The organism is Fluviicola sp. (assembly GCF_039596395.1).
Taxonomy (GTDB): Bacteria; Bacteroidota; Bacteroidia; order Flavobacteriales_D; family Crocinitomicaceae; genus Fluviicola.
In genome coordinates, this window is sequence record NZ_JBCNJT010000004.1 from 115344 (window position 1) to 230686 (window position 115343).

Below are 115343 nucleotides of genomic sequence, written 5' to 3' on the forward strand. Positions count from 1 at the left end.
CATGGTCGAAATGAACGAAACTTCGAGCATTTTGAACAACCTTTCGGACCGCAGTTTAATCCTGCTCGACGAAATCGGCCGCGGAACAAGTACCTACGACGGAATTTCCATTGCCTGGGCAATTGCCGAATACATCCATGAATTTCCGCAAGCCAAAGGAAAAACCTTGTTCGCAACCCATTACCACGAACTGAATGAAATGGCTGTTCAATTCCCGCGCATCCACAACTACAATGTGAGCGTAAAGGAAGTGGGACAAAAGATCATCTTCTTACGCAAACTCGTGGAAGGCGGAAGCGAACACAGTTTCGGTATTCACGTTGCCAGGCTGGCCGGTATGCCGAATAAAGTCATTCAACGGGCAGAACTGATGCTGGAACAACTCGAACTGAACCACCGCTCCGCCGAAGTGAAATCGGTAAAAGATGTGGTGGTACACGCCGGCAATTCTTCCGACATGCAATTGAGTTTCTTCCAGCTGAACGACCCGGTCCTGGAACAAATTCACGACCAATTGGTTTCGATCGACATCAATACCTTAACGCCGGTTGAAGCTTTGATGAAATTAAACGAAATCAAGAAGTTAACGGGCGGGTAATTTTAATTTTTTATCCTGAGATGAATAAGCAGGGATATAAACAGTTACGATCATTTTTCCATTAAACAAGCTGTATAGCCTCTGTTCTTCGCATCTTCTACAGTAGTTTTTTTAATTGTATGAGTGCATTTTTGAAGACCTCTGCATGATTGAGAGAAATGATATTTCTTAGCATCTTTACTAAGACAGATATAAACAGTAGATTGAACAGAACCTGTAAAGCTGAACAGGATTACAGAGCTAATTAAGATCAGATTTTTCATATTGTAATTATTAAGTAAGATTTAAAACTTGCTAATTGCTCTATATGCAAAAGGGATTACTCTTTTTCGTTATTCGTATTTTCTCGAAATTTCGTAAACCGGGTAATTCCATTTGGCTACACCACCATGATATGAGCAGGCACCTTGTCCGGTTGCCTGGGAATAGGTACCGTCATTGCAAAGCGTGCAGTAATTGGCAATTCGTTTTTTCAGCGGATTAATCTTATCGTACAGTTTACCTGCATCGCTATGACCGAGAAGCATCGCTTTTTTTGCGTCTTTTACGGCTTCTTCTATACGTTTGATTTTGACAAAACAATTTGCCCGTTGGTAAAGTACAAGGGTGTTACTGGTATCTAGTTCAAGCACGCTGGTAAGCAGATCAACGGCCATGTTGTACTGATGTTTTTTCATCAGCTGCTTTGTTTTGGCCAGAGAAACTTCTATCCGGATCAGGTTAACATCCGCCTTTTCCGCAGCTTTTTCCGCCATAAGATCCGCTTTATCCAACTCCAGCAAAGCAAGATCGATTTCTCCTTTTCGGTACAGGCTGTCTACCCGTTGCAAACAACTATTCAGGTCATCAATGCGCTGTTTCTCATCCAACTTAGCTTGCCGCTCATTTAAGAGTTGAATCTTGTTGTTTTGTTCCAGCCTGGATCTTTCTTTCCCAAAAGCAATGGCAAATGGTACGTTTAGCAATAGTAAAGTAATCAGGACTATATTTCTCACCTTTTTTTTCAAGGGCCATTTAAATATGTGCGGGAGGATTAACGATAGACCTGAAACAACCAATACAATGGAAAAAGGCAGATAAATAACCGTAAAAGGGCTCATTATCAACAGCAATACTCCGATTGCTATATCTATCTCTCCCAATAATAGATAATTATTAATGGTCTGTGTACCAGTGGACACATTCGTTTGCTTTAATGAGGGAGTGCCGCCCGAACCAGTATTCTGCATTTTTCTGGATTTAATGATTATTTTGGGTATTCTGGAGTTAATCCAGGAGATTTAGTTGAAATGGTTATTGATCGTTTGATTTCCTCCCGTAACGAGATTATGGATCTCACCTCCCTCCATGTAGAACCCAACCGGAGAATGGTTGAATTGCGGGCCACCGCTTCGCGCAGGTTGGTTCGTTTGATTCTGTAATTCCGATGCATCCTGTTTTAGGTAGTTTTCCAGGAATAACAGCCCGGTCAATATTCCCGGAAGCCCTGCCGTAGATTGCGGTTGTTTCACAGAGGGAAGGAAAGGCGTGGCCGGATTCCATACATCATCGGTATCTACCCATACCGGAAGGATTCGTTTTGTTCCCGAAAAATCTCCCCATGCCGGCTGGCGCATTTTTACGGCCTGGTCTTTCCATGATAAGGGAATAGCACAGATAATCAAAGCCTTGTTTTCAAGTAATCCAATGGCGTGTTTGGCCAATTCCACCAGCGATGCCTCATTGGCAGCATATAGTTCAATCGGTGTCGTTTTTTGGACAACTGTTAAGGTCGGAACCAGCTGTTTTTCCAGCTGCTGCGGAACAACAATCGTGAAAGGCTGTTTTTCCGGATTGTCAAAATGCTCAGTTTCGGGGGAAAGAAAATTTCCCGGTATGCGCAAGGCGGTTTTCCACGCATCCCAATTGTTGAACCCGGCATGGTTCAGCAACACGTTAATATTGGATTCAATTTTTTTGATGGTGGAGCCTTCATTCACAGCTTTACGTGCATCAGTCATCAGATCTACAATGTAGCGATCGTTGAACTGTTGTTCCGGCGCCAGTTTGTTTGCAAGATCGATTTGTCCGTTCTGAGACATTTCGGTGCGTTCCCTCCAGGAACAAAGCTGCACAAGTTGTATGATTTTATCCGGTTCGTAATGTTGAGCCATAAGTTATAGTTTGGAATCAGGCTCTAAAGAGAACAAGGATCGAATCTGAAAATCAACTTAATTTTGTGAGGCCACCCTTTTTTTTTGTGTGAACCCGAAAATCTTTTAAGAGATCAGATTGATTTCAGGTAAAGGGATACCTGTTCTTTGTATTTCGGTTCGATATCTATTTTTACACCGTTGGTCAGTTCAAGGCGATTCCCGAGTTTGCTTTTGACATACTGAAGATTGATAGCATGTGATTTGCTGACGCGCACTATACCGGGCCAATCGAGTTTTTGAAGAACAGCTTTCAGGTTGATCGTCAGTTTATACATTTTATCCTCCAGGTAAACACCGCAATAGCTTCCATCGGCTTCAATATAACAGATCGTATCGGGGTTGATCCGTTGTTTACCTTTATTTCCGTCTGTTATCAAATAGATTGTACGGGATAATTTCTGTGCCGGCAAATCTACATCCAGGGCGTTCCGCAAATTGATCAGATCAATCGGTTTCGCAAGATTGCGCAACGGAGTTGTATTTTTTGCCTGTATATACGTATTCATGTCCTGGATTCCGGAAAGATACATGTGCGGAATGTGCATTGCCGCCAGTTTTCCCCCCAGGTCAATTCCCGACCGTTCGCCTTTCAATCCGATATCGATAATTACCAGATCCGGGATCTCGCTTTCGATGGCTTTTACAGCACTGTTATAGTCTTCTGCTATTGCAATAACATGATGCTGAAGCTGTTCAAGTTTCCCGTGCAGGTCATCAGCAGCAAAAGGTTCGTCTTCAACTATCAAAATTTTCATGGGCGAAGTTTAATTACATTTGCCAAAATACTGAAATTATGCTCCGCTACCTGCTCTTTTTATTTGTGCTCGTTTTGTCTACCGGAACTAATGGCCAGTCAAAGTTTCACCGGTTACTGGACCAGGGCGGCCAATCCCTGCTGGATGGAGATATTCCACAAGCTAAAGTATTCCTGCAGCAAGCACTGAAGATCATCCCTGAGAAGCTTGATCCCGAAGAACGTTCTGTTTTTTACAATAATCTTGGAGTTGTTTATTATCAAACAGGCGAATACAAGCAATGCATCGATTGGTACCTGCAGGAGTTGGAAATATACAGAAAGGCAGGTAATGACAGCCTTGCAGCAGGAGCGCTGCACAATCTCGGACTCGTATATCACGAAATCGGGCTATCCAAAAAAGCTATGCAGGAATTACTTGGCTCAGCGCGGGATTTTGAACGGCTCGGTAACCAGAAAGAGCTTGCTTCGGCCTGGAATTCGATCGGGGTCATGCAGCTTGACCTCGGTAATTTCGAAAAGGCACTGACCTATCATGAACGGGCTCTTCGGATAAGAGAAAAAATAAGATACGCCAAGGGCATTGCGGATTCGTATAATAATATCGGAGATGTTCACCTGGCATGGAAACACTACGCCAAAGCGGAAATCTATTTACAGGAAGCGCTTCGTCAGAAAAAAGGGCTCGATAATCAGTCGAATTTGATTAACACCTTATGTTCACTGGGAAAATTATACATTGCTGTCGGAGAATCCAAAAAAGCATATAGCTACCTGCACGATGCCTATACGATTGGTAAAACCATCGGAAATTCACCAAAAGTAGCAGAGAGCATGTGCTACCTAGCGGCTTATTACAGCTCTCTGGGCGAAGAAAAAAAAGCCATGGAAATCTATCACCGGACACAGACTATGGCGCGAACTTCTTCCGATTGGACCTTATTGCAGGATGCATTGCAAGGAGAAATAGCGCTGATCGAAAATAAAAGGCCCGGTGTCGAAGTTGTTGAGAAATATCGTGAATTGCTGGCCACAAAAGAAAAGGTAACCAAGGAACTCAACAGCAAGGAATTGGCAAGACTGGAAATCTCCTACGATGTGGAGCGAAAAAATGCCGAATTAAAACTCAGGAGAAAACAGGCAAAGATCGATCGGCTGAGCAATCAACGTCTAACCGGCTGGCTCGTGGCGGTTGGAGGAATAGCCCTATTCGCAGGACTTGCATTTTACCAGACACAACGCCGGAAAAAACAAGAGGAAATACTCAGAAAACAAGCAGAAGACCTTCAAAGACAGGCCGAAATTCAACGGGACAAAATCAAACACCTGCACCAGGAATTGAGTCATCGCACAAAAAACTATTTCAGCATGCTCTCCGGCATTTTGAGATCTGACCGGAAGAAAGCATCGAATGAAGAAGTTATACGCGTTTTGGATATGAACATCCACCGATTGGAGGCAATGTCGAAGGTACAGGGCTATTTGCTTGTGAATTCAGAACAATGGGATAAGAATGTGCAACTGGATGCCTACCTCAATCATTTGATTTCCGAACTGCTGATGAACCTGTTGCCCGCAGAGAATGACCTGCAACTAGAAAAGGAACTGGACAGCATTTTTATAGATTATGATAAGGCAATGCGGATTGCAATTGTGTTGAATGAATTGATTTGCAATGCCATTGAGCATGGTTTGGCAGGTGTAACAAAACCTGTACTGGCCATTTCACTAAAAAGCCACGATAACAACGTCATACTGACAGTACAGGACAACGGCCCGGGTTTACCGGAAGAACTATTAAAATCAAAAACGGTAAAAGGGCGTGACATCATCAGTAAGTTGCTTTCTTCGGTTAATGGAGTGGTTACTTACCACAATGAAAATGGGTGTAAGGCGGCGGTGACAATTGCGCTCTGATAAAAAAGCCCGGGATCCCGATCATTTTCGGAACTCCCGGACTTTTCCTGTGTTAATCCTTATTTAATCTACCAGGACTGTTACCTGTACATCGTCGTGTACATGGACGGTGTCCGTTACGAGCGGTTCTCCACCCGGGGCAGTTACGCGGAAGTAATAAATCCCGGACGCAACTTCGCGGTCGTATTCGCCCGACGAATTGGTGTAACCGTGATTAATCTGCTGGTTGGTACCGTATTCGTAGGTCTCAACACCAGCACTATCAACGGCTACCAGCGTGTATTTCTTTTTCACCCTCACACGAATGATCGGGTCGTGGTCTCCTCCCGTTTTTTCAGGATCATTTTCTACAATGATTTGAGCTTTTCGGCTTTTTACCTCTTCTTTTTTACACGATACTGTTAGCGCTCCCATTCCCACAAGAATCAACAGGGAAGCGATCATGAACTTATTTGTTTTCATGCTAATTTGCTTTTAAACTGTTTTTAACTTGTTGTGAAGCCTGCCCGCCACTGGCGGATGCCGCACAACGATTCTGTTGGGAGAATATGCCTGCTCTGCTGTCGCCTCTTCTCCCGAAAGGGAAAGCATTGCAGGCATTTGTCAGAAGCTGGTCCGGGTTCCGGGGCCCGGTAGTGCACCTGTCTTCCTTTAGCTATCGGGAAGCGTTACCGGCGACTGACAGGACAAAGGTTGGTAAACAGCCGGGAGAAATCGTAGGACAGAAAAAAACTATGTCGAACCGATTTGTGAAATATGCAAGTAATTGATTTTCAAGAGGTTTAATTTTGAGTTTTTTTTGACCGGTATCCACTTTTTTATAACCGCAATGGAATCATTCGAAAAGCGAATGACATGTGTGAACCGATTTTCGCTATTTTCGTACGGAAGGATAAAAGCTCGGCATGAAAATTTTAATTGTGGAAGATGAGCCTTTCGCTGCGGAAGAACTACAGGAAAAGCTGGAGAAGCTAGAGAAGCCCGTTGTTGAGGTAACGGGCATTGCCGAAAGCTATGAAGAAGCGCTGGAATTGATTCGCCGCAATAAACCACAACTCGTGTTGGTGGACATCGAACTCAAAGGAGAACTGACAGGGATTGACTTATCGGAGGAATTGCAAAAACAGGGAATTCCCTTCCTGTATCTTACTGGCCTGGAAGAACTTGACGTTTATTATAAAGCCGAGAAAACCGGTTCTTTAAAATTCCTGTCAAAACCCATCGACCGTTACAATCTTCGTAACGCACTATTGGAAGCAGAAAAAGCAATTACCGATGAAAAGAAAGAAACGCTGCGTTTTTTTACAGTAAAAGCCGGTATACGAAAATCGCTTCATCCCGATCAGGTCGCTTACTTGAAAGGTGGCCGTTCCTATTGCGAAATCCATTTTATGGATCGATCTAAATGGGACATCTCGTTGAATCTTGGGAAGGTCGCCGAGCAAATAGATCATCCCGACTTCATTCGTATTCACAAGTCTTTCTTCGTCAATAAAAAGCATATTGAGCATATTGCCGCAAATTCGGTTCGACTCACCACGGGAATCGATTTAAACATCTCGCTTACCTATAAAAGGGAAGTGAAGCGAATGACGGAAAGACCCTAACCGATTCAATCGAACTTAGTCCCTGTTTTTTTTACTCCTATCAGTACTATTTCTTCATTTCGGAAATTGGAATTGCCGTTTGGGAAAGAATTTGTTGTGAGCATGTTTTTAGTTGGTGATGTTTGTTGAAAATTAAAAACATGGAGCGTTATAGAAATTTATCTGGAAATTCAGGAGTTTCCGGTTATGAAATCGGTACTGATTATATCAGAGTTGCATTTAACGGAAATCCCAAAATCTATTCATATTCGAATCGAGGAAGGGCAGGTAGAGTTCATGTTGACAATATGAAAAGATGTGCTGTAAATGGCTTAGGACTAAACTCCTATATCAACGAGCACGTAAAATACTTGTATGATTTATAATCGATACTCTAAGTAAGCATTAACAACGTTGGAGATCTCATAGATGAAACCTAAAATATTCACTGCGATACTTTTGTTTTTTAGCGCATACTCACCACTCTTCATCATTTTGGCAGTGAAAGATTTCGATTTTAATCAAACATTTTCTTTCAAGCATAAAGAAGCTATTTCTTGTTTATTGGGAATTTCTACGCTAAGTCTTGTATTATTGTTTTTTACAGTATCTGCTATCAGACCAGGTAATATGTCTGTAAGAATTTTAGAGATAAAGAACAGATCTTCGGATTTAATTAATTACACAATCCCATACATAGTGTCCTTTTTTGGATTCGATTTATCCAAAATTGAAGACGTTATATCTCTCTCAATATTCCTTTTTTTAATGCTATTTCTAACCATTAAAAGCAAATCAGTCTTTATAAATCCAATTTTACTGATTGCCGGATACAACTTGTACGATTTGGAATATGAGTTTGACCAAAAAAGAGCTTCAACCATAATAATCAGTAAACACGAAATGAAAATCGGGGAAAATTATTACTTAAGGAGCTTAACACGCTTCTTATATTTTGTAACAGAAAAAGACAACTCTGAAGATGACAAATAAAGAATTATTAAAAGATCTTAAAGGCTTAAATTATGATAATGCTAATGTTTCTTTAGCCATTGTTAAGGAGTATAAACGCGATCGTATATCACATTATGATGTGAAATATGTCCCAATCGATAAAAAACTGGAAAAACGACTTAGAACTGTCGTAGTAACTCACGTATCAAAGGCAAGAAGTGTTGATGATTATACTTATGATTGTCCTGAGCCAGAGGAAGATTTTGTCCGCTCAATTAAATACGAAGAAACAGATTTTTACAAAATCTTTGAGAAGCTAAAAGAATTAAATCCTGAAGAGGACATTATTGAAAATGTTGAGGAATTAGTAAAAGCCAAGGCTTACATGATCGTAATTAGAAATCGTGCAGGTATCCGATTAGTTGGATTTCGTACGTTACCTGAAAATTGGAAGATGAAAAAATCAAAGGGATTAATTAATCTTCTTTTTAAAGAAAATCGTTTTGAAGATTTACAAGAAGAAAATGTATTTAGCATTGCTCATAATATTGATATTCTTTATTTCAACGAAATGTTATTTATACTTTCAAAAAAAGGGTTTGAGAATGGGCTGAACTTTCGTGAAGGAATGATTAATAACGCGGTTAAGTTGTATGAAGAGTTTACTACTTTGAAATTATTTATAAATCTAGAACTTCTTCAGACAAAAGTTGGAAATAATCAACGGCAACTTCGAAAAATTGCAACCATTCGAAACTTGGGTCATTTCAGAGATTCCAATTTTTTATTGAAGTTACGACAGATAAACAAAAAAAAGGGTTGGAAAATTGAATTTGAAAATGAACAAATAATAATTTCAGAAGACACATGGGAGGATATTCTGACACTCTTGCAAAACAAAAGGCTTTATTCTGAATTAACGGATCAGGACTTTGATGTCGATAGCGTAAAACCATTGACTCTACCTCGAAGTTAGCATGATACCATCTTTGATCATTTAACAACTAACCCAATCATTATTCCCTTACCGTCCTCAATCTGAAAAAGCGGTTGTAGAAATTTACTTCACAACCGCTTTTTGTATTTTGAAATGGGTTCTACTGCTTCATGACCGAAAAAGATAAATCACTCTGGTTGAAGCCTGGATAAAATCAAACGAAATCAAGAAGTTAACGGGAGGTTAATCGCCGCTTCATCCCGGAGACATGCAGTGAAATCGAAAAAAAATGAAAAAAAGTGCTGCAAACCTTGCGAATTGAACAAATGAATTATTAGATTTGCAACCCGATTCCAAAAGAGGAATTGTAATTGAAATACGCGAGAGTAGCTCAGTTGGTAGAGCACGACCTTGCCAAGGTCGGGGTCGCGGGTTCGAATCCCGTCTCTCGCTCTAAAAAAATAATCCCGGCGTTTCGACTCCGCTCAACGACCGGGATTATTTTTTTTAAGTCCGCTCGCAGTGCGAGAAATGCTCGAATGGTGGAATTGGTAGACACGCCGGACTTAAAATCCTGTGACCATCTGGTCGTGCGGGTTCAAGTCCCGCTTCGAGTACAGTGAGCGCTTCCAGCTCATGAGATTAAGCCTTGGTCCCGTACATACGGGATTGAGGCTTTTTTGATTTTATACCATGGCTGCTGTTTACACCTGCGGGATTTTTCGGTTTAAACAGTGTACCTGTACGCACTTTCTACGTTGTTATTTTCCAGAGCAACCTTTATTAAATTCAATCATCCCACGTAAAAACCTTACGACCTACCTGAGTAATTTCGCTTCCTCAATCATTTACTTAACCACATGGAAGAAATAATTCAAGACTTAGACCGCTATTTTCAGCATGCCAGAAGAACCAGGCTCAATACTTTTACTTCAGCGAGTGTATTGGCGGCCAATGCCAGGAAGGCGATTGCAGCTTTGAAAAAGTTGTTGAATGACCCGGAATATTCCAGCAATGCACGTTTCCTGGAGGAATTGATCCGGGGATTATCGAAAGCAGAAGGAATTTATGAAAAATACTGCGAAACACTCAATTCGGAACACAGGGGAAACGACCAGTTATTTATCAATTTGAACCACACACTTTACAACAACCTGGACAGCTTTTTACAAGTGTTTTATCATAATGATTCAGATTTATTACGATTATGAAATGTTAAATTGATAATAAATGTTCATTTTAATACGCTCCTTCCACAGTCCTCTAAAATCCACCTATTTACTAGGAGAATCGGGCGTTCCAGGATTTTCCTGACGATCATTTCTTTACCTGTCATCCACTTATTTTGCCACTCATCAGCCCTGAAAATTTTTTATTTCATTACTGATTCTTTATTTTTACGTCAAATAAAAAAACTATGAGAAAAGTATACTTAGGCTTATTTACTTTGGTCATTGCAGGTTCAGCTTCGGCTCAGTTAATGAACAAAAACTTGCGCAGCGCGCAAAAAATCCAAAACATCGGTGAGGTTCCGGCAAAGGCAACTCATCATTTAGAGAAAGCGCTTCCTTTCTGGCAAAACGACTTCTCCACTACATCTGATTGGGTTATTTCCAATGCGGGAGCTTCGGGGTCACCGGCTCACACTTTAGGAGATTGGGCAATTGTTACTGACGTAAACGCGATTCCGGTAACAGCATTGAAACCGGCAGGACACTCAACAGCTGCAAACGGATATGCTCTGATTAACTCAGATGCTGCAGGATCAGGACAAACACAAAACTCCAAAATTGTTACAGCAGGAGTTATTGACTGTTCAGGAAAAGCAAACGTTTCGATCATTTTCGAACAATCGACTCGTCACTACCAGGAGTTGTATTTTGTGGTTGTTTCCAATGACGGTGGAGCTACATGGACAGATTTCCAGGTAAACACATCGATGGCAGTAAACACGAACTCTGCAAACCCTGCACTTGCTCAGGTAAACATTTCTACTGTTGCAGCAAACCAGGCTAACGTAAAGATCGGTTTCCGCTACGTAGGTGCTTATGACTGGTTCTGGGCTGTTGACGATGTACAATTGATCGAAACAGACAACTACGATTTGGCTGCTACAGGTTATTACTGGGGAGTTGAAGGAACATGGGGACCACGTTTACCGTACTACCAGACTCCGATCGCTCAGATCAACCCGATCCATTTCGCAGGACTTGTTGAGAACAAAGGTGCTATGACACAGTCTGACGTAACTTTCAGCGCTGCTATCGCTTCTGCTGCTTACTCAGGAATGAGCCCTCAAGGTACATTGGCTCCGAATTCAACAGATACATTTGATATCGCAGCTACGTTCACACCTGCTGCTTCCGTTGCAAGCTATACTGTAACAGGTGTTGCTGCTTCTGGTCAAACAGATGCTTACCTGGCTGATAACGATGCTCCGGCTTTGGCTTTCGCTACCACTCAAACAACTTATGCACGTGATGCGCAAACAGTTCAGGCTGGTTCTTACAACCAAGGAGAAGGATACGAAATGGGTAACATTTTCGATATCACAGCAAACGCTACATTAACAGGAGTTGACATCTTTGTTGCTTCCACTTCTACTCCGAACTGTGAGATTTACGGTTCATTGTATACCATCGACGGAACAGGAAACTTCGTTTACGGAGGTGTTACAGCTTTGCATACAGTTACTTCTGCGGAATTGGGAACAATGATCACTCTTCCTTTGACTTCTTCTTACCCATTGCTTGCCGGTAACTCTTACCTGTTGGTAGCAGGTTCTTACGGTGACGGTGGAGCTACAGACGATTTCGTGGTTGGTACTTCAGGTATTTCTGAGGCACAAACTACATTCTACCTGGATGGAAATGACAACACCGGTACATGGTACTACTCTACTTCCACTCCAATGGTACGTATGAACTTCAACGCTTCCTTGTCTGTTGCTGAAAATGCAGCTGCAAACGTTTCTATTTACCCGAACCCGGTAGTAGACGAAGCTACGATCGAAGTAAGCGGTACAACTGCTTCTGCAGTTACGGTAGTTGATCTTGCAGGTAAAGTAGTTTACTCTTCCAATGTGGCTGAAGGAACTTCTAAAGTATCTTTCTCTACAGCAAACTTCTCTGCAGGAGTTTACACGGTAAATGTTGCTACAAGCACAGGAACTGTTACGAAGAAAATGGTTGTTAAGAACTAATAACTCATTATAAAAAAAGCCCGGCACTGAAACAGTGCCGGGCTTTTTTTGTTCAAATAGTTTAAAGGTTCAAAGGTAAATGCTTTTGAGCTCTTTGAATCAGCCGCGGCTGAAACACTTTGAACCCTTCAAACTTTTACTATATTTGCCACCTCGAAAAAACAAATTATGAAAGCATACGTATTCCCCGGACAAGGTGCTCAGTTCTCAGGAATGGGAAAGGATCTTTATGATTCCTCTGATCTTGCAAAGAAATTATTCGCACAGGCGAATGAAATCCTTGGATTTGACATCCAAAAAATCATGTTTGAAGGTTCTGATGAAGAATTGAAGCAAACGAAAGTGACACAACCGGCAATCTTTCTTCATTCCACTATTTTGGCGGCATGTTTGGGAGACACTTTCAAGCCGGACATGGTTGCCGGACATTCACTGGGTGAAATTTCCGCGTTGGTAGCAAACCAGACACTTTCATTCGAAGACGGATTGCGCCTGGTTTCCAAAAGAGCATTGGCTATGCAGGCTGCCTGTGAAGCAGTGCCTTCTACCATGGCTGCCATTTTAGGATTGGAAGACCATGTTGTGGAAGATATTTGTAAATCAATCGACGGGATCGTTGTAGCGGCAAACTACAACTGCCCGGGACAATTGGTGATTTCAGGAACAATTCCAGCGGTCGAAGAAGCGTGTGCGAAACTGACCGAAGCAGGCGCAAAACGCGCAATGATCCTGCAGGTCGGAGGAGCTTTCCATTCGCCGCTTATGGAACCTGCACGTGAAGAGCTCGCAAAAGCGATCGAATCAACTACTTTCAACACCCCGGTTTGCCCGGTTTACCAAAACACGATCGCAAAAGCGGTAACTGACCCGAATGAGATCAAGAAGAACCTGATCGATCAGTTGACGGCTCCGGTTCGCTGGACACAGATCATGCAGCAAATGATTGCGGACGGTGCTACGGAAGTAATCGAAGTAGGACCTGGAAAGGTATTGCAGGGACTTTTCAAAAAAGTGGACCGCGCATTCCCTACATCCAGTGCGGAAATTTAAAATAGACAGGTTTGGATGATTCCAAAAACATAAACAAAAAAACGGGTGGAAAATTTTCCACCCGTTTTTTTGTTTATTAACTATCGTATGGTCTTAATTTCTGTACAAAGTACTTTTCACCGCTTTCACCAATCTTTCTACGTTCGGCAATGCCGCTTCGATCAATGTCGGTGAGAATGCGAACGGAGTGTCCGTTTGTGTGACACGCATTACCGGAGCATCCAGGTAATCGAATGCATAACGCTGCAAGTGGTAAGCGATCTCGGATGAAATGGAAGCCAAAGGCCAGCTTTCTTCCAATACTACGCAACGGTTTGTTTTCTTCACCGATTCAACGATCAAAGCGTAATCGATCGGACGGATGGTTCTCAAATCGATGATTTCCAGTTCAATTCCTTCTTTAGCCAATACTTCAGCAGCTTCATGAGCCACTTTGATGATCTTACCGAAAGAAACGATCGTTACATCAGATCCTTTGCGCTTGATATCTCCAACTCCGATCGGGATGATGTATTCTCCTTCCGGAATTTCACCTTTATCTCCGTACATTTTCTCTGATTCCAGGAAAACAACCGGGTCATTGTCGCGAATTGCCGCTTTCAACAATCCTTTCGCATCGTAAGGAGTAGACGGAGTAATCACCTTCAATCCCGGTACATGCGAATAGAATGCTTCGAAACTCTGAGAGTGCGTTGCAGCCAACTGGCCAGCCGTTCCGTTACCACCTCTGAAAACGATCGGACATCCGTACTGTCCTCCCGACATCTGCAACATTTTAGCAGCAGAGTTAATAATCTGGTCAGCAGCCAGGATTGCAAAGTTCCAGGTCATGAACTCCACGATCGGACGAAGGCCATTCATCGAAGCTCCCACAGCGATACCTGCAAACCCCAACTCGGCAATCGGAGTATCGATTACACGTTTCGGACCAAATTCATCCAACATTCCCTGGGATACTTTGTATGCACCATTGTATTCAGCAACTTCTTCACCCATCAGGAAAACTCCGTTGTCACGGCGCATTTCTTCTGACATCGCTTCACGAAGGGCTTCTCTAAATTGAACAGTCTTCATTCTTACTTGTTTTTTATTTTGCTTAAAGCAGGGTCAAAATTAATCAAAATTCGTTTCTGCCACATCAAAATGCGGAGATAAAGCACACACATTTTCCGGAAATCGTGAACAAATTGTTCAAAACACCTTGTTATTATGTGTGCATAATATTTATTTCATGCGATGATTTGATTATTTTTGTTCCCGAAAAGAAGTTTAACAAGCTAAAGCTGTATCATCCGGGTTTTGGAAAAGCAGTTTGTGTTTTAAATAAAATACGTTATGAAAATTTTGGTATGTATCAGTAAATCTCCGGATACAACTTCGAAAATTGCGTTCACCAACGGGAACAAGCAATTCGATGAAAATGGAGTTCAGTACATTGTCAATCCTTATGATGAGTGGTATGCACTTGTTCGCGGTTTGGAATTGAAAGAAACGTTGGGTGGAAACTTAACCATTATCACCGTAGGAAATGCTGCTGACGAAGCAATTATCAGAAAAGCATTGGCAATCGGTGCTGATGATGCAGTGCGCATTGATGCAGATCCGAAAGACGCTTACTTTACAGCAGTTCAAATTGCCGAGTATGCCAAATCAAACGGGTTTGACCTGATTCTTACAGGAAAAGAAACGATCAATTACAACGGTTCGCAGGTTGCGGGAATGATTGCAGAGGCAATGGACCTTCCGTTTGTTTCTTTGGCTACCAAATTAGACATCAACGGTACAACTGCACGTTTGGAGCAGGAGATCGTAGGAGGTGTTCAGGTAGTTGAGGCAAACCTTCCGTTGGTTGTTTCCTGTGCAAAAGGAATGGCAGAACAACGCATCCCGAACATGCGCGGAATTATGGCTGCACGTACCAAACCGCTTACAGTGGTTACTCCTTCTTCAAACGAAGAATTAACGGCTTACGTGGAATACGGATTACCTGCACCGAAATCTGCGGTGAAGATGATCGATCCGAACAACATGGACGAATTAGTTGCTTTGTTACACAACGAGGCTAAAGTTATTTAATCGACAATACGACATCATGAATATTTTAGTATATATCAATTCATCCAATCATTTGGCGAAAAGTGCGCTTGAGGCGGTTACCTACGCAAAGAAAATTGGCGGAACAATTACAGTTGTGGCTACCGGATCGGTAGATGATGCAACATTAGGAACTTTAGGTGAATACGGTGCTCAGAAAGTATTGGTTGACCGTTCGGTTGCTACGGAAGATTCCCAGCAAGTAACCCGTTTGGTTGCAAAAGCTGCTGAATCAACCGGAGCGGAACTGATCGTTTTCTCTCACGACCTGGTAGCGAAAGCTGTTGCTCCGCGTTTATCCGTTCGCTTGAAAGCAGGTTTGGTTTCAGGAGCGGTTGACGTTCCGAACGCAAACGGAGAAGTGAAAGTGAATGTTTTCTCCGGAAAAGCATTCGGATTTGTTTCCGTAAAATCAGCAAAAAAGATCATTTCCCTGCTTCCGAATTCATTCCAGCCGGAGAAAACAGGTTCTGCTTGTCCGGTTGAAGCATTTGACGGAGCAGCAGGAACTGCATTGATCAAAGTAGTTGAAACAAAAATGCCGGAAGGTGAAATTCCATTACCGGAAGCTGAATTGGTGGTTTCTGCCGGTCGTGGATTGAAAGGTCCTGAGAACTGGGGAATCGTTGAAGATCTGGCAAAAGCATTGGGCGCTGCAACAGCATGTTCCCGTCCGGTTGCCGATATCGGTTGGAGACCTCACCACGAGCACGTTGGACAAACGGGTGTTGCCATTCGTCCGAACCTGTACATCGCAGCGGGAATTTCCGGAGCGATCCAGCATTTGGCAGGTGTAAACGGTTCGAAGGTAATCGTAGTTATCAACACAGACCCGGAAGCTCCTTTCTTCAAAGCTGCTGATTACGGTGTTGTGGGAGATGTTTTTGAAGTACTCCCTAAATTGACGGAAGCTGTAAAAAAATTCCGCTCAACACCACACTAAGATTAATCTATTTAATTATTTTTACGAAGTAATACCAAGAGGGAAGCACGTTACAATGCTTCCCTCCTTATTTAAACCCTTCGTAAGGAAAACGTTCGAATGGACAAGATTAAACTCGACATCATTGGACTGTCATACAGTCAAACTCAAAGCGGAGCTTATGCTTTGGTCCTGGCAGAGTCAGGTGGAAAAAGACGTTTACCGATTATTATCGGCGGTTTTGAGGCCCAGGCAATCGCTATTGAACTGGAAAAAATGACCCCGACAAGACCACTGACCCACGACTTGTTTAAATCCCTTGCCCAAACATTCTCTATCCAGTTAAAGGAAGTTGTGATTTACAACCTGCAGGAAGGTATTTTCTTTGCAAAACTGGTTTGTGAAAAAGACGGAGTGTTCTCCGATATTGATGCAAGAACTTCTGATGCCATTGCTTTGGCTGTCCGTTTTGACTGCCCCATTTACACTTTTGAATCCATTTTATCTTCGGCAGGCATTCTTTCCGATGAATTCCTGGAAGAAGAAGATGAAGTGGAAATTGCTGATACCGATGAAAACGAGTTCACCAAAATGAACAAGGAAGAACTGGAAGAGCAGCTTCAAAATGCTATCGACAGCGAAGATTACGAATTGGCTTCCAAAATCCGCGACGAAATCAAAAAGCGCGGAGCGTAAAAACACGATTCAATTACTGCTATTATGGGGAATTCCATCAAGTTTCGATTGACCGTCATGAGTTTTCTCCAATTTTTCGTTTGGGGAGCGTGGCTGATTACTATTGCCAATTACTGGTTTGACACCAAACAATGGGATGGAGGTGCTTTCGGAGCCGTATTCAGTACCCTTGGATTTTCTTCCCTTTTCATGCCCGCCATTACCGGAATTATTGCCGATAAGTGGGTACATGCAGAACGACTTTACGGAATACTTCACTTTCTTGGAGGAATCACTCTTTGTTTCATTCCGTTTGCGACCAATGAATCGGAGTTTTTTTGGGTGATTTTCCTGGCAATGGTTTGTTATATGCCCACCATTTCTTTATCCAATACCATTGGTTACCACGTCCTGAAAAACAATCACTACGATGTCGTTAAAGTCTTTCCTCCTATCCGCGTTTGGGGAACAGTGGGATTTATTGCAGCCATGTGGTTTGTAAACCTCACCGGGAACAAGGCTTCTTACAACCAATTCATCATTTCAGGAATAGCTGGAATTTTACTGGGACTTTACTCTTTCACACTACCGAAATGTCCTCCTCAGCTGGGAAAATCGGAAAAGAAATCTTTTGTAGAGGCTTTCGGGTTGAATGCATTTAAACTGTTCCTGAATTACAAAACAGCCTTGTTTTTTCTCTTTTCGATGATGTTGGGTGCAGCATTGCAGCTAACCAATATGTTCGGTGATGTCTATGTGAGTGAATTCGGTTATTTTGGAAAATACCAAGGCTCGCTCATCGTCGAGAAATCAACCATCGTTATGTCGATTTCCCAGGTTTCCGAAACGTTGTTCATCCTTGCAATTCCGTTCTTTTTAAGACGATTCGGTATCAAAAAAGTCATGCTGATCAGTATGCTTGCCTGGGTGCTTCGCTTCGGATTGCTTGCATACGGAAATCCTGCAGAAGGATTATGGATGATCATTCTTTCCTGTATCGTTTACGGAATGGCTTTCGACTTCTTCAATGTCTCCGGTTCCCTGTATCTGGAAACAACCGTAAATTACAAAATCAGGGCTTCGGCTCAGGGATTATTCATGATGATGACCAACGGCCTTGGAGCAGTAATCGGAAGTTTGGCAAGTGCTGCCATCATTCAGCGTTTTTTTACTTTTGAATTCACCAATTCTTCGAGCCTCACAACCTATCTGGGGATAGACCAATCCAACCCGGTTTTTGCGAGACTGACCAAATTTGTAGACATTTCGCCAACCGGAGAATTCTCAAAAGCGGTCACACTGCGCGACTGGAGCCCGATCTGGTTGACATTTGCCGGGTATGCACTGGTAATCGCCGTGCTGTTCGCTATCTTATTCAAACACAAACACAATCCGGCAGAATTGTCTGAAATTTCACATTAATTGTTTAGTATATAATTTAATAGTAATTTAATGTTTCAATAACATTGAATGAAAACTATACTCTCCTCCCTCGCACTTGCTTCAAGTGTTATTTCCTTTGCCCAAACTTTTAACGGAACATCCGGAAATATCCTGGATAACCAGGAATTGGTAAAGTCTGTGAATGTCAACGGACTTCCTTCAAACATCAATCAGACAACCTTTGGTCTGGAACAGGTTTGCCTGTCAATTACCCACTCCTGGGATGCAGACGTCACTGTTACGATCGAATCCCCGGACGGAACACAAATTGTTCTTTTTTCCGCCGTAGGGGGAAATGGTAATAATTTTGACGGAACCTGTTTGAGATCAGACGCAACTACCTCTATTGTCACCGCCGGCGCACCGTTCAGCGGAACGTTTAAACCTATGAACTCTTTAGGAGTAGCCAACAATGGTCAGAATCCGAACGGAACCTGGAAATTGCGTGTTTTTGACTCGGCCAGCGGTGATGAAGGAACTCTGGATGCCTGGTCGATTACCTTCGGGAACGACCCTGCAACCCACCAACCTTTTACGAGCAGTAACCTGCCGATTGTGCTCTTAAACACCAACAACCAGGGCATTCCGGACGAACCGAAGATCGAAGCTCAGATGAAAATGATCTACAACGGTCCCGGAAACATCAATCACGTTACAGATCCTGCCAATGCCTACAACAATAAGGTCGGGATTGAACGCCGTGGTTCTACTTCCGGAGATTTTCCTCAAAAATCCTATGGTTTCGAAACACGTGATATCAACGGGACAACTATTGACACAGTGCTTTTGGGCTTGCCGGAAGAAAACGACTGGATCTTATATGCTCCGTACAACGACAAAACCTGCATGCGCAACATCATGACCTATAAAATTGCCAATGAAATGGGACATTATGCGTCGCGAACGGTTCTTTGCGAGTTGGTTTTGAACGGACAATACCAGGGAATCTACACCCTGATGGAGAAAATCAAAAGAGATGCAAACCGCGTGGACATTGCCAAACTCCTTCCAACGGATATTACAGGTGATGATCTGACAGGCGGATACATCGTAAAGATCGACAAGTTTACAGGTTCCAACAACGATGGCTGGACTTCCGATTACCAGGCAGCAGACGGTTCGGATGTTAATTTCCTGTATCATTACCCGAAACCGGATGAAATCATGCCGCAACAGGAAGATTACATCCAGGCCTTCGTCGATTCGTTCGAAACGGCACTTGCAAGCCCGTCTTTTGCAGATCCGATTACAGGCTACCGGAAGTATTCGGTTCCGGAAACGTTCATTGATTTCCTGATCATCAACGAAATCAGTAAGAATGTAGACGGTTACCGCTTGAGTACTTTCCTGCACAAGGAAAAAGATTCCAAAGGAGGCAAGCTGCGCATGGGCCCGATGTGGGATTTTAACCTGGCGTGGTGGAATGCCGACTATTGTGCAGGAGATGATCATACCGGATGGCAATACGAGTTTTCGGATGTATGTCCGGGCGGATGGCAGCCTCCTACCTGGTGGTCAAGAATGATGGAAGATCCATGGTTCCAGGATGAAGTAAAGTGCCGCTGGACAACCCTTCGTCAGACATTCCTTTCCAACGATACCTTGTTTGCTCAGATCGATTCGATCGCTCAATACCTGGATGAAGCAAAGGACCGTCATTTCGAACAGTGGCCGCTTTTGGGAATTTATACCTGGCCAAATCCAAGCCCGATCCCGGCAGATTATGCGGGAGAAATTGCAGCATTCAAACAATGGATTACAGACCGCGCAGCCTGGATCGACAACAACATTCAGGGAACTTGCCACCTGGGGCTTATCGAAGAGGAAATAGCTTCTTTATCCGTTTATCCGAACCCTTTCCAGGAAGAAATCCGCGTATCGTGGTTCTCAACAGGAATCAGCAACACACAGATCAAGCTTTTCGATCTGAACGGCCATGAATTGAGTAAGCTGGAAAAATCTCCGTCTTACGGAATGAACGAGGTGAAACTCAATCAATTCTCCGGCTCATTGAGCAGCGGTATTTATTGGGTGGAAATCCAGGAGGGAACTTCGATCAGCCGGGTTAAAGTGGTAAAAAATTGATCTGTGGGCACGCGATTAATCGCGTGCCCACTTTTCTATATCTTCTTCAGAAATACATCCGGCTGAGGATAGATTCCTTTTCGTTCCAGGCGTTTGTCCTTTTTGTAGAGCACATAATTTTCGGGAATAAACTGTCCGTCTAATTTGGCTTCGAAGTAAATGCCGTTCTTATCTTCTTTGGTAAACTGGTAGCTTCCTTTCAGTTCTTTGCCCGCTATTTTTTCGGCCAGGATTCCTTCCGGCTGCAAGTGTAATTCAATGGGTGCACTTTGCACCTGAAATACCTCTTCGCCCAACTCCAGGGCATACGAAGGAATTTCACCGGTATAAACGCCCAGGTATTTCTTTTTGATTTCCTGGGAGAATCCGCTGAATGAGGCCGCAAAAAAGAGCAGTAATAAACAAAAACGCATGCTTTCCTTTTGGGTAAAAATAGAGAAAGGAATCAACAATACAATTGAATTATCAACTAAAACAAATTGCCAGCGATTAAATTACCTAACTTTATGTTTAGTTTTCAAATGCTCATTTCAAAACACCCATGAAACAATATCACGATTTATTACAGCACATTTTAGATAACGGAACTTTTAAAGGCGATCGTACCGGTACGGGAACTTTATCCACTTTCGGATATCAGATGCGTTTTAACCTCGAAGACGGGTTTCCCGTTCTGACGACCAAAAAACTGCATTTGCGTTCAATCATTCATGAGTTGTTGTGGTTTCTTCAGGGCGATACCAATATCAAGTATTTGAAAGACAACAATGTTTCTATCTGGGACGAATGGGCAGACGAAAACGGGAACCTGGGTCCTGTTTACGGATACCAGTGGCGCTCCTGGCCCACTCCTGACGGCGGATCGATTGACCAGATTTCCAATTTGATCGAGCAAATCAAGAAAAACCCGAATTCCCGCAGGCTGATCGTTAATGCGTGGAACGTGGCTTATGTAGACAATATGGCTTTACCTCCATGCCACACAATGTTCCAGTTCTATGTTGCAGAAGGAAAACTGAGTTGTCAGTTATACCAGCGATCGGCAGATACGTTCCTGGGCGTTCCGTTCAACATTGCTTCCTACGCCTTATTAACGATGATGGTCGCACAGGTTTGTGATCTGAAACCAGGAGAATTCATTCACACGCTGGGAGACGCACATTTGTATTCCAATCACCTGGAGCAGGCAAAATTACAATTGGAACGTGATTTCAGACCGCTTCCAACCATGAAGATCAATCCGGATGTGAAAGACATTTTCGGATTCAAATACGAAGATTTCGAATTATTGAATTACGATCCGCACCCGCATATCAAGGCGGCGGTTGCTGTTTAGCAGATATCAAGACTTTAAGACATCAGGATATTAAGACTAAATATCATAACAAACAAGGAGATTTGATTCACAAATCTCCTTGTTTCATCTCTCGATTAAAGTCTTAAAATCCTAAAATCTTACTATCTTAAAGTCTAATTCGCCATTTCACTCATAAACTTGATGCGCATCAGCCTCAGTTCTTCTTCGGTATAATCGCCGTCGAATTCGTGATACGCTGTTGCCAGGTCATCTGTTTCAGCTTCTGAGAAGTACTCATAAATCTCTTCCTGGTTGTCTGAATCCAGGATATCATCGATGTAGTAATTGATATTGACACGTGTTCCGGAAGAAACAATCGCTTCGATCTCTTCAATCACTTCATCCATCGTTTTTCCCTGCGCCCTTCCGATATCCTCCAGAGGCAATTTACGGTCGATATTCTGGATCAGCTGAACTTTCAGCACCGATTTATTGACCAACGATTTCACCACCATATCCTGCGGGCGGTCGATATCGTTCTCTTCCACATATTGATGAATCATTTCAACAAAGGGCTGACCGTAACGCTGTGCTTTCCCGGCACCAACTCCCTGGCAATTCGTCAATTCATCAATGGTGATCGGATATTGGAAGCACATATCTTTCAATGTCGGTTCCTGGAAAATAACGAACGGCGGAATATTGTTCTGCTTCGAAAGCGATTTTCTCAGATCAAGCAGCATGTCATAGAGCACCTCATCGAAAGCTCCTCCTTTTCCGGGAGCAACGATTCCATCGTCTTCATCAGACGCGGAATAATCGTGTTGTTTCAATAAGGTAAACGATACCGGATTTGCTAAAAATTCTTTTCCTTTTTCGGTAAATTTCAGCGTTCCATACGTCTCGATATCCTTGTAAAGCAATCCTGCTACAACAGTTTGACGGATTACCGCATTCCAGAAATGTTCGTCGCGGTCTTTTCCAACACCGAATAACGGTGCCTGATCGTGGCGGTAACTTTTTATCTCAGCGGTAACACCTCCCGAAAGGAATGCACATACGTGTTTTGCTTTTTGCTGTTCCTGCAGGAAGTCAACCACCTGCAATAACTGGTGCACAAATTCTTTCCCTTCCAGTTTTTCGCGCGGGTACTTGCAGTTGTCGCACATTTCATTGCATTTGTTTTCATCGAACGTTTCTCCGAAGTAATGCAAAATGAATTTCCGGCGGCAAACGGAAGTCTCCGAATAGGAAACGATTTCGCTCAATAATTGCTTTCCGATTTCCTGTTCTGCAACCGGTTTTCCCTGAAGGAATTTTTCCAGTTTCTCAATGTCTTTGTAGGAATAGAACGTAATACATTCTCCTACTCCTCCGTCGCGCCCGGCCCTACCCGTTTCCTGGTAGTAGCTTTCCAGCGATTTCGGGATATCGTGGTGAATGACAAAACGCACATCCGGTTTGTCGATCCCCATTCCGAAAGCAATGGTAGCAACGATCACATCCACTTCTTCCATCAGGAACATGTCCTGGTGTTTAGCCCGTGTAGCCGCATCCAAACCGGCGTGATATGCCAGTGCATTGATCCCGTTTACCTGGAGCAATTCGGCCATTTCTTCCACTTTCTTCCGCGAAAGGCAATAAATAATCCCGGATTTCCCCTGGCGCTGACGGATATAGCGGATAATCTCCTTTTCCACATCCTTTTTAGCCCGGATTTCGTAATAGAGGTTATCGCGGTTGAAGGACGACTTGTATAAAGTTGCGTCCATCATGTTCAGGTTCTTCTGAATATCTGCCTGAACTTTTGGAGTAGCCGTCGCAGTCAATGCAATAATGGCCACATCCGATATTTTTTCAAAAATCTCACGCAATCTCCGGTATTCCGGGCGGAAATCATGTCCCCATTCCGAGATACAATGCGCTTCATCAATGGCGAAGAAAGAAATCGGAACCGAGGTTAAAAAGTCTATATTTTCTTGTTTTGTCAGGGATTCAGGGGCAACATAAAGCAATTTCGTCTTACCGGAAAGAATATCATCCTTCACGCGGTTAATTTCTGTTTTGCTCAATGAAGAATTCAAAAAATGCGCAACCGAATTGTGGTCACTCACATTGCGGATCGCATCCACCTGATTTTTCATCAGTGCAATCAAGGGAGAAACTACAATCGCAGTACCTTCTGATAATAATGCCGGAAGCTGGTAACAAAGGGATTTTCCACCGCCGGTAGGCATAATTACAAAGGTGTTCTTTTTTTGTAAAACGTTTGTAATGATTGCTTCCTGCTGTCCCTTAAATTGATCGAAACCAAAAAATGTTCTTAGCGCTTCCTTCAGATCATTGTGATCCATAGAATTTGAATATTAGAGGATTACCTAAATTTTAATAAATCGAAATTACAGATAATAAAACGCTCACGCGCTATAAAATCGGCAACTACACTAAAATACAAGATAAATCCATAAAAAACAACTACTAACATAGGCAGGATTGTAATTTTTGAACATTTTCCGGGGTTTATCTCACAAAATTTGTGCTTGACTGCGTGTTATTAACATTTCAAACCCTGAAAATCTGGACGATTTATTAAATTTGCGCCGAAGTATGGAAGAAGAAAAAAATATGTCGTTCTTACAGCATCTCGAGGAATTGAGATGGAGACTGGTTCGGTGCGCAGCTGTAATTATTGTTTTGGCGATCGTAATCTGGTGGTTCCAGGATTGGATCATGACGAATATTTTCCTCTCCATGAGCAAGCCAAGCTTCTTCACCTTCCATTTTTTCTGCAAATACATGAATTTCATGTGTGTGGACGAAATTCCGATCAATTTTCAATCAACTACGATGGGAGGCCAGTTCTCTTACGCCTTGTGGATGAGTTTCCTGGGTGGTGTGGTCGTTGGTTTTCCATTCATCTTCTACCAATTGTGGTCCTTTGTAAAACCGGGATTGAAACAGAATGAAAAGAAAATGGTCAAAGGAATCACATTCTACGTAAGCGTATTATTCTTCCTGGGAATTTTATTTGGCTATTTCATTGTGGCTCCCATGAGTGTACAGTTTTTCGGGACTTACCAGATCACCAAAGACATCAAGAATGATTTCACGATCAACTCTTACATGAGTACCGTTCTTTCAACCGTATTCTATTCCGGGTTGTTCTTCCTGCTCCCTATCCTGGCTTATTTGCTGGGAAAACTGGGAATCGTTTCTTCCGGTTTCCTGGTGAAATACCGCAAACATTCCATTGTAGTGGTGTTGATTCTGGCAGCGATTATTACTCCACCCGACATGATTTCCCAGATCATTGTCAGCATTCCGATCTTATTGCTTTACGAAATCGGGATTTTTGTCGTGAAACGCGTTGAAAAAGCACGTCTGAAAGAAGAAACAAAGGGGTAATCCCATGTTGTTTTTACCCTGAGTTTTTCTTAGTTTTACCCTATCTATGTTTAAACTAAGGATTCTATTTCTACTCTGCCTGATTCAATGTTCTGTGTATGCACAACAGACAAAAGTTTCGGGCCGCGTCACTGATGCTGAAACTGGAGAAGGAATGCCTGACGTGAGAGTTCAGTTCCAATATTCAAAAATTGGTACGCTCACGGATAGTCTTGGTTTCTACACGCTCCAGACGTATTATGCAACCGACAGCATTACTTATATGATGCCGGAGTTCATTTTAGTGACCAAAGCGGTCAAAAAAGACCAGGAACAAGTCATTGATGTAAAAATGACGGAATCCATCGTGGACATTACGGAAGTTACCGTTAAACCGCCGGATGAATTTCCTTCGACAACCCTGCATAAGAAGGTCATTGCACACAAAGACATCAACAACAAGGAAAAACTCAGTTCCTACGATTACGAACTGTACAATAAGATCCAGATCGACCTGAACAACATCGGGGATAAATTCAAGGACCGCGATATTGTAAAACGCCTCGACGTTGTGATGGATTACCTGGATTCCATTGATGGCGGCAAAACCTATCTGCCGGTTATCCTGTCGGAAAACATTTCCCAGTTCAGCTACAAGAACAATCCCAAGAAAAAGCGGGAACTTGTTTCCGCAACCCGGATTTCCGGAATTGAAAACCTGCAGCTGAACCAGTTCCTGGGAGAAATGTACCTGGATTTCAACATCTACGACAACTACCTGAACATCTTCCAGAAAGCCTTTATCAGCCCGGTAGCGGGCTTTGCACGCAATTACTACAAGTTCTACCTGGAAGACAGTATGTTCATCGATAACAACTGGTGCTACAAGTTGCGTTTTACTCCGAAAAGAACCGGAGACATGACCTTTGAAGGAGAAATGTGGATCAACGACACCACTTACGCCGTTAAAACCTTCAAGGCAAAACTATCTCCGTGGGCGAACATCAACTATGTACAGGATTTGTACATGGAACATCATTTCGACCAGGTTCAGCCGGAAGTCTGGATGCTGACGGAAGAAAAAATGATCCTCGACCTGAAGGTTACGAAAGGAACGAAACTCTACGGCTTCTATGGCCGCAAATATTCCTCCCGCAAGAATTTCGTGATCAACAAAGATCACCCCGATGATTATTACAAAAGCGACTTCACCGTAGAATTTGCCGACAGTGCCAAAATCCGGGACAAGAATTACTGGATCACCCATCGGCACATTCCGCTGAATGACCAGGAAAACGGAATTGATAACATGGTGGATTCCCTGAATCACGATCCGTTCTTCAAGTTCCTGAAGAATTCCACGTATATGCTCGCTTCGGGTTATTACCCGGTCGGGCCTATCGAGATCGGGTCCATTTATTCACTCATCTCCGTGAACCCGGTAGAGAAATTCCGCACGGGATTAGCCATTCGTACCTCCAATGCTTTTTCCAAGCGCATTGAATTCGGAGGAAGATTGTATTATGGTTTCGGAGACGAACGCTTCAAGTACGGATTAACAACACGGATCAACATTACACCCAGGAAACGCGGGCTTCTGATCCTGTATGGAAACCGGGACATCGAGCAAATCGGGATTTCGCCGACTGCAGCAGCTGTTGGTTCCACCTTCAGTTCGCTTTTGAGAACCGGGCCTTTGGACAAATTGACCTTCGTAGACAAAGCCGGGATCAACCTGGAAAAAGATCTTGGAAAAGACTTCGTGATCTTCGGGGGATTCGAATGGAAAGAATATACGCCCTTGGGTCTTGCTACCTATGAGCACCGGAATGAATACGGCGGATTAGATACGATCAGGCACGTCCAAAGCTCGGAAGTTACTTTGCGCTTCCGATGGTGTAAAGACGAAGAGTTTATTTCCGGGAATTTTGACCGCACTACGCTTCCTTCCAAGTTCCCTATTTTATCGATCCAGGGAATCTTTGGAATCAAAGGTGTTTTCGGCAGCGATTACAACTACCAGAAACTGGAATTCGCCATGGAACACAACCGCAATGTGGGTGTTTTGGGAAGGCTTCGCTACGGAATAAATGCCGGGGTTGTTTTGGGAACAGTTGCTTACCCGTTTCTGAAAGTACACGAAGGAAGTCAATCCTACTGGCTGTACACCAATTCATTCAACCGGATGTCTTATTTTGAGTTCATTTCCGACCGTTATGTGGGCGGATTTATTGAACAGCACTGGCAGGGGTTGTTATTCGACCGCATTCCGCTGATCAAGAAACTGAAATGGAGATTGGTAACAACCGGTCGAATTACCTACGGAGCAATCAGCCAAAGGCACAATGACGTGATGATCATCCCGTCTTTTACCAAACAGTTCGGTAGTATTCCCTATGCAGAAGCTTCTGTAGGTATTGAGAACATTTTCAAGCTGGGACGTGTGGACCTGGTGTGGAGGATCACGCACCTTGAGCCGGGTATTGCACCTCTGGGAATCCGGGCACGCTGGTCGTTTGCGTTTTAAGAATGTTCAAACGGGTTCAAAAAAAGTTCAAAGAGTTCCAAAAGTTTAAAAGGTTCAATTTGAACATTTGAATCATCAAAGCTCAAAAAATGTTAAGCTCCGCTTTTTTATTCTAATTATAGTAACTTCGCAAGGTGAAATTACATACGCACGATATTAAGAAGACCTACAAAGGCCGGAACGTAGTGAAAGGAGTTACCATCGAAGTAAACCAGGGAGAAATTGTTGGTTTATTGGGCCCGAACGGTGCCGGGAAAACGACCTCCTTCTACATGATGGTTGGTTTGGTTAAACCTGACGAAGGACATGTTTTTCTGGACGACCAGGAAATCACCCATTATCCCATGTACAAACGTTCGCAATTGGGTATCGGGTACCTGCCACAGGAAGTTTCCGTATTTCGCAAACTGAGCGTGGAAGACAACATCCTGTCTATACTGGAACTTTCCGACCTGAACAAGATCGAGCGCAAAGAGAAAATGGAGCAATTGCTGGAAGAATTCAGCCTGACCAAAGTTCGAAAAAACCTTGGAAACAGGCTTTCCGGTGGTGAAAAGCGAAGAACAGAGATTGCGCGTGCATTGGCTACCAATCCGAAATTCGTTTTATTGGACGAACCTTTTGCCGGCGTAGATCCGATTGCCGTGGAAGATATTCAAAGCATTGTTTCGGATTTGCGCAAACGCAATATCGGAATTTTGATCACTGACCACAACGTACAGGAAACACTATCCATTACCGACAGGGCTTATTTGTTATTTGAAGGAAGTATTTTGAAATCGGGAACAGCGGAAGAGTTGGCTTCAGACGAACAAGTGCGTAAGGTTTACCTGGGTCAAAATTTTGTGCTACGAACTAAAAACGGTTAGGCATAAAAAAAAGCCTCCGTGGGAAGAGACTTTTTGGTTTGTTTCGTTATTTAGACGCTAAATCAGCGTTTTCTGCAGGATTATCGATGCTTCCGTAAGCCTCACAATGCCCTCTGGAGGATCCGCAAGATGCTAAAACTACCGCTAAGAAAGCAGCCATTGCTGCGTAGGCAAAAAATTTCTTCATAGTTATTGCTTGTTTTTTAGTTTACTAGTTGTTGTTGTCCGGGTACAAATCTATTATTTTTTAGCGTTACTTACTACAATTATTATTCACATTCCCATTTTTTATGATGTGGATTAGTTGTGATTTTATTGAAAATCGCGCTATTTTTTTAACGATCACTCTTGTAGTAAAATCGGGAAGCCTTCTATTTATCTATCTTTCAGATAGACTAACACTAAATTATTAGTGCCCAGCTTTTTCTGTTTGATCCATTCCATTATAGGCATCACAATGTGCTTTTGTCTTACAGGAAGCACTTGCTAAAAGAACGAAAAGGGCAACGGTGATAATTCCAGCTATTTTTTTCATGATCTTCAGTTTAATGGTTCATACTAAATTGGTTCTTCTATACAAACTTACTACTTTCAACGTTATTATTAGAGGATATTCCGGATTTTTGTGAAAGGAAATAATTGAATTTGAAGCATTTCGGTAAATTTATTCAGAAAAAATGGCAAGCCGGTCTTTTGATCAGCTTATCTTTTTTTTGCTCCTTCATGCTCTATTCCCAGAAAAAGATCCATTTTTCGGATGCCGCTTTCAAAACGATCAGTAAACGGAACAGTTTCAGCTATTCAGACACTTTTTCACTCAACAATCAACTGCGGGACATCCAGTTCCTGGCCTACAAAAAAGGATACCTGACATTCGGTATCGATTCCATTATTCCGAGTGACAGTCTCAACAGCGAAGCCTATTTTACGCTCGGTTTGCGCTATCGAAGACTCAATTTATCTATTTCCGACAATAGCAAACGCGCCCTCCGGGAAATCGGCATCAGTCCGCGAACCATTGAAACACTTCCTCCTACTCCCTTGGAAATATCCAAAAGCCTCGAACGCGTGCTGCACAATTTCGAAGTTGCCGGCTATCCTTTTGCACGTATTGCCTTTGAAGATCTGCGGGTAGAAAATGAAGCACTTTTTGCAGAATTGATCATTACGCCCAACTCGCGGGTGAAATGGAACGAGCTCATCGTTTCGGGAAACAAGGTCAAATTATCCCAAAAATACCTGGAGAATTTTCTCCACATCGAAAAGGGAAACTGGTACAACCAGGAACAGGTAAACCTCATCAACACCCGTTTGACCCAGCTGATCTTCGTGAAACAAACCAAACCCGCAGAAATTTTGTTCACCCCGGAAGGCGCAAATCTTTACCTGTACATCGAAACGAAACCGGTTTCTTTATTCAACGGAACTATCGGGCTGCAGCAAGACCCTATCAAATTAAAATACCAACTTACCGGTGATCTGCGGTTAAAACTGCAAAATGCGTTCAAGCACGGAGAATTATTCGATCTGAACTGGCGCTCGATCCAGCCGGGAAGCCCGCAACTGAAAATCCAGGCCGCTTATCCGTTTTTATTCAACACCCCCTTCGGGCTGGACGCACAGTTTTCATTATTCAAGCGCGATTCTACTTTCCTGGAACTAAAAACCAGCATCGGTGTCACCTATTTTGTTTCGGGAGGAAAAACACTAACCGGTTTTTATAAAAACCAGCAATCCAACCTCTTGGGAGCGGCCAATACCGGACTTGCTTACGGAACTTCCAAAAGCAACCTTTACGGGCTTTCTTTCCGGAACCAAACAGTTGATTACCTACCCAATCCACGGAAGGGGTTTATCTGGTACCTGGAGGGGAATGTCGGGAAGCGAACTTTAATCAAAGATTCTATAGTCAACCGCTACCTCATCTATGGCGGCAAGGTGCAAATTGAGTACTACCAATCTTTGGGAAAACGGTTTGTACTGAAAAGCGGGCTGATCAGCGAATCCTTCTATACGAATAACATTCAACAGAACGAACTCCTGCGTTTTGGCGGGAATCTTTCCCAGCGCGGTTTCATGGAAGATGAATTACTGGGCACTTTCCGGGCAACACTCACCATAGAACCAAGGTTTATCCTGGACCAGAATTCCTATTTGTTTGTATTTTATGACCAAAGCTGGTACGAACGGAATGTGCAGCAATACCGGCATGATTCGCCCAAAGGGTTTGGCGCGGGTCTTTGTTTCGGGACCAACATCGGGATTTTTTCACTGACTTACGCATTGGGGCAACAATTCTCCAACCCGATCCTGTTCCGCGATTCGAAGGTACATTTCGGATATGTGGCATATTTCTAATTATCAATTATGAATGATTTAATGATCAAACCCATATCCTGATAATTCATAATTGATCATTAGTCTAAATCAATCAAAAAGACAGTTTAATCAATCCGGTTGTTCCTGTTTCTTTTTTTCCTTACCTTAAAACTCTGATGAACTACTTATGCATATCGGACAGGGTTTGGAAATCCATACTGTTGATGGGCTTACTCCTGTTTTGTATATCTGCCTGGTCGCAGGAAGTGATCGTTTCCGGGACCGTTATGAATGAGCAAAACCAGCGGATAGCCGGTGCGGAGATCAGGCTCGGAGCGGTCAATGTCAAATCCAATTCCAAAGGAATGTTTCTTTTGCGGGTGACAGACCTGCCGGCTCAGCTGAATGTGAAACATCCGCTTTACAAAAATTATTTTGAAGTAGTACGGCCACCGGTTTACGCCAGGGATACCGTAAAACTGGATATTTTCCTCGAAGGAAAGGAAACCGAACTGGAAGAAGTGACCGTCAACTCCTCGAAGATCATTTGGGCTTATGACAAGAAAAACACCCACATCATTGATTTTGCGCTTTACGACAAAGAAATGCTCCTCCTATGCAAAGAAGACCACAAATACTTTTTGAGAAGGCTGGATTCCATCGGGAAGAAAATTGTGGACCTGCAAATCAAAAAGAACGCGACCGCCCTGTATACCGATTGCACCGGCGGAACACATTTGGTTTACTCCGATAGTATTTTCGAGATCAAGTTCATCCGGAATTCCATCGGGATGCTTGCCGGAAATTCCTATGCCGAAACCATGCGTATTTTAGCTCCCTGCATTATTTCCAATGATAATCAAATCATTTTAAAACGATTGGGGCCGCATAACAAGCTGGTTGAATACCTGAAAGTTGACTGGAACACCAAAAAACCCAATTTACTTTACACCACTGGGGATCAGGAAGCTATGCGTGGCCTGGATGAATACGCAGCTACAAACGATATTGCAGTTCCTTTATCCAACCCGAATTACAAATTACCCCCACAAATGACGGGTTCAAGCGACAGGGCCAAATGGGATAATCAGCAGTTCTATAACCAGGTACTTAAAAAACCTTTGTATGCGCCAATCTTTGAGATAAACGATTCACTCTATATTTTTGATCACGTAATGGACCGCGCTTTGGTATACACCGGCTCAGGTCAATACATCCGTTCGTACCCGATCAGCTACCATTATTTCGAGAATTGGAAAAGCGAACTATTCCTCAACGAAGAAAAAACAAAACTGTATGCCAGGTATGAAATCGACGGTTTGGTAACCCTTCGCCAGATCAACCCTTCAACGGGAAAAGTGGTCACCCTGGATGTTCTTGAAAAACACATTCATCCGATGAATATCCAGATTCGTGGAAATTATGCTTATTACATCTACAAACACTACCTGGACAACGGCATTCACTACCTGTATAAACAGCCGCTGAAGGAATAATCCCGAAACATCTCTATAAATCACTGAATAATCCAAAACCAAACCCATATGAAGCATTTATACCACATTCGAATTATCGGTTTGATCCTCTTCTGCGGTTGCATAATCAACACCGGCTTGTCACAAGTTGAAGCGACCGTAAAGGGAAAAGTCATCAGTGAAAGCGGGACTCCTATTAAGAATGCATCCGTAAAATTGGGAAACAGTGATGCACGAACCAACCTGAACGGTTTTTTCATTGCTAAAACCACCGATTTCCCGGCCAAACTCACTGTTACGCATACACTCTATTCGGAATATTCCGACATGGTCCTGCTTCCTGAAAAATGGCGGGATACTATTCACGTGTTGGTGGTATTAACAGTAAAAGCAAAGGAACTGGATGAAGTGACAATTTCTGCCGAACAGATCTTTTGGGTTTATCCGCGCAAACAAGCCAATGTTCTGGACTTTATTTTACAGCCGGATGACGGAATTTTATTATGCTGCAGCGATGAAAAAAACTATTATGTCCGAAATCTCGATCCGCAGGGAGAAAAAATCAATGAAACCCCGATCCGCCGGCATCCCCGAAAATTGTACAAGGATTTCACGGAAACCGTCCATCTTGTTTATGCCGATAGCATCTACGAGACCGCAATAATTAATAATTCCATTGGGGTTTTCCATCCGGGAGAGTCTCGAAGATTATTGAACCTGCTCGAAACCTGTGTTTACAAAGATCAACAGATCCTCATCAAATATGAGTATTCCAACCAGGACCAGCGCATCGAATACACGGCTATCAATATTCAAAACAGGAAATCCAGGGTCATTTACGTGGGCGAAGACCGGGCACGAGACCGGCAACTGGAGGAATATGCAAGAGAAACACAGAATGCGGAAGACAAATTATTTCATACAGTCCCTCCCCCGCCCCCACCCGCAAGCACAGCCCCAAACCCAAGAGACGGCCTGAAAGATTCACCTGGAGACTTTGGTATTCTGAAAGAAGCACGTGATCGCTGGAACAATAAAAAATTCTATGAACTGGTACTGATCAAACCTACCTACATCCCGATGTTTGAATTAAACGATTCCTTAATTATTTTCGATCACCTCAATGATTCCGCTGTGGTTTTTACCAAATCGGGAATACGGGTCCGGTCTTTTCCCATTTATTACCATTATTTTCCGGGATGGAAAAATGAACTGATTACCAATCTGGAGAAAACGAAACTGTATGCCCGCTATCAACGTGAAGGGTTGACAGTGCTTCGGGAGATTAATCCCACAAACGGAAAAACGGAGCATATTATCAAACTGGAAAAACACGTATTTCCCGAACACCTTCAGATCCACGGAGATTTCATTTATTACATCTACAAGGATTACCTCGACCAAAGTATGCATTACATTTTCAAACAGCATTTGGAATAAGCGTACAGTCTGTGGAGGTTACGCTTACTCTCATTTTCAGTTTTTTTAGCTAAATTTCACCCACTAAATAAAAGCATGTTCCGTCTGTCATCATTTCTTCCACTACTGATATTCGTCTCCCTGTTGACTTGTTCTTCCCGGGCACAGGACGATATTATTATCAAAGGAAAAGTTGTCAACGAAAACGGGGCTCCCGTTAAGAACGCATCCGTTCAGATCGATATTCACAATGCGCGGACCAATTCCAACGGAAACTTCCTGATCAAAAACGGGAATTTCCCCGCACAAATCACCGTAAAAGGCAATTTGTACAACGACTATATAGACATTTTACTGTTTCCTGAAAAGTGGAAAGATACTATGATGGTTTACGTGGTTATGAGCGGGAAAGAAACACAACTGGACGAAGTGACCATTCATGCAGACAGTAAATTCTGGGTTTATCCGCGTAAACAGGCCAATGTGCTTGACTTCAAAGTGCAACCGGACGGAAATATCATTTTGTGCTGCAGCGATGAACACAATTATTACCTGCGTCATTTGAATGAATCGGGTGATAAAATGTATGAAACCACGATCCGCAAACATCCCAAATCAATCATGCAGGATTGCGGAGGAAAATTCCATTTGGTCTATAAGGACAGCATTTACGAAACATCCATCGTCGGTCAATCGGTTGGAATTTTTTCCCCGATTCCCTACTACAAAGCGATCGGATTGCTCGACAACTGTTCCTATTCGGACGATAATTCCATTGTTATTCGCACTTACATGAACCAAAAACAGTATTTGGAATACCAGTTAATCAGCAAAAAAACACGTCTGAGCAAAACACTTTACGTGAGCGAAGACCGCCAGAAAAGCCGCCAGTTAAAAGATTATCAACGCGAAAACAAGCAAACCGTAGGAGATATCCTCCGGGAATCAAACGCCAATCACGGCGACAAACTTTCCAATGAAAGCTACTATTTAAAAAAGGCACGTGAACGCTGGACCACCCAACAATTCTACGACCTGGTACTGCTAAAACCGATCTATGCTCCCTTATTCGAATTGAATGATTCCCTGTTCATTTTTGATCACATGAATGATTCGGCGGTTGTATTTACAAAATCCGGAGTACGCGTTCGAAGTTTTCCCATTGCTTACCAATATTTCAGAGGCTGGAAAAATGAACTGATCCCCAATATTGAGAAAACAAGTATTTACGCGCGTTTTGAAAGGGATGGGATCACCAGTTTGAGAAAAATCAACCTGACGACCGGAAAAGTGGAAGATGTGATCCAGATAAAAGACCATATTTTTCCCGAGCACATTCAAATCCGGGAAGACTTTATTTATTACGTCTACAAAGATTACCTGGACTTGAGTATGCATTATATTTTCAAGCAGCATCTCACAAACAGATAAAGATTTGATTTCGTTTGAAAAGAAGGTATTTTTGCGTATCTTCAAGTAAGAATGAAAAACAATACAGCATCCATCAGCAATCCGGCTGAATTTACCGAACGATTTATCAATCAAACCAACAGTCCCGTTTTCCTGACCGGAAAAGCAGGAACAGGAAAAACCACGCTTCTTCGGAAAATTGTAGAAACAACACATAAAAACACGGTAATTGTTGCTCCGACAGGAATTGCCGCTCTAAATGCCGGCGGAGTCACCATTCACTCCTTTTTCCAGCTTCCTTTCAGTTCGTTTATTCCCGAATTTGTTTCGGACGGATTGGTTTCCGGAAATACCAAGTTCGAATCGAAAGAAACGCTGAAAAGGCATTTCCATTTCAACAAAACCCGGCAGAACCTCATCCGGAGTGTCGAATTGCTGATTATCGACGAAGTTTCCATGTTGCGGGCAGATTTATTGGACGCCATCGACTGGACGCTTCGAAATGTGCGGAAGAACAACCAGCCTTTCGGTGGGCTGCAGGTCCTTTTTATCGGGGATTTGCTACAACTTCCACCGGTCATAAAACCGGAAGAATGGAGTGTTTTGCAAAAATACTACCACGGCATTTTTTTCTTCAACGCACACGTGTTGCGGGAACAGGCCCCGGTCTATATTGAGTTGGAAAAGATTTTCCGCCAGGACGACCAGCTTTTCATCGATTTACTGAACAACCTGAGAAATAACCAGGTGACCCGGGAAGATCAGATCTTGCTGGAGAAATATGTAAATCCTTCCTTTGATTCTACTCAAGAAGAAGGATACATTACGCTGACAACCCACAATTCGAAAGCCGATCAGATAAATGCGGCAGCTTTGAATTCATTGAACGAGAAATCGATCGTTTATTCCGCTGAGATCAAAAATGATTTTCCGCCTCATTTATACCCGATTGAAAAAGAGACCGAATTAAAGGTCGGTGCTCAGATCATGTTCATCAAGAACGACATTTCTTTTGAGAAGAATTTCTACAACGGGAAAATGGGAGTAATTAAGTCCCTGACTGCCGACGAGATAGAAGTGTATTTCAAAGATGAAAAACGCAGCATTACTGTGGAGAAATACGAATGGAACAACATCAAATACACCCTGAACGAACAAAGCGGGGAAATTGAAGAAGAGATCCTCGGCACATTCGTTCATTATCCGATTAAGCTGGCATGGGCGATTACCATTCATAAAAGCCAGGGATTAACATTCGATAAAGCTGTTTTGGATGTGTCGAATGTATTTGCTCCCGGCCAGGCTTATGTTGCATTATCGCGGCTCCGCAGTCTGAGTGGATTGGTTTTACTGAAACCGCTTTCGATGAACGGATTGGTGAATGACCACCAGGTTGTTTCCTACGCTTCCAACAAAGCTCCGGAAGAGCGCATGAAATTATACCTCGACCAGGAAACAGCGCGCTTCGTATACACCAGTTTGCTGCAAGCCTTCGATTGGTACGATTACACCACCAAGTGGGCAACTTTCGAATTGGGATTCAAAAGCCAGGGGCCAAAAACCGAAAAAGGAAAGGACAAATCCTGGGTTGCAAACCAGCTTCAGACCGTTCAGGCAACTTTCGATGCCGCGCGGAAATTTCAGAATCAGCTGACGAACCTGTTTTCCAAAGAAAAGCCGGAATGGGAATTTATACACGAACGCGTACAAGCCGCCTACCAATATTTCTTCAAACCTCTGGATTCGCAGGTCTATTCCATTATGAAACGGCGTTATGAAGTCGCTAAAGTCAAAAAAACAAAACAATACTACGAAGAACTAGAGGAACTGGAGCAGGAAGTAGTGGCGGTTGTTCACCGGTTAATGAAAGGACGTTTACTCATGGAAGCAGTGGTGAACCAAAAACCGTTTACGAAGGAAATTATCCGGTCGGTGGAAGTCACCAATTACGTCATTGCAAAAACACATAGTATTCAGCAGGAATTGCGCGCAAGCCGTTCCATGATGGATGAAATGATGGAAGAAGATTTCACAGACGTAATCGACTTGGTGAAACCGAAGAAAGTGAAGGAAGAGAAAGAGGTTAAGAAAAATACCTATGAGATTACTTTCGAGCTATTCGAGGAAGGAAAAACAATCGAAGAAATTGCCAGCGAACGCCAATTGGGTATGTCTACAATAGAAGGCCATTTTGCCAAATTGATCCAGCAGGAAAAGATTGACATTACGGCAGTCATGGACCCGAAACGCATCAGCGAGATCGAATCTTACCTGGAAGACTCCGAAGGAAAAACTTTGGGAGCACTCAAAGACGAATTGGGAGATAAAGTGAGTTATGCCGAATTGAAGTGGGTTCAGGCTTCGAAGATGTTGTAAGCTTGAATTAATGTGGTCAAATTGACAACTTTGGTAGTATCCAAATATTTCCGCAGATAGCGCTGATTACGCAGATAATACAACTAATTTTTACCCAAAATCTGCGACATTCGCGTGATCAATGGGAGACTAAATAAAAAATCACAGAACCCGCGCCCTGTGATTTCACCAAACTACCAAATACTACTCGTCATTTCAACCAACTCGAATGACTTTGTTTCCCTTAGAATACAAATAGTTGAAAAAGTAACAAACCCCGAAGCAAATGTTACATCGCTTCGGGGTTTGTAAAGTATAAAATATGTTGTAAACTTATTTCTTACAAAGAGAAAGCAGCTTTTACTTTATCTACGAAATCCAGTTTTTCCCATGTGAACAATTCTACTTCTTTCACTACCTGGGATCCGTCCGGAGCGCTGAATGTTTTCTTCACCACTTCATTCTTACGTCCCATGTGTCCGTAAGCAGCAGTTTCAGAGTACATCGGGTTTCTCAATTTCAAACGCTGTTCGATTGCATAAGGACGCATGTCGAAGATCTCAGCACATTTCTTAGCGATCTCTCCGTCAGTCATGTTCACTTTCGAAGTTCCGTAAGTATTGATAAACAAACCACAAGGTTTAGCAACACCGATTGCGTAAGAAACCTGTACCAGTACCTCATCACACAAACCAGCTGCAACTAAGTTCTTAGCGATGTGACGCGTAGCGTATGCAGCTGAACGGTCTACTTTTGAAGGATCTTTTCCGGAGAATGCACCACCACCGTGAGCACCTTTTCCACCGTAAGTATCTACGATAATTTTACGACCTGTCAAACCTGTATCTCCGTGAGGTCCTCCGATAACGAATTTCCCTGTAGGATTGATGTGGTAAGTGATTTGGTCGTTGAACAATGCCTGCAATTCCGGCTTCAATTTCGCTTTTACACGTGGAATTACGATGTTCACGATATCTTCATTGATTTTCTTCAACATCTCTGCTTCTGTTCCGAAATCATCGTGCTGTGTAGAAACTACAATCGTGTCGATACGTTGCGGAACATTGTCATCTGAATATTCGATCGTTACCTGGGATTTTGCATCCGGGCGTAAATAACCGATGATATGAGATTCGTTGTTACGGATTTTAGACAATTCCTGAAGAATGTTGTGCGCCAAATCCAAAGCCAACGGCATGTAATTTTCAGTTTCTTTTGTTGCGTAACCGAACATCATTCCCTGGTCACCTGCTCCCTGAGCTTCCGCTTTCGCTTCGAAATCATCATTGGAAACTTTGCGGTCAACTCCCTGGTTGATATCGGAAGACTGATCGTGGATTGCAGAAAGAATTCCGCAAGAGTTCGCTTCGAACATGTATTCGGACTTCGTGTAACCGATCTTACGGATTACCTCACGTGCAATCGACTGAACGTCCAGATACGTATTTGTTTTTACCTCTCCGGCCAAGACTACCTGACCTGTTGTTACTAGCGTTTCGCATGCGACCTTTGACGTTGGGTCAAAAGCCATAAAGTTATCGATTAGCGCATCTGAAATCTGATCCGCTACTTTATCCGGGTGTCCTTCAGAAACAGATTCTGAGGTAAACAAGTATGACATAGTCCTTGAGTATAAAATTTATGGTCGCGAAATTAGTGAAAAAAAAGAAATGGAGTGGCGAATGTTGAAAAAACAGGTGTTAATATTCTATTAAGTTTATAGACTAATGTTGGCTATTAAATTTATGACTCAAATAACAAAATAGGAGCTTAAACAATAAAGATTGAACTAATAAGTTACAGATATTAGTATTCATTTGTTAGGAATTACTACTTTGTGAGTACTAAAAACTTTATTTCAACAATACTTCCCTACTAAAAAATATGATAAGTAAAATAAAGCTACAATTTGGTTCTTCTGGAACAAAAGGAGCTCTCGAGACCGATTTAACACCCATAACAGTTTTTGTTGGACCCAACAACTCAGGAAAAAGTAAGCTACTTTTAGAAATCGAAGAATACTCGAAAAACGGTAAAATTAACTCGAAAAGTGTAATTCTTTCAGATTTAGTGTTTTCCAAAATTATTGATCCCGAAGAAGAAATTAGAAAACATACGTTAATACCGACCCCAAGAGAAAATCTTGCACCAAATCAAATAGTATTCGGAGATTCAACCATTCGAAACAAAATAGATAAGAGTAATCTATTTATGTACTTAAATGATATTGAGACTTACAAAGTATACTTTTGCTCTTTCTACTTATACTTCAATACGCTTCGTCTCGGTGGTGGAAACAGAATTAATCTAATTCATGAACAACCTGGTGGTGACCTCCAAGGTAATCCTCAAAACATTCTCCAAGTACTATTTCAAGACAATAATAAGCGACAAGAAGTCCGAAGAATTATATATGATGCTTTTAAAAAATACTTTGTAATTGATCCCACAAAATTGGGATACCTTAGAATCAAGCTTTCCGAAACTCCTCCTAATGATGAAATCCAAGAAAGAGGTATTCATCAAGATGCTATTGATTTTCATAATAAAGCACTTGATATTAATTTAGCAAGCGATGGAGTAAAAGCATTTACAGGAATTATTACCACTATTATTGCGGGGGATCCAAAAGTAATTTTAATTGATGAGCCCGAAGCCTTTTTACATCCCTCATTAGCTTATAATTTAGGCAAAGAAGTCAGCAATTCAGTAAACGGAAGTTTTAAAAATCTATTTGTTTCGACTCATAGTTCCAACTTTTTAATGGGATGCATCCAATCGGGTGTTCCTATTAATATAGTGCGACTTACATATTCAAACAATAGCCCAACAGCACGAATCTTACCTAGTGATAAAGTTCTCAAATTAATGAGACATCCTTTATTAAGATCAACTGGTGTTCTCAATGGGTTGTTTTATGAGTATGTAATAGTAACAGAAGCCGATTCAGATAGAGCTTTCTACCAAGAAATAAATGACCGATTATTAGCATTTAATCCAGATAAAGGAATTCCAAACTGCCTATTTTTGAATGCTCAAAATAAACAAACTATACACGAAATATTAAGACCTTTGAGAGAAATGGGAATCCCATGTGTTGCAATAGTAGATGTCGATGTAATTAAAGAAGGGGGAAAAGTTTGGTCAAATTTACTTAGTAGTGCAAATATCCCTAATGTTACTATTCAATCAACTGGAATTTCTCGTGGACATTTAAAATCGGCATTTGATGGAAAACAGATTAATTTCAAAACAAATGGAGGAGTTAATCTTTTAGATTCACAGGATCGCCAAGCTTGTAATGATCTTTTTGATCAACTTGATGAATACGGCATTTTCACCGTAAGAAATGGTGAATTGGAAAGTTGGTTAAAATCATTAGGGGTAACGTCAAGTCACAGTCCCGAATGGTTAATTGAAATCTTTGAAAAACTAGGTGAAGATCCTACATCTTCAAATTATGTTAAACCATCTTCCGGAGATATTTGGGATTTTATGCACAAAATAAAAACTTGGTTTTTTAATCCATCGAGAAAAGGTACACCCTAATAATACTTAAACAAGTCTATGAAATCTTTAACGATTAAAATTCTATCTTCGATCGACGAATTGTTTACGCATGCAACAACTAAGAAAACACATCGAAGAAATAACTCCTGTCAGTGACGAAGAATTTGACTACATCAACAGCTTGTTTATTCCTAAACGCGTTCGAAAAAACCAATACCTCATCCACGAAGGAGACGAAGTAAAACAGGATTTTTTCGTGTTGTCAGGTTTATACAAAGTGTTTTTCGCTGATGCGGAAGGAAAAGAACACATTTTGCAATTCGCGCGCGAAAATTGGTGGATGTCGGATTACCGCGCCTTGTTCCATCAAAAAGAAGCCAGTCTTTATATTGAATGCATTGAGGCCGGGGAAGTACTTTCCTTTTCACTTCATGCCCGCGAAACCCTTTGTGCAGAAATGCATAAAATGGAACATTTTTTCCGAACCAAACTTTCCAACGGATATGTTTCCCTGCAGCAACGGATCAAACTCCTGCTTTCCAGTTCGCCGCAGGAACGCTACGAAGAGTTTGCAAGGCTTTACCCCGATTTGCTTCAAAAACTTCCCAAAAAAATGATTGCAGAATACCTCGGTGTGAGCCGCGAAACACTTAGCAGGCTTTACTCCAGATAGTTCAAAGGTTCAAATAGTTTAAAGGGTTTAAACAAATGATCCCGATAGTTTCAAACCCTGACCTTAGCGTCAACGATTATCGGAATTTGAACTTTGGAACCTTTGAACCTTTGAACTTTTGGAACATTTTGTCCGCATTCAAAAACGTGATTTCGATCACACTTTTTTTGTGATTTTCCTCCTTCCCTGCGGCAGCCTTCCCCCATAACTTTGCAGTATACAAAACTCAAAGTCATGGATTTACAACTCGCAAACAAAAAAGTATTCATCTCCGGATCAACTGCCGGAATCGGGTACGCGATCGCAAAAGCATTCGCCAAAGAAAACGCGATCGTTTACATCAACGGACGCAATGCCGGCAAAGTAGAAAACGCTAAAAACAGCATCATTGCTGAAAGCGGCAACGAACAAGTGTTCGGTATCACGGCCGACCTGACAACAGAAGCCGGTTTTGCAACACTTTCGCAGGAATTAACTGAAGTGGATATTCTGATCAACAACCTCGGAATCTTTGAGCCGGTAAACTTCTTTGATTCCAAAGACGAAGACTGGACCAATCTATTCGACATCAATGTTATGAGCGGCATTCGCTTATCCCGCTTCTATATGCCCAAAATGCTGGCAAATAATTGGGGAAGAGTCGTGTTCATTTCCAGTGAATCCGGTTTACAGATCCCAACAGAAATGATCCATTACGGCATGAGCAAAACCGCCCAGCTTTCATTGACCAATGGTTTGGCACAACTCACAAAAGGAACCGGGGTAACCGTAAATGCCATTTTGCCCGGCCCCACTTTTTCTGACGGAGCCGAACGTTTCTTCGGTGAATTAGCGAAACAACGAAATGTGACTATCGATGAAGTAGAACACCAATATTTCACGGAAACCCGTCCGCTAAGTTTATTGCAACGCTTCATTTCCCCGGATGAAGTTGCGGCAACAGCAGCTTTTGTATCCAGTCCGCTCGCAGCTGCTACCAATGGCGCTTCTATTCGTGTAGACGGCGGAATCTTAAAAGGCCTGAACTAAAAAATGTGATCCAAATCACACACATTTTGTGATTTCGCTCCTTCAACCAGGGCTTCCCCCGCAAGTAACTTTGTAACAAGTAAATAATCAAACTCAAGAGATATGAAACGCACATTTATCCATCCAATTTTTCAAACCGCTTTCGCGATAATCCTTATAGCAATGAGCACTTTTTCAGTGAAAGCACAAAACAACCAACAGATGAAGCAGAAAATTCTATTCGTGGTAACGAGCCACGACCAAAAAGGAAATACGGGAGAACCAACAGGTTTTTACCTGTCAGAAGTGAGTCACCCATGGGAAGTATTGACAAAAGCCGGTTATGAAATCGATTTCGTGAGCCCGGAAGGCAGTAAAGCACCCGTAGACGGATTCAACCTGGGTGATCCGGTAAACAAAAAATTCTGGGAAAATAAAGTCTACAGAAACAAGGTCGAAAACACCTTCAAACCTTCCGAAGTGAATCCGGCCGATTATGTGGCAATCCACTATGCCGGCGGACACGGTGCCATGTGGGATTTTGCCGACAATCAGGAGTTGGCCGGCATTGCTGCCAAGATCTACGAACAGAACGGAATCGTTAGTGCCGTGTGTCACGGTCCGGCAGGATTGGTAAACATCCGGTTGTCAAACGGGAAATACCTGGTTGAAGGCAAAAAGATCAACGCCTTTACCAACGAAGAAGAAATCGCGGTAAAACTGGACAAAGAAGTTCCTTTCCTGTTGGAATCCAAACTGATTGAACGCGGTGCCATTTTTGAAAAATCAGGATTGTGGCAGGAACATGTAGTGAGTGACGGGCGCGTGGTAACCGGACAAAATCCGCAGTCGGCAAAAGCTCTTGGAGAAGCAGTGCTGGAAGAATTAAAGAACAGACAAGTAGCCGGAAAGATTATCCGTTTCGAGGTCGAAGAAAATCAAACCAATACATTCCGGAATGCCTTAACGGAATACGTCACAAAAGCTTATGCTTCAAATGGGAACATTATGGCAGAGGCTTATTCCGAACAAGACAAGCCTAAAACTTTCTGGTTGATCGAACGCTGGGAAGATCCTGTGAAACAGGAAGCTTTCACGAAGACCCCATCTGCAAAGAAACTGGCAGAATTTAGCAAATCAGCTGTTCCGATGAATGTACAAGATCTGGAACCACTTTCGAAATCCGAATGGCGAAGACCGGCAGAAAAAGAAGACAACCCGATTGTTATTATGCTATTCGTGGATTCAAAAGCGGGAACACAGGAAGCATTCAAATCGATCTATCATACGGCTATGCCGCAATTCAGAAGCGAACCGGGAGTAATTACATACCAGCTTTCCCAATCGACAGACGATCCGGAAACCTTCGTGACCTTTGAAAAATTCAGAAGTAAGGAAGCGTTTCAATACCATCTGAACTTCCCTCCCATTCAACCGGTCATCAATTACCTCAATACCAACATCAAACAACAACCCTTTCAAACCGGATTGCACACACTCATTCAGTTTGCACCGCAATCCAACTAATTAAAAACGATGAAAACAGCGGATCCATCATTGACACATTTGTGTCAGGCAAATCCCTTGCTTTCAAAGAACCTTTGTCGCATCAAATTAAAATTAAGAAACATGAAAACAATCAATCAATTTTTGCTTGCAAGTATGGTAATGCTTACAGCAACATTCGGAAACGCTCAAAACGGGCAAACTTCAAACTCGGTGAACGAACTGGAAGTCATGAATCAGTTGGCTACCCAAAGCAATGTCATCACCATGCCGGTATCCAAACTATTGAATGCTCCGGGAAATGAAAACCTGAAAGCCTTCTTTTTCACCCCAATCAAAGACAAAAATGCACTGAAAGGAAAACGGATCGCTGTTTTGGTAGCAGATGGTTTTGAAGAAATCGAATTAACAGGGCCCGTTTGGTACTTCCAGGCACTCGGAGCACAAGTAGACATCGTCGCCCCGAAATTCAACCCGGCTCCGGAAAGATTCGGGCTGAGCTACCCGGAAATGTCCAAAACACATGTCATGGCTATCCAATATCTGCAGCCGGTCGGATACATTAAATTTGACCGCACGGCAGATCAAATCAAGGTAGAAGATTATGACGCTGTGTTCATTCCCGGCGGTGCGTGGAACCCGGATAATCTGCGCTACGACAAGGATGTAATCAAATTCATTCAGGACTTCAACCAATCCGGAAAATTAATCGCTGCAATCTGTCACGCACCTGTTGTACTGGCTTCTGCCGAAATCATCAAAGGAAAAAAACTAACCGGTTACTGGAACATCCAAAGCGATTTAAAAAATGCGGGAGCAATCGTATTGGAACAACCGGTAGTTACCGACGGAAACATCATCACCAGCCGTCACCCGATCGACGTAGCAGATTTCTCAAGAGCCGTAGAAAGCTGGTTATTGAAAAAATAAAGGCCCATTTAATCATTAAACATTCAAACAGCATGAAAAAATTAGCAGACAAAATTGCAATCGTTACAGGCGCTAACCAGGGAATCGGTCGCGCAATTACCAAACAATTTGTGGAACAAGGAGCAAAAGTTTATGCATTCGACATCAAAGAAGATACAGCTTACGGAGACGGAGTCACATTTATCAAAGTTGACGTTTCCTCGGAAGCAGACTGGAAAGCCGGAGTGGCAAAAGTATTACAGGTGGAAAACCGGATCGATATCTTAGTTAACAATGCCGGAGTAATTTCTTACACACCAATCCACAGCATTGAACTGGAAGAATGGAACCGCCTCATCGGGATCGACCAAACGGGGGTTCTTTTGGGAATGAAACACGTGATCACACCCATGATGAAGCAACAATCGGGAGCTATCATCAATGTTTCTTCCATTTGGGGAATTGTTGCAGCAGCAGATGTCATCGCGTACAACGCAGCCAAAGGAGCGGTTTCACTCATGTCGAAAAATGCTGCTTTGACTTATGCCAAACAAGGAATTCGCGTCAATTCTGTAAATCCGGGATTTATCAGCACACCGCTAACAGATAGCCAGGATCCGGAGCTCAACGATTGGGTGATCGGTCGCACGCCAATGGGAAGAGCCGGAAAACCGGAAGAAATTGCAAACGGAGTGGTCTTTTTAGCAAGTGATGATGCAAGTTTTGTTACCGGCACAGATCTAGTTATCGACGGGGGATTTCTGGCACAATAAGATCCTCTCTCACACAACGGGCAATCCATTTGTGTCCATTACGAGAACCAATCCCCGACAGGGTTGGTTCTTTTTTGTTTAAAAGTATTTGGTTTCCAGCAGGATTTTGATAAGTTTGACAGGAATGTCAGAAACAAACCCGGTCATAGTGCAATACCTACAGTCAATTAAAGAGATCTGTCCGAAATTGACTGATACGGAATTGGAAGCCGTTGCAGATAAGGTGACTGTTTCCGAGTCCAAAAAGAAAGATTTTTTTATTCAGTCCGGTGAAACCCAAAAAACGATCGGGTTTATTTCCAGCGGTTTGATACGCACCTATTACATCGACGAACAGGGGAATGAACGGAATGTCGGATTCTTTTCCGAAGGTGAATATGCAACACATTACCCAGCATTCATTTCCAAACAGCCCAGCAAGTATTCCATTCAATGCCTCGAACCAACCACCTTTGTCCATTTGACCTTTGATGACCTGCAGGAGATCTATCGGCTTTATCCGAATGTGGAACGCTATGGCCGGTTAATTGCCGAAGGTATTTTAATCAGGCGGCAAGCGCGTATTGAAAGCTTCGTTTTCATGACCGCAGAAGAGCGTTACCTGGACTTTATTCAAAATCAGCAAAACGTATTCAACCGCATTTCAATTTCCCAACTTTGCAGTTATTTGGGAATTGAAAGACAATCACTTACGCGTATCCGTCAAAAATTAGCTTATCAGTAGTTTTTGACACTTTTGTGTCAGGTACACCCTTCGTTTTCAACGGATCTTTGTGATATCAAATTACAAATTGAATCACAATGAAAAATTTAGCTCAACTCAGAAAAACGAAACAAGCCGATCCGGCAAGAGGTTTCAGAATTCACTTTTTAGTATTTGCATTAACGCTGCCGGCTTTATGGATGACCTGGTACTTAACCGACCGGACTTACATCTGGCCGATATGGAATACTGCTGCCTGGACAACCGGTGTATTCTTTCACTTCCTTGGAGTCTTTGTTTTTAAAAAGACCAAAACAATCAATCAGTAACAACAAACAATTTAAAAATTCAATATCATGAAAAAAACAGGTTTAACGCTGCTATCAGCAGTATTCGCGCTCTTCGCATTCTCATCATGTCAAAAAACAACTGAAAACATGACGACAAAAACAACTACGAACACCTACGTTTTGGTACACGGTGCATGGCAGGCACCATACGTTTGGGACGCTGTTCGCACAGATCTTGAAAACAGAGGAAACAAAGTGATTATCGTCGAATTACCGGGACACGGTTCAGACAACACACTCACTCACACATTAACCATGGATGTGTATGCCAACAAAGTAGTTGAAGCAATCACTCCGATCAATGAAAAAGTAATCCTGGTCGGACACAGCATGGGCGGAATGGTTGTAAGCCAGGTAGCGGAAAAAATTCCGGATAAACTCAAAAAAGTGGTTTACATCGGGGCATTCCTTCCTAAGAACGGACAAGCTTTGACTGATCTGGCATTTTCCGATCCGGATTCCAAACTGGGACCAAATCTGATTGAGTCTGCAGATCATTTAACACTGGATGTAAACCAGGAACAATTGATCAATCTGTTTATCGCTGATGGTTCAGCTGCTGCAAAACAACTTGTAAAGGACAACTATCGTGCAGAACCATCCATTCCGCTTACAAATCCGGCAAACTTAACGGCTGAAAAATTCGGAACTGTTGAAAAAATCTACATCAAAACCTTACAGGATGTGGTAATCAGCACCGGTTTGCAAGATCGTATGATCCAGGATGCGGGAATCAAAACCGTGTATGAAGTGAATACCAGCCACTCACCGTTCCTTTCTCAACCAAAAGTAGTTTCCGCTTTGTTGCTTAAAGCCGGGTTGTAGGTTGAGTTGGAAAACCGGCAAGCAAAGAAATAACCAGTCATTCAGTTGGCTGGTTATTTTGTTTTAGTTTTACACAAATGTCCGGAACATGTCCCGAATAAAGATCAAACACCTCATTTACCTGTTCCTCCTTTGGTTTGGTATTCATGAATTCGTGACTATTGCTGACGGACTGACTGATGAAAACAGCAAAGCGGATATTGCAGTTATTTATGGCAATACCGTGAACGAGGACGGAACTCTTTCTGAAAGGTTAAAAGCAAGACTGGATCGCGGAATTGAATTATATCGCGATTCACTGGCCGATGTATTATTCGTTAGCGGCGGACTTGGAAAAGAAGGCTTTTACGAAGGGACAAAAATGCAAGAATACTTAATTGAAAAAGGAATTCCGGCTCAAAAAATCGTAGTCGACAACCAGGGAAACAACACCAAACAGACAACCCTGAATTTTATCAAAAAATTCGGCACGGAAAAAAGCGTGGTTGTAGTAAGTCAGTACCACCACATATCCCGAGCAAAACTGGCTTTTAGAAAAGCAGGTGTCGAAAACGTAACAGGTGCGCATGTCGATTACTTTGAAATCCGGGACTTTTATGCTTGTATCCGTGAGTTCTTCGGATATTACGCCTACTTATTGACAAATTGAAAAACGCTTATCTTTGATCCGTAATTATGGTCTCAATAGCACTTTTTGTCTTGTCGGTATTATTCCTTGCACTTTTGGTGTACTGCAGAATGCTTTACCTGAAACTGAAGGAAGCCAGAAATGCAAAAAATGACCTGAGTTTGAAAAACCACGAACTGAATGCCCGGGTACATGCCATTGAATTGAGTTCCATTCGTTATAAACTCAATCCGCATTTGTTCAAAAACGCATTGAATTCCATTCAGTCACATGCTTACCAGACTTATTACTCCATGGACAAACTTTCAGGCGTACTGGATTACATTTTGTACGAAAGCGATCAGCCGTTGGTCAGTTTGCAGGAAGAAATGGATTTTGCGGCGAATTTCATAGAGATCAACCGCTTGAAATTAAGCCCGTTGTTTGACCTGCGTATCCGCAACACGATCAATTTGCAGGATGAACGGATCAGCAACTTGAAAATCCTGCCGTTGATTACGGTTGACCTCATCGAAAATGCCTTTAAACATACCGATTTCCAGCGCAACGAATCATTCATTTCCATTCACCTGGAAGTCGTTAACAATGAATTTGTGCTGGAAGTCAGCAATCGCATTTCCGAAAGTAAGCCGATGAAAAAAGAGCGCAGTGGTTTGGGAATTAAAAACCTGGAAGAGCGTTTGAAAATTGCTTACCCGGACGCCTACGAACTCACGCTGAAAAATGAGCAACCGGTTTTCCATGCACGCCTCAAATTGAAACTCAATGGATAAGTCGGTGCTTCGGGTGGTGTTGCTGGACGACGAATTGCTGGCATTGGGATATTTAAGATCCTTGTGCGAGGGCATTCCCAACATCGAGGTAGTGAAAGCTTTCGATAACCCGGTCACTTTCCTGGCTGAAGTTGAAAACCTCTCTGTTGACTTTTGCATTTCCGATATCGTAATGCCGAACCTGAGCGGACTGGAAGTTGCTGAAAAACTGCACGCCATTCCGATCATTTTCACAACGGCCCATAATGAATATGCCGCAGATGCTTTCGACATTGAAGCCATTGATTATTTGAGAAAACCGGTACAGCGCGAACGCCTGGAACGGGCCATTGAAAAAGTGAGAAACCACATTGAGCAGGCTAAAAGCCAGGCAACCTGGACGGTAAACACCAACAAAGGAAAATTTACCATCCAGCTTTCTGCCATTGTCAGTTTTTCAACCGATACTTACGACCGCAGAGACAAATTGATGTTCCTGGAAAACGGAGACGAATTGGTTGTCAAGAACAAATCATTCGACCAGTTATTGCAGGAATTAGCCGGTATTTCATTCATCCGCATCTCTAAATCCGAATTGATTTCCAAAGATTTCATCCAGGGTTATCAGGGGGATGTTGTACTGAGCAAAATCCGGAACAAGGAAGGAAAATACCGGGAATTCAACCTCAGCGAAAACTACCGCAAAAGCTTCGTAGAAACCTTCAACCATTAAACCAGTTGAAAATGAGACCGCGTTCGCTAAAGCAATAGCGAGACACTGTTTCTGCTTCTCATTCTGTCTTAGTCCAATTAAAATGGTTTTCAGTACATTCTTAAAACAGAACGTATTTCCCTTACTATCTATCGCCTTAATTTTGCACCAAAGTTCAAGCTATGCGTAATCTCAGAAATCTCTTGTTTTACATTCTTACCATCGGTGGTTTCGCCGCTTTAATTTTCGGAATTATTCAATGGGGAAAACCCCTGGAAGCCTCAAAAGTTACAACTGTCATCAAACCGGAGGTAACTGCTTCTACCTGGCAACAATTTACAGAGACGTATTATCACAATCTGACTCACCCGCTTGCAATCTTGCTTTTGCAAATCGTTACGATCATTGTTGTTGCACGAATCTTCGGATTCTTTTGCAGAAAGATCGGGCAGCCGTCCGTAATCGGAGAAATTGCAGCTGGTATCTTCCTGGGACCATCTTTTATTGGCATGTATTTTCCGGATTTTACCCATTTTGTATTCCCGGATAAATCCATGGACAATCTGAAATTCCTGAGCCAAATCGGTTTGATCCTCTTCATGTTCGTGGTAGGAATGGAATTAGAACTGAAAACACTTAAAAACAAAGCAAACGATGCCGTTGTAATCAGTCATGCAAGCATTATTTTTCCTTTCACATTAGGCGTAGGGCTCGCTTATCTGCTTTATTCGGAATTCGCTCCGGCAAACATAAACTTTCTCTCATTCGCATTATTCATCGGGATCTCCATGAGTATCACTGCTTTTCCCGTATTGGCAAGAATTGTACAGGAACGCGGATTAACCAAAACCCGTTTGGGATCTATTGTCATTACCTGTGCTGCAGCTGATGATATCACGGCATGGTGTATTTTAGCAGCTGTAATCGCAATCGTAAAAGCAGGTTCGGTTCTAAGCGCTATTTACATTATCATCATGGCTGTTGCCTATGTTTTCGTCATGTTGAAAATCGTGCAGCCATTCTTAAAACGCTTAGGAGATAAACATTCCAATAAGGAAAGCTTGAGCAAACCGGTAGTCGCTATTTTCTTCATTACCCTGCTGGTTTCTGCTTTTGCAACGGAAGTAATTGGAATCCATGCACTGTTCGGTGCGTTCCTGGCCGGTGTTATCATGCCTTCCAACATGAATTTCAGGACCATATTTATTGAAAAAATAGAAGATGTTGCCATTTTACTGCTGCTCCCGCTCTTCTTTGTATTTACAGGCCTCAGAACACAAATCGGTTTATTGGATGACTGGCACTTGTGGACTATTGCACTATTGATTATTGCGGTAGCAACTGTCGGGAAATTCGTTGGATCTGCTTTTGCTGCCAAATTCGTCGGGCAATCCTGGAGAGACAGCTTAATTATAGGAGCTTTGATGAATACCCGCGGACTGATGGAATTGATCGTTCTTAATATCGGGTATGATTTGGGAGTACTCTCCGATGAGATTTTTGCCATGTTGGTGATCATGGCATTGGTGACCACATTCATGACCGGCCCGTTCCTGGACTTGATCAATAAATTTATACCCGAAAAGAAAACAGCAGAAGAAATCCAGGACAGCCAGAAGCTTTCAACGAAATATTCGATCCTGCTTTCCTTCGGAAGCCCGGAAAGAGGAAGAACCCTGCTGCGACTCGCTAACAGTCTTATTCGTAAATCCCCGGAAAATGCAAATATCACTGCATTGCACGTTTCTTTGAGTAACGACCTGAACCAGTTCAATGCAGAGCAATACGAACGTGAGAGTTTCGCTCCGATCACCGAAGAATCCAACAAATTACACCAGCCCGTGGTAACTTTATTCAAACCGACAGTAGACATTGATAAGGAAATTACGGATACTTCCAATACGGGAAATTTCGACCTGTTATTGATCGGTATCGGAAGCTCTGTCTTCGAAGGCTCTTTATTGGGAAGAATTCTGGGATTCACCACCAAGTTGATCAACCCGGAACGCTTATACGAAACAATTACCGGGAAAGAACCTTTGTTCGAGAACACGGTTTTTGATGAGCGTACACGTCAATTGATCAAAAATGCCAAATTGCCTGTTGGAATTGTGATTGATAAAGAACTGGATAAGGTAGAAAATGTATTCCTTCCTATTTTCTCCATTCACGACAGTTTCCTGTTGGTTTACGCCCAAAAACTAATCCATCACAGCGATGCGCGGGTAACGATCATTGATTCTTCGGGGATTGTAAAAACACACCCGGAACTGAAAGAATCGATCCGGATGATCGAACAGGTTGCGCCGAACCACATTTCGCTGCAAACCGAACCGCGCCTGGATAAAGAATTTATGCATCAGCAAGACTTGATGCTTATCAGTCACGACAGCTGGAAAAAAGCAGTAGAAACACAAAGCCTGTGGCTCACAAATACCCCTTCAGTGCTTATTCTAAAACCATAATTGATTTTTAGAGGGATCAATCGAATAGGTTCTGCGGGGTATTTATCATTAAAAAAAGTCCCATCCGTCAATGACAGATGGGACTTTTTAATTCGGTAAAAACCAGTTTTTATCTTCTGAATCCGTTTGTATATTCATTCAATTCCTCAATGCTGGACTCGAATTTGAAAGCGTCGTTCAATTGGTAGTAATTTCCGATATCGTATGTATATCCGTATGCATATTTAGCCAAATCCAAACGCGTATCTTCAAAGCTGAACAACATCATCAGGCGTTTTACCTGGTTGCTGGTCATACAATTGGTGCTGATTACTTGTTTCGACATCGTCAATTTGGAATCATCAAACCCTTTAGATTCAATGGATCTCACCACTTCGTTGAAACGGTTTTCAGTCATCGGGTAACCGTTGCATCCTACATTTCCGTTGTAACCAGGCATTACGTAACCGGATTGAACAGTTCCTACATTTCCTGACTGAACAGTACCAACGTTACCGGAAGTAGTTGTGGTCGTTGTGGAATAAGTAGTTGTTGTACTTTGGGTTTGAGTATTCATCCCTGTTTCGTTCACATTGATGTTCATGTTGATGTTTGCTCCACCGGTCATCGGGTCGCTGACATTGATTCCCACGTTCATCTGGTCGGTAGTTCCCGGATTTGTTGTTGTATTGGAAATAACCGTTGTTTGAGTTACCGTCGTAGCCGGAAGAGGTGTATCGTGATAAACAATTACGTTCTGACCACCTATTGGTCTCGGTGCCTGAGCAATCGGAACTTCGCTCATCCATCTCAAAACGATTTCTCCTTTGTTGTTGCTTTTGATAGAGTAGGTTGTCTCTGTCCCCTGGTTGAAATTCAGGGTCTTGTCAATATCCGGAGTGATTCCATCTGTAAATTTCACTTTTACCTTGTAGTAAGGCTGGATCAGGTTCGTAACACGTACGTTCGTTTCCGGATTCGGGTTTTGCTGAATTCCATTCAAAATAACATAGAATTGCTGTCCTTGCTCTGAGAAAAACACCAGGTTTGTGTTTTGTTGGGCAGTTGTCCATTGAGCAACGAATAATAACAGTAAGCAAGTAAAAAAATGTTTCATGAGGTAATATTTAAATTTGAAAGTCCTTTTTCAAAAACGATGCCAAAGCTACGACTACTTCCCTTCAAAAAAAAAGATTTTTTTCATCTCGCTCAGTAATAATCCCTTTTCATCAGAAATTGCGATTACTTTTGTTGCAGATATTCCAAAAGGATGAACGGGTTATTTGAACAATTTTCCAAAGAATTCCAAAACCTCATCGGTGAGTTTAAATTGCCTTTGGAAAATCCTATCCTTACTTTTTCATTGCTTTTGCTGATTATTCTTTTTTCTCCGATTATTTTGAGAAGAATCAAGATTCCTGCGCTGATCGGTTTGATTATCTCCGGGGTAATCATCGGTCCGAACGGTTTTCAGTTAATCTCGGAAGCAAATATGAAAACAGGCTTTGTAAACATGTTTGCCCGCATCGGTTTGCTTTACATCATGTTCATGGCCGGTCTGGAACTCGATATGCAGGAATTCAGACGCTACCGCAACAAGTCGCTTGCTTTCGGCGCATTGACTTTTTTCATTCCGCTCCTGTTGGGATATCCGACCTGCAGATATGCTTTGGGACTGAATGAAATGGCGAGTTTATTGACTGCAAGCATGTTTGCCACCCATACATTGGTCGCCTACCCGATTGTTTCCAAATTCGGTATTTCGAAAATGGAAGCTGTTGCTATTGCCATTGGAGGAACCATTCTCACGGACACAGCGGTTTTAATCATCCTGGCAGTTATTTCAGGATCCGATCATGGAGTCATCAATACGAGCGTATTGGTGCATTTAGGTATTACACTTTCCATTTTCAGCCTGATCATGTTTTGGGGAGTTCCCAAAATTTCGCGCTGGTTCCTCAGTAAACTGGAATCTGAAAAATCTTCCCAGTTCATTTACGTTTTATCGATCCTTTTCTTCGCTGCATTCCTGGCGGAAGTTGCCGGAATCGAAGGAATCATCGGCGCTTTCGTTGCCGGATTGGTCATGAACCGCCTCATTCCCCACTCTTCTACTTTGATGAACCGGATTGAGTTCATCGGGAATGCCCTGTTCATTCCTTTTTTCCTGATCTCAATCGGAATGGTTGTGAATGTAAAGGCCCTGGCAAACGAACCCTGGGCATGGGCAGTTGCCGGAATCCTGAGTACTTTTGCGATCTTCAGCAAGTTTTTGGCTGCGCTCATCACTCAGCTGATCTTCAAAATGAATCGCCCGGAACGACAGGTCATATTCGGACTAAGTACTGCACACGCTGCTGCTACATTAGCTGTAATCAATGTGGGGTACAACATGAAAATCCTGGACATTGAGATCGTGAACGGAACCGTAATCCTGATCCTGATTACCAGTATGACCGCTTCTTTCGTGACCGAAAATGCCGGGAAGAAATTGCGGATTTCCCAAACGAAAAACGAACCGCTGGAAGGGCCTTCCATGCGCAGCCAGCACGTTTTGGTAGCCGCCAATGAGTTGAGAGGAAACGAAGCCTTGCTGGATTTTTCCGTTTTGATCACCGACAGAACGGTTATGAACCCTATTTCTGTAGTCAGCGTACTGGAAAATGACGAAGAAGCAGAAATGCGAATCCGCCGTTCCCGGAAGCACATCGATGATTTCATTACGCACTACAACAGCGGCGAGATCAATGTTCACGCCATGGCAACGATCGATCACAATTTATCGAGCGGAATCTCACGTGTTTCCAAAGAATTGGTAGCCGATATTGTACTCATCAATGACAACTCCAAAATCAACCTGCTCAAAAGATTGATTGGTGACGATCGCGATCATTTATTGAGTGTTTGTGAGAAAACCGTGTTCTTTTGTCTCTTCAACCATGCATTTGCAAGCTACCGGAAAATTGCCATCGTTTGCCCGGCTTATGCGGAATTGGAACAGGATTGCAACCAATGGCTGGAACGCGTCATGCGTATTTCAAAAGAACTGAACGTAGACATGGACGTTTACAGCACCCGGGAAACTTTTGAGAAAGTAAAGGCTTACCGCACTTACCGTAAATTCAGTGCAGACCTGACACATTTCCAGATCGAATCTCCGGAAGACATGCTTGAAAAATTATCCGGTTTCAATGAAAACCAATTGTTCATCTCTGTCTTTGCCCGTTCAGGATCCGTTTCTGCGTTCCCTGGTATGGAATCCTTGCCGCAACGTATGGAAAAAGAAAACAGCAACCTCGACCATATCTTCATTTACCCTTCTCAAAGTGCAGCGGATTTGTCCTACGCAGCTTATGACGACATGAGCGGAAGCCCGCTTGCAGCCGGTGTTGAAACCATTCAGCGTTTATCCAAAGAAGTGGGCGGAATGTTTAAGAAGAATGAAGAATAACCGATAAATCAAATAGTATGAAAAATCAATTTATCCTGCTTCTCCTATTAATTATAAGTGCCACATCTTTCGGTCAAACTTCTAATGAAGTGATCATTCCTCCTTTCCAGGATAAGTATTCTGAATACGTAAAGAAACTTGAAGCCGGAGAAACAGCTATCAATTACCAGGATTTCCGTTTCAGTTTTATTGAAAGCGAACAATTCGTGGTAGCAAGTGGGAAATCAGAAGAAATGGACAGTCTCAAAAAAGAAATGACTGTTCAGATGAAGGCCTCCAATTCACCGGAAATTATCCGCATTACAAAGCAGATTTTGAGTATTGATTATACCGATATGATGGCTCATAAGATTCTGAAACAGACTTATAAAATAATTGGAGACACCACTAATGCTGCCAGGTATAAAACAATCCAATTCGGGCTGTTAAATTCCATTGTGAAAAATGGAGACGGTCAAACTTGCGCTACAGCCTGGCCGGTTATTCAGGTAAAGGAAGAATATTTCGTCCTTCAAATGGTTGATGCACAATTGCAGGAGCAAAGTGTCGATCGAAAAAACGGATTATGTGATCGAATGGAAGTGAAAGTGGAAGGCAAAAAGAAAACCTATTATTTCGAAATCACGAAAGTCTTCGAGGGATATAAGAAGCTTGGATTATAACTTCTCCACCAACTTCTTCGGCGCCACATTCGAATAGGAAGTTTTCACGATGTCTTTTAAAAAATCTTCTTCCACTTTTTCGAAATAAACACGGGTCCACCCCTGCAAGCCCCATTTGTCGGGAGTCGGATGACAAGCACTTTCATCCCATTTGCAAAACAGGGACTGCTGCATAACGGTCAGTTTCACCACAAAAAATGCATTGGCCGGATTCACGGTCGCAAAAATTTTCTTCCGGACACGATAGGATACTTTATCGAAATGCGGTTCCGCCGTTGCTTCAGGCAGCGACAAGGCATATTCATTCAGAAGCGAAAAATTCGTCATCTACGAATATAAAAAGCGCATTCCGGAAATCCAATCTTTGATATCTTTAAGCTCAAATGAACGAAGTCCTTCAACAGAAAATTGCAGAAACGCTTGCTCATATTTATCCGGAAAAGGATGAACAGGAACAGTTTGACGATGTTGTTTTTGACCTGGCGGAACAGTTGGCAGAACTAACCGGAAATGAAAATATCGCATCAAAGATTTATGAGCACTCCGACAGGAACGTTCAAAAACTGAGTATTCTTTTTGATATTCTCATTTGGTCCACTCCCGACAATGGGGCGGAATTGCTTCGGGAAACAAAGGAATGGTTTCTCCAAAATGATCCGGATAAACTGGAATTGGTACTCCATATCACAAATGTCTATCCGTATCAGCCGGCTGGTGCGCTGGAAAAAAGACTGCTCGAGATTCGTTCCGATTTTCCGTCACTAAAAAAGCCCTGTGACTACTGGCTCGAAAGTATCCGGCAGAAACTATAATTCATAAAAAATCCCGGCTTCAATAACGAAACCAGGATCCTATTTTCAATCGGTCAAAACACCATTAATCATGTTCAATGTGTTCCATTCCACCCGCTTTACAACAAGCCGGTAATTTTTCATACGCTGCCGGATCTGCTTTTACCTCATCCGCATTGTAACCAAGCGCCGAAAGTTGCTTCTTAATCTCATCCAATGTGATCACATCGTTTTTGAATTTCATAGTCAATTTTCGCGATTCCACATCTAATTCTGCGAATTTTACTCCTTTTGTATAATTCAACGCGCCTTCGATTCGTTCTTTGCATTCCCCGCATTCGGCACTCGTCATAATCACCACGGTTTCCACTTTTCCCGCTGGTTTCTGGCCAAATGCAAAACTGCTTACAACTAGAAGGGCCAATATTAACAAACTATTTTTCATCTGATTTTATTTGAAGTTAATTATTTATTTCTTTTCTATTTTCCGCTTGATTTCATACCTGAATCCGGCGTAAACCACTGTTCCCATGACGGAAGCCCAAACGCGCGTAGCATCGAAAGTCGGGTCATACGGATTATCCGCACTGATGATCGGGTTCTTTTGCCTGAAGTTAAACAAGTTTTCCCCGCCCACATACAAATCCCAACGTTTGAAATGACGCGTAATTTGTGCCAATCCAACCGGAACGACTTTACTTTTCTCATTCGTTAAACGCGATCCGTCCGGCAAAGTCACATCCGGCAAACGCATCGGGCTATATACAGAAATCGTACCATCCACTTCCCATTTTTTGTTCCTGCTGGCAAAAGCCACATTGAACAATCCACGATGCTGCGGAATCATTACCTGCTGTCTCAAACTTCCGGCATAATCTGCTTTCACTTCCAGGAATTTGTAAGCCAAACGGAAAGTAATGGTTTTCCAGGGCATGAAGCTCAACTCGGTCTGAAAAGTACTGCTTCGGGAAACGTTTCGCTGGAACCCGAAGAAGATCGAATCCGTTGATTGTTCGCGATCAATGATCAATTGTTTCGTAAAACGTGCGTGGTAGAAATCGGCTGAAATACTCGCCGCACGGTTCCACCATCTCATGGTACGAATGACGGAAACTCCGGAATTCCAAACCTCTTCCTGTTCATTACTGCTGCTCACTACCCAGGTTTTGGATGTTGCCAGCAAGGAAGAATTGTCCATTACCACAGTCGGCAATCTCCAGGATTTCCCGGTTGTCAGGCGAATATCCGTAAACTCGTCAAGCGTATATTTTGCATGGACACGCGGTGAGAACTGGAATTTCTCTTTCTGGTCACTGAAAGCTGTTTGATAATCGGCCCGCATTCCCGCAACCAAAACCAGACGAGTTCCTGTATAGGTGTATTCAAAAAATGCTCCCGGTGTGATGACATTCCGGTTGAAGTTTACCGTATCGATGTGCTGCTGCAAATCCTGACTTACCGCTGAGAGTCCAGCCTTGTACTTGTGAGCCGTTGTCCCGATGATTCCGTCAAAAATCGCATTGATGTATCCGCGCAGTTCCCTTCCGCCGAAATCTCTCAGACCGTACAACCCGTCAGACTGGTGATACTTGAACTGGTAAACGATCCCGAAACTCTGGTAGCGTTTATTCGGGAATAAAAACCCGGTTTTAGCAAAGAACTCCGCGTGCTGGTTCGTGGTTTCTGCACGGTAGCGATTTGCCATTCCGTACAATTGGCCACCCAGTCGCTGATCGTAATAAGCATTCACACCGAAGCGTGTTTCAAACTTCTTCCCGGTATATTCCCAGCGGTTCATAAAAGATCCGGATTTGCTCAAAGGGGCATCCCGGAATCCGTCCTTATTCCCGTCCCATTCGCTTTGCAGCGTGGAAACATGGGCAAAAGTTCCGGTACTCCATTTGTCGTTGATAATCTGCCCTCCGTGCACATTCAATTCGGCTCTTCCCAAACTGGAACCATAGCCATTGACAAAGAAACGCTGCATCGTCGTCGGTTTGCGAAACTCTACGTTGATTAGCCCGGCCATGGATTCATAGCCGTTTACAACAGAACCGGTTCCTTTCGTGATCTGGATCGATTCCACCCAGGTTCCCGGAACGGAATTCAACCCGAAACTGCTTTCCAAACCGGTCAGGAACGGAATATTCTCCATTTGCAATTGCGTGTACACGCCGTCCAATCCCAGTAACTGGATTTTTTTCGCTCCGGAAACCGCATCCGTGAAATTCACGTCCACTGTTGCATTTGTTTCAAAGGACTCCGATAAATTACAGCAGGCTGCTTTTTTCAATTCTCCTTCCCCCAGGTTTTCGACTTGTAAAGGTTTCAAACGTGAAAAGGTTTTGGAATCCTGCTTGTATTCAACAACCACCTCATCGAGTTCGTCTACTTCAAAAAGAATGATTTCCAAACCGGAAAAGCGGTCATCTTTGGTAACAGTCACGGAATCCCGTTCGTAACCGGAAGCTGAGATGACCAAAACATCGGGTAGTTCTTTCGGTAAAACGAGCTCAAACCGCCCGTTATCTTCGCTATAGACATGCGTCTGAGCTTTTCTTAATTGTATTTTTGCTTGTTTAAGCGGGACTTTTCCCCCGTTCTTTATTCCAAAGACAATTCCCTGAAGCTGTGCCTGGGACTGTGAAAGGAAAAACAGGAAAAATCCGAATAAGATATATTTCATTGTTTTTAACGTTATGTGTTACTTCACTTTTTTTACAAAAAGGAAGGAATCACAGACGCCAAATACATAAGTGGGTTAAACGTTCGAGCGCACTTAACGTGGGCGGATCGGATCCGGAGAAGAACGTTTCATCCGTATTTTCCCAAAGAATTTCAAACGGTGAAAAGAAAGACAATACCGAAATTTCTTCCAGGGATTCTGCAAAGATCGGGTGCATGCTCTGGAAGAAGAAAAAGGAGAATTGCCAGTTTGAAACCTCATCAAGGCAGCAATTATCTGAAATCGTTTCCTGGTCCGAAACAGCAACCGGAGCTTTTGATTTCGAACAGCAAGAAGGTTCTTCCGCTTTCTGATGCTCTTCCTGGCATTCGTGGGAAGGAACAAAAACCGATTGCATCACGCGATTTTCGTGCAGGCAAGTATGCTGATAGAATGGAATACCAATGGTTCCCATCAGCACCACAACGACCATACTTAGCTGCAATACACGTTTCATAGTAATCAAAAGTACGAAAAAAGAAGTTCGCATAAATTCATAAAAAACAAGTAACTTGAAATGCCAACTGATTAAACTTCGTACCTTTGTTACCCGGAAAATCAAAATGAAGACAACACGAAACACAGCAGCCAGAAGCGCCATCCTGGAACTCATTAACGACTCAAGTGTGGCGTTGTCTCAGCCTGCTATTCAGCACAAGCTGAATGGTTTGTGTGACCGCGTTACGATTTACCGCGTACTGGACCGTTTACTGGACGACGGATTGATCCATAAAATTGTAAACGTAAACGGTGTGGTGAATTACGCCGCTTGTTCTTCCTGCAATCACAAACATGAGCACGATCACGAACACATTCATTTCAGTTGCAGGGTCTGCAGTGAATTAACGTGTCTGGACCAGGTGATTCCATCCTTTTCGCTTCCCGAAGGTTTCCAGGCTGAGGAGACTTTTTTCACGATCTCCGGAATTTGTAAGAACTGCCAAGATTCCCAAAAATGAGTATCAACCACGAAAAAGCAGAAAAAACTGCCTGGTTCAGCTTAGTCGGGAATTTTGTGATGGCCGCCGTGAAAGCGCTGGTCGGGTACTTTGGGAATTCTTATGCGTTAATCGCCGATGCGATCGAATCGACGGGAGATGTTTTTGCTTCTGCGCTGGTCATTGTCGGTTTTCGCTATGCCAAACGCCCACCCGATGAGAATCATCCTTACGGACATGGAAAAGTAGAACCGCTGATTACCTTCGTTGTGGTTGGATTCCTGGTCGCTTCGGCCACGTTGATCATCATAGAAAGCATTCACAACATTCAGACTCCTCATAAAGCTCCGGCTTCCTATACGCTTTGGTTCATCGGAGGAATTATCCTGACCAAAGAGCTTTTTTTCCGGTTCGTTTCCAAATCAAGCGAAGAAGTGGGAAGCACTTCCTTAAAGGCAGACGCCTGGCACCATCGCAGTGATGCGATTACTTCCGCCTGTGCTTTCGTGGGAATTGCCATTGCGGTTTACATGGGTGATTCCTGGGCACAAGCCGACGATTGGGCAGCATTGATTGCTTCCGCGATCATTTTATACAATGCCTACAAGATCTTTCGTCCGGCACTTGGGGAAATTATGGACGAGCACCTCTACGATGATTTCATCCTGGTAATCCGTCAAAAATCAAAGGACGTTGCCGGAATCATTGACACGGAAAAATGTTTGGTACGGAAATCGGGAATGCGTTATTGGGTGGATCTGCATATTCACGTAAACGGAAACCTCAGCGTGCACGAAGGACATACCATCGCTCACAACCTGAAAAAGCACCTGATGGATGAAATCCCGGAGATCGAGGATATCCTGGTGCATGTGGAACCGGCAGATTAATTGACAAATTATCAATGATTAATTATCAAGGAAGTCTTTCTATTCTTGATAATTGATCCCTTCATAATTGATAATTAGTAAAACTTTTCAATTCACAATTTGGCATTCGTAATTCGTAATTATAGTCGTATCTTTGCAGAAATAAAATTCACAAACATCATGACATCAGTTCCCGTTACAGTATACGTCGAAATGACTCCCAATCCAAACACGATGAAATTCGTTGCAAACAAGTATTTGCTTATCAACGGTGAGTCCGTTGAATTTCATTCAGGTGCAGAAGCGAAAGGCTATTCTCCGCTGGCAGAAGAATTATTCCATTTTCCATTCGTGAAAACGGTTTTCATTACTGCGAACTTTGTTACTATTGCTAAAAACGATACCATTTCCTGGGATTTCGTAACCATGGAGTTGCGCGAATTCGTCAAGAACTGGATCGTTGAAGGAAAAGATATTTTAATTCAGATGCCCGCTGCAAAACCAAAAGTTTCGTACGATGCAGATGCAAAACCGGCGAAGGAATATGCTCCTTCCGAATACGATGATGCTATCCGTTCTTTACTGGATGAATATGTTCGTCCGGCTGTAGAAGGTGACGGCGGCGCGATCGACTTTGTAGGATTTGAAGAAGGAACAGTAACCGTTGCGCTTCGCGGTGCATGCTCCGGTTGTCCTTCCAGTACTGCTACATTGAAAGGCGGAATCGAAAACTTATTGAAACAGCATTTACCGGATGTAAAAGAGGTGGTTGCTGAATCGTTGTAATCGGTTAGGGCGGAAAATTTTCCGCCCTAACATTTTTATATTTTATAATGTGGGCACGCGATTAATCGCGTGCCCACTGTTTTTTATACCCTTTTTATTTTTTTTCAGGATCATTTATGGAATTTCTATTTGCCTCACATCTCTATAGAAATCAATTAAAAAATCAGATCATGAAAACAATCACATTTATCGCAGCTTTATTTCTGACAGGAGTAACTTTCGCACAAAATACATTCGGCGACATCATCGGAACATTTACCACACCGGATAAAAAAGAAGGAATTTTCGGGGCTTATGCCGTGACCACCCGAGGAGATCAAGTCTTCAAAGCAGTAACAGACGAAGACGGCCGTTTCAGAATCTCTGCAGTTCCGGCAGGAGTTTACCAGGTCTATTTTATTTATGACGGTGATACTACTTTCTCAAAGAGCACAGTAGAAGTAGCTCCGGATGGATTCGGAAATACCGGAATTGTAGCTCAAGCTTCTACAAAAGAATTGGATGTTGTAGACGTAACTGCTCCAATCCTTAGACTGACTACCGGTGTCGCACCCGAAATCAAACTGACCAAAAAAGACATCCAGCACATGCCGATCAAATTCGATGCGAAGAAAATGGTTGCTTCCATGACTTCCGATGTGAAATTGACGGATGACGGACAACTGATCTTCCGCGGAGCACGCAAAGGCGATGTGATCAACTACATCGACGGGGTAAAAATGACGGATGTTCAAAACGTGCCTAGTGCATCTTTGGGATACATCATGGTTTATTCCGGAGCGATTCCTGCCAAATACGGTGATACTACCGGCGGAGTGGTGGTAATGGAAACTTTGAGCTACTTCGATCTATTACGCGAATACAATAACAGACCCTAAAACCATCCTTTACAAAAATGGGGTTGTCAATGACAATCCCTTTTTTGTAACCACAGTAGAGCATAGAAAACATAGCAAACCTTAGACAGTAACTATAAGCAATTGACTACAATATGTAACAGAATCAATGATCTGTAGAGGAATAAAACTATGTGCCCTATGTTCCTATGTGGTTTTTACACTATTTCGGGAAAAACTCCGGGCTGGATTCTTCCATCGGAGACATGTATTTTTTCAGGTTCTGTTCGTCGTGCTGGTTCAGGATCATCAGCATATTATCCGACTCCACAATGATGTATCCTTCCAATCCCTGGATCAAAGCCAGTTTGTTGCTTGGAAGGTTCACAATGCAATTCTCGGAATTGATCATGTGCACGTGATCGCCGATCACCGCATTGCCGTTATAATCCTTTTCCAAATGACTGTAAAGGCTTCCCCAGGTCCCTAAATCCGACCAATCGAAATTTGCCAGTACCACATCCACGTTTTTTGCGTTTTCCATCACTGCAAAATCGATGGAAATATCTTCACAAGCAGCAAAAGAAGCATTCACATAAGCCTGTTCTTCCGGTGTATTGTATTTTTCGGATTGATCCGTAAACAAATGGAACAATTCAGGCTTGAACTTCTCCATAGCGTTCAAAATAGTTTTCGCACGCCAGATGAAAATCCCGGAATTCCAGTAATAATTCCCGCTTCTGAGGAAAATTTCCGCCAATTCACGGTTTGGTTTTTCGGTAAAATGCTTCACATCCTTCACTTGTCCGGGAAGAATATCCCCGTCCTCGATGAATTCAATGTACCCGTAACCGGTATCAGGTCTTGTAGGCTTGATTCCCAAAGTCACCAAACGGTCTTCTTTATTAGCCGTTGCAATCGCCGTATTGACGATTTCCGTAAAGCGGTCTTCCTTCAAAATCAAATGATCGGAAGGAGCTACCACCAAAGTGGCGTTTGGATTGATAGCGTGAATCTTTGCAGCGGCATACGTAATACACGGCGCCGTATTCTTTCTTTCCGGTTCAGTCAGGATTTGTCCGTCACTCAACTCGGGAAGCTGTTCTTTCACCAGAGAAAAATAATTTGCGTTCGTTACGATGTAAATATTCTCAGCCGGGGCAATGTGCAACAGACGTTCAAAGGTCATTCGCAACAAGGATTTCCCGATTCCAAGCACATCCAAAAATTGCTTGGGGCGTTGAACGGTTGACATAGGCCAGAACCGGCTTCCGATTCCACCGGCCATAATCACGCAGTAATTATCTTTCATGTATGTTTTCTAAAAGTTGAACAGTCGCAAGCGAATGAATCAAGAACTGGCGTTTTGACGGCACTTCAGTACACAAAAAACGGGTGCGTCTCAATTCCCCTTTCACAAAGGTTTTTCCCTGCAAAACAAAAGTAGCATTTTTTGGAATTTCCTCAAGAATAATCTCCCCGCCTTCCCGCTTGTCGTATTGGCGCAAAACGCGCGATAATTGGGTATCCGTGCAGGAAGAAGCTTTCATGTTCGTGAGGCTGGTCATCAAAGCGATCTCGATATCTTTCGGCAGCAACCCGGTTTGGATGGCAGGCCACAATAATTTCCGGAATTCGGATTTCCATTCCTCTCCATGAGGCTTGATGCGAAAACCAAATTGAATGAACGTCCGCAAATGAGCAAATTCATGCAGGGTCGTAATCAGGAAATTATAGGGATTCAGGTTCCCGTTCACTGAAATCCGGTGAAATGTCTCTCCGGGCATCGGCGCACGGTAATCTCCCAATTTGGTAGCCCGCGGATTCGTAATCGCAAAGCGCACGGGATGGCTCAGCAATAAATCTGCCACCATTTCCTCGAAACCACCTGGCAGATAAGGCTTCAGCTGCTTGATGTATTTTTCCTTTTTTGTTGGTTTTGCTTCCACAATTGCAAAGATAAACCGGTTTTCGACGCAAAATCAGGAGGAACCCAACAAGTTATGAATCCATAGCGGTGAATATCTGATAATTCAAAATGATGAATGCAAAATTCAAAAACCATCCCCAATTTTAAATTTTGAATTTTGCATTTTGAATTCCTCGTTCATATTTTTTTAACTTTATACTCGAAATGGGAATTATACAAAATATCGGCAAGTACTTCATGATGATGTGGATCGTGTTTTCGAAGCCAGAAAAATGGAGAATATTCCGCAGACGCTTTTTTGAAGAAATGGAACAGATCGGGATCAAGTCTCTTCCGATCGTTGCATTGATGTCTGCCTTTATGGGTGCTGTAATTTCATTGCAGACTGCTTCGAATATGGACAATCCGCTCCTTCCGGCTTATACCGTCGGATACATCACCCGTTCTTCCACTATTCTGGAATTTTCCCCAACAATTATCTCGCTGATCCTTGCCGGAAAAGTAGGTTCGAATATCGCTTCGGAAGTAGGAACCATGCGTGTTACCGAACAAATCGATGCTTTGGAAATCATGGGAGTAAACTCGTTGAGTTACCTCGTGCTTCCGAAAGTGACTTCCGCTATGGTTTTCTTCCCGATCCTGATCATTTTCTCTATCGGATTAAGCCTCATCGGAGGATGGATGTCTTTAAAACTTTCCGGATTATCTTCCACAGAAACATATGTTTACGGGATTCGATTCTTCTACAGAGACAGTGATATTGTTTACGCTTTGACCAAAACCGTGGTCTTTGCATTCCTGATTACTTCCATTGCTTCCTTCAAAGGATATTACACGAAAGGTGGAGCTTTGGACGTTGGTAAATCGTCAACAGAAGCGGTAGTAAGCGCGAGTGTGGCTATCCTGATCGCGAATTTCTTCTTAACTCAAATGTTCTTGTTGTAATGATAGAAGTAATTCACGTGAATAAGACTTTCGGGGAAAACCAGGTACTGAAAGATGTCAGTGCTACCTTCGAAAAAGGAAAGGTAAACCTCATCATCGGTCAATCCGGACAAGGAAAATCCGTGCTTGCCAAATGTATTGTTGGTCTTCATGAAGTTGATTCCGGGCAGATTTTGTATGACGGACGTGACTTCACCCAAATGGACCGTTTACAGCGAAAGGAAATCCGGCAGGAAATCGGGATGCTTTTCCAGGGATCCGCTCTTTTTGATTCCATGACCGTAGAGCAAAACATCATGTTCCCATTGACCATGTTCACCAAAATGACCCGCAAGGAAATGCAGGACCGCGTGGATTTTTGTCTGGAGCGTGTGAATCTTGCCGGAAGAAATAAATTATATCCTGCAGAATGTTCCGGTGGAATGCAGAAACGGATCGCCATTGCGCGGGCTATTTCCATGAACCCGAAATACCTGTTCTGTGATGAACCGAATTCCGGATTGGACCCGCAAACGTCTATCCTGATTGACAACCTCATCCGCGAGATCACTTATGAATACGAAATCACGACCATTGTTATTACACACGATATGAACTCCGTAATTGAGATCGGTGACAGCGTGGTATTCATCAATAAAGGTCAGAATTGGTGGCAGGGAGATCGCAAATCGATCATCACAACCGATAATCAGGAGATCAATGACTTCGTGTTTGCTTCAGACTTTATGAAGGAGATCAAGGAGAAAATGAAATCAGAGTAATTATCAATGATGAATGACTTAATTATCAAGTCCATTCCTGATAATTAATAATTAGGATATTGATAATTTCAATAATAGATTTTCAAGATCATCGGTTTTGTCTGCCCGTCAATAATCGGGATCAACTCTTCAAAATAATTCTCCGACAACATCGCACATCCCAGACTGTTGCAAATCGGGTAATACTGCTCCTCATCCGGAACACAGCTATAGCGGTGAAGTACAATTGCGCGCGCCATCGCTTTGTCGTTTGATTTTTCCAGACCTGCCAGCTTATAGGATTTCCCGAAATTTCCCTGGTAAGCACCACCGATTTTATACAACCCCAATGAAGTCATGTAGGAATTGGGAACATTGCTGAACTGCAAAGAATCCGTACCCGCAATCTCTGACCCCGAACCATGTGCACACAATCCTTTGGAAATAATCTGATTCGTTTTCAGGTCTACCACAAACAAGCGGAAATACTTCGAGGGAATTTTCATATCGATCAGAATAGCCCGCTGATTGGAGTAAATTCCGCCTTTGCTTTTGATATAAGTTTTAACGGCTTCTAGTTGCTGTGGCAATACTTTCAGTAAACGGGTCGAGTCATAATCCGGCTTTGCAGCAATTTCCGGCGATTCCTGTTTCCCCAATCCGGGTATCTGCGCCTGGTTAAACGTGCAGGCACAACCAATGAAAATAAAGGCGATCCAATAATACAATTTGGTCATTTTCGGTTTTTTTATTCTAACGCTAAAAGTCAATTTCAGGTACAAAATAACGACTAATTGCGAATTTTTACTGTTTGTTTACTGCTTACAATTCAAATAACTATTCGTTCATCATTGAGTTTACTCTCTCATTTTTTCTTCCTATATTTATTCAAACTACAATTGTATGAAGAGAGGAACCATTGCAATTATCGTGGGAATTATTGTCGGAGGACTTTTTGTGGCTCTTGGCGAAAGCATGTCGGGGTATCTTTTCCCGCTGGAAAAACCGATTCCAACCGATCCGGCTCTTCTGAGTGAATATATTGAAAACGATATTCCTTTCGGTTCGAAACTCGTAGTGGTCATGAACTGGATTGTCGCCGCTTTCGTTGCAGCGATTGTCAGCACATTTATATCGGGAAGAACATCTCCGAAACCGATGCTGGCTTCCGTTGGAGTATTGAATATTCTGACACTGATGAATGTGCTTATTATTTACCATCCGAAATGGATGTGGATTACAAGTTTATTTACGTTCGTTCCGGTGGGTTACATCGCTTATTTCTTAATTCGTAAAAAGAAGACCGATGAAAGCGCGTGACGAACGAATTGATCAATACATTGCAAAATCAGCTGACTTTGCGCAACCCATCCTGCACAAATTAAGAGAAATCGTTCACGTTTTTTGTCCGGAAGCGGAAGAAGCGATGAAATGGAGCATGCCGTTTTTTACCTACCGCGGAAAAATCCTTTGCAACATGGCATCTTTTAAGAACCATTGTTCGTTCGGGTTCTGGCTTCATTCCGAAATGAGTGATCCGCACGGATTATTCAAACGCACACAGGAAGGCGGAATGGGAAGTCTGGGAAAAATCACTTCCCTGGATGATCTGCCGAAAACCGATCACCTGGGAGCTTACATCCTGGAAGCAATGGCTTTGATCGAACAAGGAACCATTCCCCGCGAACTGAACCCGAAATTCAAAAAACCGGCAGCAGAAGTTCCTGCTGAATTAGCTGAGTTGCTTGCTTCCAATCCCCAGGCAAAAGCAGCATTCGAATCCTTCCCTCCTTCCCACCAGCGGGAATACATCAACTGGATCACAGAAGCCAAAAGGGAAGAAACCAAACAGCGCAGATTGCAGCAAACTATTGAAAACTTACTGGAAGGAAAGTCAAAAGACTGGAAATACATGCGTTAACCGATTTTCGTCCACCATTGACCGATTTTGACTCTTCAACTCCTGATTAGTCTTATACCTTTGCCTTATAAATCTTTCAGATTATGGAAACAGATAACATCCGCACGGAAATTGAACACGAAATCTTAAAAGCACAAAAAGGACATCGTCGCGGAAAAATTGCAGGAGGATTGGGTATCGTTTTTTTCGGGGTAGTTTACCTCTTAAAACAACTGGGATACCACATTCCTGATTATTTACTCAGCTGGCAAATGATTCTCATTGTCATCGGGATCGTTGTATTGATCAAACACAAATTCAGCAAATTTCACGGTTACCTGATGATTATCGTGGGTAAACTCTTCCTTTGGGCAGAATGGTACCCGAACCTCATCAATGTGAAGATCATTATCCCGGTTGCGATCATTTTGGTAGGACTGGCAATTGTTTTCCTGTCAAACAAAAAATTCGGAAAGCACCGCCGCAGAAAGCACCGTTTTTCGCGGGAGAACTGGAAAGAAATCCACGAAGCACAGCAACGCGGCTTCAGCTATTACAAGTACAACGAAGACGATTTCATTGACAGTGTCAGCTTCTTCGGAGGAATTACCAAAACAATCGTCAGTAAAACCTTTAAAGGTGCCGACATTGTTTCCTTCTTCGGAGGAACGGACATCAATCTTTCCCAGGCGGATTTCCAGGGCAGAATTGTGATCGATGTGACGAACATCTTCGGAGGAACGACCCTGACAATTCCGAACAACTGGGAAGTCATTTCGGAAGTAGCCAGCATTTTCGGGGCATTTGAAGACAAACGTCCGCAATACCAGCGCGAAGCCGGTGAAGAAAGCAAAGTTATTATCCTGAGAGGAACCTGCATGTTCGGAGGAATTGAAGTAAACAGTTTCAACAAGTAAGCGGATGTTTTTAAAGACAAGTACCAAAGTGCAATTGCTTTTCATCGTTTGGACGGTGATTGCAAGCCTTGTCTTTTTTTGTGTCCTTTTAGTCAATCATTATCCGTTTGACATTGTTTGGAAAGACACGCTTTTTTCCGGGTTGCTGATCTCCGTTATTTCCCAGATCATTTATTTCATCCAGACATATTATCACGCGAAAAGGCCAGTCAACTTTTCAAACTTCGGGTTGGTATTGGTTTTAACAGCAGCTTACCAACTTTTAATAAACAGCGCATTCAGACTGGTCCTGGGTGATGAACGCTGGCGGGAATACATCCTTCCATTCGAAGGGGCGCGGGCATTCATTGTTTTCTTTATCCTGATTTCAGTGAGCTTGTACTGGTGGATCAATAAGAATCAGCAAATCCAATCGCAGGTGCACCAACAACTAATCGAACAGGAACGTGCATTGACGAAAGCCGAGCTGGACAATATTCACCAGCAATTGCAGCCGCATTTCCTGTTCAACAGTTTGAACTCCATCGGCGCATTGACGGAAATCAATCCGAAAGAAGCAAACCGCATGATCCTGTTATTGAGCGACTTTTTGCGCGGAACTTTGCGCAAGGACATTCAAACACTAATCCCGATTGCTGAAGAAATCGACCAGGTGAAACGTTACCTGGAAATTGAAAAAATCCGCTTCGGACATCGTTTGAAAACAGAATTCGATATTGACGAAGGTTGCCTGAAAACTCCGGTTCCGCCGCTTTTGCTGCAACCGGTAATCGAAAACGCCATCAAGTTCGGTTTGTATGGATCCACGGATGATGTAACCATTTATGTAGGCGTGAAACACCAGGAAAACGGATTGCTGATCGAAGTCAGAAACCCATACGATTCCGATTTTACGCAATATAAAACCGGGAAAGGATTCGGGCTCACCAGTATCAAACGCAGACTGATGCTGCTCTTTAATCAATACGACCTGCTCACCACCGAAAAGCAAGATAAACTATTCATTACTAAAATTTTGATTCCAAAATGATCAAGGCATTCATAGTAGACGACGAACCGCTTGCAAGAGAAGTGGTCAAAAAGCATTTGCAAAAGCATGCAGACATCACGCTTGTAGGTGAGGCAAACGATGGATTCGAAGCATTGAAGCTCATTCCTGAAGTAAAACCGGATTTATTGTTCCTGGATATCCAAATGCCAAAAATCAATGGATTTGAGTTATTGGAGCTATTATCGGAAACTCCTTCCGTGATTTTCACTACGGCATTCGATGAATTCGCCCTGAAAGCTTTCGAAGTCAATGCGCTGGATTACCTGCTGAAACCTTTTTCGGAAGAACGTTTTGATACTGCTGTGAGCAAAAAGCGGCATTCGGAATTGCAGCCGGAAGTAAAACGAGACATTCCGCTTCAGATCATTCATGAGCAAAACCGCATTGTGGTAAAAGACGGCACAGAAATCAAGATCATCCCTATCAATGAAGTCGATTACATTGAAGCCTATGATGATTATGTAAAGATCTACCAGGGGAAAAAATACATTTTGAAAAAACAAACGATGAACCATTTCGAGCAAGTACTTCCAAAAGACCAGTTCATCCGGATCCATCGCTCTTATATTTTAAATGTGAACCAGCTGACCAAGATTGAATCCTACGAAAAAAACAGTTACGTAGCAATCTTGAAAAGCGGCACAAGCATTCCTATTTCACGCTCTTCCTACAGCGATTTGAAATCCCGTTTGGGTTTATAAAACAACAACTGTATTTTGTTTTTATGATGTAGGGCCGTAAAATTTTACGGCCCTACGTTTAATTGATTCGAACGCGCTTACATCTGTTTGATTAAAAAATAATCAAAAATATTTCATCTTAAAAACCTTTATTTTACTGGATAAATTTCAAAAAAGATGATTTTTTAATCAAATTTTTTTGCAAAAAAGTTTGGTAGAACGAAATAGATTTCTTATCTTTGTAAGGTAGGAAGTTCAGAGAGGAACTGATTACGAAAAACAACCTTTATTATTAACCATTATAAATCGAATCGTGAAACGAATTATTATCCTTTCCGTTGGTACGGCAACCCCTAAAGTTATCAAAGCTATTTCAGAAGCTTTTGAAATTAACCAGGAGTTATTATTTAAAATTCTTTACAATGCGCCTGCTATCTTTTTAGACCATGCAGATGAAGCGCTGGCAGAAAAGGCATTCACCATTTTAACAGAACTCGGGCTGGAAGTTCTGATCCAAAATGCAGATGAACAAGCACCTATGCCCACAGAATCCCTTGATATCGCCGTCCATATCAATGATCCGGTGAAATTAAGCACCGTCAACAAACAGCTGGCTGAATTTCTGGGCTGTACTGAAAGTGAATCTCTGCAACTCTTGCTCAGCGACCCCTCGGTGGTCTTAGGCGGAGTATCTATGGCCACAGCAGAGAGCTTGCAAAAACGAATAGATGCCGAAGTAATTGCAAGTAACCCCAAAATGGATTTGTACACCATTGAATTCACTGCAGCATCAGAAAATGACCGACTGAAGTTGATTAACCTCATCAAAAACCAGGAAATCACTATTCCTGAAGGAGAAACAAGATGGGTTCGCAACCTAACCTACGAACAAATGAACCAGTTTCTCACGCGTTATCGCTCGCAACACGAGGTTAAGATCTACAACCAGAGTTATTCCAGGTTCCGTATTCTACTGGATAACTTTGACCTGTCGGATACTTCCCAAACCGATTTTCTCGTAAACGAGATCGGGATGCCACGGGAAATACTCGCAGAAATCCACGCCAATCTTCCGGTTTTACTGGATGAATCAATCAACTATGGCACACTTCAGGAAAACTTACTCTTGTACAAACAAGCCGGTTTAACCTGTTCCGAACAACGGATTCCATTCGGAAGGTATGTCATTTCGGTCAGTAACATTACCGATTCCGGGAAAGCAAGGGAAATCCTGAGCAAATATTACAAAGATGTCAATTTAGACACACTCACAGATGTCTGGAAAGCCCCTCTGCCTCTTGGCGGTACATTGAGCCGATTGCTTGAAAAACAGTTGGAATACATTGGATGTGAAATTGAATACGAATACTAACCACTATGAACGAAAACAACCCTAACCTCCATCTCCAAATCGCTGAAAACGGAAAAGTCCTCGCTTTAAAAGGAGATCACAAAGAAGCATTGCGCCACTACAAAGAGGCCATGCGGATGTGCCAGTCAGTCGAGAATTCCGAGTTTTTCCTGCAGCATTACAGTTTGTGTGCCATGGAATCACTGGAATTGATGGAGGCACACGAAGAAATCATCACTTTTTGCGAGAAAAGCATTGATTTCCTGACACCCAAAAAGGCCGAACGTACAGACGATTGGTTCAGGAAATACCTCGCATCGCTCTGGGAACGGAAAGGCATCCAGAGCATCTACCTGGATGAAAAAGCAGAAGCGATCGAAGCTTTGGAAGAAGCTCTGAAAGAAGCAAAGGAATTTACCATGCCTTTGGCTAAAGAGTTACTGAACTGGCTTCGCAGAGGGTACGCAATCACTCCGCAAAAAGTGCGTGATCTTCAAAAAAGACATCACTACTTTACAGTTCGTAAAGAGAATGTCAACGAAAAAATAGCAGTTCAACTGCCGGAAATGATCAATCCGTTCTAAACCCGTTTTATACGAAATACAGGCAGCCTTATTTGTGCGCACAAATAACTGTCCGCCTGAAACCCATCATTTAAAATGACCCGGGCACACCGGTTACGCCCTCATTTTTCGGACGCAGCCTGTATTTCGTACAAAACATTAAAAACAATTAATTTATGAGTGATTTAACCAAATTCAGTGAAGGAGCTTCCATTCTTCAGCAGGTTGATGTCAGTGACATCTTTACAAACCTCGCCATGGGAATTGCGGAAGCTCAACAGAAACTAGATGACAATTCGATAGCACAGGCTATTAAATTGGCAGAAACCAACATCGACGGTGAATCTTTGTTGTCTTTAGGCTTCGCTCCGGTTTTCTATGCATTCCAATATGCAGACATCAGTGCCAGTATTAACTTGCAAATGGGACTAAAAGAAGCATTGGAATTCGGATTCGGGATCGATGTGCAATTGTCCAACCTAAAAGGATACTCTGCTTTTAACCGTACTTTCTTAAGTTCAAACAGTTATTCGGAAACTTCAGAAGAATACAAATCTGTTCGACAATTGAACTTCCGTGCAAAAGAGAAAAAGGCGATTAAGATCAACAACAAATTCATCAGCCAAAGTGAATACCTTGATGCAAAAACCCGCTTGGAGGATTTCAAACACAAAATCCAGTCAGAAACGACTGTAGACCAGGTTTATGAAGAAATAGAATCCAGATCTCTCACTGAAAACAACAGCCGAGGAGTGGACGTCTTTATGGATGGAGGATTCATTCGAATTGAACCGAGTTTACATTTCGCAATTACCGGAGGAGTTGGACTCTTAAGAGTTGCTGATTTTAACGCACCATCAACCACTATTGATCTTGATGGGCCGACATCCACTACATCCACTACATTTAGTTTGACGAATGCCGGATTTAACAATGCATTTTTAGACAGTGCAGTTACCGGAGCCGGATCAGGAGCTACCGTATATGCTCTTACAAAAGAAGGTAACTTGTTTGTAAAATCAGGTGGAAGCTGGGTAGAGGTATCAAGCAAAATTTACTTCGGGTATAACAGTGATGAGATTACCTATGGTAAAAATTTGAAGGATGGACCTAATGATTCTGCCAATCTGGAATATCCTTACGTGAGTCCGATTGTTGCTGATGATAATGAAAACCACGATCAACATCCGTTAATCCACAAGGTGCTTCGTTTTATCCAAAGTCATGATTCGGATGCGTCCATTACCATTACGGGAATGACGGATCCAAAGGGCGGAGATAATCCGAAAAACAAAAGTTTGGCAAAAAGACGTGCAGAAAAACTGCGTGATCATATTTTCGGATCTTCAGCACCAATCAATGTTGAAATTGGTGCTGTAACAAACACTAATGGACCCAGTAATTTGATTGATCGCCATGCTACTATCGAGTTGAACTCTAACTACGTAATCATTATCGGAGCTAACGTTAAAAAAGTAGCTACAACTACTCCAGTCGGACCAAACAAGTTTGTTTACCTGGATGAATCAACAGCGACAGAAGGTCCTTTCAACAAATTGAACGTTCAATATGGTTCAATTAGTCTTGCAATTTCAGATAACAGCTTTACCAATATCTGGAATACTGCCAAAACCAAATTGACTAACCACAGACACGAAGCAACTTCTGACCAACTTCATTATTCTTTGGACAACGAAGCAATTGTAAAATTGCATTTGCTTTCGAACGACGCAGAAGAGATTTCTATCGAAGAAAATTCAGAAAGTAGCAGCAACGGAAGCGAGAACCAAAGTTCTTATTTGTGGGCTAAAACTAAAAATGAAAGCAATTCAGAAAGTGAAAGCTCAAGTAACAATAATCAGAGCTCATCATTTGCTTTCAGCGCAAGTGTAGATTTCAGAATGTCCCGTCAGTTTGAAATGTCGATGGAAGGAAATTCTTCCATGTCAGCAAGATTGGTTTCTCTTCCTGCACCAGATGCTTTCCGTGCTTTCCTGGACAGAAAATATGGAAGCTCTACGGAAGGATAATATTCACTATTAAACTTCCGGAAAAATGGCAGCAATTGAAACAATTACAAACACGCTTACGAATTCCCCGCTTTCATCTATGATTGAAAACATGGGAATTTCAGTAGCAAAAGCGCAGGCAGCCCTGGACAGTAATTCCATCGAAATGCTCAAAAGCCTCGCTTCCAGCACCGTAGAAATAGGAGGACAAAAAATCAGCTTATTAAATTTAGGCTTTGTTCCCAGCTTCTATGCCTTTACGGAAGCAACTTTCGATGCAAAAATGGACTTTTCACTGGCCGAATCGACTTCCTTTAACGCAGACGCGGTGGTTTCAGTGCAAACACAAGTAGTTTCGGCTACTGTTAGTGCAGGTTTTGCACGCAAATTCGATCAATCGGCTTCGGCTTCTTCGAGTATTGCAGCCCGCATGGTTTCACTACCGCCACCCGAAAACTTAGTGACCCTTCTGAAAAATTTAAATCCGGTAGGACTCACAACAACAACGTAATCTTTTAATCAACAAAAACAACAAAGTATGTTTGAAAACACCAAACCACGCATTGGTCAGGAACTTCTTGACGTGCCTATGGGCGACATGATTCGCCAAATGGCTTTTGCAATCGCAGAAGCACAGATCGTTTTAGATCAAAACTCCATTGACGTAGCCGAAATGATGGGCGGTTTAACAACCGTTACGGATGAAGAAGGAAATGTCACTTTCGAAGACAGCCGAGTTTATTTCGGAAGAGAAAAATTGACAAAGGCTCAAGCTATTGCCCGCCACAACTCTACAACCAATGTTCAGGAAAAAGCTGAAATTCGTTCCTTACTTGGTTCAGGAGCTTACAAACCGACATTATTAGCGACCCCTAGTGGTTTTACCGCTGGCGCAGCAATTGGAACGGCAGATAAATATGTGGATTTTCAGGGATCATTTTATTTAAGTACTGGTACAGGGGGTACTGGACCCTCTGTTGCAAAGACTCATGGAGATTTAATGATTGAATCTACCACTACTTCTACAGATGGTTCCGTTATCATCGAACTTCCAAGAAGAATTTCCATGTTGGAATGTGGTTTTACACCGACATTCTACCAATTCGTGGATACGATCATTGAAGTAAAGATTTCCATCAAGTACACACAGGAAGGTACTGCTGAAAGCAGTGGTTCTGTAACTGTTCAATCTCCGGTAAAACGCATTGGAAAAGGCTTGAAAAAACTCAAAAACGGAAAAACGGTGCAGATTGCGCAGGTGAATGCTGCTTACTCACAGAAGTACAGCTATTCTGCTGAAGGATCAAGTTTGCTTCGCACCAAGTTGGTTCCGCTTCCACCACCATCAATTTTGGAGGAGCGTATCCAGCGAATGATCAATGAAGAGTACAACAACGTTACTCCGGCAGCGATTCCGGCACCTTAAGCCAAATTAATCCCGGGCAGCTGTCAAAGCGGCAGCTGCTCTTTTTAACCCTTAATCTATAAGCATATGGCAAATGTTGGAAAAGAGTTATTGAATGCTCCGTTTCCCGAATTAGTTCGAACGCTTGGTGTAGGGATTGCTGAGGCTCAATATGCACTCGATCGTGTTTCCATCAAAATCGCGCAATTAATGGCGGGATTCAAGGTGAATGACGATGGAGAAGTGGAACGCGACGAAACAGCATTGATCGTTCTGAGAGAAGGAGACGAAGGAGTCAGTTTATTGTCTCTGGGCTTCACCCCTACATTCTATCAGTTTGTAGAAACTTATATCGAACTCAAGTTGGCTATTGCAATGAAAACAGAGACAGAAGCTACTGTAGGCAGTAATGTTGCAGGAGTTGCCTGGACACCATTTGGGGTAGTTGCAGCATCTGTAAATGCCAGTTATTCTCAGAAATACCAATACGAAGCAAACGGAAGTTCCGAAATGCGTACCAAACTCGTAACGGTTCCTGCTCCTGCAATGTTCGAAAGTCGTTTGAAAGAACTGATGAACGAATCACAAATAGCTAAAGTTCAGGAAACTCTCGAAGAAGAATAGAACAATCGGAAATTAAACACTAACCATTCTAAAACAAGATTATGACAAAAAGCTGGAAAAAACTCGTCAAAACCACAGATTTCGATTCAAACAATACAAGCGAAAACTCTTTTAGTAATATCCAATTAACGCTGAATGAAATTGCAGCGCAAAATGAGGAATTGAATGATTTGTTGAAGGAACGGCAGTCTTTGGAAAAGGAGATGGGCAATTTACTTCAATCGAATAATCCTGTAACAGAAGATCCAAGGTTCTCCGGTACTATCGAATCGTTAAGCACCAAACGAGAGAAAGAAAAAAAAAGAGCCGTTCAGAAGAGAAAATTGGAAGAACGGCTCTTACAAAAGAACAAAGAATTGGAAAAGTGGGAACAGAACCTGAAACGTCTGAAAAAAAAACTCGCTCTCCAAAAAAAAACCGCTCAGGCGGAAAAAAAAGAAACTCAGCAAGATTCTTCAACCAGCCTGAAAGCACTCAAATCAACACAAAAAAGTTCCGAGAAAAGGCGATTTGATGCCGATACTATCCGGAAAAAGAAAGATGAAATAGGAAAAAAGAAGAAAGTGCTTACCGAAAAGGTCAAAAAGTTGGAAAAGGTTCCCGAAAAAATCAGGAAAGTAAAACCAACTCTCGATTCATTCGGACAGAAGGATCTTGCGAAGTTTCAACAAAAACTGGATCCCGAGAAAAAGATTGCAGAGATTCCAACGCGAATTCGCAGGATTAAAGATAACTGGGAAGAAAAACGTGAAACACAGAAAGAAAAGCTGCGGGAAAAAGTAGGTCTCAAAAAGCTGGAAGAGAAACTGGAAGAAGTAAAACGCTTTGGCAATGCTGTAAATTCAGCCAAATCACAAGCCAAAGACTCGTTGAAATCCCTGGAAGAAAAAGTTCCTGAAATGAAAGGATTTTCCGATCAGTTGGACAAAGAACTTCCTTTGGATGATCGCCAAACAAACCTTTCCGAAAATGCTTCATCCAAAAAATCAGAAGAAAAAGAAGCTGAGCAAAAGGACACAAACCGCAGAGAAAAACTGAAAGAGCAATTTCTATCCAGAAAAAAGGCCGAACGAAAAGAAGAAGAACGGTCAAGTAGAAAAAAAGAACGCAAAAACGAAAAATACATTTAAAAAATGAGTTCAACATCAACCACCAATTCACTGGCCCTGCATGAAATTATTCTCAGCATTGCGGACAGTTTGAATGAAGCGCAGGAAACACTGCGCAGCATGCCGCCGTATGACGAATACGGAAGACCAAACACCTTATATCAACTTCCTTACCTGGATTTTAACCTGGAAGTGATTTCACAGTTTGAAAGTACTGAAACAAGCGGAGGAGGCGGAGCTTTGCCTGCAAGGTCCATTCGTTTTCTTCCCTTTAGAAGTACGGAAACAACGACTACCAATCAAAACATCGTTACTAGTACCATTTCAGGTCGATTTGTAGCTGTTATGCCAAATGAAGGATTACCTCAAGTTTTTTTGGAATGTTCTGCAGAACCAGACCCGATTACTTCAGGGGACGGATTCACTGGTTACAGGATAACAATCAGAGCAGTGAATGCAGCCAATGAAGCTGTAATCGGTCAGCGAATCGAAGTAAATTTCAATACTTTCTCCTCCCGTGGTTTTAATTCCGGAGAAGATGTCAACACCCCCATTTTTACGGGTGCAAAGGACGGATATACCGACGAAAACGGAAGGTTCGAAGTTTCTGTGAAATTAGATAACGTAGATTATGACTTCGGGAAAACCTTCATTTTCGCAGCCAATAGTGGCACACAATTTTCATCAATCGCAATTAGTAAGCCATGATAATCAATAAATTACAAATGGGAATTCTGCTATCCCATCCTGATAGAGCACCAATTCCTCCCACAACAGTAGTTTTTCAATACTATGATTTTGAAACGGAAAGCTGGGTACACCTGTACGAGCAAGTACTCAACTCAAAAGGAGCTGCCAACGTTTCAGCAGTCAGAAGAACCGGAATGCCTCCGGAAGAAGTCGCCTTCTTTGACCTGGTAAGTGATAAACAAATTCCTCCACTTCGTGTAATTCCGACAGAATTTGAGGGAGACATCTCTAAACAACCGGTATTTGCAAACGGTTTTGATTTTGATATAGCGAGCTCCGGTACCTTGACAATTGATTTTGGCGGATTGTATTTAGTTCCGGAAGCTCTAATTACTGACCTCAGTACCCGGATTGAAAATTATGTAATGATTACAAGTTCATATCCTGTCCCGGTTCCTACCGATAATACACCGCTTCCAATCAATGAATTGTATACGAATCTCGTTTCGGAAATTGCCACTGCAAGTGACTCTGGCTCTCCATTCAAACTTTCCAATGTTTCACTAAAATTGAAAGCATTGATTGAAAGAGATGGAGAAACCGTAAATGCTTCCTTGCTGGACCTTACCAATTCAAAAGATGTAAATGGAAATGCAATCAGTGAAATTGTTTTTGATATTACACCGGTTCAACAAACGGACGATGTTTCCAAACAGATCCCTGATTTGACTGGATTTACAGAATCTGCTGTTCGAAAAATTCTACAGGCGTTTGGTTTAAAACTGAACCCCGTTTATCAGAAAAACCTGAATGTCGTGAATGGTGATTCTTTCAGACAATCACCCGAAGCAGGAGAAATCATCGAATCAAACAAAATAGTAACCGTAATTTTTAGTAAACATGAGTGAACCAACTAACCCCGTTCAATTATTCAGCGAAATGCTTGGCAGTCCGCTGGGTGAATTAATCAGTTCTGTCGGCCAGGGAGTCGGAGATGCACAAGCAGCCCTGGACCAGGGAGCGCTGGAGCAAACTTTGGAAATTTATGATCTGAGCAAAGATGATGAAAAAACAGATGCTGAGTTAAAACTGCTGAAACTGATCCGTGAAATCGGTTATCAGCCTACTTTTTACACCATTCCGGAAACAGAAGTAGAAGCACAAATTTCATTGTCGCTTGATTTGAAATCCGAACAAGCGAGTCCTATCGGAGGAACACCGCTTTCCAAATTCAAAGTTAACGCAACTCCGTTAAATGCCGGAAATATGAATCGTTTTGGTTTGCAGGCAAATGCAATGGCTAAATTGAAATTCAAAATCGTTCCTGTTCCACCTCCGCAAAACATCGTAGATATCCGATACGTACCGGATTTAGTTGGTCCAATTAGCCCTACTGATCCAAGTCCGAAAACATGGAACGAAACCACAAAAGAACTCCTTGATAATCTTGGATTTACTGTTCTTTTCAAAACACAAGAAGGTGACTTAATCACAGATGAAACACTGGTAGAAGGTTTGGCAATTTTTAGTCAAACTCCTGACGCAGGAACCATTGCCAACACAGCAAATGTTCCTCTTGAGTTGACTTTCCAAGACCTTCATAAAGTTCCCGATTTAAGTACCCTGAACTGGAATTCAGAAACAGAAGAGATCATTGAGGATCTTGGATTTACGTATGCTTTCAAAACTCCGGAAGGCGACGCAATCATAGATGAAACATTGGTAGAAGGATTATTGATCGGAAGCCAATCTCCTTTAGCGGGATCTATAGCTAATGCTTCAAACACGCCTATTGAAATTGTTTTTGAAGATCTTCATAAGGTTCCAACTTTAATTGGTACATACTGGAGTTCAGAAGAAGAAGAAATCATTGAAAATCTAGGGTTTACTTATCAATTATTTGATGCAGACTCTTTAGAGACTATCACTTTTGAAGAAGCAAACGGATATCTTGTTCAAGATCAATCCCTTGCATCCGGAACCTTCGCTTATACAGGTGATACAATTAATGTCTTTGTAAATACAAACGACATGTAAACCTTCAAAAGTTCAGGATGTGGAAAAAATCAAGCATCCTGAACTTTCTAACCACTTTAATCACCAACCAACCGCCATGCATCACTTAAAAAAAACACCTTCTATTTTCGACCAGGTCGTGGAAATAAACAGCCAAAAAGAATATTGGTATGTGCGAACCGACGGCGGAGATCATTATGCCGATTTCATTGAAAAAGGATATATCGGTATCAACTGGGATTTTATTCCCGCTTCGGATATCCGCGAAGAAAACCTGGATTACCTTCGAAAATCGATCATTAAACACAGTTACAAATACCGGAACATTCCTTACGAGAAGCTTGGAGCCGGTGAAAAGTCATCTGTTACCAAAACAATCAATAAGCTCTTCACCTTCAAAAACCTCAAAAGAGGCGATGTGGTTCTTATTCCATCGGAAGATGCCGATTATTTCAGTATCGGAGAGATTGCCGACGATGAAATCTACAACGCTTCCGGACCGGAATTATCAGGCGGATTTCTTAAGAGGAGAAAGGTAAACTGGCTGAAAACCTCGGTCAGGCATCATTACTACAACTCCCTGTTTTACCTGTTGAAACATGCACACACCATCGTTTCCATTAAAAAACATGCGGATTTTATCGATTCGCTGACAGAAGAATTGTACATCAAGGACGGTGATTGCTTTTTATCGCTGCGAATCAACAAAGAATCCGAAATCAGCCTGAAAGACCTGAAAGATCTGTTCGACAATTACCTGGGATTGATTTCCAAAATCAATGATGATTTCGATTTCGGAGAGAAAATAGATACCACCACCGTTAAATTGAGTTTGAATTCCCCGGGATTCATCAATATCAAACTGCCGGTCGGAAAATCATTGATCGTGACCAGCCTGATCGTTTCCATGTTTCTGAACGGTTGTACGAATGATGAGATCAGCCTGAAAATCAACCGCGAAAACATTCCGACGGAATACATTCCTTACATGGATTCCATCCAAAACATCCGGAAAAACCTGGAAGTGGAAAACGATACCATTTTTAACCGCTTAATCAATAACGAAGATGGAAACAGTAAGTAGCTTTTTGTCTTCCGGAGACAACGTATTCAAATTTTTACTCACGATGTGCATCGGGACCATCCTGTTCAACATCGTTTACCCGACAGATAAAATCCGGGAAATCGGGATTCGCCAAAGTGAACTGAGTTACAAACTGGACCTGATGAATAACGAATCGAAAACACTTTTTGAAGAAATCAAGGAATTGAGTGCCGTGAAAAAAAGAGCAAAAGTTTCGTTCAACGCAGACTTTCAAAAAAAACTGCAATCATTCGATCTGAAGTACGATTTACTGATCCAAAAAGTCTGTGAGATCAGGCACCTCCGAAGATTGATCACTATTTCCAAAGACGAACTGAATTTTTATTCCAGTTTCCGGTTCTGGAGCTATTATCCTTCCATGGTAATCGGGTTGATATCACTTGTCTGCTGGATTCATTTTTATGTGAAGAGTATGGAAACAGAAGACACCTAAAACACTGCATTGCAAGTATTATCAAAATTTTGAAATGCTCCTTTTTTTATTTAAATTTGATCATATAATTTACTGTTATGAGTGCAATTGTAAGTAATAGCGATGAAATAATCCAATCTACCAAAGAAGGGAGGTTATATATTCGTACCCAGGATTTTTTCAGACAAAAAAAGGTTCGGGAAATTATCTTCGGACTGCTCGAATCAGACATTATAAAAGACATCGAGGAATATCGGAAAAACCGGGAGGAGGAAAAGAAAAAATAACAGCTAATGCCCTGGAACCTGCTATTACTTCCGCTCGTTGCGGGATACTACATATTCACAAAATCTTATTATTTTAAGTTCAAACAGCAAAGACTTGATCAACAACGATTAATCTTTGAGAGTATTATTTTAGCTGTTATAGCTTCGGTAATCACTTATATACTGCGGCTGTTTTATGAATCCGTTACCTCATTGGAATTTCAGCAAATCGTTTACAATGCCATTCCTATCAAATCCCCTTACACCGGAACCTCTTTATGTGTGCTACTTCTTTCGATTGCCTTTACGGAGTTTAGTAATTTGTTTTTAAACGAAAAGAAACGCATTATAAAAGCAATTAAAGCTATCGGAAATGAATTTGAATTACAACTGAAATCATCTTTTACAGACAATAAGTTGTTATTATTTACCCTGAATAACGGGAAAGTTTATATCGCCTGGGTAAAAGAACTTCCGATACCTTCCGTCTCCAAATACGTCCGAATAATACCAATAATCAGCGGATACAGAGATGATCAGAAAAATGTGGTACTTACCACACATTATCTTTCCGTGTATGCGGAATATATTAAGGAAGGTAAAGTAAAGTCCATCGAAGAACTTGATACGGATGTCATCTTAAACTCAGACGATATCGTCACCGTCAGTTTTTTTGACACTGAAATGTATTCTGTTTTTAATCAGGTAGGAAAATCGAATCCTGATTCCGGGAAATCTCCCGACACCGTGGGCCGCAATTCTTAGCTTTTCAGTTTCTTCACAATATTCGTGGTACTGAATCCTTCCACCAGCGCAACTGTTTTCACTTCGCCGCCGTTTGCAAGGATCGTTTCACGTCCCACAATGTATTTTTTGCTGGAAGCATCTTCCTCATTCGCATCGTAATCCGCACCTTTCACCAACACATCTGGTTTCAATAATTCGATCACGGAAACCGGAGTATCTTCATCAAAGAATACCACACCGTCTACAAAACTCAATGAAGCCAGGATCAATGCACGGGAAGATTCCGGGTTAATAGGCCGCTCCTCGCCTTTTCCCTGCCGCTTTACAGAAGCATCGGTGTTGATGGCGATAATCAGTTTCGAACCGAAATCAGCTGCTTTTGCCAGGTAAGTCACGTGACCTTCGTGCAGGATGTCGAAACAACCATTCGTGAATACTACTTTTTCTCCGGATTGTTTCCATTCCTGAACGCGTTGTGCCATATCTTCGTGTGAAGAAATCTTATGCTGGATCTGTTCGAACTTCCCCATCTTTTGAATAGTTTTTTGGTAAGAGAAAAAAGGATATAACCCCCAGAACGATGATCAATACCGTTTGAGAAGCCCAGATAATCGTTCCCAAAGCACAACCGATTCCCCAGGCCTGGCTTCCGTATTGATCTTTCAAGTAATATTCAATGACCAATCCTACTACCAAAGGAAAAACTCCAATTCCGCCATTAGTAAGCGTAATTCCAAGTGATCCGGCCAAAAAAGCGATGAGCATTCCTGTTGGCGGAACATCCGACGTTTCGTCCAATGCAAAAAAGCAAATCGCGAAATAAACCACATAAAGGATCCAGATGAATAACGTATGTCCGATAAATCCGATTGGATTCCGGGTTTTAAAGACGGATAATACACCTGCAAATAAACCTTTGATAAAACCGACTACTTTTTGGCGGATACTTTTCAGGAGCAAAATCACTCCCAAAGCACATGCAATGACACCGAGAATAATCCATTTAACCAACTGAAAAGCAGATGCAGACTCCGGGTTACCGGAAAACCGGGCTTCAATCAACCCTTTGATTTTCCAGAAATCTCCCGCCCCGACAATGGAAGCGATCAGAGCAACAGAAAACAGCATGATGAGGTCGAAAACGCGCTCAGCCAAAATAGTACCGAATGATTTGGAAAAAGGAACTCCATCGGAACGGTACAACATAGCAGCCCTAGAAGCTTCTCCGGCCCTGGGAATGGTCAGATTCACAATGTATCCGATCATAATGGCATGGTAGCGGTTCCACAAAGAAGTTTGGTATCCCATTGGCTCCAACAGGTATTTCCAGCGATATGCCCTGGAGAGCAATGCAAAAAAGCTTAATAATAAGGATAGGAAAACCCAGAAATAATCGGCTTCGCGAAGCGCTTTGTAAAAAGCAGCCTCCACCTCCGGTTCCATGGATGTGAAAAAGTACCAGATCAGATAAACGCCTAAGGCCAGTGGAAGAACTGTTTTTAGAAGAATACCTGCTGTTTTTTTCATCAGACTATCAAATTAGTCAATTCATTTGGAAAAACCAAGGACGGTTTGAATGATCTTGCTTCCTCCGGAGTCATATATCCGTACCCGATAACAATAATCATATCTCCCACAGCTACTTTTCTTGCCGCCGGGCCATTTAAGCAAATTGTTCCGGTTCCTCTGTCACCCTTGATCACGTAAGTTTCCAAACGCTCTCCGTTATTGATGTTAACAACCTGAACCCGTTCACCTTCAACCAGGTTAGAGGCATCCATCAATGCTTCGTCAATGGTAATACTTCCAACATAATTTAATTCTGCCTGAGTAACGCGTACGCGGTGAATTTTTGATTTGACTACTTGTATCAACATGTTTGTAAAAATCGAAGTGCAAAGGTAATACTATAATTGCGAATTATGAATTGCGAATTCCTAATTAATCAGAACAAAGTCATTCGCAATTATTCCGATCAGACAAGTGCCATATTATCTATCAGTCTCACCTCTCCGCAAAAGCAAGCGATACACATGGTTGCACCCGGAACCCAGTGATCCGTAAGGTCCTGCAAAGTAACGGGATCAACGATCGTCAAATACTCCAGTTGCAGTGTTCCGCGGTTAAAAAATTCAACAGCGCGTGCTACTGTCTCTGCCGGAGAAAATTGAGCAGCATCCTGTTTTGCCTGCGTCAACGTTTTAAAAATAATCAGTGCTTCTTCCTTCTGTTCTTCGGTCAGGCGTTTATTGCGGCTACTCATTGCCAGTCCTTTCTCTGTGCGGGAAGTTTCGCAGGGAACAATTTGGATCGGAAGGCTCAATTGTTCAACCATCTTTTTGATTACGGCAACCTGCTGAAAATCCTTTAGCCCGAAGAATGCTTTTTGAGGTTCAACCAGTTCAAACAGGCGGGAAACCACCTGAACAACTCCTTTGAAATGACCCGGACGGAATTTTCCTTCCATCACTTCATCCAAACCCTCTAAATCTACCCGGGGAGATACCAGGTTTTCAGGATAAATTTCTCGTTCTGAAGGAAAAAAAGCAATGTCGCAACCGAATTTTTTCAACAATTCGGAATCGGCTTCCGGAGTCCTCGGATACTTTTCTAGATCGGATGGATTATTGAATTGCGTCGGGTTTACAAAAACACTCACAACAACCACGTCACATTCAGCATTGGCGCGACTTACCAAGTCCATATGACCTTGATGCAAAGCACCCATAGTTGGCACAAAACCAATACTTTTACCTTCTTTCCGGGATGCATCCAGGGCTTGTTTGAGCCCTTCAACCGTGTTGATTATTTCCACATTTCTACCCTTTCGTTCAAAACAAGCAGGCAAAACTATATTAATATCTTGAAGATTCCGTCTTTTTTTCTTAATTTTGCACTTATAATATTCAAAAATTCCCCTATCGAATTCTATGGAAAAGAAAAGAATTCTCTTTGTTTCTCAGGAAATTTATCCATTTCTTGCAAAAACAGAAATTTCTCACAATGCTCGCAAGCTTCCGCAAGGGACGCAGGAGAATGGTAAAGAAATCCGTGTTTTCACACCTCGCTTTGGTACGATTAACGAAAGAAGACATCAACTTCATGAAGTAATCCGCCTTTCGGGAATGAATATCATTATTGACGACAACGATCACCCGCTGATCATCAAAGTAGCGTCAATTCCGGCAGCACGTTTACAGGTCTACTTCATTGATAACGATGAGTTCTTCAAACGTAAAACAAATGTAACGGACGATAAAGGTGCTGATTTTACAGACAACGACGAAAGAAGCATGTTCTTCTGCCGCGGTGTTTTGGAAACAGTTAAAAAATTAGGATGGAAACCGGACGTGATTCACTGTCACGGTTGGATGACTTCCCTGATGTCCCTTTATATCAAAAAGATCTACAACAAAGATCCGCATTTTGCTGATACGAAAGTAGTTTACAGCATCTATAACGATAAAGAAGGATTCGAATCTTCCTGGGATGAACGCTTCCATGAGAAGTTGAAGTTCGATGGATTTGATGAAGAAGTCACAAATTTAGTTAAAACGCCTACCCTGGATGCAATAACAAAAGCAGCAGTAACGTTCTGTGACGGTGTTGTTCAGGGCAGTGAAGTAATTCCGGCGGATTTACAAAAAGTCTACGATGAGGCAACGTGTTTAAAACTAAATTATTTACCTGAAGAACACTTAACCAAAGGATTATCAGAGTTCTTTGACAAAGTAATAGAAGAAGGCATTTTGATACAATGATGAATCTAAAAAAACTACATAATAACTGGCGGAAAGGAATTTTACTTTCCGCTTGTTTTGTCTTAACACTTTCCGTTTTACCAGGATGTAAAAAAACATCTTCTCCTTTCGGTTCAGAAGCATTGAGTGTGGAAGATTTGCTGGCGGCAGGTGGAAAGGATACTTTTCAACTGAATACTTATTCGGTTCCTTTCGATACGCTTGCAACCGATAATCAGAATTTTGGGACTCTGGGAGCTTATCACGACCCGAAATTCGGAATTGTGAATGCGTCTATTTACACGCAACTTACAGTTAGCGGAGCAGTTACCGTAGGAACAAATCCTATCATTGACTCCATCGTTCTTAGTTTGAACTATGGCGGTTATTATGGTACACTTGATCCACAGACTTTTGAAGTTTACCAGCTTGCAGATGAGTTAGATGTAGATTCGGTTTACAAACGGTCTACAGTCAAATCCACGATGGGTTCCAACTTAGTGGACCCTTCTTCTGCTACCCAAACTCCGAACACCAGTGCAAAAGTCATATTGACGGGTGATACTACGCAGCTGAACCCACAATTGAGGTTGCGTTTGAACAATGCATTCGGCCAGCAATTCCTGGACGATATGGCAGCTGGAAATTCAGCTTTCACAAGCAGCAGTAATTTCCTTAGTTCCAATTATTTAAAAGGACTAAAAATCAGTGTTTCAAATACCAATCCTGCAAAAGGAAAAGGCGCCGTTTTGTATTTCAAACTAGACAATTCGCAGACCAAAATGACTATTTACTACAAATTAGGATCGGAATCCGTTCAAAAACAAGTTGCACTGGTTATCACCGGTGCCTGCGCTGATTTCAACCATGTAGATATTGATAATTCCGGGTACCACATTGCAGACGTACTTGCAAATCCGATCAACGGGAAAACCCAGTTTTACAGTCAGTCATTCAACGTTATTCCAAAAATTGAAATGCCTACTATCAGTAAGCTTAGTAACAAAACATTGCTCAACAACGCTTTGTTATCTTTACCGATTGCATACCACTCCGGGGATGTTTACTACCCGACTCAAACTTTCGGATTGGCTTATTCGGAAGACGGAGGCAAAACCTACAACGTTATCGCAACGGCCAATTACGACAACAATCAAAAAGGATTTTTATTTGACATCAGGCATTACGTTCAGGAAGTAATTTCCGGGAAAAAACAGAATAGCGGACTTTACGTGATCCCGGCGCAAAACTATTTTCGTTGTACTGCAGACCGCGTTGTTTTCAACGGTTCTGCATCTCCTTACAAGACAAAACCCAAATTAGTTCTTAAATACACTGAATTCAAATAAATTATGTGTGGAATTGTAGCATATATCGGGAAGAAAGAAGCTTACCCTATTTTAATTAAAGGATTAAAGCGATTGGAATATCGTGGGTATGATAGTGCAGGAATTGCATTGTTGGATTCCGGAAAGGTGAATTTATACAAGCGCCAGGGAAAAGTTTCCAACCTGGAAGAATTTGCCGCAGGCAAAAACATATCCGGGCATGCAGGTATCGGTCACACACGCTGGGCTACTCACGGTGCACCGAATGATATCAACGCACACCCTCATTTTTCAAACGACGAAAAAATCGCATTGATCCACAATGGGATCATTGAGAATTATAACAGCTTAAAAGAAGAATTGATCGTTCGCGGATACCATTTCAGAAGTCAGACAGATACGGAAGTATTGGTTCACCTGATCGATGATATCCAAAAGAAGGAAAAAGTAGACTTGGCAGAAGCAGTTCGCATGGCTTTACAAAATGTGATCGGTGCGTACGCGATCGTTGTTATTTCTTCCGATAATCCGAACCAGCTGATCGCAGCCCGTAAAAGTTCTCCGTTGGTTGTAGGTATCGGGAAAGAAAATGATTTCTACCTGGCTTCGGATGCAACACCGATTATCGAATACACGAACCAGGTTGTTTACCTGGAAGATGAAGAAATCGCTGTAGTAGACCTGACATCCGGATTGAACATCACAAACCTGCGCAACCAGCCGAAAACTCCTTACGTACAGGAATTGGAAATGCAGCTGGAAACCCTTGAAAAAGGCGGATACGAGCATTTCATGCTGAAAGAAATCCACGAACAGCCACGTTCCATCAAAGATTGTTTCCGCGGACGTTTGAACGCTTCCGAAGGATGGGTTTCTTTGGGCGGAGTGAAAGACTACGAGCAAAAAATGATCAATGCACAACGCATTGTGATGGTAGCCTGCGGAACTTCCTGGCATGCTTGTCTGGTCGGAGAATATTTGTTCGAAGATTTGGCGCGCATCAATGTTGAAGTCGAATATGCATCCGAATTCAGGTACCGCAATCCGATCATCAATGAAAACGATATCGTAATCGCTGTTTCGCAATCCGGTGAAACTGCAGATACGTTAGCGGCATTGGAATTGGCGAAATCAAAAGGCGCAACGATTCTCGGAATCTGTAACGTGGTAGGATCTTCCATCTCACGCATTACGGACGCAGGTTCATACACCCACGCAGGACCGGAAATCGGGGTGGCTTCCACCAAAGCATTTACCGCTCAGGTAACCGTTCTGACTTTGATGGCACTTTCTCTGGCTCATAAAAAAGGGACTTTAAGCGAATCGAAATTCAGAACCATGCTTTCCGAACTGGAAATCATTCCTGAGAAAGTGAAACGCGTATTGGAGCGCAATGCCGAGATCGAAGAAATTTCCAGAATTTACAAAGATGCAAACAACGCACTTTACCTGGGAAGAGGAAGTTCTTTCCCGGTTGCACTGGAAGGGGCGTTGAAACTGAAAGAAATCTCCTACATCCACGCAGAAGGATATCCTGCAGCAGAAATGAAGCACGGGCCAATCGCTTTGATCGATGAAGAGATGCCGGTTTTCGTGATTGCTACCAAAGGAACTTCCTACGAAAAAGTAGTAAGCAATATCCAGGAAGTAAAAGCACGTAAAGGAAAGATCATTGCAATCGTAACCGAAGGAGATACGGACGTAAAAGAAATGGCAGATCACGTGATCGAAATTCCGGATACGGACGAACACCTGGTTCCTATCCTGGCAACCATTCCGTTCCAGTTATTGAGCTATCACATTGCGGTGATGCGCGACTGCAACGTGGACCAGCCAAGAAACCTGGCAAAATCCGTAACAGTAGAATAAATAAGCTTTCAAAAAATAAAAAGGGGCGATCCATCAATTTGAAGGATACGCCCCTTTATCTTTATATCCTTTCGGAAAATTGTTACATAAATCCCACAAATCACCTTGTTTTAGATTCACAGTAAGGTGCTTTTTGGTATTTTGTTTCACCAAACTCAGGATATGCAACAAGGACTCTCCCCGGAAAACCTCCAATCAGATATTGAAACAATCGGTAATATAAGAGGTATTTCTTCTATGCTGGAAGTGATTTGCAGAACTACGGGAATGGGTTTTGCAGCTGTTGCAAGAGTTACCGAAACAACCTGGGTAGCTTGTGAAGTACGAGACGAAATCTCCTTTGGATTAAAAGCTGGCGATGAACTTAAACTGAAGACAACTATCTGTGATGAGATCAGGCATTCAGGAACCATGGTTGTGATTGATCATGTTCAGGAGGATCCTCATTTCAAAACGCACCATACACCTTTGATGTACGGTTTCCAAAGTTACATTTCCGTTCCTATTTTCCGCAAGAACGGAGAATTTTTCGGAACGCTTTGCGCCATTGATCCCCATCCGGCCAAGTTAAATAATCCTACAGTGATCAGCATGTTCAAGCTCTTCACAGATTTGATCTCCTTTCATCTCGATGCAGTGGATCAGCTTGCACAAGTGCAGGCAAAACTCGAAGAAGAAAAAAAGGTTGCTGAACTGAGAGACCAATTCATTGCAATCTTAGGACATGATCTCCGGAACCCGATCAGCTCCGTAACACTAGCTGCAGAAATGCTTTTGGCCGGCAATCTGGATGAAAACAACCGCATGATCGTGCAAACCATCCAGCGCAGTGCTTTCCGGATGATGGGATTAATTGAGAACATCCTTGATTTCGCACAGGGCCATCTTGGTGGAGGAATCGCACTGAAGCGCAAAATAAATCCGGAACTGCAACCGGTTATTGAACAGGTTATTGCCGAAATCCGCAACATTTGGCCCCAACGGGAAATTGACACCACGATCTCGCTTGATGGACCCGTTGATTGCGACGCAGATCGCATTGCCCAGCTTTTTTCAAACCTCATGGGGAATGCCATGATACATAGCTTGCCGGAAACCCCGGTCGAAGTAATTGTTGCAGGGAACCAACAATCTTTTTCAATTGATGTGATCAACGAAGCGGCTCCGATCACACAGCGTGAACTGAACAGCCTGTTTCGTCCGTTTCTGCGGGGAAAAGATAGAACGGAGAAAAAAGGGTTGGGACTCGGATTGTTTATTTCTTCCGAAATTGCCAAAGCTCACAAAGGAGTGCTCCGGGCAACCTACGAACAAGGACATGTACGCTTTTCATTAACCATTCCCCAAAAAGCCAAAAAGAATCATTTTCCTGAAATGGAGGTGGCCGACACAAAGCCGGCACCAATCTCTGATGGTGAATGACTCCATAAAAAAAGGATCATCCGCCTTATCCGAATAATCCTTTTTTTCATATTGGAGGTTATTGGTAGAACTTATTTATCTTCGGATTCGACATTTCCTTTTAACATCAGTTCCTCCCGGAAAAGTCTTATTTTCAATCCTTTCAAAGATTCTTGCTGGTAAAAGTATAATTCAGAAGTAATCAATCCTTCACCGTTAACCCGCAGTGAAGCCGGATTTTTAGCCCAATTCAGTGGAATCCTGAACTTTCCGTCTTTGGAAGGAACCAGGCTTGTAATTTCTTTTCCGTCGACATCCAGCAATTGGATCGTTACCCGGTCAAACCCTTTTCCATCTACCAGGATGATTCCTTCGGTAAATTTCTCGTCCTTGTGATCGTAATATTCGGTCCTGACCACCATGCCATCCAAGGGTTCCTGGTAAATGACCTGCGTTGTATCAACAGGTGTTACCTGCGCTTGTGTATGAACAGCCGAAAAAGTACTCAATGCCAAACCCAATGCAACCGCTTTCAGGTCGAATGAGAACGCATGATGAGGTTTCGTCAACCGGTAACTTTTCTCCATTTGGTCCGGGCGAAACCTTCCGCAAACAGATTCGTTTTTTCGGTTTTCCAGGTAACTGACAATGGAAAAGTCAGACATGGAACTGAAATCCACAACCGTCTTGCTGCAAGCTTCACAAAACCGGCCTTTTGCTTCCGGTTTCATTTTTCCCCAGTCTTCGTGACAAGGTGCCTCGATGGTATATTTAACTAATTTCGCTTTCATAGCATCAGGAATTAATCGTCTTTTCTCATTACTTTACCCATTTTCACCGGGTGCTTTTCATACAAGACAACCTTCAATCCGCTTAAAGACTGGTGATTTTCAAAGTAAACTGTTTGAGTATTGTATCCATCAGAACTCACTTTGATGGCTACCGGATTCTTAGTCCAATCCAGCGGAATCCTGAATTTCCCGTTATCCGGGCGAATAACCACAGACGATAATTCAGCAGCATTTCCATCTATCAATACAATTTTAATGTCTCCAAACTTCTTATCATCCAGCTGAATGTTTCCGCTTACGAATTTTTCATCCCGGTGATCGTAGAAAACGGCAACTTCCCCTTGTTTGACAACCATTGTTTCTGTACTGTCGTGCTGCTCCGTAATCGGTGTATTTTGTGACTGAGCCGGAATCGCAGAAAAAGTACTTAATGCCAGGCCCAATGCCACAGCTTTCAAATCAAATTGGAATAAAGTCGGATGAGGTTTCGTCCACAAATAGGTTTTATCCAATTGCGCTTCCGTGAATCGTCCGCAAACCGACTGATGCTTATTGTTCTCGAGGTAATTCACAATGGAAAAATCAGACATCGCGCTGAAATCAACCACTGTTTTACTGCAGGAAGAGCAAAAACGCCCTTGTGCTTCCGGTTTCATCTGGTCCCAGTCTGCATGACAAGGTTCTTCGATCTGATAGTGTATTTTCTTCGGTTTCATGGCTCACTTTATGGGGAGTACAGGCTTTCTTCAAAAAGGTTCAATGCGTCTTCTATTTTTCCGTTTTCCGGATGCTCACATTTCCCATTTCGACCTTTTGCAAAATCCGGTCTTCTTCCGGTTCATCCACTTGTTTGATATCTCCCTGAATGACTTCACCCCGGATCATTTCAATTTCTTCGGGTAAAATAACCTCGATATTGCTGAGTTGTCTCATCGTTGAAAAATGCAATTCTTGTCTTTCATAACCAACTCCGCTTATCTCGATAAAAGCCGGTTTCAATTTCCAGTCCAGGTTGAATTCAAATTTTCCTTTCGCATCCGGATGAATGGTTTCCAGGATCGTTCCGTCTTCTGTTTTCAGTACAACGTTTATGGTTTTGAAATCAGCTATGTGATTCCGGATTTTACCCTGCGCCTTCTTTTCACTGGTGTGATCCAAATTGCGGTAGGCAATTGTTCCGATCACCAAAGGTTGAATAAGCGTGGTAGTATCTATCTTCAAAGGTTCCGGAGTTTCCGTTTGTGCAAAACCATGGATCGCAGAAAAAGTGGTCAAAGCTAATCCCAGAACGACCGTTCTTAAATCAAAAGCAGGTGCAAAAACCGGTTGATTCAAGGAATAAACACGCTCCAATTGCGGTTTCGTAAATCGTCCGCAAACCTTTTCGTTTTTGTGCTCTTCCAGGTAATTTACAATGGAAAAATCGGACATTGCGGTAAAATCAATTACCGACTTTTCACAGGACCCACAGAAGCGGCCTGTAGATTCCGGAGTCATATCGTTCCAGCTTTTCCCGCATGGGTCCGGAATGGAATAGTGAATCTTTGTAGCTTTCATAGCACGATTTTTTGACAGTACAGTGTATAACTCCAAAAGTTCAGATCTATTTTGTTTATTTATTAACTTCCCTGATTATCAATTCATTTTTTCTGTAAATTAGTTCAAAACAGTTTGTTTATGATTCGAATAAAACGGTTTCAAAGAACACTCATCATTTTATTGGCAGCCATTAATTCGCTCTTCTATTCCAGTTCGCGTTCTTATTCGCTTACAGACACACTTTCCAACACTGTTATTTTTACCGGAATTGTGACACTCTTTGTATTTAGCTATGTATACATACAAAATACTTCACGCCGGAAGAAAGCAAAGGTTAAATCCTAGTTAATCCCGTATTTCCTGCACTTTTATAGTCCCCAAATTGACTTTTTTAGGTATTTTTGAGCAACTTGAAAAAAAGCTAATGGGTAAAAGATCTATTTTCCTTGCGCTGATTGCGGGCGCTATTGTACAATTTCAGGCAAAAGCGCAAGAATTTACTCCTGAAAAAATGTGGTCTCTCAACCGAATTTCAGGAACCATCGGATCATCAAACGACGAATGGATGATCTACCAGAGCACCAAAACCGATTATACGGTCAACAAAGGAAAAACCAGTACTTTTTTGGTTGAATTGAAAACCGGGAAGACCAGCACACTGGATCTTGACGGAGCCTGGAACTTCATCTGGAATGCAGAAAATCAATTGGTTTTCCTGCAGCCGGCAGGTTCTGAAATCGAACTGAAAAGCTTGAATCCTGCTACCAAAACCGTTAAAACCCTTCACAATTTCGGAGCAACGGCAGTGGAAGGAATTGCAGTGAGCCCCGACGGAAAACGCTTTGCAACGCTGGAACCTTTAAAAATCAAGCAAACAATCAAAGACAAATACCCCGATCTACCTCAAACGTCCGGAAGGTTGGAAACTGATCTGATGTACCGTCACTGGAACCAATGGTCTTCTGCAGAAGTTCCGCATTTGTACTGGTACGAAGCATCTGAAGCAGGTAAATTCTCCAAAAAAGCGGATGTCATGGAAGCTGAAAATTTCCCTTCCGTTACAGGTCCTTTCGGGGGAATAGAAAGCGTTTGTTTCAGCAAAGACGGACAAACCATCTTCTACTCCACCAAGAAAATGGCTGGAAAAACATTCGCACAATCAACCAATTCTGAAATCTACGCTTATCGTACTTCAGATAAAATCACAACGATCCTGTCTTCTGCTCACAAAGGATACGACACCAATCCGGCGATCAATTTCACCGGGAAAACACTTGCGTGGCTGAGCATGGAAAAAGATGGTTTTGAAGCAGATAAGAACAGAATCCGTATCATGGATCTGGAAAGCAGACAGGAAAAAGACCTTACCGCAAGTATGGATGTAAGTGTGAATGAATTCGCATGGCACCCATCCCGCGAGATTATTTATTTCACTGCTACCACAAAAGCAACGAAGCAATTGTATTCCATCGATGTAAAAACCGGGAAAATTCAGCAATTGACTTTTGACCGTTGCGATTATGTGAGTTTCAGCGTGATGAAGGACCGTATTTTGCTGGAAAAGCAAGACATGATCCACCCGACGGATATTTGGATGTTCACTCCGAAGACAAATGCGATGGAGCAATTGACTCACGCAAACAAAGAAGAATTGAAAGGAATTGCCGAGCCGACCGTGCAGGAAAAATGGATCACCACAACCGACGGAAAGAAAATGCTGACGTGGGTAATCTATCCTCCGAATTACGACCCTGCCAAAAAATATCCGGCATTGCTTTATTGTCAGGGCGGACCGCAAAGTCCGGTTTCCCAGTTCTTCTCTTTCCGCTGGAATTTCCGTTTGATGGCTTCACAGGGATATATTGTGATTGCTCCGAACAGAAGAGGTTTACCAGGGTTCGGACAGGAATGGAACGATGCTATTTCGAAAGACTGGGGCGGCCAGGCCATGCGTGATTACCTGACAGCAACCGATAGCTGTGTAGCTCAGATTCCTGCTATCAATAAAGATAAACTGGGAGCTGTAGGAGCTAGTTACGGAGGTTATTCCGTTTACTATTTAGCTGGAATTCACGAAAACCGTTTCAAAGCTTTTATTTCCCATTGCGGATTATTCAACCTGGAAAGCTGGTACGGAACAACCGAAGAATTATTCTTCGCAAACTGGGATATCGGCGGGCCATACTGGCTTCCTGAAAACAAGGAATTATATGCAAAGAACAGCCCGCACAAATTGGTTGACAAATGGAATACTCCGATGCTGGTCATCCATGGGGGAAAAGACTTCCGTGTTCCGGAATCAGAAGGAATGCAGGCGTTCCAGGTACTTCAACTGAAAGGAATCCCGAGTAAATTCCTGTATTTCCCGGATGAAGGACACTGGGTAACCAAACCACAGAACAGTATTTTGTGGAACAGGGAGTTTTTCGATTGGTTAAATACTTACCTGAAGTAGACCGGCAGCTGATTAACCAGCTTTAAAAGAGTAACAAAAACAGGCGTACAAATGTGCCTGACTAAAAATAAAAAACTAAAGAGATATGTGGAATAGAATAGCCAATATCATTCTGAGAAACCGTTTTATTATCCTGGCTATCATGGCATTACTGACCGTTTTATTCGGTTATTATGCTTTGACCGGTTTAAAGATAGACAACAAGTATGGAAACATGCTTCCGAAGGATAGTCCTACCCAGATTACTTACCTGAAGTTCAAGAAAATGTTCGGGGAAGATGGTTCGGCGCTGATCATTGCGATCCAGGATAAAGATTTGTACACGAAAGAAAAATTCCTGCTCTGGAAAGGGCTGGGAGATTCGATCCTGCAAATTGACGGGGTAATCTCGGTGATCTCGGAAGCGAAGTTATTCAACCTCATCAACGATACGGCAAACAGCCAGTTTACGATCAAACCGATCTTCTCGGATGTATCGTTCAAGGAAAAATCCATCGAACAGATCAAGAGCGAAATTCGCAGGAACCCGATCTACAATGGGATCATGTACAACGACTCCACCAATGTGAGTTTGATGATGGTGAGCCTGGATGAAAACTTCCTGGTAGACAAAGAGAAACAGAAAGTGGTTATCGAGATCGAAAACCTGGCAAAATCGTATGAGAAGCATTTCAATCAGATCCATTTCGCGGGATTGCCACACATGCGTGTATTGATAGGTAAACGGGTAATGGGCGAAATGTATATTTTCGTCATCCTTTCGCTGGCAATTTCCTTCGGGATCATGTATTTCTTCTTCCGATCCGTGCGGGTTACGATGATCAGTCTCCTGGTTGTTGCAATTACCGTAATCTGGGCAATGGGAACGATCGGGTTGTTCAATTACAACATTTCGATCATGATGGCATTGATTCCTCCACTGATGATCGTAATCGGTATCCCGAACTGTATTTACCTTTTCAACAAATACCATTACGAGTTCAAACAGCACGGAAACAAGATCAAAGCTCTGACGCAGGTAATCCGTAAAACGGGAACTGCTATGTGGTTGACTAACGTGACCACCGCAATCGGTTTTATGACTTTCCTCTTTACGAACTCTTCCAAATTCTTTGAATTCGGGGTAATTTCATCGGTAAACATCATGTTGTGTTATGTGGTTTCCCTGTGTCTGATCCCGATCTTCGCTTCATTCTCCAAGCAGCCGAAAACACGTCACTTAAAACACCTTGACCGCAAAGCAGCAGTGAAGTTCCTGGAAAGGCTGGTTCAAATTACAGCACACAACCGCAGAACGGTTTATGTGATCACAATTATTCTGACTGTTGGAACAGGTATCGGGATTGTATTCATGAAAGTAACGGGGAATATTACCGGCGATTTACCAGCCAGAGATCCGATCCTGAAAGACATCCAGTTCATGGAAGCCAATTTCGGCGGAGCCGTTCCGTTTGAAGTGTTGATCGATTACAAGGAAAGAGGACGTTTATTCGGTAAGAATACCATGCAAAGCGTGGAGCAGGTGCAGGAAATGCTTGCCAAAGATACTTTGTTCGCCAAAAGCCTTTCCATTGTGGATTTTGTGAAAGTGGTAAACATGGCTTACTACAACAACAATCCTGCGCAGTACAAGATCTTTGCAACGAAGGATAAGCTGCGTCTGAATGCTTACCTGAAGAATTTATCTACGACCACTAACAATTCGACCTTGTCGATCAAAGAATTGGTGGATACTACGAACCACATTCTTCGTGTGCGAACTTCCATGAAAGATTTGGGTTCATACGAAGTGGAAGACCAGGTACATCTGATCGAGCACCGCATTGATAGTATTATGAATCCGGATAAACCTTCGCTGGAAAAGTATTACGCGAAATTTGAAAAAGGGAAGAAAGAATACATCGATTCCATTTTTGAATTATCAAGCGGGGTATACAATAACCTGACTTCGATCCTCTCAAACGGAGATGATAAGAAGCAATATGCTTTTGACTCCGACCCGGAATTGGTCAGAAAGTATTTCGGGAAACCTGCTTTCAAGAAGCAGCTGCGTGAAGCGATCAATAAAGAGTATTACGACATTACACTTACCGGAACATCGGTCGTAGCATCCGAGGGAACAAAATACCTGGTAAGCAACCTGACTTCCAGTATCGTATTTGCCGTGATTTCGATCGCCGCATTGATGTGTTTGTTGTTCTATTCATTCCGCATGGTGGTCGTATCCATGATCCCGAACTTAATCCCGATGATTATTACCGCCGGAATTATGGGAATCTTCGGCATCCCATTGAAGCCTTCTACCCTGTTGATTTTCTCCATTGCATTGGGGATTACGGTCGATAATACGATCCACTTCCTGGCACATTACCGCCACGAACTGAAGACGAAAAAATGGGATTTGAAAGAATGTATTGCCATTTCTATCCGCGAAACAGGTTTGAGTATCATTTATACTTCCGTGATCCTGTTCTTCGGATTCATCGTATTCGTGTTCTCTGATTTCGGAGGAACACAGGCCCTGGGCTATTTGTCTGCAATTACGTATTTCGTGGCTCTTTTCACAAACCTGATCTTGTTGCCTTGTTTGTTATTAAGCTACGAACGCAGGTTGACAACCAAGTCTTTTGAAGAACCGTTATTCGAGATTTACGACGAAGATTCAGACGTAAGCTGGGATTTATTGACCATCGAAGGGGCGGAAGATTCAAAATCCGACAAACCGGCTCCAGCGAAGGAAGACGAAGACCCGTCAAACGAACCAAAAGCCGATTAAACCATGAAGGGAATCATTCTTGCCGGAGGTTCCGGAACACGGCTTCATCCGCTGACGTTGGCAATCAGTAAGCAGTTAATGCCGATCTACGATAAGCCGATGATCTATTATCCTTTGTCGATATTGATGACTGCCGGGATTCGTGAGATCCTGATTATTTCAACTCCGCACGATCTTCCCCAATTCAAAAAACTATTGGGCGACGGCAGTAAAATCGGCTGTACTTTTTCCTATGCGGAACAGGCTGAACCAAACGGACTTGCACAGGCTTTTGTTATCGGTGAATCTTTCATCGGAAATGATTCCGTTGCCCTGATCCTGGGAGACAATATCTTCTATGGCGTCGGGATGGATGAACTGCTGAAGGAAAATGCGGATCCTGACGGAGGTGTCGTTTATGCTTATCACGTAAGCGATCCGGAACGTTACGGAGTGGTTGAGTTCGATGAGGTGATGAATGTGCTTTCCATTGAGGAAAAACCTGTAAAACCGAAATCCAATTACGCCGTTCCGGGATTGTATTTCTACGACAATGATGTGATTGAGATTGCCAAAAACCTGCAGCCTTCTGCTCGCGGAGAATACGAGATCACGGATGTAAATGCGGAATACCTCAGACGCGGAAAACTGAAAGTCGCTATTTTGAGTCGCGGAACTGCCTGGCTCGATACCGGTACTTTTCCCTCCCTGATGCAGGCCGGACAGTTTGTACAGGTAATTGAAGAGCGCCAGGGCTTGAAAGTTGGCTGTATTGAAGAAGTGGCTTATCGAAACGGTTTTATTACTGCTAATCAACTGGAAGAAATTGCACAGCCACTCGTCAAAAGTGGTTACGGCAGTTATTTATTGCAACTATTGAAAAAATAATGACAGGCCTTTCCCATTACGCTGCTTATCTGGAGAATGAAATATCGGGTATCGAACTGTCTGATGAACCCCATAATTTATACGACACCTTGCGTTATTTCCTTTCTTTGGGAGGAAAACGCATGCGACCTATCCTGACATTACTCAGTGGGGAAATCTTCAATATTCCGAAAGAGGAATGCGTCCACGCAGCTTTAAGTATCGAATTGTTCCACAACTTTTCCCTGATCCACGACGACATTATGGATGGTGCACCGGTTCGCCGGGGAAAACCTACCGTACATACCAAGTGGAATACTAACATTGCGATTCTTTCCGGGGATCAATTGTACATCGAGGCTTATCACCAGTTGGCGAATTATTCCGACCACAGGCTTGCACTCCTGCTCAAATCCTTTAACGAAACAGCGATAGAGGTTTGTCAGGGCCAACAGATGGACATGGATTTTGAAAGCCTGGAGACTGTCACCGAAGAAGGTTATATCGAAATGATCCGGCTGAAAACTTCTGTTTTGCTGGGATGTGCTTTGGAATTCGGAGCAATCCTGGGAAACCAGGACGAAGAAACCCGAAGAAATCTCTATGAATTCGGGGTTTCTCTGGGAATTGCCTTCCAAATCCAGGACGATATATTAGATTTATATGGCGACCCGGCGATTTTTGGTAAACAGGTAGGTGGTGATATCCTTTCGAATAAAAAGACCTTGCTGTTTTTAAAAGCCATGCAAACGGGAGATAATCGTTTCAACGAACTGGTAAGGATGAATGCGGATCATCAAAAAGTAGCGCATGCGAAAATCCTTTTTGAAGAGCTGGGTGCACGAAAAGCTACTTTAGATGCCATGAACGGTTATTACGACCAGGCCATGGAAAACCTGAAGCAATTGGAGGCAAAAGGATTGAAAACAGACGCATTGCACGCAGTAGCAAAATTCCTGATTACACGGGAGCTTTAACCAAAACTCTCCGGTATTTCGTTATATAACGATTTCATGAAAACATGATATCATGATATCATGTTTTGGAATTTATTTAGCCTTTCTCTTTTTGTTGGATTCCTTCAATACTTCGTGGATGAAGATGATCGGCAGAAGCATGCTCAGATTGTAATAAATATCCTCCAAAGGAATCGTCCCTATGCGGATTCCCATGATGTGATTTTCAGCATACCAAACCACCGGTTCGTCTGTAAAAAAACCGGTCAACGCACCGTTCACGATCAAAAACGGGACCAGGCAAACCAGGAATGCCAGCGCAAAATAATTGAACCACTTTGCTTTCAGGCGGAAATGAATGCCAATAATCAATAAACAGGACAAGGAGCAAGCCGTCAGTGTGTACCAATTCCGGATATAAAAGATGGTCAGCAACAACCCCGAAAGCACCATTGCAAAAGCAAAAGCACGGCCCAATAGGTCCAGCTTCAGGTTTGGGAAATAACCCCGGATCACTTCGTAAACAAATACACAAGCGTACGGTACCACCAAAAAGAAAAGCACCTCTTCCAGCGGTAAACGGAACAGGTAAATTCCTTCTACGTATTTCGGGTTGAAGCCCCAGACTTCGTGTTCTGTAAAGTAGTTATCCCACAACAAAAAGAACAAACCTACCAGCAGTATCGCAGCAAATGTACTTTTCCAATGCGTATAAAAATGGATCTTTTTATCGAAGCTCAATAGAAAGGGGAAAACGATCGTCCCGAGAATAATCCACAGGTACAAGCTCATTTTACCGCTTTGTTTTGTTTATAGGTCTTCCTGGCTTCGTTGTAATATTTAAACGGAACAATCAGCAACCCGAAGCATTCTCCGTCTTCCTTGTTGATGTGTTTGTGGTGCATTTTATGAGCACGTCTGATCGCTAAGAAATAAGGCGTATTTATTTCGCGGATCCATTTAAAACGCCGGTGAATGAATACGTCGTGGATCAGGAAATAAGTAAATCCGTAAGCCATGATCCCGAATCCCATCCAGACGAAGCCATATTGTTTGTACATCAATCCCAGCATAATTCCCAGCCAGCTTGGTACTGCGAAAATGAGAAAGAAGACGTCATTCCGCTCAAAAAAACCGGGTTGCCCCTGGTGATGGTCTTTGTGGAAATACCACATAAAACCGTGCATCGCGAATTTGTGTGCAGACCATGCTGCAAATTCCGTGAGGAAAAAAGTCGCTATAAAAACCAATATGCCTGCCCAGGTTGGAATCATCTGTTTAAAATTGCAAAAAATATCACTAAGATCGCAAATAATCCGACGGTAACTTTATTTGTTTCTACTGTTTTTCTGCTCAGCACCCAATATGAAAAGAGGGAAGAGAAGATCATCCAGCAGCCATAATTGTAGGGAGGTATCGTTTTAAATTCCCAGAACCAATAGCCTGAACGGATAGCTACCGGCTCAATGATCCAGTCCAAACCGGTCATTAAAGCTCCCGCGATCAGCGCTTTCAATATTACAGGTATTTTCCACTTATGAACAATTGCAGTAGCGGTGAAAGTCAACAATACCCAGTTCAGGGAGATAATCAGCGGGATCCCGTCCACTTTATATCCCAGCACACTTCCGTATTCATAATGTCCGAAAAGTAAAGCCGTATGAACTCCTATCCATTCAATGAGGTAACCTGCAGCACCAATCAGCAAAATATCAATGTGCTTTTTCAGCGAATAATCTTTGAACGACAAATACAAACAACCGAAGGAGAGTAACAGGTTGAAAGGTGTCAGTCCTAAAAAATAGAAGCGGAAACTGGTATTCAGCCCGATTAATCCGACGGTATAAAAGATGATTAAAACAATTAACAGCAGGTTTTGCTTTTTTACAGGGCTCATGGATTAAAGTTTAACTCCGAATAAACACACATCATCCACCTGGTCCAGGTTTCCTTTCCAGGATTGGAAATGGTTCTTCAGCAGGTCATGTTGTTCCGGTGCTTTTTCGGTAGAGATACGCAGCAAATACGCGTGCAGATTTGCCAGCTTCAGTTTTTTTCCTTTTTCACCTCCGAACTGATCGGCATATCCGTCAGTATAGGCAAATAATTCATCACCCGGTTCCAGGTCGATCATATAAGTTTGGAATTCGGTCATCAGATCACTTTTTCCTACCGGCATTTTATCTGCGGGGAACTTGATCAATTCACCACCGCGAACCAGGACCGGGTTGTTGTAAGCAGCCGCATAAGACAACTTGCGGTTTGATTCGTCAAAGCAAAACAATACGCCGTCCATTCCGTCACGAGCTCCGTCGTGAGAAATCGATTCTACCAACCGTTTCCGCACATGGTCAAAGATCTTTCCTGGCTCGGTAATTCCCAGCTGGTTGATGGCTTCACTCAAAAAAGTAATGTTCAGGGCGCTCATAAATGCTCCCGGAACTCCGTGGCCCGTACTATCGCAAATAGCCAGGTAGAATTGGTCGTCTCTTTTTGTTGCCCAGTAAAAATCACCGGAAACAATGTCCTTCGGCTGAAAGAAGATGAAAGACTCCGGAAGCGCTTCTTTCAGCAAAGTCTGCTGCACCAATAAAGATTCCTGGATGCGCTTGGCGTAGTGAATGGAATCCAGTATTTCTGTCTGCTTTTGCTCGATCAGCGATTTCTGATCTTCAATTTCTTCGTTCTGCTTGTTCAATAGCGCATTGGCCTTCTTCTTTTCCTGGTTCGAACGGAAACTAATACCGAGCGAGATCACGATCAATCCCCCGATCAGGAATAATCCTAAGATGAGGTTGCTTTTACGCTGGTTTTCCGCTTCGATCTTTTCGTTGGTTTGCCTGGAAAGTGCCAGGTCCTGCTCTTTTCGCTCCAGTTCATTCAGGGAATTCAAGGTTGCAATCTGGTTCGTTACCGATTCCAGGTCCGTTTTTTCCTTCAATTCCTGGGCTTCCTCAAATACTTTCAAGGCTTTCTCATGAGAACCGCTTCGTTTGTACAATTCTGCCAACACTTTCAGCGTTCTTATCTGCGCTCCTGCATCTTCCGTATCCCTGAATGCATCGAGCGCCAGTTCTGCTGATTCAATTCCTTCTTTATACTGTTTCAACTCTGCATAAATACTGGCTTTGGTGAGTTCCACTTCCCCGTAGTTCAGCAAATCCGCTTCCCGGTTGGCATATTTTCCGGCTGTCAGGGTGAATTTCATCGCTTCATCAAAACGCTTCAGGTCATACAGGTAATTGGCACGTGCCAAATAATATTCCAGCCAAATGTCTTCTTCATCCATTTCTTTGGCAACCGAATACATTTCGTCCAGACAGGCTTTCGCTTTTGAAAATTGTTTTTTGGTCCGGTAATCCAGCGACAAATTGTAAAGAATGGTTTGCCTGTTTCTGACCGCATTTACTTCCCGGCTCAATTTCCGGGCTATTTCGGAATACTTCACCGATTCATCGATCATATTCCTGTCGTGATAAACCGTGCTCAGATTCATGTAGAGCTGCGCTTCCTGTTCCTTATTCTTTATACGTTTATTCAGTTTCAATCCTTCCTGGAAAGTAGAAATTGCCTGGTCATAAAGTCCCACCGATTTATAAGCTGCTGCCAGGTTTGTATACAAAACGAGTATTTTATCATCCTGGTGGAACTTTTTGGCGATATCAATGGCTTTTTGATAATGTTTCAGTGCTTGTGCATACGCCCCTTTTTCGTAATAAACAGATCCGAGATTGGCGTAAGCTCCGGTCAGTTTATCTTCCTGGTGATTCTTTATCCGAAGAGCAATCAGTTCGTTGTACATGGTGATTGCCTTTGAATACTGCGACAGGTAACGGTAATAGATTCCAAGCGTATTTTTTGCATCCATAATGCCGTTCGGATAATTCCGTTTCCGGGCCAGGTTCAGCGCTTTATTCGCAAAAACATAGGTGGAATCGAGGGAATAATCCAGGTAAGTCCAGGCAATTTCATTGTATTGAAAAACGCGCATAGTGTCTGAAGAGACAGGTTTTTGAAGCGCATTTTTTAAGCTGTCGAGGTATTCCGTTTGACCGAAAGCCCCGGATCCCATAACTAACACTATTCCTAAAAACCAACTTCGCATGTTCGAAGATAACGAAAATCAAAATGATGCGTTCCTGATTCAACAGATTATCAATCAGCAATCAACCGAAAGGTTAATCAGGAACCGGGTCTTCGACTCCACTCAGCCACCTGTTCCAGAAAGATTTTTCAAAGGACACTGAGCGGAGTCGAAGTGTATCTTTGGTTTAATATAAAAAGTTATTGAACGGATAACGGATTGCAAAAATGCGTTTGATCTCGGAATACATCGTTTCCCGAAGCTCTTCCACATTTTCCTTATTCGTTGCGGAAATGAACACACATTTGGTTGCCGGCAAGCGGTTCATCCAGGTCTTTTTCAATTCCTCCAGTGTCATATTAGCGCCTTTCTCGTTTTCAGGATTGTACTGATATGCATCGATCTTATTGAAAACAAGGATCATCGGCTTGTCTTTGTTGTCCAGTTCTGCCAGCGTTTCATTCACGATGTGCAGCTGATCTTCAAAGTTCGGATGCGAAATATCTACGACATGGATCAGCAAATCGGCTTCACGCACCTCATCCAGTGTGGATTTAAAAGACTCTACCAACTGATGAGGTAATTTGCGGATAAATCCAACGGTATCTGTCAACAGGAATGGCAGATTGTCAATCACCACTTTGCGCACCGTTGTATCCAGTGTTGCAAAGAGCTTGTTTTCAGCAAATACTTCCGACTTACTCAACAAGTTCATCATGGTACTTTTACCTACGTTGGTATAACCGACCAATGCAACGCGCACCAACTGTCCGCGGTTTCCGCGCTGAACAGCCATTTGCTTGTCGATCTCCTTCAGTTTTTCTTTCAGGAGTGCAATTCGTGTTTGAATGATCCGTCTGTCGGTTTCAATCTGGGATTCCCCCGGACCACGCAAACCGATCCCTCCTTTTTGACGCTCTAAGTGAGTCCACAAGCGTTTTAGTCGCGGAAGCATGTATTGCATCTGCGCCAGTTCGACCTGTGTTTTGGCGTGAGAAGTGCGTGCACGGGAAGCGAAAATATCCAGGATCAGAATGTTCCTGTCCAGAATCTTGCATTCCAGTTCTTTCTCAATATTCCGCAGTTGGGAAGGCGAAAGCTCGTCATCAAAAATGACCAGTTCGATTCCGTGTTCTTTAATGTATTCTCTGATTTCCTCCAGTTTCCCCGTTCCCACAAAGGTTCTGGGGTTCGCCATCGGAAGTTTCTGTGTAAATCGTTTAACAGCAGTTGCACCGGCAGTTTCTGCCAGGAACTCCAGTTCATCCAGGTACTCGTGAGCTTGTTCATCGGTCACCGCAGATGTAATGATCCCAACAAGTACGCAGGTTTCTTCTACTGCATCAACTAAAACGTGACCTTCACTCATTATTTATTTTCGTAACGTTTGAACGAATTTTACCAATCCTTTAATTTCGGGCGTGCTCAACATGTCTTCGTAAGGCATCATCCCTTTATCGTTTCCTTTTCGGATCATTTTCTCGATCGCCGGTTCATCCAACTTACTGATGGATAAATCCTTTGCATTCGAAGCCTGCAATGTTCCGTCAGGCCCATGGCACGAAGCACAATTCAGTGTATAAACCGCTTTGGCATCTTCCAGTGAAACCGGTTCATTGGAAACAGGTTTATCGCTTACTTCCGGTTTAGCTGTTTCACCGCAACCGGCACTTAGCAAACAAACAGAAAGAAGTATTCCGGTGCTGATTTTTAGAACCATGATCCTCCCAATGCAGTTCTGAACGGCCATGGAATTGCCGCGAAAATGATGATCAATACAATCGTATACCAAATCAGGATCGTCTTGTGCTTTTTAGCCGGGTCCAATGCTTTCTCCGCTTTCTTTCTACCGATAGTAATCAAGGTAACTGCGATAACCATCAACAGGATGTGTTCCAACCCGAAGAAACGTAATTGCGGGTTTTTCATCCAGCCTTCCACGTAAGAAATCTTCCCCGTAACAAATGCCAGGATTGTTCCCACTAAAATCTGGATGTGCAGCATTACCATCGCAAACAGGTTCAGCATCTTATCCCCTTTTTCGTATTTTCCGCTTTTTCGTTTTAAGATCGCGTTTACAATTGCGAAAAGCAATAACGCCAATGCTAACCAGCGTAATCCGGAATGTACATGTACCAATGCGCCCATAATCAAATTAGTTTTTGGCAAAATTACCGAAAAAAAGACCTCATTGGTCGAAGTCAATCACTTATTTCCACATAGAATCACTATTTTTCAGCCCTTAAAACCAGAAGTCGTCGAAAAATGATTCGCTATATTGTTGCTCTCTTATTTCCACTGAGCGTTTTTTCTCAAGCCGAAAAACCTCAGAACGGAGTAAAATCCCCTGCCCAAAATTCGTTTGTGCTTACAAATGTGACCATCCTGGTCTCTCCCGATAAAACCATAGAGAATGGTACAATCACTGTCCGGGACGGAAAGATTACGGCGGTGGATAAAATCCTGCTCACCACTCCGAAGGACTTGTTGGTCATTGACGGAAAAAACGCGGTTGTTGTTCCTTCTTTTATCGAAGTGAATTCAACGATGGGAATTCCTTCAGACCAGAAAGCGGAGAACAAAACGGGACCTTACTATTGGAACCATGCAATCCGAGCCGAATTTGATGCGATCGACTGGTACAAAGCGGATGAGAAATTAACCGCAGAATACCAGAAAATGGGATTCGGTTCCGTGTTGATCCACCGGAATGACGGCCTGGCGCAAGGATACGGTTCTTTGATGCAACTGGGAACAACAACTACAGGAAATTTACCCTATTTAAGCAAAGCAGCTTCTTTTTATTCGTTCCGAAAGGGAAGTTCTCCGTTGGATTATCCAAGCTCGCTGGTCGGTTCAATCGCTTTACTGAGACAATCTTTTTACGATGCGCAATGGCATTCCGAATACGGGAAAGATGCCAATTATACATTGGATGCTATCACGCTACAATTGAAAAAGCCCGCTTTCTTTGCTTTGGAAGATAAGTCGGATGTGTTTCGTGTGAAAGCGTTCATGCGGGAATTCAAACGCGACTTTACAATCCTTGGAACCGGGCAGGAACAATTCCTAGGAAATGCATGGGATACCTTGAAAGTACAATTGGTAATCCCGATCAATTTCCCGGAAGCTTTCGACCTGAAAGATCCGTACCTGGCACATGAAATTCCTTATAGCGAATTAAAGGTGTGGGAAATGGCACCGAGAAATCCGGGATTCCTGTTCAAACACAAAGTTCCTTTTATTACTTCTGCTTCCGGGCACACCACCGCAGCAGATTTCTGGAAACACATTCACCAGGCTCTGGCAGCAGGCTGGTCGGTAAATGACGTACTGCGCTCGTTGACAGTAGCTCCGGCAACTTTACTGGGTGTTCAGAAAGAATTGGGAACAATAGAAGCAGAGAAATGGGCTAACTTCACGGTATATGACCAAAACCCGTTCCTGTATCAGGCAAAAGTACTGGAAGTATTCTCCAAAGGAGAACGCAAAGTCTTCCAAAACGCACCGATCTCGGATATCCGCGGAACTTACAGTTTAAACATCGACGGGGCAAAATACTGGCTGGAAATTGCCGGTACTCCTTCCCAGCCGGAAGGAAAAGTGAAATTGGTACGTACTATCCAGGATTCACTCACACTTGCGAATAAATCAGACACACTGACTACCAATGCGAAACTTTCCCTGGTCAATAACGATATCTCCATCCATTTTGTGCAGCAGGTTGACGGCGAAAAGCAAACCTTCAGTCTCAAAGGCGATGTCAATACACGCGTATTCATTTTCGAGGGAGAAGGAACCAACAACAAAGGAAAATGGATCAAGTGGAGCGCTATGCGCAACAAGAAATTCGAAGCGAAAGACGAAACCAAACAAGCCTGGACTGCTGATACAATGAATATTCCGGGTGCACGTTTCCCGAACAGTGCTTTTGGCTTTACCACACCGCCCAAACAATCCGTGATCATTTTCGAACAAGCTACTATCTGGACCAATACCGACGAAGGAATTATCCAGGAAGGAACGGTTATCGTGGAAAACGGGAAGATCAAAGCCATTCACAAAGGTTCCGGAACATACGTGAAACCAAATGATGCAGTAGTAATCAATGCCCGCGGGAAAATCCTTACAACCGGAATTATCGATGAACACTCACACATTGCCTTAACACGCGGTGTAAATGAAGGCGGACAGGCAGTTGCATGCGAAGTGCGTATGGAAGATGCGATCAACGCGGAAGATATTGATGTCTATCGTCAATTGGCCGGTGGCGTAACAGCTGCTCAATTGCTGCACGGTTCCGCCAACCCGATCGGCGGGCAATCCGCGCTGATCAAGTTGAAATGGGGACATTACCCGCATGAATACGTCATTAAGAACGCTCCGAAATTCGTGAAATTTGCTTTGGGAGAAAATGTGAAACAATCCAACTGGGGTGTAAGCAACCGTTTCCCGCAAACGCGTATGGGCGTGGAACAGGTTTACATCGATGCGTTTTCACGTGCACTGGCTTATCACCAGGCGAAAAGCGGGCATCAAACAGGGAAACATAAAGATAAAAACGCGGTTCCTCCGGCGGTTGATCTGGAACTGGAAGCATTATACGAAATTGTTTCGGGGGAACGCAGAATTACCTGCCACAGTTATGTTCAGTCGGAAATCAATATGCTGATGCACGTAGCTGATTCGTTCGGTTTCAAGGTAAACACGTTTACACACATCCTGGAAGGATACAAATTAGCCGATAAAATGAAAGAACACGGAGTCGGTGCTTCTACTTTCTCCGATTGGTGGGCCTATAAATTCGAAGTCATGGATGCCATTCCTCAGAATGCCGCATTGATGACCAATATGGGATTAACCGTTGCGATTAACTCTGACGACGCCGAAATGGGAAGACGTTTGAACCAGGAAGTTGCCAAAACCATCAAATACGGAGGAATGACAGAAGATCAGGCCTGGAAAATGGTGACTTTGAATCCGGCAAAATTGCTGCATTTGGACGACCGCATGGGAACCGTCCAGGTTGGAAAAGATGCCGATTTGGTACTTTGGACAAACAATCCGCTGAGTGTAACGGCAAAACCGATCTACACAATTGTAGACGGAGAAATCCTGTTCGATGCGCAAAAGGACTTCAGCATTCAACAGGAAACTGCCGCAGAACGTGCACGCATCATTGCTAAAATGTCGGAAGAAAACAAGAAAGGCGAACCGACCAAACCTTTCACACGCAAGCGCAGAGGGCATTTCCATTGCAATACACTGGGTGAAGAAGAATCACTCGAAGTAAACGAACACTAACCGGCAGATACAGAGAACATGAAAACAATTATATCTACTTTTTTGCTTCTGTTGGCAATTGTAAGCTACGGACAAAAGAAATACAATAAGATCCTCATCGAAGGTGCAACGCTTCACATCGGGAACGGGAATGTGATCCCGACAGGATCAGTAGGAATTGAGAACGGCACCATTATGTTGGTGAAAAACACGCTGGCCTACACCTACAACAAAGCAGACTGGGATACGGTAATCACACTCAACGGGCATCATTTATACCCGGGATTCGTAGCTCCCAACTCTACACTGGGCTTAACAGAAATTGATGCCGTAAGAGCTTCGCATGATTTCCAGGAATTGGGAACTTTCAATCCGCATGTACGTGCCCAGGTCGCCTACAATTGTGAATCGGATGTGATCGAAACAGTTCGCACCAACGGTGTATTGATGATCCAGACCACTCCACGCGGCGGGCGTATTTCCGGTCAATCGAGCCTGATGACTAGTGCTTGCTGGAACTGGGAAGACGGAACCGTGAAGGCAGATGACGGGATCCACATCGAATGGCCTTCTGCTTACAGCCGCCATTGGGGCGAGCCGGTTGCCAAACCGAATGAAACCTACGAAGAGCAAAAACGGGAACTGATTGCTTATCTGACCAATGCCAAAGTGAGTGCCGGGAATAAGGATAAAGCCACACCGCTTCAATTCAGTGCCATGAGCGAATGCTTTAACGGGGAGAAAAGGTTTTATTTCCACGCCAATGAAGTGCAGCAAATCAATGACATTCTTGATTTAATCACGGAACTGGAAATAAAATTCCCGGTAATCGTAGGCGGATATGAAAGTTACCTGGTAGCAGACCGCCTGAAAATCAAAAAAGTTCCGGTCATGGTTGGCCGCCTGCATTCACTCCCGCAGCACGACGATGATGCCTTCGACCTTCCATACAAATTGCCATTCCTGTTGCAACAAGCCGGTGTACAATTCTGCCTGCAGAACGAAGGTGACATGGAAGCCATGAACGCGCGCAACCTGCCTTTCCTGGCAGGAACTGCTATGTCTTACGGCCTGACAGAAGAAGAAGCAATCCGCTCCATTACCTTAAGCACCTGCGAAATCATGGGAATTTCCAAAAACTACGGAAGTATAGAGATCGGTAAGAAAGCTACACTTTACGGCTCGGCCGGTTCTGCTCTGGAAATGAAAGGCAACCAGGCTTCCTTGTTGCTAATTAACGGGGCGTTTGTACCAACTACCAATTTCCAGACGGAATTGTACAGGAAGTATAAAACGAAGTACGGGAAGTAAAGAGTGAGAATGAGAGCGGAGAATGAGAGTAAACTTACTGAAGGACTTTAAATCATCATTCTCATTCTGTTTCTGATTTTAACAATTATTGTATCCGTTAAATCTCTGCGAATAAATATCTTCGTCGAAAATTTAATTTAATTATCTAGGTCTATGAAAAAAATCTACATTGCTGCGGCATTGCTATTATCCGGTAATGCGCTTTTTGCCCAAAGTTTTTCCCGTACAGACGTTGGTTACACACCAGGTGACAACTATACGATGTATGTTTCCGACTACGTAAACCCTGGAACTACCGGAACAGGTGTAACATGGGATTTGTCCACAATGACAAATAACAGCCAGGTTACAGTAGCTACAACGGCAAACTCAGGAGGAACTTTCCCGACTGCAAACGTAAAATTGACTCAATCAAACGGCGGAGCTATTTACTACAACGTTTCAAGTACTAAAATGGAAGTGGTAGGAATCGATGCAAACGGAACAATATTTACTTATTCCAATCCTGCAACATACCTACAGTTCCCGGTGAATACCACTTATAACTTCACGGATGCTGCGGCAGCTACTTTCACGGTAAGCGGGTTTGCATTCAACCGTACAACAAACACCCAGTCCGAATATTCAGGTACAGGAACACTGATCACTCCGGCAGGAACGTTCACAAACGTAATCCGTGTGAAGTCTACTCAAACAAATACAGATACATATGCCGGAGGAACAATCAATTCATCTGTGATTGCATTTAACTGGTACAAAGCAGGTGTTACTCACGAATTGGCAAACGTTTCCAACGTTACAGGATCATCTACTTCCCAGTCGGCTTATTACACAAGCGTACCTGCAAACCTTGGTTTGGAAGAAAGCGAATTGATCAATTTGTTGATGTTCCCGAACCCAACAAACGGTACGATCGTTGTCAACTCCGATGAGGTAATCTCTAAAATCGAGGTGTACCAATTGTCCGGTGAATTGGCAATGGAGCAAACAGTAAACGACAATTCTTCAGAAGTAAACCTTTCCGAATTGAACTCAGGAATGTACCTGGTGAAAGTTTACGGAAACAACGGTGCAGTTTCTGTTAAGCGCATTTCAAAGAACTAATCGGTTCTGAAAACATAGAGAAATCCCTTTCGCTGCGGTGGAAGGGATTTTTTTATTTCCAATGGTCGGAACAGGCAAGCACGGAAGTAAACGGAGGTTTCCATAAAAAACGCTCACTTATTCCCATTCCGTTCAGCCATTCCATAAATTCTTTTATTCTTCACGCTTTCATTTTTTACTTCTCACATAATCACTTTTTACATTTTCACTTTTACATTTTGCATTTTCATTTAACCTTTCCTAACAAAACCTTATTCCGGAACGGATCACCTTTTTCAATTTTGTTTCCTATTTTTGTTAAAGAACATAAAAAATAACTGTTATGGCATTTGAATTACCAAAATTAGCATACGCATACGATGCATTAGAGCCACACATTGACGCTCGCACCATGGAGATCCATTATACAAAACATCACCAGGCATACGCAACAAACCTGAACAATGCGATTGCAGGAACGGATTTGGAAGGGAAATCAATCGAGTATATCTTACAAAATTGCAAAGACAAGCCGGCTGTTCGCAACAATGGAGGTGGTTACTGGAACCACAACCTGTTCTGGGAAATCATGGCACCGAATGCAGGAGGAACTCCAACAGGAGAGTTGGCTCAGGCAATCAACGATGCGTTCGGAACATTCGAGCACTTCAAAGATGAGTTCGCAAAAGCTGCAACAACACGTTTCGGTTCAGGATGGGCCTGGTTGTGTGTAGAAGGAGGAAAACTGGTAATCTGCTCCACTCCAAACCAGGACAACCCGGTAATGGGAGAAGGATGTAAAGGAACACCGATTTTAGGATTGGACGTTTGGGAACATGCTTACTACCTGCATTACCAAAACCGTCGCCCGGATTACATCAACGCATTCTTTAATGTAGTAAACTGGGAAGCTGTTGCGAAAAAATACGCAGAAGCAAAGAAGTAATAAATCTGTCAAAGAAAAGTAGGGGCGTAAAATTTTACGCCCCTACTTTTTTCTAATCCTTCGACAGGACAATCGTCGTAATAATCCCTCCGCTCAAGGTCGTTTGGGTCGACAATCCATCCACTTCAAATCCTTCCTTTTTCCATTTGTCCAGTTCCTTCTGGATAATCACGCTGTTATTAGCGGCACCGTCATAAGTTTTCGCATCGATTTCCGCCAATTCCGTCGATTTGAAAGATCCGTCAGGGGAAGTTACCGTCATGCGGGATGATCTTCCTCCTCCCAATGGAGGCAATTCAAAAGCCCTGATCAGAACCGTTTGGGATGTTTTTTCCTGGGCCATTCCCTGGCTTGTTCCCAGTAATAAGCATACAGACAATGTTAGCAGTAAACGCCTGGTGTGTTTCATAAGTTAAATTTTAAGATCGTTGATTTCGGGATTATTCCACAAGAATTATTCCATAAAAAAGAAAGGCGCGGTTCAATCAACGACGCCTTTCTTTTTGAACGTAAATAAACTAACTATTGCTTCGTAACAACCAATCGTTTTGGCGCCGACTGGTCCATGCGAACCAGGTAAACTCCTTGTTTCAAATTGCTGATATCGAAGCTCGTTTTCATTCCGCCGTTTGACGGATAAATCTCAGTAACCAATGCCCCGTCAATTGTCAGTATTTGGATCAACTTCACTTCTTTGTCCGAAGTAATTTCAACCAACTTATCTGCAGGGTTCGGAGCCATGCTCCAGTGTGTTTCCATGTATTCTTCCAAACCTAAATAAGGCGTTCCGTTTGTCTCGATTCCGTTTGGCAGGATTGCATAATCTGCATCCAGTAAGATTCCACCAACCGGAACATCAAAGAATAAGGTATCCGTATGTGGAATGTACGGAACATCTACTAGCAGGTAGTAAGAACCGTCGGTAACATGATCAATCGTATATGTACCATCAGAAGCCGTATAAGCAAAACCTTTGGTTTCATGCGTCTGGGCATCTTTTAAAAGCATTAAAGCTCCTTCAAACGGAACGTTCAGTGATTTCAGGTAAGAAGTGTCCACAACGATCGTTCCCGAAACGCTTCCTGTGCCGCTTAATACATCCAGTGTATCCGCATTGATATTCGCATTGTTCAGGAAACAAGGCAAACCGATAGCAT

Annotated in this window: 107 protein-coding genes, 2 tRNA genes and 1 pseudogene (2 of these 110 cut by a window edge); 77 read left to right on the top strand and 33 right to left on the bottom strand. The window is 42.7% G+C overall.

Annotated elements, in window-relative coordinates; genetic code table 11:
• Positions 1-598 carry the end of a DNA mismatch repair protein MutS gene (gene mutS, locus ABDW02_RS18070; protein WP_343637078.1) on the top strand. It extends 2027 nt beyond the left edge of the window, so only the last 598 of its 2625 coding nucleotides appear in the window; its start codon lies beyond the left edge, outside the window; it ends in the stop codon at positions 596-598.
• Positions 599-930: 332 nt separating this feature from the next.
• Here the strand turns inward: mutS and ABDW02_RS18075 are convergent, their stop codons facing one another.
• The 3 genes from ABDW02_RS18075 to ABDW02_RS18085 all read right to left on the bottom strand — a co-directional run bounded on the left by ABDW02_RS18075 (position 931) and on the right by ABDW02_RS18085 (position 3548).
• Complete coding sequence (locus tag ABDW02_RS18075; protein WP_343637080.1) at positions 931-1827, bottom strand: hypothetical protein; 897 nt, start codon at positions 1825-1827, stop codon at positions 931-933.
• A gap of 51 nt (positions 1828-1878) precedes the next feature.
• Entirely contained in the window at positions 1879-2751 is an 873-nt protein-coding gene (locus ABDW02_RS18080; protein ID WP_343637082.1) for a hypothetical protein, read from the bottom strand.
• Positions 2752-2864: 113 nt separating this feature from the next.
• Complete coding sequence (locus tag ABDW02_RS18085; protein WP_343637084.1) at positions 2865-3548, bottom strand: response regulator transcription factor; 684 nt, start codon at positions 3546-3548, stop codon at positions 2865-2867.
• Between the two features lie 38 nt (positions 3549-3586).
• On the opposite strand from ABDW02_RS18085, the gene ABDW02_RS18090 reads away from it, so the two are divergent.
• A complete protein-coding gene (locus ABDW02_RS18090) occupies positions 3587-5464 on the top strand; it encodes a tetratricopeptide repeat protein (RefSeq protein WP_343637086.1) in 1878 nt (625 codons plus the stop codon).
• Between the two features lie 63 nt (positions 5465-5527).
• Here the strand turns inward: ABDW02_RS18090 and ABDW02_RS18095 are convergent, their stop codons facing one another.
• Positions 5528-5926 (bottom strand): hypothetical protein, encoded by a 399-nt coding sequence (locus ABDW02_RS18095; RefSeq protein WP_343637088.1) that lies wholly within the window; start codon positions 5924-5926, stop codon positions 5528-5530.
• Between the two features lie 443 nt (positions 5927-6369).
• On the opposite strand from ABDW02_RS18095, the gene ABDW02_RS18100 reads away from it, so the two are divergent.
• From ABDW02_RS18100 to fabD, 8 genes are all read left to right on the top strand, one after another.
• On the top strand, positions 6370-7071 hold the full coding sequence (locus ABDW02_RS18100) for a response regulator transcription factor (RefSeq protein WP_343637090.1): 702 nt from the start codon (positions 6370-6372) through the stop codon (positions 7069-7071).
• A 408-nt stretch (positions 7072-7479) separates the two neighbouring features.
• Positions 7480-8043 carry a hypothetical protein gene (locus tag ABDW02_RS18105; protein WP_343637092.1) on the top strand — a complete coding sequence of 188 codons (564 nt, stop codon included), beginning with the start codon at positions 7480-7482 and terminating at the stop codon, positions 8041-8043.
• Entirely contained in the window at positions 8033-8980 is a 948-nt protein-coding gene (locus tag ABDW02_RS18110) for a Kiwa anti-phage protein KwaB-like domain-containing protein (protein ID WP_343637094.1), read from the top strand. The genes ABDW02_RS18105 and ABDW02_RS18110 overlap by 11 nt, the downstream gene beginning before the upstream one ends.
• A gap of 341 nt (positions 8981-9321) precedes the next feature.
• A tRNA-Gly gene (locus tag ABDW02_RS18115) sits at positions 9322-9394 on the top strand.
• An 80-nt stretch (positions 9395-9474) separates the two neighbouring features.
• Positions 9475-9558: transfer RNA gene (locus ABDW02_RS18120), tRNA-Leu, on the top strand.
• Positions 9559-9801: 243 nt separating this feature from the next.
• Positions 9802-10152: a hypothetical protein gene (locus tag ABDW02_RS18125; RefSeq protein WP_343637096.1), complete on the top strand. Its 351-nt coding sequence runs from the start codon at positions 9802-9804 to the stop codon at positions 10150-10152.
• A 206-nt stretch (positions 10153-10358) separates the two neighbouring features.
• A complete protein-coding gene (locus tag ABDW02_RS18130) occupies positions 10359-12143 on the top strand; it encodes a T9SS type A sorting domain-containing protein (RefSeq protein ID WP_343637098.1) in 1785 nt (594 codons plus the stop codon).
• Between the two features lie 168 nt (positions 12144-12311).
• The gene (fabD, locus tag ABDW02_RS18135) at positions 12312-13193 is read left to right on the top strand and encodes an ACP S-malonyltransferase (RefSeq protein WP_343637100.1); all 882 of its coding nucleotides are present in this window, start codon (positions 12312-12314) and stop codon (positions 13191-13193) included.
• A 93-nt stretch (positions 13194-13286) separates the two neighbouring features.
• On the opposite strand, the pseudogene ABDW02_RS18140 reads toward fabD, so the two are convergent.
• Positions 13287-14270: pseudogene (locus tag ABDW02_RS18140) on the bottom strand (pyruvate dehydrogenase complex E1 component subunit beta); the annotation flags it as partial.
• A gap of 258 nt (positions 14271-14528) precedes the next feature.
• Between ABDW02_RS18140 and ABDW02_RS18145 the strand changes: the two are divergent.
• The 5 genes from ABDW02_RS18145 to ABDW02_RS18165 all read left to right on the top strand — a co-directional run bounded on the left by ABDW02_RS18145 (position 14529) and on the right by ABDW02_RS18165 (position 20412).
• Positions 14529-15269 (top strand): electron transfer flavoprotein subunit beta/FixA family protein, encoded by a 741-nt coding sequence (locus ABDW02_RS18145; RefSeq protein ID WP_343637102.1) that lies wholly within the window; start codon positions 14529-14531, stop codon positions 15267-15269.
• Between the two features lie 16 nt (positions 15270-15285).
• Entirely contained in the window at positions 15286-16230 is a 945-nt protein-coding gene (locus ABDW02_RS18150) for an electron transfer flavoprotein subunit alpha/FixB family protein (protein ID WP_343637104.1), read from the top strand.
• A gap of 99 nt (positions 16231-16329) precedes the next feature.
• The gene (locus tag ABDW02_RS18155; protein WP_343637106.1) at positions 16330-16905 is read left to right on the top strand and encodes a bifunctional nuclease family protein; all 576 of its coding nucleotides are present in this window, start codon (positions 16330-16332) and stop codon (positions 16903-16905) included.
• Positions 16906-16929: 24 nt separating this feature from the next.
• Positions 16930-18306 (top strand): nucleoside permease, encoded by a 1377-nt coding sequence (locus tag ABDW02_RS18160; protein ID WP_343637108.1) that lies wholly within the window; start codon positions 16930-16932, stop codon positions 18304-18306.
• Positions 18307-18354: 48 nt separating this feature from the next.
• Entirely contained in the window at positions 18355-20412 is a 2058-nt protein-coding gene (locus ABDW02_RS18165) for a CotH kinase family protein (RefSeq protein WP_343637110.1), read from the top strand.
• A 35-nt stretch (positions 20413-20447) separates the two neighbouring features.
• Here ABDW02_RS18165 and ABDW02_RS18170 read toward each other — a convergent pair whose 3' ends face one another.
• On the bottom strand, positions 20448-20825 hold the full coding sequence (locus ABDW02_RS18170) for a hypothetical protein (protein ID WP_343637112.1): 378 nt from the start codon (positions 20823-20825) through the stop codon (positions 20448-20450).
• 128 nt (positions 20826-20953) lie between these two features.
• On the opposite strand from ABDW02_RS18170, the gene ABDW02_RS18175 reads away from it, so the two are divergent.
• Complete coding sequence (locus ABDW02_RS18175) at positions 20954-21748, top strand: thymidylate synthase (protein WP_343637114.1); 795 nt, start codon at positions 20954-20956, stop codon at positions 21746-21748.
• Between the two features lie 134 nt (positions 21749-21882).
• Here ABDW02_RS18175 and recQ read toward each other — a convergent pair whose 3' ends face one another.
• Positions 21883-24063: a DNA helicase RecQ gene (gene recQ, locus ABDW02_RS18180; protein ID WP_343637116.1), complete on the bottom strand. Its 2181-nt coding sequence runs from the start codon at positions 24061-24063 to the stop codon at positions 21883-21885.
• A gap of 253 nt (positions 24064-24316) precedes the next feature.
• Between recQ and tatC the strand changes: the two genes are divergently transcribed.
• The 3 genes from tatC to lptB all read left to right on the top strand — a co-directional run bounded on the left by tatC (position 24317) and on the right by lptB (position 28489).
• Positions 24317-25114 (top strand): twin-arginine translocase subunit TatC, encoded by a 798-nt coding sequence (tatC, locus tag ABDW02_RS18185; RefSeq protein WP_343637118.1) that lies wholly within the window; start codon positions 24317-24319, stop codon positions 25112-25114.
• Between the two features lie 46 nt (positions 25115-25160).
• Complete coding sequence (locus ABDW02_RS18190) at positions 25161-27620, top strand: DUF5686 family protein (RefSeq protein WP_343637120.1); 2460 nt, start codon at positions 25161-25163, stop codon at positions 27618-27620.
• Between the two features lie 134 nt (positions 27621-27754).
• A complete protein-coding gene (gene lptB / locus ABDW02_RS18195) occupies positions 27755-28489 on the top strand; it encodes an LPS export ABC transporter ATP-binding protein (protein ID WP_343637122.1) in 735 nt (244 codons plus the stop codon).
• Between the two features lie 409 nt (positions 28490-28898).
• On the opposite strand, the gene ABDW02_RS18200 is transcribed toward lptB, so the two are convergent.
• Entirely contained in the window at positions 28899-29024 is a 126-nt protein-coding gene (locus ABDW02_RS18200) for a hypothetical protein (RefSeq protein ID WP_343637124.1), read from the bottom strand.
• Positions 29025-29134: 110 nt separating this feature from the next.
• Between ABDW02_RS18200 and ABDW02_RS18205 the strand changes: the two genes are divergently transcribed.
• From ABDW02_RS18205 to ABDW02_RS18225, 5 genes are all read left to right on the top strand, one after another.
• Positions 29135-30847, top strand: coding sequence for a hypothetical protein (locus ABDW02_RS18205; protein ID WP_343637126.1), 1713 nt, complete (start codon positions 29135-29137; stop codon positions 30845-30847).
• A gap of 185 nt (positions 30848-31032) precedes the next feature.
• On the top strand, positions 31033-32304 hold the full coding sequence (locus ABDW02_RS18210; protein ID WP_343637128.1) for a hypothetical protein: 1272 nt from the start codon (positions 31033-31035) through the stop codon (positions 32302-32304).
• 48 nt (positions 32305-32352) lie between these two features.
• Positions 32353-33723 (top strand): hypothetical protein, encoded by a 1371-nt coding sequence (locus ABDW02_RS18215; protein WP_343637130.1) that lies wholly within the window; start codon positions 32353-32355, stop codon positions 33721-33723.
• Positions 33724-33798: 75 nt separating this feature from the next.
• Positions 33799-35133 carry a carboxypeptidase-like regulatory domain-containing protein gene (locus tag ABDW02_RS18220; RefSeq protein WP_343637132.1) on the top strand — a complete coding sequence of 445 codons (1335 nt, stop codon included), beginning with the start codon at positions 33799-33801 and terminating at the stop codon, positions 35131-35133.
• Positions 35134-35184: 51 nt separating this feature from the next.
• Complete coding sequence (locus ABDW02_RS18225) at positions 35185-37488, top strand: helix-turn-helix domain-containing protein (RefSeq protein ID WP_343637134.1); 2304 nt, start codon at positions 35185-35187, stop codon at positions 37486-37488.
• Between the two features lie 319 nt (positions 37489-37807).
• On the opposite strand, the gene metK is transcribed toward ABDW02_RS18225, so the two are convergent.
• The gene (metK, locus tag ABDW02_RS18230) at positions 37808-39088 is read right to left on the bottom strand and encodes a methionine adenosyltransferase (protein WP_343637136.1); all 1281 of its coding nucleotides are present in this window, start codon (positions 39086-39088) and stop codon (positions 37808-37810) included.
• A gap of 263 nt (positions 39089-39351) precedes the next feature.
• Here metK and ABDW02_RS18235 point away from each other — a divergent pair, with 263 nt between their 5' ends.
• From ABDW02_RS18235 to ABDW02_RS18295, 13 genes are all read left to right on the top strand, one after another.
• A complete protein-coding gene (locus ABDW02_RS18235; RefSeq protein ID WP_343637138.1) occupies positions 39352-41016 on the top strand; it encodes an AAA family ATPase in 1665 nt (554 codons plus the stop codon).
• A gap of 70 nt (positions 41017-41086) precedes the next feature.
• Positions 41087-41650, top strand: a complete 564-nt coding sequence (locus ABDW02_RS18240; RefSeq protein WP_343637140.1) for a Crp/Fnr family transcriptional regulator — start codon at positions 41087-41089, stop codon at positions 41648-41650.
• Positions 41651-41884: 234 nt separating this feature from the next.
• The gene (locus ABDW02_RS18245) at positions 41885-42679 is read left to right on the top strand and encodes an SDR family oxidoreductase (protein ID WP_343637142.1); all 795 of its coding nucleotides are present in this window, start codon (positions 41885-41887) and stop codon (positions 42677-42679) included.
• Positions 42680-42880: 201 nt separating this feature from the next.
• On the top strand, positions 42881-44185 hold the full coding sequence (locus tag ABDW02_RS18250) for an antibiotic biosynthesis monooxygenase (RefSeq protein WP_343637144.1): 1305 nt from the start codon (positions 42881-42883) through the stop codon (positions 44183-44185).
• Between the two features lie 102 nt (positions 44186-44287).
• The gene (locus tag ABDW02_RS18255; RefSeq protein WP_343637146.1) at positions 44288-45094 is read left to right on the top strand and encodes a type 1 glutamine amidotransferase domain-containing protein; all 807 of its coding nucleotides are present in this window, start codon (positions 44288-44290) and stop codon (positions 45092-45094) included.
• A 32-nt stretch (positions 45095-45126) separates the two neighbouring features.
• Positions 45127-45846, top strand: a complete 720-nt coding sequence (locus tag ABDW02_RS18260; protein ID WP_343637148.1) for a glucose 1-dehydrogenase — start codon at positions 45127-45129, stop codon at positions 45844-45846.
• Positions 45847-45970: 124 nt separating this feature from the next.
• The gene (locus ABDW02_RS18265) at positions 45971-46570 is read left to right on the top strand and encodes a Crp/Fnr family transcriptional regulator (RefSeq protein WP_343637150.1); all 600 of its coding nucleotides are present in this window, start codon (positions 45971-45973) and stop codon (positions 46568-46570) included.
• Between the two features lie 77 nt (positions 46571-46647).
• Positions 46648-46878, top strand: coding sequence for a 2TM domain-containing protein (locus ABDW02_RS18270; RefSeq protein ID WP_343637152.1), 231 nt, complete (start codon positions 46648-46650; stop codon positions 46876-46878).
• A 108-nt stretch (positions 46879-46986) separates the two neighbouring features.
• Positions 46987-47724, top strand: a complete 738-nt coding sequence (locus ABDW02_RS18275) for an alpha/beta fold hydrolase (protein WP_343637154.1) — start codon at positions 46987-46989, stop codon at positions 47722-47724.
• Between the two features lie 88 nt (positions 47725-47812).
• Positions 47813-48373 (top strand): YdcF family protein, encoded by a 561-nt coding sequence (locus tag ABDW02_RS18280; protein ID WP_343637156.1) that lies wholly within the window; start codon positions 47813-47815, stop codon positions 48371-48373.
• Positions 48374-48399: 26 nt separating this feature from the next.
• Entirely contained in the window at positions 48400-49125 is a 726-nt protein-coding gene (locus ABDW02_RS18285; RefSeq protein WP_343637158.1) for a histidine kinase, read from the top strand.
• On the top strand, positions 49118-49837 hold the full coding sequence (locus ABDW02_RS18290) for a response regulator transcription factor (RefSeq protein WP_343637160.1): 720 nt from the start codon (positions 49118-49120) through the stop codon (positions 49835-49837). The genes ABDW02_RS18285 and ABDW02_RS18290 overlap by 8 nt, the downstream gene beginning before the upstream one ends.
• Positions 49838-49998: 161 nt before the next feature.
• A complete protein-coding gene (locus ABDW02_RS18295) occupies positions 49999-52281 on the top strand; it encodes a cation:proton antiporter (protein WP_343637162.1) in 2283 nt (760 codons plus the stop codon).
• 109 nt (positions 52282-52390) lie between these two features.
• On the opposite strand, the gene ABDW02_RS18300 is transcribed toward ABDW02_RS18295, so the two are convergent.
• Positions 52391-53377: a DUF4476 domain-containing protein gene (locus ABDW02_RS18300; protein WP_343637164.1), complete on the bottom strand. Its 987-nt coding sequence runs from the start codon at positions 53375-53377 to the stop codon at positions 52391-52393.
• Between the two features lie 153 nt (positions 53378-53530).
• On the opposite strand from ABDW02_RS18300, the gene ABDW02_RS18305 reads away from it, so the two are divergent.
• Positions 53531-55711 (top strand): cation:proton antiporter, encoded by a 2181-nt coding sequence (locus tag ABDW02_RS18305; protein ID WP_343637166.1) that lies wholly within the window; start codon positions 53531-53533, stop codon positions 55709-55711.
• 17 nt (positions 55712-55728) lie between these two features.
• The gene (locus ABDW02_RS18310; protein WP_343637169.1) at positions 55729-56373 is read left to right on the top strand and encodes a DUF4919 domain-containing protein; all 645 of its coding nucleotides are present in this window, start codon (positions 55729-55731) and stop codon (positions 56371-56373) included.
• On the opposite strand, the gene ABDW02_RS18315 is transcribed toward ABDW02_RS18310, so the two are convergent.
• Positions 56368-56700, bottom strand: coding sequence for an MmcQ/YjbR family DNA-binding protein (locus tag ABDW02_RS18315; RefSeq protein WP_343637171.1), 333 nt, complete (start codon positions 56698-56700; stop codon positions 56368-56370). The two genes, ABDW02_RS18310 and ABDW02_RS18315, sit on opposite strands and share 6 nt — an antisense overlap.
• 56 nt (positions 56701-56756) lie before the next feature.
• On the opposite strand from ABDW02_RS18315, the gene ABDW02_RS18320 reads away from it, so the two are divergent.
• Positions 56757-57185, top strand: coding sequence for a hypothetical protein (locus tag ABDW02_RS18320; RefSeq protein WP_343637173.1), 429 nt, complete (start codon positions 56757-56759; stop codon positions 57183-57185).
• Positions 57186-57249: 64 nt separating this feature from the next.
• Here ABDW02_RS18320 and ABDW02_RS18325 read toward each other — a convergent pair whose 3' ends face one another.
• The 3 genes from ABDW02_RS18325 to ABDW02_RS18335 are packed head-to-tail and all read right to left on the bottom strand — an operon-like array spanning position 57250 to position 60346.
• Positions 57250-57609 (bottom strand): heavy metal-associated domain-containing protein, encoded by a 360-nt coding sequence (locus ABDW02_RS18325; protein WP_343637175.1) that lies wholly within the window; start codon positions 57607-57609, stop codon positions 57250-57252.
• A 24-nt stretch (positions 57610-57633) separates the two neighbouring features.
• Positions 57634-59850 (bottom strand): TonB-dependent receptor, encoded by a 2217-nt coding sequence (locus ABDW02_RS18330; RefSeq protein WP_343637177.1) that lies wholly within the window; start codon positions 59848-59850, stop codon positions 57634-57636.
• Between the two features lie 49 nt (positions 59851-59899).
• Positions 59900-60346, bottom strand: a complete 447-nt coding sequence (locus tag ABDW02_RS18335; RefSeq protein WP_343637179.1) for a hypothetical protein — start codon at positions 60344-60346, stop codon at positions 59900-59902.
• A gap of 106 nt (positions 60347-60452) precedes the next feature.
• On the opposite strand from ABDW02_RS18335, the gene ABDW02_RS18340 reads away from it, so the two are divergent.
• The 4 genes from ABDW02_RS18340 (at position 60453) to ABDW02_RS18355 (ending at position 63360) form a co-directional block, all read left to right on the top strand.
• Positions 60453-60848, top strand: a complete 396-nt coding sequence (locus ABDW02_RS18340; RefSeq protein ID WP_343637181.1) for a Fur family transcriptional regulator — start codon at positions 60453-60455, stop codon at positions 60846-60848.
• The gene (locus ABDW02_RS18345) at positions 60845-61717 is read left to right on the top strand and encodes a cation diffusion facilitator family transporter (protein WP_343637183.1); all 873 of its coding nucleotides are present in this window, start codon (positions 60845-60847) and stop codon (positions 61715-61717) included. The genes ABDW02_RS18340 and ABDW02_RS18345 overlap by 4 nt, the downstream gene beginning before the upstream one ends.
• 159 nt (positions 61718-61876) lie before the next feature.
• Positions 61877-62482, top strand: coding sequence for a NifU family protein (locus ABDW02_RS18350; RefSeq protein ID WP_343637185.1), 606 nt, complete (start codon positions 61877-61879; stop codon positions 62480-62482).
• A 170-nt stretch (positions 62483-62652) separates the two neighbouring features.
• Entirely contained in the window at positions 62653-63360 is a 708-nt protein-coding gene (locus ABDW02_RS18355) for a carboxypeptidase-like regulatory domain-containing protein (protein WP_343637187.1), read from the top strand.
• 181 nt (positions 63361-63541) lie between these two features.
• On the opposite strand, the gene ABDW02_RS18360 is transcribed toward ABDW02_RS18355, so the two are convergent.
• Both ABDW02_RS18360 and ABDW02_RS18365 read right to left on the bottom strand, forming a co-directional pair.
• Positions 63542-64630 carry a mannose-1-phosphate guanylyltransferase gene (locus tag ABDW02_RS18360; RefSeq protein WP_343637189.1) on the bottom strand — a complete coding sequence of 363 codons (1089 nt, stop codon included), beginning with the start codon at positions 64628-64630 and terminating at the stop codon, positions 63542-63544.
• Positions 64620-65267, bottom strand: coding sequence for a sprT domain-containing protein (locus ABDW02_RS18365; RefSeq protein ID WP_343637191.1), 648 nt, complete (start codon positions 65265-65267; stop codon positions 64620-64622). Before ABDW02_RS18365 ends, ABDW02_RS18360 begins: the two co-directional genes overlap by 11 nt.
• Positions 65268-65452: 185 nt before the next feature.
• On the opposite strand from ABDW02_RS18365, the gene ABDW02_RS18370 reads away from it, so the two are divergent.
• The gene (locus tag ABDW02_RS18370) at positions 65453-66193 is read left to right on the top strand and encodes an ABC transporter permease (RefSeq protein ID WP_343637193.1); all 741 of its coding nucleotides are present in this window, start codon (positions 65453-65455) and stop codon (positions 66191-66193) included.
• Complete coding sequence (locus ABDW02_RS18375) at positions 66193-66954, top strand: ATP-binding cassette domain-containing protein (protein ID WP_343637194.1); 762 nt, start codon at positions 66193-66195, stop codon at positions 66952-66954. Before ABDW02_RS18370 ends, ABDW02_RS18375 begins: the two co-directional genes overlap by 1 nt.
• A 68-nt stretch (positions 66955-67022) precedes the next feature.
• Here the strand turns inward: ABDW02_RS18375 and ABDW02_RS18380 are convergent, their stop codons facing one another.
• A complete protein-coding gene (locus ABDW02_RS18380) occupies positions 67023-67670 on the bottom strand; it encodes a murein L,D-transpeptidase catalytic domain family protein (RefSeq protein WP_343637196.1) in 648 nt (215 codons plus the stop codon).
• Between the two features lie 166 nt (positions 67671-67836).
• Here ABDW02_RS18380 and ABDW02_RS18385 point away from each other — a divergent pair, with 166 nt between their 5' ends.
• From ABDW02_RS18385 to ABDW02_RS18470, 18 genes are all read left to right on the top strand, one after another.
• Complete coding sequence (locus ABDW02_RS18385) at positions 67837-68253, top strand: hypothetical protein (RefSeq protein ID WP_343637198.1); 417 nt, start codon at positions 67837-67839, stop codon at positions 68251-68253.
• Entirely contained in the window at positions 68240-68854 is a 615-nt protein-coding gene (locus tag ABDW02_RS18390) for a YdeI/OmpD-associated family protein (RefSeq protein ID WP_343637200.1), read from the top strand. Before ABDW02_RS18385 ends, ABDW02_RS18390 begins: the two co-directional genes overlap by 14 nt.
• Before the next feature lie 83 nt (positions 68855-68937).
• Positions 68938-69750, top strand: a complete 813-nt coding sequence (locus ABDW02_RS18395; protein WP_343637202.1) for a LiaF domain-containing protein — start codon at positions 68938-68940, stop codon at positions 69748-69750.
• 4 nt (positions 69751-69754) lie between these two features.
• Positions 69755-70780, top strand: a complete 1026-nt coding sequence (locus tag ABDW02_RS18400) for a histidine kinase (protein ID WP_343637204.1) — start codon at positions 69755-69757, stop codon at positions 70778-70780.
• Positions 70777-71502: a LytTR family DNA-binding domain-containing protein gene (locus ABDW02_RS18405; protein WP_343637206.1), complete on the top strand. Its 726-nt coding sequence runs from the start codon at positions 70777-70779 to the stop codon at positions 71500-71502. The genes ABDW02_RS18400 and ABDW02_RS18405 overlap by 4 nt, the downstream gene beginning before the upstream one ends.
• Positions 71503-71794: 292 nt before the next feature.
• A complete protein-coding gene (locus tag ABDW02_RS18410) occupies positions 71795-72853 on the top strand; it encodes a hypothetical protein (RefSeq protein WP_343637208.1) in 1059 nt (352 codons plus the stop codon).
• A gap of 5 nt (positions 72854-72858) precedes the next feature.
• The gene (locus tag ABDW02_RS18415; RefSeq protein ID WP_343637210.1) at positions 72859-73416 is read left to right on the top strand and encodes a hypothetical protein; all 558 of its coding nucleotides are present in this window, start codon (positions 72859-72861) and stop codon (positions 73414-73416) included.
• A 155-nt stretch (positions 73417-73571) separates the two neighbouring features.
• A complete protein-coding gene (locus ABDW02_RS18420) occupies positions 73572-75425 on the top strand; it encodes a hypothetical protein (protein WP_343637212.1) in 1854 nt (617 codons plus the stop codon).
• Positions 75426-75450: 25 nt separating this feature from the next.
• Positions 75451-75915 carry a hypothetical protein gene (locus ABDW02_RS18425; RefSeq protein WP_343637214.1) on the top strand — a complete coding sequence of 155 codons (465 nt, stop codon included), beginning with the start codon at positions 75451-75453 and terminating at the stop codon, positions 75913-75915.
• 27 nt (positions 75916-75942) lie between these two features.
• Complete coding sequence (locus ABDW02_RS18430) at positions 75943-76830, top strand: hypothetical protein (protein ID WP_343637216.1); 888 nt, start codon at positions 75943-75945, stop codon at positions 76828-76830.
• A 66-nt stretch (positions 76831-76896) separates the two neighbouring features.
• Positions 76897-77433: a hypothetical protein gene (locus ABDW02_RS18435; protein ID WP_343637218.1), complete on the top strand. Its 537-nt coding sequence runs from the start codon at positions 76897-76899 to the stop codon at positions 77431-77433.
• A 41-nt stretch (positions 77434-77474) separates the two neighbouring features.
• A complete protein-coding gene (locus ABDW02_RS18440; RefSeq protein WP_343637220.1) occupies positions 77475-78563 on the top strand; it encodes a hypothetical protein in 1089 nt (362 codons plus the stop codon).
• A 3-nt stretch (positions 78564-78566) separates the two neighbouring features.
• The gene (locus tag ABDW02_RS18445) at positions 78567-79250 is read left to right on the top strand and encodes a hypothetical protein (RefSeq protein WP_343637222.1); all 684 of its coding nucleotides are present in this window, start codon (positions 78567-78569) and stop codon (positions 79248-79250) included.
• Between the two features lie 17 nt (positions 79251-79267).
• Positions 79268-80140, top strand: coding sequence for a PASTA domain-containing protein (locus ABDW02_RS18450; protein WP_343637224.1), 873 nt, complete (start codon positions 79268-79270; stop codon positions 80138-80140).
• Positions 80133-81269 carry a hypothetical protein gene (locus tag ABDW02_RS18455; protein WP_343637226.1) on the top strand — a complete coding sequence of 379 codons (1137 nt, stop codon included), beginning with the start codon at positions 80133-80135 and terminating at the stop codon, positions 81267-81269. Before ABDW02_RS18450 ends, ABDW02_RS18455 begins: the two co-directional genes overlap by 8 nt.
• Before the next feature lie 76 nt (positions 81270-81345).
• Positions 81346-82332, top strand: a complete 987-nt coding sequence (locus ABDW02_RS18460) for a hypothetical protein (RefSeq protein ID WP_343637227.1) — start codon at positions 81346-81348, stop codon at positions 82330-82332.
• A complete protein-coding gene (locus tag ABDW02_RS18465) occupies positions 82316-82786 on the top strand; it encodes a hypothetical protein (protein ID WP_343637229.1) in 471 nt (156 codons plus the stop codon). The genes ABDW02_RS18460 and ABDW02_RS18465 overlap by 17 nt, the downstream gene beginning before the upstream one ends.
• Before the next feature lie 458 nt (positions 82787-83244).
• The gene (locus ABDW02_RS18470) at positions 83245-83796 is read left to right on the top strand and encodes a hypothetical protein (RefSeq protein ID WP_343637231.1); all 552 of its coding nucleotides are present in this window, start codon (positions 83245-83247) and stop codon (positions 83794-83796) included.
• On the opposite strand, the gene rfaE2 is transcribed toward ABDW02_RS18470, so the two are convergent.
• The 4 genes from rfaE2 to panC form a co-directional block, all read right to left on the bottom strand.
• Positions 83793-84308, bottom strand: coding sequence for a D-glycero-beta-D-manno-heptose 1-phosphate adenylyltransferase (gene rfaE2, locus ABDW02_RS18475; protein WP_343637233.1), 516 nt, complete (start codon positions 84306-84308; stop codon positions 83793-83795). The two genes, ABDW02_RS18470 and rfaE2, sit on opposite strands and share 4 nt — an antisense overlap.
• Positions 84280-85305: a lysylphosphatidylglycerol synthase transmembrane domain-containing protein gene (locus tag ABDW02_RS18480; RefSeq protein WP_343637235.1), complete on the bottom strand. Its 1026-nt coding sequence runs from the start codon at positions 85303-85305 to the stop codon at positions 84280-84282. The genes rfaE2 and ABDW02_RS18480 overlap by 29 nt, the downstream gene beginning before the upstream one ends.
• A complete protein-coding gene (gene panD, locus ABDW02_RS18485; protein WP_343637237.1) occupies positions 85305-85655 on the bottom strand; it encodes an aspartate 1-decarboxylase in 351 nt (116 codons plus the stop codon). The genes ABDW02_RS18480 and panD overlap by 1 nt, the downstream gene beginning before the upstream one ends.
• Before the next feature lie 98 nt (positions 85656-85753).
• Complete coding sequence (gene panC, locus ABDW02_RS18490) at positions 85754-86593, bottom strand: pantoate--beta-alanine ligase (RefSeq protein ID WP_343637239.1); 840 nt, start codon at positions 86591-86593, stop codon at positions 85754-85756.
• 115 nt (positions 86594-86708) lie between these two features.
• Here panC and ABDW02_RS18495 point away from each other — a divergent pair, with 115 nt between their 5' ends.
• The 4 genes from ABDW02_RS18495 (at position 86709) to ABDW02_RS18510 (ending at position 92137) form a co-directional block, all read left to right on the top strand.
• Positions 86709-87539 carry a glycogen/starch synthase gene (locus tag ABDW02_RS18495; RefSeq protein ID WP_343637241.1) on the top strand — a complete coding sequence of 277 codons (831 nt, stop codon included), beginning with the start codon at positions 86709-86711 and terminating at the stop codon, positions 87537-87539.
• Positions 87536-88867 (top strand): DUF4270 family protein, encoded by a 1332-nt coding sequence (locus ABDW02_RS18500; protein WP_343637243.1) that lies wholly within the window; start codon positions 87536-87538, stop codon positions 88865-88867. The genes ABDW02_RS18495 and ABDW02_RS18500 overlap by 4 nt, the downstream gene beginning before the upstream one ends.
• Positions 88868-88870: 3 nt before the next feature.
• Complete coding sequence (glmS, locus tag ABDW02_RS18505; RefSeq protein ID WP_343637245.1) at positions 88871-90715, top strand: glutamine--fructose-6-phosphate transaminase (isomerizing); 1845 nt, start codon at positions 88871-88873, stop codon at positions 90713-90715.
• A gap of 162 nt (positions 90716-90877) precedes the next feature.
• On the top strand, positions 90878-92137 hold the full coding sequence (locus tag ABDW02_RS18510; RefSeq protein ID WP_343637247.1) for a GAF domain-containing sensor histidine kinase: 1260 nt from the start codon (positions 90878-90880) through the stop codon (positions 92135-92137).
• A 71-nt stretch (positions 92138-92208) separates the two neighbouring features.
• Here the strand turns inward: ABDW02_RS18510 and ABDW02_RS18515 are convergent, their stop codons facing one another.
• From ABDW02_RS18515 to ABDW02_RS18525, 3 genes are read right to left on the bottom strand one after another with little or no spacing between them, the layout of a single operon-like run.
• On the bottom strand, positions 92209-92907 hold the full coding sequence (locus ABDW02_RS18515; protein ID WP_343637249.1) for a hypothetical protein: 699 nt from the start codon (positions 92905-92907) through the stop codon (positions 92209-92211).
• An 11-nt stretch (positions 92908-92918) separates the two neighbouring features.
• Positions 92919-93623 carry a hypothetical protein gene (locus ABDW02_RS18520; protein WP_343637251.1) on the bottom strand — a complete coding sequence of 235 codons (705 nt, stop codon included), beginning with the start codon at positions 93621-93623 and terminating at the stop codon, positions 92919-92921.
• Positions 93624-93675: 52 nt separating this feature from the next.
• Positions 93676-94464 carry a hypothetical protein gene (locus tag ABDW02_RS18525; protein WP_343637253.1) on the bottom strand — a complete coding sequence of 263 codons (789 nt, stop codon included), beginning with the start codon at positions 94462-94464 and terminating at the stop codon, positions 93676-93678.
• Positions 94465-94584: 120 nt separating this feature from the next.
• Here ABDW02_RS18525 and ABDW02_RS18530 point away from each other — a divergent pair, with 120 nt between their 5' ends.
• The 5 genes from ABDW02_RS18530 to ABDW02_RS18550 all read left to right on the top strand — a co-directional run bounded on the left by ABDW02_RS18530 (position 94585) and on the right by ABDW02_RS18550 (position 101500).
• Positions 94585-94791 carry a hypothetical protein gene (locus ABDW02_RS18530; protein WP_343637255.1) on the top strand — a complete coding sequence of 69 codons (207 nt, stop codon included), beginning with the start codon at positions 94585-94587 and terminating at the stop codon, positions 94789-94791.
• Positions 94792-94870: 79 nt separating this feature from the next.
• Positions 94871-96901, top strand: coding sequence for a S9 family peptidase (locus ABDW02_RS18535; RefSeq protein WP_343637257.1), 2031 nt, complete (start codon positions 94871-94873; stop codon positions 96899-96901).
• A gap of 85 nt (positions 96902-96986) precedes the next feature.
• A complete protein-coding gene (locus ABDW02_RS18540; RefSeq protein WP_343637259.1) occupies positions 96987-99677 on the top strand; it encodes an MMPL family transporter in 2691 nt (896 codons plus the stop codon).
• Between the two features lie 3 nt (positions 99678-99680).
• Entirely contained in the window at positions 99681-100544 is an 864-nt protein-coding gene (gene rfbA, locus ABDW02_RS18545; protein WP_343637261.1) for a glucose-1-phosphate thymidylyltransferase RfbA, read from the top strand.
• Complete coding sequence (locus tag ABDW02_RS18550) at positions 100544-101500, top strand: polyprenyl synthetase family protein (RefSeq protein ID WP_343637263.1); 957 nt, start codon at positions 100544-100546, stop codon at positions 101498-101500. The genes rfbA and ABDW02_RS18550 overlap by 1 nt, the downstream gene beginning before the upstream one ends.
• Positions 101501-101572: 72 nt before the next feature.
• Here the strand turns inward: ABDW02_RS18550 and ABDW02_RS18555 are convergent, their stop codons facing one another.
• From ABDW02_RS18555 to ABDW02_RS18585, 7 genes are all read right to left on the bottom strand, one after another.
• Positions 101573-102271 carry a lycopene cyclase domain-containing protein gene (locus ABDW02_RS18555; RefSeq protein WP_343637264.1) on the bottom strand — a complete coding sequence of 233 codons (699 nt, stop codon included), beginning with the start codon at positions 102269-102271 and terminating at the stop codon, positions 101573-101575.
• Positions 102268-102753 carry a carotene hydroxylase gene (locus tag ABDW02_RS18560; protein WP_343637266.1) on the bottom strand — a complete coding sequence of 162 codons (486 nt, stop codon included), beginning with the start codon at positions 102751-102753 and terminating at the stop codon, positions 102268-102270. The genes ABDW02_RS18555 and ABDW02_RS18560 overlap by 4 nt, the downstream gene beginning before the upstream one ends.
• Positions 102750-103376, bottom strand: a complete 627-nt coding sequence (locus tag ABDW02_RS18565; protein ID WP_343637268.1) for a carotenoid biosynthesis protein — start codon at positions 103374-103376, stop codon at positions 102750-102752. The genes ABDW02_RS18560 and ABDW02_RS18565 overlap by 4 nt, the downstream gene beginning before the upstream one ends.
• A gap of 3 nt (positions 103377-103379) precedes the next feature.
• Positions 103380-105551, bottom strand: coding sequence for a tetratricopeptide repeat protein (locus ABDW02_RS18570; RefSeq protein ID WP_343637270.1), 2172 nt, complete (start codon positions 105549-105551; stop codon positions 103380-103382).
• Between the two features lie 199 nt (positions 105552-105750).
• Positions 105751-106932 (bottom strand): GTPase HflX, encoded by a 1182-nt coding sequence (gene hflX / locus ABDW02_RS18575; RefSeq protein WP_343637272.1) that lies wholly within the window; start codon positions 106930-106932, stop codon positions 105751-105753.
• Positions 106933-106935: 3 nt separating this feature from the next.
• On the bottom strand, positions 106936-107283 hold the full coding sequence (locus ABDW02_RS18580) for a cytochrome c (RefSeq protein ID WP_343637274.1): 348 nt from the start codon (positions 107281-107283) through the stop codon (positions 106936-106938).
• Positions 107274-107711, bottom strand: coding sequence for a hypothetical protein (locus ABDW02_RS18585; protein ID WP_343637276.1), 438 nt, complete (start codon positions 107709-107711; stop codon positions 107274-107276). Before ABDW02_RS18585 ends, ABDW02_RS18580 begins: the two co-directional genes overlap by 10 nt.
• Before the next feature lie 117 nt (positions 107712-107828).
• Between ABDW02_RS18585 and ABDW02_RS18590 the strand changes: the two genes are divergently transcribed.
• The 4 genes from ABDW02_RS18590 (at position 107829) to ABDW02_RS18605 (ending at position 114186) form a co-directional block, all read left to right on the top strand.
• On the top strand, positions 107829-110867 hold the full coding sequence (locus ABDW02_RS18590) for an amidohydrolase family protein (protein ID WP_343637278.1): 3039 nt from the start codon (positions 107829-107831) through the stop codon (positions 110865-110867).
• Between the two features lie 18 nt (positions 110868-110885).
• Positions 110886-112157, top strand: coding sequence for an amidohydrolase (locus ABDW02_RS18595; RefSeq protein ID WP_343637280.1), 1272 nt, complete (start codon positions 110886-110888; stop codon positions 112155-112157).
• A 153-nt stretch (positions 112158-112310) separates the two neighbouring features.
• Positions 112311-113261, top strand: coding sequence for a T9SS type A sorting domain-containing protein (locus tag ABDW02_RS18600; RefSeq protein WP_343637282.1), 951 nt, complete (start codon positions 112311-112313; stop codon positions 113259-113261).
• 322 nt (positions 113262-113583) lie between these two features.
• Positions 113584-114186 (top strand): superoxide dismutase, encoded by a 603-nt coding sequence (locus tag ABDW02_RS18605; protein WP_343637284.1) that lies wholly within the window; start codon positions 113584-113586, stop codon positions 114184-114186.
• 52 nt (positions 114187-114238) lie between these two features.
• Here ABDW02_RS18605 and ABDW02_RS18610 read toward each other — a convergent pair whose 3' ends face one another.
• On the bottom strand, positions 114239-114595 hold the full coding sequence (locus tag ABDW02_RS18610; protein ID WP_343637286.1) for a hypothetical protein: 357 nt from the start codon (positions 114593-114595) through the stop codon (positions 114239-114241).
• 113 nt (positions 114596-114708) lie between these two features.
• Positions 114709-115343, bottom strand: partial view of a choice-of-anchor L domain-containing protein gene (locus ABDW02_RS18615; RefSeq protein ID WP_343637288.1) — the 3' end only. Its footprint extends 1006 nt past the window's final position; the window shows 635 of its 1641 coding nt (coding positions 1007-1641); its start codon lies beyond the right edge, outside the window; its stop codon occupies positions 114709-114711.

Excerpts from the sequence above, each read along its gene's own strand:
- ABDW02_RS18075 (WP_343637080.1), bottom strand. The coding sequence starts at position 1,827 with ATGCAGAATACTGGTTCGGGCGGCACTCCCTCATTAAAGCAAACGAAT.
- ABDW02_RS18080 (WP_343637082.1), bottom strand. The coding sequence starts at position 2,751 with ATGGCTCAACATTACGAACCGGATAAAATCATACAACTTGTGCAGCTT.
- ABDW02_RS18085 (WP_343637084.1), bottom strand. The coding sequence starts at position 3,548 with ATGAAAATTTTGATAGTTGAAGACGAACCTTTTGCTGCTGATGACCTG.
- ABDW02_RS18090 (WP_343637086.1), top strand. The coding sequence starts at position 3,587 with ATGCTCCGCTACCTGCTCTTTTTATTTGTGCTCGTTTTGTCTACCGGA.
- ABDW02_RS18095 (WP_343637088.1), bottom strand. The coding sequence starts at position 5,926 with ATGAAAACAAATAAGTTCATGATCGCTTCCCTGTTGATTCTTGTGGGA.
- ABDW02_RS18100 (WP_343637090.1), top strand. The coding sequence starts at position 6,370 with ATGAAAATTTTAATTGTGGAAGATGAGCCTTTCGCTGCGGAAGAACTA.
- ABDW02_RS18105 (WP_343637092.1), top strand. The coding sequence starts at position 7,480 with ATGAAACCTAAAATATTCACTGCGATACTTTTGTTTTTTAGCGCATAC.
- ABDW02_RS18110 (WP_343637094.1), top strand. The coding sequence starts at position 8,033 with ATGACAAATAAAGAATTATTAAAAGATCTTAAAGGCTTAAATTATGAT.
- ABDW02_RS18125 (WP_343637096.1), top strand. The coding sequence starts at position 9,802 with ATGGAAGAAATAATTCAAGACTTAGACCGCTATTTTCAGCATGCCAGA.
- ABDW02_RS18130 (WP_343637098.1), top strand. The coding sequence starts at position 10,359 with ATGAGAAAAGTATACTTAGGCTTATTTACTTTGGTCATTGCAGGTTCA.
- fabD (WP_343637100.1), top strand. The coding sequence starts at position 12,312 with ATGAAAGCATACGTATTCCCCGGACAAGGTGCTCAGTTCTCAGGAATG.
- ABDW02_RS18145 (WP_343637102.1), top strand. The coding sequence starts at position 14,529 with ATGAAAATTTTGGTATGTATCAGTAAATCTCCGGATACAACTTCGAAA.
- ABDW02_RS18150 (WP_343637104.1), top strand. The coding sequence starts at position 15,286 with ATGAATATTTTAGTATATATCAATTCATCCAATCATTTGGCGAAAAGT.
- ABDW02_RS18155 (WP_343637106.1), top strand. The coding sequence starts at position 16,330 with ATGGACAAGATTAAACTCGACATCATTGGACTGTCATACAGTCAAACT.
- ABDW02_RS18160 (WP_343637108.1), top strand. The coding sequence starts at position 16,930 with ATGGGGAATTCCATCAAGTTTCGATTGACCGTCATGAGTTTTCTCCAA.
- ABDW02_RS18165 (WP_343637110.1), top strand. The coding sequence starts at position 18,355 with ATGAAAACTATACTCTCCTCCCTCGCACTTGCTTCAAGTGTTATTTCC.
- ABDW02_RS18170 (WP_343637112.1), bottom strand. The coding sequence starts at position 20,825 with ATGCGTTTTTGTTTATTACTGCTCTTTTTTGCGGCCTCATTCAGCGGA.
- ABDW02_RS18175 (WP_343637114.1), top strand. The coding sequence starts at position 20,954 with ATGAAACAATATCACGATTTATTACAGCACATTTTAGATAACGGAACT.
- recQ (WP_343637116.1), bottom strand. The coding sequence starts at position 24,063 with ATGGATCACAATGATCTGAAGGAAGCGCTAAGAACATTTTTTGGTTTC.
- tatC (WP_343637118.1), top strand. The coding sequence starts at position 24,317 with ATGGAAGAAGAAAAAAATATGTCGTTCTTACAGCATCTCGAGGAATTG.
- ABDW02_RS18190 (WP_343637120.1), top strand. The coding sequence starts at position 25,161 with ATGTTTAAACTAAGGATTCTATTTCTACTCTGCCTGATTCAATGTTCT.
- ABDW02_RS18200 (WP_343637124.1), bottom strand. The coding sequence starts at position 29,024 with ATGAAAAAAATAGCTGGAATTATCACCGTTGCCCTTTTCGTTCTTTTA.
- ABDW02_RS18210 (WP_343637128.1), top strand. The coding sequence starts at position 31,033 with ATGGGCTTACTCCTGTTTTGTATATCTGCCTGGTCGCAGGAAGTGATC.
- ABDW02_RS18215 (WP_343637130.1), top strand. The coding sequence starts at position 32,353 with ATGAAGCATTTATACCACATTCGAATTATCGGTTTGATCCTCTTCTGC.
- ABDW02_RS18220 (WP_343637132.1), top strand. The coding sequence starts at position 33,799 with ATGTTCCGTCTGTCATCATTTCTTCCACTACTGATATTCGTCTCCCTG.
- ABDW02_RS18225 (WP_343637134.1), top strand. The coding sequence starts at position 35,185 with ATGAAAAACAATACAGCATCCATCAGCAATCCGGCTGAATTTACCGAA.
- metK (WP_343637136.1), bottom strand. The coding sequence starts at position 39,088 with ATGTCATACTTGTTTACCTCAGAATCTGTTTCTGAAGGACACCCGGAT.
- ABDW02_RS18235 (WP_343637138.1), top strand. The coding sequence starts at position 39,352 with ATGATAAGTAAAATAAAGCTACAATTTGGTTCTTCTGGAACAAAAGGA.
- ABDW02_RS18240 (WP_343637140.1), top strand. The coding sequence starts at position 41,087 with ATGCAACAACTAAGAAAACACATCGAAGAAATAACTCCTGTCAGTGAC.
- ABDW02_RS18245 (WP_343637142.1), top strand. The coding sequence starts at position 41,885 with ATGGATTTACAACTCGCAAACAAAAAAGTATTCATCTCCGGATCAACT.
- ABDW02_RS18250 (WP_343637144.1), top strand. The coding sequence starts at position 42,881 with ATGAAGCAGAAAATTCTATTCGTGGTAACGAGCCACGACCAAAAAGGA.
- ABDW02_RS18255 (WP_343637146.1), top strand. The coding sequence starts at position 44,288 with ATGAAAACAATCAATCAATTTTTGCTTGCAAGTATGGTAATGCTTACA.
- ABDW02_RS18260 (WP_343637148.1), top strand. The coding sequence starts at position 45,127 with ATGAAAAAATTAGCAGACAAAATTGCAATCGTTACAGGCGCTAACCAG.
- ABDW02_RS18265 (WP_343637150.1), top strand. The coding sequence starts at position 45,971 with ATGTCAGAAACAAACCCGGTCATAGTGCAATACCTACAGTCAATTAAA.
- ABDW02_RS18270 (WP_343637152.1), top strand. The coding sequence starts at position 46,648 with ATGAAAAATTTAGCTCAACTCAGAAAAACGAAACAAGCCGATCCGGCA.
- ABDW02_RS18275 (WP_343637154.1), top strand. The coding sequence starts at position 46,987 with ATGACGACAAAAACAACTACGAACACCTACGTTTTGGTACACGGTGCA.
- ABDW02_RS18280 (WP_343637156.1), top strand. The coding sequence starts at position 47,813 with ATGTCCCGAATAAAGATCAAACACCTCATTTACCTGTTCCTCCTTTGG.
- ABDW02_RS18285 (WP_343637158.1), top strand. The coding sequence starts at position 48,400 with ATGGTCTCAATAGCACTTTTTGTCTTGTCGGTATTATTCCTTGCACTT.
- ABDW02_RS18290 (WP_343637160.1), top strand. The coding sequence starts at position 49,118 with ATGGATAAGTCGGTGCTTCGGGTGGTGTTGCTGGACGACGAATTGCTG.
- ABDW02_RS18295 (WP_343637162.1), top strand. The coding sequence starts at position 49,999 with ATGCGTAATCTCAGAAATCTCTTGTTTTACATTCTTACCATCGGTGGT.
- ABDW02_RS18300 (WP_343637164.1), bottom strand. The coding sequence starts at position 53,377 with ATGAAACATTTTTTTACTTGCTTACTGTTATTATTCGTTGCTCAATGG.
- ABDW02_RS18305 (WP_343637166.1), top strand. The coding sequence starts at position 53,531 with ATGAACGGGTTATTTGAACAATTTTCCAAAGAATTCCAAAACCTCATC.
- ABDW02_RS18310 (WP_343637169.1), top strand. The coding sequence starts at position 55,729 with ATGAAAAATCAATTTATCCTGCTTCTCCTATTAATTATAAGTGCCACA.
- ABDW02_RS18315 (WP_343637171.1), bottom strand. The coding sequence starts at position 56,700 with ATGACGAATTTTTCGCTTCTGAATGAATATGCCTTGTCGCTGCCTGAA.
- ABDW02_RS18320 (WP_343637173.1), top strand. The coding sequence starts at position 56,757 with ATGAACGAAGTCCTTCAACAGAAAATTGCAGAAACGCTTGCTCATATT.
- ABDW02_RS18325 (WP_343637175.1), bottom strand. The coding sequence starts at position 57,609 with ATGAAAAATAGTTTGTTAATATTGGCCCTTCTAGTTGTAAGCAGTTTT.
- ABDW02_RS18330 (WP_343637177.1), bottom strand. The coding sequence starts at position 59,850 with ATGAAATATATCTTATTCGGATTTTTCCTGTTTTTCCTTTCACAGTCC.
- ABDW02_RS18335 (WP_343637179.1), bottom strand. The coding sequence starts at position 60,346 with ATGAAACGTGTATTGCAGCTAAGTATGGTCGTTGTGGTGCTGATGGGA.
- ABDW02_RS18340 (WP_343637181.1), top strand. The coding sequence starts at position 60,453 with ATGAAGACAACACGAAACACAGCAGCCAGAAGCGCCATCCTGGAACTC.
- ABDW02_RS18345 (WP_343637183.1), top strand. The coding sequence starts at position 60,845 with ATGAGTATCAACCACGAAAAAGCAGAAAAAACTGCCTGGTTCAGCTTA.
- ABDW02_RS18350 (WP_343637185.1), top strand. The coding sequence starts at position 61,877 with ATGACATCAGTTCCCGTTACAGTATACGTCGAAATGACTCCCAATCCA.
- ABDW02_RS18355 (WP_343637187.1), top strand. The coding sequence starts at position 62,653 with ATGAAAACAATCACATTTATCGCAGCTTTATTTCTGACAGGAGTAACT.
- ABDW02_RS18360 (WP_343637189.1), bottom strand. The coding sequence starts at position 64,630 with ATGAAAGATAATTACTGCGTGATTATGGCCGGTGGAATCGGAAGCCGG.
- ABDW02_RS18370 (WP_343637193.1), top strand. The coding sequence starts at position 65,453 with ATGGGAATTATACAAAATATCGGCAAGTACTTCATGATGATGTGGATC.
- ABDW02_RS18375 (WP_343637194.1), top strand. The coding sequence starts at position 66,193 with ATGATAGAAGTAATTCACGTGAATAAGACTTTCGGGGAAAACCAGGTA.
- ABDW02_RS18380 (WP_343637196.1), bottom strand. The coding sequence starts at position 67,670 with ATGACCAAATTGTATTATTGGATCGCCTTTATTTTCATTGGTTGTGCC.
- ABDW02_RS18385 (WP_343637198.1), top strand. The coding sequence starts at position 67,837 with ATGAAGAGAGGAACCATTGCAATTATCGTGGGAATTATTGTCGGAGGA.
- ABDW02_RS18390 (WP_343637200.1), top strand. The coding sequence starts at position 68,240 with ATGAAAGCGCGTGACGAACGAATTGATCAATACATTGCAAAATCAGCT.
- ABDW02_RS18395 (WP_343637202.1), top strand. The coding sequence starts at position 68,938 with ATGGAAACAGATAACATCCGCACGGAAATTGAACACGAAATCTTAAAA.
- ABDW02_RS18400 (WP_343637204.1), top strand. The coding sequence starts at position 69,755 with ATGTTTTTAAAGACAAGTACCAAAGTGCAATTGCTTTTCATCGTTTGG.
- ABDW02_RS18405 (WP_343637206.1), top strand. The coding sequence starts at position 70,777 with ATGATCAAGGCATTCATAGTAGACGACGAACCGCTTGCAAGAGAAGTG.
- ABDW02_RS18415 (WP_343637210.1), top strand. The coding sequence starts at position 72,859 with ATGAACGAAAACAACCCTAACCTCCATCTCCAAATCGCTGAAAACGGA.
- ABDW02_RS18420 (WP_343637212.1), top strand. The coding sequence starts at position 73,572 with ATGAGTGATTTAACCAAATTCAGTGAAGGAGCTTCCATTCTTCAGCAG.
- ABDW02_RS18425 (WP_343637214.1), top strand. The coding sequence starts at position 75,451 with ATGGCAGCAATTGAAACAATTACAAACACGCTTACGAATTCCCCGCTT.
- ABDW02_RS18430 (WP_343637216.1), top strand. The coding sequence starts at position 75,943 with ATGTTTGAAAACACCAAACCACGCATTGGTCAGGAACTTCTTGACGTG.
- ABDW02_RS18435 (WP_343637218.1), top strand. The coding sequence starts at position 76,897 with ATGGCAAATGTTGGAAAAGAGTTATTGAATGCTCCGTTTCCCGAATTA.
- ABDW02_RS18440 (WP_343637220.1), top strand. The coding sequence starts at position 77,475 with ATGACAAAAAGCTGGAAAAAACTCGTCAAAACCACAGATTTCGATTCA.
- ABDW02_RS18445 (WP_343637222.1), top strand. The coding sequence starts at position 78,567 with ATGAGTTCAACATCAACCACCAATTCACTGGCCCTGCATGAAATTATT.
- ABDW02_RS18450 (WP_343637224.1), top strand. The coding sequence starts at position 79,268 with ATGGGAATTCTGCTATCCCATCCTGATAGAGCACCAATTCCTCCCACA.
- ABDW02_RS18455 (WP_343637226.1), top strand. The coding sequence starts at position 80,133 with ATGAGTGAACCAACTAACCCCGTTCAATTATTCAGCGAAATGCTTGGC.
- ABDW02_RS18460 (WP_343637227.1), top strand. The coding sequence starts at position 81,346 with ATGCATCACTTAAAAAAAACACCTTCTATTTTCGACCAGGTCGTGGAA.
- ABDW02_RS18465 (WP_343637229.1), top strand. The coding sequence starts at position 82,316 with ATGGAAACAGTAAGTAGCTTTTTGTCTTCCGGAGACAACGTATTCAAA.
- rfaE2 (WP_343637233.1), bottom strand. The coding sequence starts at position 84,308 with ATGGGGAAGTTCGAACAGATCCAGCATAAGATTTCTTCACACGAAGAT.
- ABDW02_RS18480 (WP_343637235.1), bottom strand. The coding sequence starts at position 85,305 with ATGAAAAAAACAGCAGGTATTCTTCTAAAAACAGTTCTTCCACTGGCC.
- panD (WP_343637237.1), bottom strand. The coding sequence starts at position 85,655 with ATGTTGATACAAGTAGTCAAATCAAAAATTCACCGCGTACGCGTTACT.
- ABDW02_RS18495 (WP_343637241.1), top strand. The coding sequence starts at position 86,709 with ATGGAAAAGAAAAGAATTCTCTTTGTTTCTCAGGAAATTTATCCATTT.
- ABDW02_RS18500 (WP_343637243.1), top strand. The coding sequence starts at position 87,536 with ATGATGAATCTAAAAAAACTACATAATAACTGGCGGAAAGGAATTTTA.
- glmS (WP_343637245.1), top strand. The coding sequence starts at position 88,871 with ATGTGTGGAATTGTAGCATATATCGGGAAGAAAGAAGCTTACCCTATT.
- ABDW02_RS18510 (WP_343637247.1), top strand. The coding sequence starts at position 90,878 with ATGCAACAAGGACTCTCCCCGGAAAACCTCCAATCAGATATTGAAACA.
- ABDW02_RS18515 (WP_343637249.1), bottom strand. The coding sequence starts at position 92,907 with ATGAAAGCGAAATTAGTTAAATATACCATCGAGGCACCTTGTCACGAA.
- ABDW02_RS18520 (WP_343637251.1), bottom strand. The coding sequence starts at position 93,623 with ATGAAACCGAAGAAAATACACTATCAGATCGAAGAACCTTGTCATGCA.
- ABDW02_RS18525 (WP_343637253.1), bottom strand. The coding sequence starts at position 94,464 with ATGAAAGCTACAAAGATTCACTATTCCATTCCGGACCCATGCGGGAAA.
- ABDW02_RS18530 (WP_343637255.1), top strand. The coding sequence starts at position 94,585 with ATGATTCGAATAAAACGGTTTCAAAGAACACTCATCATTTTATTGGCA.
- ABDW02_RS18535 (WP_343637257.1), top strand. The coding sequence starts at position 94,871 with ATGGGTAAAAGATCTATTTTCCTTGCGCTGATTGCGGGCGCTATTGTA.
- ABDW02_RS18540 (WP_343637259.1), top strand. The coding sequence starts at position 96,987 with ATGTGGAATAGAATAGCCAATATCATTCTGAGAAACCGTTTTATTATC.
- rfbA (WP_343637261.1), top strand. The coding sequence starts at position 99,681 with ATGAAGGGAATCATTCTTGCCGGAGGTTCCGGAACACGGCTTCATCCG.
- ABDW02_RS18550 (WP_343637263.1), top strand. The coding sequence starts at position 100,544 with ATGACAGGCCTTTCCCATTACGCTGCTTATCTGGAGAATGAAATATCG.
- ABDW02_RS18555 (WP_343637264.1), bottom strand. The coding sequence starts at position 102,271 with ATGAGCTTGTACCTGTGGATTATTCTCGGGACGATCGTTTTCCCCTTT.
- ABDW02_RS18560 (WP_343637266.1), bottom strand. The coding sequence starts at position 102,753 with ATGATTCCAACCTGGGCAGGCATATTGGTTTTTATAGCGACTTTTTTC.
- ABDW02_RS18565 (WP_343637268.1), bottom strand. The coding sequence starts at position 103,376 with ATGAGCCCTGTAAAAAAGCAAAACCTGCTGTTAATTGTTTTAATCATC.
- ABDW02_RS18570 (WP_343637270.1), bottom strand. The coding sequence starts at position 105,551 with ATGGGATCCGGGGCTTTCGGTCAAACGGAATACCTCGACAGCTTAAAA.
- hflX (WP_343637272.1), bottom strand. The coding sequence starts at position 106,932 with ATGAGTGAAGGTCACGTTTTAGTTGATGCAGTAGAAGAAACCTGCGTA.
- ABDW02_RS18580 (WP_343637274.1), bottom strand. The coding sequence starts at position 107,283 with ATGGTTCTAAAAATCAGCACCGGAATACTTCTTTCTGTTTGTTTGCTA.
- ABDW02_RS18585 (WP_343637276.1), bottom strand. The coding sequence starts at position 107,711 with ATGGGCGCATTGGTACATGTACATTCCGGATTACGCTGGTTAGCATTG.
- ABDW02_RS18590 (WP_343637278.1), top strand. The coding sequence starts at position 107,829 with ATGATTCGCTATATTGTTGCTCTCTTATTTCCACTGAGCGTTTTTTCT.
- ABDW02_RS18595 (WP_343637280.1), top strand. The coding sequence starts at position 110,886 with ATGAAAACAATTATATCTACTTTTTTGCTTCTGTTGGCAATTGTAAGC.
- ABDW02_RS18600 (WP_343637282.1), top strand. The coding sequence starts at position 112,311 with ATGAAAAAAATCTACATTGCTGCGGCATTGCTATTATCCGGTAATGCG.
- ABDW02_RS18605 (WP_343637284.1), top strand. The coding sequence starts at position 113,584 with ATGGCATTTGAATTACCAAAATTAGCATACGCATACGATGCATTAGAG.
- ABDW02_RS18610 (WP_343637286.1), bottom strand. The coding sequence starts at position 114,595 with ATGAAACACACCAGGCGTTTACTGCTAACATTGTCTGTATGCTTATTA.